The organism is Thalassovita sp. (assembly GCF_034670005.1).
Classification (GTDB): Bacteria; Pseudomonadota; Alphaproteobacteria; order Rhodobacterales; family Rhodobacteraceae; genus Thalassobius.
Genome location: NZ_JAXMOH010000008.1, coordinates 1 through 115,343 on the forward strand (window position 1 = coordinate 1; position 115,343 = coordinate 115,343).

Here is a 115,343-nt window from a genome sequence, read left to right on the forward strand (position 1 = left end):
GGAAATGGCACGATGCCAGGATGGGTTGGAGGTGCGACAAAACAGTTCGAGACCTTACTGCGAACGTCCGGGTTTCTCGGTCCGATTCACGATTTTGGCTGCCGCAGCGAAAGACTGCTTTCCGCCATGTCGAGCCGTCAGGTTCTGGACCGGATCTCCGGGTGAATGTCAGCTTCCGCGGCCAGCCGGGGATGCCCTCGCGACTGCGGCTTAGATTCTACTGATACGCCCCTCTAAAAATGGGGGGAATACCTCTCTGCGTCGATCATTTGGGCAATCAAGCGCGCCAAATAACTTCGTAATTGCCGAGCCATTTGATCCGCCCCACCTGAGTGGTCCGGCTTAAGTGTTAGTGCATGGCTGGTCTCGCGTCCATTGGGACGATGGTTTCGGGGGCGGAGGGCAGTAGCCCAGCACAATATGTGGTCGTTTGGCGTTGTCGTGCGACGTTCCTGCAGGTGATCTTTTTCGATGTTTTTCCGACGTTTTTTCACTGTTTTTCTGGCCTTGTCAGTGCCACGCTGGTGCTGGGAATATTGCAAGGAGATGGTCTGATGTCGGAACTACCGTCCTCGGCACGTGTGGTGATCATTGGTGGCGGCGTGGTTGGCGCTTCGGCTCTTTATCATCTGGCAATGGCTGGCTGGCGCGATTGCGTACTTCTGGAGAAGAATGAATTGACCGCGGGGTCGACCTGGCATGCGGCGGGCAACGTGCCCACCTTTTCCTCCAGCTGGTCGATTATGAACATGCAGCGCTATTCGGCGGAACTCTACCGGCAGCTGGGGGACGCGGTAGACTATCCAATGAATTACCATGTCACCGGGTCCGTGCGGATCGGTCACAGCTCCGAGCGGCTGCAGGAATTCCAGCGCGTCAAGGCGATGGGGCGTCACCAGGGCATGGATCTGGAAGTGATGACGCCGGAAGAGTTGCGCGCGGTCTATCCCTTCCTGGAAACCCACGATCTCAGCGGCGGGCTTTACGATCCCTATGACGGCGATATCGACCCGGCGCAGCTGACCCAGGCGCTGGCCAAGGGCTCGCGGATGGAAGGGGCGCATGTCGAACGGTTCTGCCCGGTTACCGGCGCGCGGCGCGAGGGCGGTGAATGGGTCCTCGAAACACCCAAGGGTGAAATTCGCTGCGAATATGTCGTGAATGCCGCCGGGTATTATGCGCAGCAGGTCGGGCGGCTGTTCGGCCGCGAGGTGCCGATGATGGTGATGAGTCATCAATACCTGCTTTTCGATACGATCCCGGAACTGGAAACATGGTCGCGGGATGCCGGTCACAAGCTACCGCTGCTGCGCGATGTGGACAGTTCTTATTACCTGCGGCAGGAAAAATACGGGCTCAACCTCGGCCCGTACGAAGGTAACTGCAAAGCGCATTGGGTGACGTCCGACGATCCTTTCCCCGAGGATTTCAGCTTCCAGCTCTACCCCGACGACCTGGACCGGCTGGAATGGCATATCGGCGATGCGATGGCCCGAGTGCCGCTTCTGGAACAGGCCAACCTGACCCGTGTGATCAACGGCCCGATCCCCTACACACCCGACGGCAACCCGCTGATCGGGCCGATGCCGGGGGTGCCGAACGCGTTCGAGGCCTGCGTCTTCACCTTCGGTATCTGCCAGGGCGGCGGTGCCGGCAAGGTGCTGGCCGAATGGATCACCGAAGGGGCGACCGAATGGGACATGTGGTCATGCGACCCGCGCCGTTTCACCGGCTTCGAGGACCAGGAATATTGCATCGCAAAGGGGATGGAGGTCTATGGCCACGAATATGCCATGCATTTCCCGCATCACTTCTGGCCGGACGGGCGCGACAAGAAACACGGGCCCCTGCATGACCGGATGGCGAACGCCGGTGCGGTCTTCGGCGCTTGGAACGGCTGGGAAAGGGCGGCCTGGTTCGCGCGTCCCGGTGACGACACCAGCGAAGAAGGCACCCAGACCTGGCGGCGCGACGGACCGTGGGCAGAGGCGGTGGCCGAAGAATGCGCGGTTGTGCGCGACGCGGCGGGCGTTCTCGACTTGCCGGGATTTTCGCGCTTCCGACTGCGCGGCGCGGAGGCGGCAGACTGGCTTGAACGGCAGATCACCGGACGGGTGCCGAAAGTCGGACGCGTCGGCCTTGGCTATTTCGCGGACGACAAGGGACGGATCGTGACAGAAATGTCCTTGGCCCGGATGGGCGAGGATGAATTCTGGCTGATCACCGCCGCGACGGCACAGTCGCATGACAAGGAATGGTTGCTGGCGCAGCTGGAATCGGGGCTGGAACTGAGCGACGAAACCGATGACTGGTCGTGCCTGATCGTCACCGGCCCCAAGAGCCGCGGCATTCTTGCCCCACTCACGGATGCCGATCTTACCCGGCCCTGGCTGAGCGTGCAGAACGCCCGGGTTGCCGGGGCCGAGGCGATGTTGATGCGGGTGAGCTACGCCGGCGAACTGGGTTGGGAAATCCATGCGCGGTTGGCCGACATGCCCGCCATCCACGAGGCGTTGATGCAGACGGGTGCGCCGATGGGCCTGCGGCCCTTCGGGATGTTCGCGCTCGATTCCCTGCGGATCGAGAAGGGGTACCGCGCCTGGAAGCAGGACCTTTCGACCGACTATACGGTACTTGAAGCGGGGCTGGACCGCTTCGTCGCCTTCGGCAAACCCGATTTCCGAGGCAAGGCGGCGCTGGAGGCGCAGGCAGCCAGCGGGGTGAGCAAACGCTTCGTTACATTGAAAATCGAGGCGGAGGAGTTCGATCCGCCCTACATGGCATCGCTGCTCCATGAGGGCGAGGTCGTGGGGGAACTGACATCCGCCGGCTGGGGGCACAGGGTGCAGGCCTGTATCGGCCTCGGTATGCTGCGCGACGACCTGGCGGAACCGGGCACCGAACTGCAGGTCACCGGCTATGGGCAAACGAGCGCTGCCGTGGTCCTGCCCGATGAACCCGCATGGGACCCGGATAACGGCCGTCTCAGGGCGTGAGTTGGGGTGACCTGCCGAACTCAAAAGATAACCCGCTCAGCTTGACTGGCAGGTCCATCGAAGATTTTCGCACAGGCTCACGGCCCTCCGGCCCAAGGTGATTTAGGGGATTACAAGGCATCGGTTTTCGCCTCCGCAACGAAGCCCTATGGGTATAATTTGTGCGTAATATCAATGAGAAACGAATTCTTTTTTCTTTCGATCTAAGGCAAAATCTGACACTGTTGGAACCACATTCCGAGGTTTTTCAATGACAGCTGACAGACCCAATATTCTCTTGGTTTTCGTCGACAACCAACCCGCAAAAATGATGGGTTGCTCGGGCAATTCCGAAGTCCACACGCCAAATCTGGATGGGTTGGCTGAGCGCGCGACCCGGTTCAGCGAAGCCTTCTGCCCCAATGCAATGTGTTCGCCTTGCAGGGCATCGGTTCTAACGGGCCTAATCCCTTCGCAGCATGGGATACATACTTGGCTCGATGACGGCCTGATTTCCGAATGGCCCGACCAATGGAACGCCATTGATGAGTTCGATACCCTGCCCGAACTGCTGGGGCAGGCGGGGTATGAAACGGCCCTGATTGGCAAATACCACCTGGGTATCGCCGATCAGCCGCAAAACGGATTCGACGAATGGATCACGATGCAGATCGGGCATGTGCTTTCGTTCTACGACAACAAGATGGTGGTAAATGGCGAACAGATGATCCACCCGGGGCATTCGGTGGAGTTTTTCACCGACCACGCCGTCGACTATATCGACAAGCGCGGCAAGGATGCTGAAAACCCCTTCTTCATGTTTCTGACCTACCCCGCGCCCTACGGTCATTGGCCCTCGATCAAGGGCGAGGCCATGAACAAGTTTGCCTACCTCTACAAGGATACGCCGTTCAATTCCGTGCCCCGCGAAGGGATCAGCCGGGAACTGATCAAATGGCTGTTGATCAACGAAGACAAGGGTTTCAAGGGGGAAGAATTTTACAAGGACATCCTGCAGATGCCCAACGACCTGCCGACATTGCGCAACTATTATTCGCAGATGAGCATGGTCGACGAAGGTGTGGGGCAGGTGCTTGCCGCGCTGGAACGCCAAGGGATTTTCGACGATACGCTGGTGATCTATACCTCCGATCACGGCATGTCCCTCGGGCAGCACGGATTTTGGGGGCATGGTGAGGATACCTGGCCTTCGAACACCCATCGCGAGGCGCATCACATCCCTCTGATTATCAAACCGCCCACTGGCGACCATGAAGGCAAAGTCGCCCAGAGCCTTGTCGGGACGACCGATATTCACGCCACCGTGCGGGATTATGCGGGGCTGCCGCTGCCATCATCGGATACCAGCCCGTCCAGAAGCCTGCGCTCGCTCGTTGAGTCCGGTGGGGACCCTTGGGATCGCGCGGTTTTCATGGAACAGGAAGAAACGCGCTCGATCCGCACCAAGAAATGGTTGCTGATGCGGAGGGTTGGCGAAACCGGCTATGATTTCCGGACCGAGCTTTTCGATCTTGAGCGTGACCCGGACGAACGCCGGAATGTGGCCGAAGACCCGGCGTACCAAGATGCATTGGAAGACCTCTCAGCGCAGCTGGACGCGCATTTTGCAAAATACTGCAATCCGAAGTGGGACCTCTGGCATGGAGGGACTGTGAAATCAAACTCGACCAGACCATTCCTGTGGCGCGAATTATGGGGGGACGATTGGCAACCCGGCTATTGACGGTCCTGTGATTTTGACTGCGGAATTGGCGGACTTTTCGTCCTCGGTGCTCTCGGCTTTGGCCTCAACGTGCCGATCGTTGCGGAAGGGCTGAACGGCCTCAGTGAAACGCGCGTGAATGAGAATGCGAGGGTCAAAGGTTCGAACGGGACCGGTCTTCGGATTTATCCGGGTTTTCTGCACCTCAGGTGAGTTGGCCGCATGAGCCCTTGGTCAAGGACGACAATCATTTTGTCCCAGACGTCGATCTCGTGTTCCAGAAACTCGGCGCCGACGCGGCTTTCAAGGCCATCGTAGAGCGCGCCGCGCAACTGATCCCGTTCGCGCCGCGCCTCGTCCCGGTACCATTCGTTGCGATCGACAAATTCGATGTCTTCGAAACCGGCCGCTTCCATCGCCAGACGGTAGGTATTGGCGGAAGCAATCCCGAAATCGAACCCCTCGGCAATGAGGTAGGCCTGCATTTCGGGCGATGGTTTACCATCATACCCCGCGAGCCAATCACTGGCGGCAAACCAGCCTCCGGGCTTTAGCACCCGGTAAATGTCGGCGGCCAACCCGTGTTTGTCGGCGATGTGGATGATTGAATCCTTGCTCGTGACGGCGTCAAAACTTGCATCGGCAAACGGCAGTGGCCCGGGTTCTACGCAAACGAACTCGGTTTGCTCACTGACGCCATTTTTTTCTGCCAAGCGGTTGCATCGTCGGATCAGGCCCGGGTCGATGTCGATTCCGGTGACTTTGCCGACCTTGTGCTGTTTCACCAAGTGGACATCCAACCCGCCAAGGCCGCAACCGATGTCAAGCACCGAAGCCCCTGCAAGGTCTATCCCTTGCAAATAGAGATCGACTTCATCGGTGCCGCCCGGCGACGCGAACCCTGGGCCCCAAACGGCTTCCAGCAGGGTGTTCATATCGTCATCATATTCCTGGATGGATTTTTCAGTCATGCTTGATCCCTTTGTGTCTGGTGAGCGTCTAGCGGCTGATCTGGTTCAGTGCGGTCGCGCATAAGCTTCAGTTCAATATCACTGATCCAGGCGCTTCCTGGCCGTTGATGCGAGGCGGGGAATTCGTCAGTGAGCCGTTTGGTGCGACGCCATAGATCATTCGTTGATGGGGGCTGTCTTGCGGTGACGGAGACGCTTGGTTGGCAAAAGAAAACGAGGTTTGGTCTGGTTCCCCCATGCTCCGAAAAAGTTAGACCTATCCAAGTTTCGTCGGTCAGGCCGCAATCATGTAGAACTTCCGCATCGTTTCGGTGTTTTCCCAAGTGCAGGGGCTGCCCTTGGGAATGAAGAACGTATCTCCGGCCGTGAAGGTCTCGGAATTCCCGTCCGGATGGGTGAGTGTCACCGACCCCGATATAACGTGCATCATCTCGTGAACCGGGTAGCCATCCGGGTATTCCTCGCGGGCGGGGGCGCATTCCCATACGCCCGACAACAGGGATTCGTCTTCGGCAGCGTAGGCGAACAGGTTCATCTCGGTCTTGTCGCTGGTCGTGAAACTGCCTTGCCCTGTGAATTCGGATGGCGTCATACCCTCAGGGTCCGGGTTAAGTCTGAATGTTTGAGCAGTCATCAATCTTTTCCTTTAATCTGAGGGGGGACTGTAAAGCCGGGTCGTCTGGCAAGGCGTATTCATGTCGAAACGCGAGACGTTGGCGTGATCTCTACTTCGGATCGGTTGCCCTGTTTTCCCAGGCCGTCTCCAGCCCCTGTTTCAGAATATCAACCAGCGCATCAATCTGTGCCGCGGTTATCGTCAGTGGCGGGGAAAGGACGGCCGAAGAATAGACCGGGCGCAGCAACAGGCCATTTCTCTGGCAAATCTCATCGACCTCCAGCAGGAAGTTCATGTCGCGCTCATCGTCCGGCTTTTCAGGATCCAGACAACATTCCACCCCAGCCATCAGCCCGTTGACCCGAATGTCCCGGACCATGGGCAGATCGGCAAGCTCTCGCAGGCGTTTTTCGAAATGGGGCGCCACCTTGGCTACGTGGTCAAGCAGCGCGTCATGTTCGAATATGTCGAGGTTCGCGAGGGCCGCTGCCGCTGCAACCGGATGGCCCGAATAGGTGAAGCCGCTGAAAAAGCCTTTGGGCTCATTCCCGGCCGCCTTGATGTCCGCCATCAGGCGATCGGAAATGAACAAGGCCCCCATCGGCACATAGCCCGAGGTCAGCCCCTTGGCTGTGGTCAGCATATCGGGCTCGACACCGAAAACATCCTTGCTCGCAAAGTAATGGCCAAGACGACCGAATGCCGTCACGACCTCATCGGCAATGAAGAGCACATCATGTTTGCGGCACAAATCGTGGCAACGCCGGTAGTAACCTTCAGGTGGGATGATGACCCCGCCCGAGGCCAGGATCGGTTCGGCAATGAAAGCCGCGACCTTGTCCGGACCCAGTTCCAGAATCTTGTTTTCCAGATCGGCGACTTTCCGGTCGCAGAATTCTTCCAGCGACATGCCGGACGGGCGCAGGGCGGGATTGGGATTGGGGATCAGGTGGACCGTGTCCTCGACCATGTCCATGTTGGCCTTTTCCAGCATCTTGCCCGAGCACGATGCGGTCAGGTGGGTGCTGCCGTGATAGGCGCCGACACGGGAGATGATGTGCTTTTTCTCGGGCCGGCCAAGGCAGTTATTGTAGAAGAACGCAAAGCGAAGCGCCGAGTCGACGGCTGTCGATCCGCCGGTGGTGAAGAACACGTTGTTCAGGTCTCCGGGGGCAAGGTTTGCCAACCTTTCGGCAAGAACCGCCGCGGGCGGGGCCGTGGCCGACCAGGGTGAAAAATAAGTCAGGTCACGCATCTGCGCAGCGACCGCTTCGACGATCTCTTCGCGGCCGTGACCGACATTCACGCACCACATACCGCCGGGGCCATCGATCAGCCGGTTGCCATCACTGTCGACGATATAGATCCCGTCGGCCTTCGCTATCACCGTCCGCGCCTGGGTTCCAATAGCCGTGACGTCCTCCCACGGATGCATGAAGTGCTGGTCTTTGGCCTGAATGCTTTGGGTGGCTTCGGTAATTTCCTTCAACATGGCTTTCGGTCCTTTCTCCGGCCTGGGGCCGTTCATATTTCTGTTCCGATGCGATGCCCTTCGAACATGGCTTCTTCGACCGGTCCCACAGACAGCGGTGGGAAGAGGTTTTCGCAGCTCGAGGTCATCAATCCTCGCCCGTGTTTTTCTGCCGCAGCGCATCCCGCAAATGCTTCAGGTTCTGGTGACGGGCCGTGCAGGCGTTGCAGGCTTCGACTTCGCTGACTTCAGGCGTGGGAAGGGGCGTGCGTCTTTTGGCAAGGAGGAACATTGCGCTGCCGCTTATGATCGCGGCAGCGGCAAGGAGTGCGAGTGCCCCTTTCCACTTCAAGCGACACCTGTTGCGGTTGTCTCCCCGACATCCACTCGATCGTGTTTCAGCGGTTCATCAGGATCAATAGCGGCATCCAATTCACGGGCGTATTTATGGCCTGCATAAGTGGCCGCTGCGATGATCGCAGGGGCTTCACAATCGCCGATCCGTTTCAGGGTGAAGGGGAGCTCCTCAACCTGCCCATCCACCGTCGCCAGAAGCTCTTGGTAAAGTGCATCGTTGGGACTTCGCTGAGTGACCATGACCACCGATCCAACGGCAATCGGTTTTTCGCGGCCTGAATATTCACAGACCAGGGTGGCTGAGTTGCCATCATAACTTTGCAGGCTGTGGGACACGATCGTCTCGATGCCAAGCTTCATCAGGTGGGTGCGTACGCGCCAGCGCTCGGATGTCTTTCCGGCCCAGTCTGAAATATTGTCCGCAGGTGTCGCAATGGCGACATCAAGGCCTTTCAAATGCAGATGTTCGGCAATGACGCCACCGAGATAATAACCATCCTCGTCATAGACCAACACGGGGCCGGTGGGTGTGACACCCGCCACGATGTCGTCTGGCGTCAGGATTTCGGGCGCGGAACTGGGGACGGCGATGGAAACGTAAGCCTCTCCATTGAAACGTTCCTTGCGCCAGGTTGCGCCGGTGGCGATGGCGACGTGGTCGGCCTCGAAGGCCATGACATCTTCAGCTGTCAGCGCGCTTTCGCGATAGATCTCGACATTGGTCATCTCCTGCAGTTCCTGTTCACGGTAGTTGCGCACGCGGGCATATTCGCTCATTCCGGGCAGGGCGCATTCTCGGGTAACCCGGCCACCCAGATCGCGGGAAGCCTCGGCCAGGGTCACCTGATAGCCGCGCTCCCCAAGGGCGCGTGCGGCTTCCAGCCCGGCGGGACCGGCCCCGACGATCAGAACAGAGCTGTCCGATCCCTTTGGGTCGATCTTTTCGGGGTGCCAACCCTTGCGCCATTCCTCGCCCATGGTCGGGTTCTGTGTGCAGCGGATCGGCACGCCAATGGAATCGCCGGAATAGCAGACGTTGCAGCCGATGCATTCCCGGATGGAATCGATGCGTCCCTCATTGATTTTCTTGGGCAGGAACGGGTCCGCAATGGATGGCCGTGCCGCGCCGATAAAATCGACGATGCCGCGCTTTACCTGGCTGAGCATCGTGTCGGGCGAGGTGAAGCGCCCAACGGTGACAACCGGTTTGCTGGTCGCTGATTTCACGAAATCCATGTAGGGTTCAAGCGGCGCTTCCTTGACGAAGCGCGATACACCCATTTCCAGCGAATAATCGGCGATGTTGATATCCCAGAGGTCCGGCATTTCTGCCAGCATCTCGAACATGTCACGCCGCTCACCGTGGATCGGTACGCCGTCCTGTCCGATTTTTTCATCGGCAGAAAAGCGCACGGCAACAGCGCAGCGGTCGCCCACGGCTTCTTTGGTTTCCTCGATCAATTCCCGCACCAGTCGGGTACGGTTTTCCATCGAGCCGCCGTATTCGTCGCCGCGCGTGTTCATACGCGGATTGAGGAAGTTCGAGATCAGGTATCCGTGGGTCGCATAGACATAGACGATGTCAAATCCGGCATCGCGTGCCCGCAAGGCCGCGCGCTTGTGCCAGTGGCGGAAGGTCTTGATGTCGGTCTTGTCCATCGCGCGTGTCTGGAACGGATTGCCGACCGAATTCGGAAAGCTGTCGAGGTCCATCGCGACCTCGCGGGTCATCGTGTTCGAAGTCCGGATGCCGCCATACCAAAGCTCGGCCCCGGCGAGTGCGCCATGCGCATGCACCTTGTCCGTCATCAACCGGTGCGCGCGGATATCGCTGTCATCCCAGAGCGAAGCCGAAGGATGCGGCAGGTCGTCTGAACTGGGGTGGATCGAGTTGTATTCGGTGCAGACAACGCCCCAGCCGCCCTCGGCTTTGACCTCGCGCATGCCGGCCAGCATTCGCGGGCGAAGCCAGCCCATGCCGGTGCAGTGTGGGACCTGATAAAACCGGTTGGGGGCCGTTACAGGGCCGATTTGGACTGGTTCGAACAGGATGTCATAACGGGAGTCTCTTGGCACAGGTCAACCTTCGCAGTCTGTTGGTGGTGGGCGTTCGAAATGCTTGGGAAACTGGCTTGCCAAGTATTCCTGGATACGTCTCAAGGCATCGAAACGGGTGAATTCATTGGGGTAGATCAAGATGTTGAGCCAGAAGCCGTCATAGAGGCCTTCAAGCGTCATCGCGACGTTTTCAGGATCAATGTTTTCATAGCCGCCTTCTTGGATGATGTCGCGACATAGACGGATCGACAGAGTGAGCCGTTCGGCGTCGATCTCGGCAACCAGCTTGCGGTAGGAAGCACGTGATTTCGCTTCTCCGAAGAAGCCATACCACACGGTGATTTTCTTGCGTTTGCAGATGGTGGGATGAAAGTGAGCGTCAACAATCGCCTTAAGTTTTGCCTCGGGGGCGAGGTTCGCCTTTTCGTAGCTTTTTTTCCAGAACTGGTGGTGTTCGTCAGCCAGATAGCGAAGGGTTTCCTCAAACAGGTTCTGCTTGGTGGAGAAATGGAAATTCGCCAACCCTAAGGACAGGCCTGCCTCGCGGGTGACCGTTGTCATCGTTGTTCCTGTCAGGCCATGCTTGGCGATGCTTTCGATGGTTGCATCGATCAATTGCTGGCGCCGCACCTCTTTCGAGGCGGTCCTGGGTTTCTTGCCAGAATTATTCTTGGCTTTGGAAGCGTCGCTCATTTGTGTTCCTGGGTTTAGGTTGAGAGGTCCCTATCGACCGATTTACCTATTCTCCAGAATAACAAACGCATTGTCTTCCCAACTTATCCAGACAGGGCGTTTTTCTTCCGGTGTTCCTTCGGCGCGCTGCCGGTTCTGGGCCGAAATGGCGACCGGCTGCGAAACGTCATTCAGGCGAACGTAATAGTGGCTGCGTTCGCCCAAATAGGCGGCCTTATCCATCTGACCTTGCGTTTTGTTGCCCGCGACTTGGGGTTCGCTTTCGGTCAGGTTCAGTTTTTCAGGGCGTATCGCGATGCAGACGTCATCGCCCGGACGCAATTTCGGGCCAAAGTTCGTTGTCGAGACATGTCCGAGACCGTTGACGTCAACGCCGGCAGTGCCATCAGCGATGCCTGTAACCTTGCCATCAAAGAAGTTCATCGTGCCGATGAAGTTGGCCACGTCGCGATTCACCGGGCTTTCATAGAGTCGGGTCGGCGTGTCGACCTGCAGATCCCTGCCTCTGGCCATGACAGCAATCCGATCCGACAGGGTCAGGGCCTCCTCCTGGTCATGGGTGACAAACACGAAGGTGATGCCGACCGTTTTCTGAAGGGCCCGCAGTTCCAGTTGCATCTGTTCGCGCAGCTGCTTGTCCAGTGCTCCCAGAGGTTCGTCGAGCAGAAGAACCTTGGGCCTGAGGATCAAGGCCCGAGCCAAGGCGATCCTTTGGCGCTGACCGCCTGAAAGCTGAGTGGCTTTGCGGTCGCCATATTCCGGCAGCTTGATCAGCTCCAGCATCTCGTCGACCATGGCGTCACGTTTGACCCGCGGCAGTTTCTGTTTGCGCAGCCCGTAGGCGATGTTGTCGCGCACATTCAGGTGCGGGAAGATCGCATAGTTCTGGAAGACCATGTTTACCGGACGTTGATGTGGCGGCACCATCGACATGGGCTGCCCGTCGATGAAGATTTCCCCCGAGGTGGGCATTTCAAATCCCGCCAGCATCCTGAGCAGAGTGGTCTTTCCGCAACCCGAGGATCCCAGGAGCGAGAAAAACTCCCCCTGGTGAATGTCAATCGACACGTCATTGATGGCCTGGAACGTACCAAAGAATTTGTTGACGTTCCGGATCGAGATATAGGCGTCGTTTTGCGTCATTATTCTTCTTCATTTGCGAGAGTTTTGGACTGTGCATCCCGGTTGATCCATTGCCCGATGAAGACGAGGATGAAGGATGCCAGCAGGATGATGGATGCCATGGCCAGTATGGACGGAAATTCCTTGGGAAACCGCAACTGGCCCCAGATGTACATGGGCAGAGTCGGATCGCTGCCGCTCAGGAAAAAGGCCATGATGAATTCATCGAAAGACACGGTGAACGTCAGCAGAAGGCTGGCCAGAATACCCGGGAAGACGATGGGGAAGGTCACGCGCCAGAAGGTCCACCAGGCGTTTTCCCCCAGATCGGCCGAGGCTTCTTCAACCGATGGATCAAAGCCTTCGAACCTTGGGATCATCGTCGCAATGGCAAAGGGCAGACAGACGATGACATGGCCGATTGTCACGGTGTAGAGCGACAGCGGGATGCCCATCTGGCTGAGCAATACCAGAAGTGCGACACCGAAAATGATACCAGGGACGACCAGCGGCAGCATGATGAAGCCGACCAGTGGTCCGCGCCCGGGGATGCGATAGCGGGTGATCGCCTTGGCGGCGAACACGCCTAACCCGGTCGCGATGAGCGAGGTGGTGACACCGACCTTTACGCTGTTCATCAAGGCCGCCCAGACCGGTTCGCGGTGGAACAATTCGACATACCATTGCGTGGTGAAGCCCTTGAGAGGGAACTTCACGTAGATTGAATCGTTGAAGCTGAAGAGCGGCAGGAACAGTACCGGCACATAAAGCACGATCAGAAAGATGGCCGCATAGACCTGCAAAGGTCGGTTGGGGCGATGGATATAGGATTGTGAGCTCATGATATCCGCTTCCTGACGAAGTTGGTGGCAAACATGAAAACAAGGGCGATAGTGGCAATCGACAGCATAAGGATGATCGAAAGCGTCGCGCCCATGGGCCAGTTGTTGATCGCTCCGAACTGTTTCTGGATCAGGTTACCGATCATCGCCCCGTCAGGGCCGCCCAGAAGCGCAGGTGTGATGTAGTCACCGGTCGTAGGGATGAAGATCAGCAGGCTCGCGGAAATGACACCCGGCAGGGATAGCGGCAGCGTGATCCTGAAAAAGCGCCGAACAGGGCCATCGCCGAGGTCCGTCGCGGCTTCAAGCAGAGATTTGTCGATTTTCTCAAGCGACACATACATCGGCAGAATGGCGAAAGCAGCCCAGGCATGCGCCAGGGTGATTACGACGGCCGATTGGCTGTAGAGCAAAAACTCCAGTGGCGCTTTGATCAGGCCAAGGTGCATCAGCGCCGAATTGATCACGCCCTCGTAGCCCAGAACCACCTTCCAGGCGAAGACCCGCAACAGATAGCTGGTCCAGAATGGCAGGGTGATCAGGACGATCCAGATCATCTTGTTGCGATGGATGTGGAACGCGACAAAATAGGCCATCGGATAACATAGCAACACGGTCGCTATCGTCGCCGCACTGGACATCCACAATGAGCGTTTCAGCAACGCTCCATATATCGCGCGCTCGCCGAAGCTCTCGTAGTTCGCAAGCGTTAGGCTGGTGTCGAAATTAAAGCCGAGCTGAGTCCAGAAACTCATGACGATCAGGATGCCGAATGGGACGGCGACACCGATGAACATGATCAGCAGCGTGGGCGAAAGAAGCGAGAAGCCCCTTGCGGCTTCGGACCTTTGCAGCAACCTGCTCAGACGTCCGGTTTCCAGCGGCTTTGTTGAGCCAGAGTTGGATAAACCTGGATTGGTAGAGGTTGCGCTTTCTCCACTCATATCGGCCGTGCTCCAGTAGGTTCGGTAAGGTATATGCACCAGAGCCACCGAAGTGGTGGCGCTGGGCGAATTAAGCCCGGGCTGGAAAATTCCAAAAGGGCTCTGCCAGCCCGGGGCAGAAGGATCAGAAGCCCGCTTTGATTTCCTCAAACAGGGCGTTCATCTTGGTTTCCCATTCCTGTGTTTGCGGGATCTGGAAGTGACCGGTAGACAGGATATCGGTCGGATTTTTGCTCAGACCGAGGCTCAGCAACGTCTCTTCATCAAAGGCGTCAAACGCCTTTTTGTTCGAATGACCATAACCGTAGTCATTGATCATGAACTTGCCGCTTTCAACGCTCAGAAGAGAATCGATGATGTCATAGGCCTTGTCCAGATTTGGCGCGTCCTTGTGGATCATCAGACCGCAGACCCAGGTCAGGGCACCCTCTTTGGGATCTGCAAACTTCACCGGAACGCCTTCGGCCTTCAACGTCGTTGCCGAGCTGTTCCAAGTCATCGCCGCCACCATCTCGCCGGATGCGAGCGCTTGTTCCAGCGTGGTGGTGTCGTCCGTGTAAAGACGGATCAGCGGGCGCTGCGCGCGCATGGCCGCGGCGATCTTGTCAAAGGCTTCCTGAGTGGCGATGTCCTTGAAGTCGACGCCGGCCTTGATGGCACCGCACCACCAGACGTCGCCGCCCGACGCCAGGCTGCCGAGCCGGCCCTTGTAGCGCTCATCCCAGAGCATATCCCAAGTCTCTTCGCCTTCCAGCTCGAACAGATCGGTGCGGTAGGTAATCGAGGTCTGGCCCCAGTCGAACGGCGCCAGGTAGGGCTTGCCATCCACGATGTTGCCTTCGAGGTCGTACAGCTCGGGCATCACGTCTGCCCAGTTCGACAGGCGCGACGTATCGATGGGCTGGAACAGGCCCGAAGCAATCCAGCGCGGAATGCCTGCGTTGCAGGGGTGTGAAACATCAACGACATAACCGCTGCGCATTTTCGTCAGCGCTTCTTCCGAGCCGCCGAACGTGGCGAAATTCGGCAATTCGCCGTACTTTTCCTTGTAAGGCACGAACAGCTCGGGAATGTCATATCCACCCCAAGTAAAGAAAGTTCCCTGCTCTTCTGCCGATGCAGCAGCCATGCGCGACGCAAGGGGGGTGGTTGCAACACCGATCCCCGCCGCCATGAGTGATTTGGTGAATTTGCGGCGGCTTAGCTTGCCTTCCTTTAGTGATCCTAACTGATCAACAATGTCCATTCTGAGTCTCCCTATTGGTTTGTGCTTTGGCTTTCGCCAAGCCTCCAGATGCGGCTGTTGTTCCCTGGCGGGATGGCGAATTTGCTCGCCTGCTTTTTTAATTGCAGCCGCTACACTCATATAAACAAATGGTATCCTGACCATTTATCAATTGAATGTTCATTCAAAAGCTGGGTTGATATCTGAGTCGAGTCAAGTCAGGATTTGGCTGCAATGCCCAAAAGCCCGGAAGTGGCCGCACATGCGGCTAAAATTCCACCGACCCCGCCAGCGAGGGAAAAGATCAGGATCTGAAGCCAAGGGCGCAGACCTGCTCCTTTCCCACGCAAACAGTTAAGGAACGAAGAAATGGCCCGTGATCCACGTTACGATATCCTGTTCGAACCTGTTCAGATAGGACCGGTCACGGCACCCAACCGGTTCATGCAGGCCCCGCATTGTAATGGCATGGGGCGGATGTATCCCGATAGCATGATCGCCATGCGCGGCATGAAAGCCGAGGGTGGCTGGGGTATCGTTGCCACCGAACAATGCGATTTCCATCCGACCGGCGACGTGACGCCCTTTACCGAAACCCGGCTCTGGGGCGAGATGGATGTGCCCTATCTGGCGGGCATGGTGAACGCGGTGCAAAAACATGGTGGGCTGGCGGCAGTAGAGCTGGTTCACAACGGCCATGACACCGGAAATATCTACAGCCGCGAGGTGCCGATCGGCCCGATGCACCGCCCAGTCACCTGGCGCGATCACCCGGTACAGGCTCGCGCCATGGACCTGAGTGACATCCGCGACTATCGCCGTTGGCACCGTAAGGCCGCCTTGCGCGCCCGAGATGCAGGCTTTGATATTGTCGTGGTTTACGCCGGGCACGACGGCACGATGCCTTCTCATTTCCTGTCGCGTCGTCACAATCAGCGCGGTGACGAATATGGCGGCAGCCTTGAAAACCGCCTGCGGCTCTATCGGGAACTGTTGGAGGACACGCTTGACGCCGTCGGCGATACGATGGGCGTGATCGCACGCTTCGCGGTGGACGAAATGATGGGCCCCGACGGTCTGGAATGGCAAAATGAAGGCCGCGACGCGATCGAGATGCTGGCCGAAATTCCGCATATGTGGGACGTCAACGTCTCCAATTGGGAAAACGATTCAAAAACCTCGCGCTTCGCGCCCGAAGGCTATCAGGAAGAATACATCGCCTTCGTCAAGCAGGTCACAAGCAAACCGGTTTCCACCGTCGGGCGCTATACGTCGCCCGATGCGATGGTGTCAGCGATCCGTCGAGGATTGGTCGACATGATCTGTGCGGCGCGCCCTTCAATTGCCGATCCGTTCCTGCCCAACAAGATCAAGGAAGGGCGCGTCGAGGATATTCGCGAATGTATTGGCTGCAATATCTGCGCGGCATGGAACAATGTCTCGGCCCCCACCCGCTGCACCCAAAACCCCACTATGGGCGAGGAATGGCGCAAGGGCTGGCACCCTGAAAAGATCGCTCCGAAAAGCACGGATTCGCACGTTTTGGTGGTCGGAGCCGGCCCCGCCGGGCTTGAGGCTGCACATCAACTGGGCAAGCGTGGCTACCGCGTCACCCTGGCCGACGCCGCGGCGCAGGCCGGTGGCCGCGTCACCCGGGAAAGCACCTTGCCGAACCTGAATGTCTGGGCGCGGGTCAGGGATTACCGGTTGGGTCAGATCGCACCGATGGTGAATGTCGATCTTTACCTCAACAGTGAACTCAACGCTGATGAGGTGCTGGAATTTGGTGCCGATCATGTGGCACTGGCCACCGGCGCCACTTGGCGGCGGGACGGTGTCGGGCGGCATATCCGAAACCCAATTCCGGGGGCCGATACGTCGAACAGTTTCAGCCCGGACGATCTGATGGACGAAAAACGCCCTGATAAAGGACCGGTCGTGGTCTATGATGACGACCACTACTACATGGGCGGCATGATGGCCGAATTGCTGGCAGGCGAGGGGTATCAGGTAACACTGGTAACGCCGGGCCTTTGTGTCAGCAGCTGGACCGAGCATTCGCTGGAACAGGAACATATCGAAAAACGGTTGGTCGGAATGGGCGTGGAAATCCTGCCGCGTCACAGCGTGCTGTCACTTGGTGATGGCGTTGTTCAGCTGGAAAACCTCGTGACCGGAGAAACGCTTGCGCGGCAAGGTACGCTGGTGCCGGTGACCATGCGCCTGCCCAATGACGCGCTTTTTGATGCGCTCAGTGCGGATCAGGGGAAACTCGCTGCGGCGGGCATCAAATCACTGCGGCGTATCGGTGATTGCTACGGCCCCGCCACCATTGCGGCTGCGGTCTACGAAGGTCACCGCTATGCCCGTGAACTTGATGCCGAGGCAGATCCCGATGGGGTGCCTTTCAAGACTGTGAAGTATGACCTGGAGCTGGGCGGATAACGGACTCTCTTTTCACCATCTCATGCTCACGCATAGCGATAACGGGGCCTTCGCCTGACAGGCGTGATTTCAAATCGGAAGCGACATGCACTACATCTACCTGCTCTTGGCCATCCTTACCGAAACAGCTGGCACCATGGCGTTGCAGGCAAGCGAGCAGTTTACCCGTATTGGGCCAACGATCCTTGTCGTGCTTGGGTATGCTGCCTCATTCTATTTCATGGCACTCGTCCTGAAGTTCATGCCGGTCGGCATCGTTTATGCCATCTGGTCCGGGGTGAGCATCGCCTTGATCGCGGCAATGGGAAAGGTCTTTTTCAACCAGCAACTCGACCTTCCGGCCTATCTGGGAATAGCCCTCATCCTGACCGGGATCTTGGTGATACAGCTCTTTTCCAAAACGGCAACGCATTGACCAGGCGTATGGAAACTTAGCAGCTCTTTTTAAACACAACAGGGAATACGTAATGACCGGCGAAAAAACAGTCAGCTTCTCTCAGATGAAGGACGGGACCAAAGACGATTACCTTTTGCTTGCCGAATTCGAAAAAGAATTCCATACAATGACGGCTGATCGGATTCTTGCGGAACTTGAACGCCACGGCGAGGCAACGCTTGAGGGCTATAAGATCACTCGGCTTGAACACGGCTTGCAAGCAGCGACCCGCGCTGAGGCCGATGGGGCGGATCTCGATTGGATCGTCGGCGCCTTGCTGCATGATATCGGGGATGGCCTGGCCCCGCAGAACCATGACCGGTTTTCGGCTGAGGTCGTCAGGCCCTATGTCCGCTGGGATGTGGCCTGGTGCATCGAGCATCATGGGATTTTCCAAATGCTCTATTACGGGCGGCATTACGGGTGGGATGAAAATGCCCGCGATGAATTCAAGGATCATCCATGTTTCAACAGTTGCGCCGAGTTCTGCGAGCGATGGGACCAATCCAGCTTCGACCCGGCATATGAAAGTAAACCGCTAGAGTATTGGGCGCCGATGGTCCGTGAGGTTTTTGGCAGGAAGGCCTATGATCCGGCGGTGATCCGTGAAGGGTATGTCTCACAATTGGTACGTTAAATGCGTCGCATCGGGCTGACAGCGGACGAATGTTCAAAACATAGACCTATCCAGAAATCTGGCTCAATAATTTGATCAAAAATCTGGTGCCCTGCTAAATTGCGGGGTAATCTTTCGGGGCAGAACCAATCTGTGATCCCTCAACTTCATAAGAGACTCTGATGAAATATCTGGACAGCAACCCGCCTCGTATATCGCAGGGCGACGCCATTGCCTGCCTTTCGAACCTTTTTGGCAAAACCGGTGACGCGCAGGATCTCTACAGCGACCGCGATCAGAATTTCCTTGTGACGCTGGAGGGCGGCGAGAAGGCGATCCTGAAGGTTTATAACAGCGGCGAAGCGGAACAGTCGGTCGATTTTCAGACCAAGGCGTTGCTGCATCTGGAACAGCATTGCCGGGGTGTGGAACTGCCCCGGATCATCCCGACAACAGAAGGGGCCGCCTATGGCCGGCTGACCGCGGCTGACGGCGCGCAGCACTTGGTCCGGCTGATTTCCTTTGTCGAGGGTAAGCTGACCGACGATTTCGAACGCACGCCTGCGCTTTACCGGTCGCTCGGCGCGGCGGTGGCCAACCTCGACCTGGGCCTGCGCGGGTTCTATCACCCGGCGGCGGGTGCGCCGCTGGTCTGGGAAATGGATGCGGCGATGAGCCTGCGCGACAAGACTGGTTTCATCAAGGAGGCCGCGGCGCGCGCGCAAGCCGAAGAGGTCTTTGCCCGCTACGTAAAAGATGTCCGGCCCCGGCTGCAGGGGCTGCGATCGCAGATCATCCATAACGACGTGACCCCGGTGAATTCCTGCGTGCGCCCCGAAGCGCCGGAGCGGGTGTCTGGGATTTTCGATTTCGGTGACATGGTGTTCGGCGCGCTGGCCACCGAAGTGGCGACGACGGCGGCGGATTCCTGTCTTTCGGGTGGGGATTACCTTGCCAATATCGCCAATGTCGTCAGCGGTTACGACGAGGTACTGCCGCTTGAGGAAGAAGAGATCGACATCCTTTTCGACCTCATCCGTACCCGCGTGGCCAATGAATACGTCATCTATTCCTGGCGTGCGGCGGAATCGAAGGATCGCGATAATTACCTGCTGGCCTATGAGGAACCGACCCGCAAGGCGTTGGACGGCCTGATGCAGATCGACCTCCATGAAGCGACGAAAACCTTGCGCGATGTTTGCCGTTTCCCCGATGGCGCGATGCCCATGACCCTGCCGGATGGCAGCCCGGCAGACGGCAAAATCGACACGACGCTCGCCGAGGATAGGAAGGAACTGATCGCACGGCGCGAACATTCCTACGGCGATGCCCATGGGTTGTTCTACGAAGATCCTCTTTACCTGACTGGCGGGCGCGGTGTCTGGCTTTATGACAGCGAGGGGCGCGCGTATCTCGACGTCTACAACAACATTCCCCATATCGGTCATTGCCACCCGCATGTGGCCAACGCGGTTAGCCGTCAGGTGGCGCGGCTCAATACCAATTCACGTTACCTCTACCGGCCGCTGGTGGAATATTCCGAACGGCTGACGGCGCTCTTGCCCGACGGGCTCGACCGCTGTTTCCTGTTCTCCTCGGGCAGCGAGGCGAACGATTTCGCGCTCAGGCTGGCGCGCACCTATACCGGCAACAAGGGCGCCATCGTCACCCGCGATGCCTATCACGGCGTGACCGACGCGGTTGATGGGCTATCGCCGCTGGAACAGCCGGACCTGACGCCGACCAAGCCCTGGGCGCGTGGCGTGCTGCCGCCCTGCCTCTATCGGACGCCGTTCGAAGGCTCGGAAGAGGAAATCGTCAACGCCTATCTGGGCAATTTCGACGAAGCTCTCGCGTCGCTGGACGAGGCGGGATACGGCATGTCGGCGCTGGTGATGGATACCGGCCTGACATCGAGCGGGGTGATCGATTTCCCCGGCAATTACCTGCACGAAACAATCCGTCGAACCCGCGCGGCGGGCGGGTTGTTCATCGCCGACGAGGTGCAGATCGGCTTCGGGCGCACCGGGTCGCATTTCTGGCGCTTCGACATGTACGGCGTCACGCCCGACATCGTCACCATGGGCAAGCCGATGGGCAACGGCATGCCGCTCAGCGCCGTGGTGACCACCGAGGAGATTTATCAGGCCTTCAAGAAGGACAATTACCTGTTCAGTTCCACCGGCGGAAACCCGGTAAGCTGCGCGGCGGGGCTTGCCGTTCTCGATGTGCTGGAACGCGACAACCTGCAGGCCAATGCCGAACGGGTCGGCGCCTATATCAAGCGCGGCCTGCAGGATTTGCAGGCGAAGCATGACATCATCGGCGATGTGCGGGGCAGGGGGCTTTTGCTTGCCGTGGAACTCGTGAAGGATCGCGCGACCAAGGAACCTGTGCCGGGTGCCGTCAAGGCCATCATCAACGACATGGCGCGCAACGGCGTGCTGATCGGGTCGGAAGGCGCGCTCGGCACGGTGATCAAGTTGCGCCCGCCGATAGTATTTTCCGAGACGAATGCCGATCTGCTTCTCGGTGCGTTTTCAGACGCTCTAGACAGGTTGTAAGGGCAGGGCGGGGGCTGCAAAGCCCCCGCCGCTATGGTCACGCCTTGGGACGTTCGGACTTGGGATCGTAGAGCGGGGCGAGGCTTGCCTCGGCCTCGACGATCCGGCCCGCGATGTCGATCTGGTAGGTGGAGCCGAGCAGCGATTCCGCCTTTTCGCCCGGTTCGCGGCAGGGCACGTAGCCCATGCCGATCGCGCCACCAAGCGCGTGGCCGTAATTGCCCGAGGTGACGAAGCTGACCATCTTGCCGTCGCGCAGGATCGGTTCGTTGTGGAACAGCAGCGGTTCGGAGTCTTTCAGGCGGAACTGCAGCAACCTGCGGCTCAGCCCTTCCTCGCGCTTGCGCAGCACCGCGTCGCGGCCGATGAATTCGCCCTTGCCAGTCTTCACCGCGAAGCCAAGCCCGGCCTCCAGCACGTGGTCTTCGTCGGTGATGTCGTGGCCGAAATGGCGGAACGCCTTTTCGATCCGGCAACTGTCCATCGCGTGCAGCCCGCAAAGCTTCAGCCCCAGCGGTTCGCCCGCCTCCATCAGGTTTTCCCAGACATGGGCGGCCTGATCGGAACTGACATAAATCTCCCAGCCCAGTTCGCCGACATAGGTCACGCGGTGGGCGCGGGCCAATCCCATGCCGATCTCGATCTCGCGCGCCATGCCGAAGGGATGGGCGTCGTTGGAGAAATCGTTGGGCGACACCTGCGCCAGAACCTCGCGCGCCTTCGGGCCCATCAGCGGCAGCACCACTTCCGACGCGGTCACGTCGAGGATGGTCACCGATGCCTCGCCGACATGGCGGCGCAGCCAGGCCAGATCGCGCTGCAAGGTGGCGCCGGGCACCACGAGGAAGAAGGACTCATCGCCCAGCCGGGTTACGGTCAGGTCGCATTCGATGCCGCCGCGCGCGTTCAGCATCTGGGTATAGACGATGCGGCCCGGATCGACATCCATCTGGTTGGCGCAGACGTTTTGCATGAAGGCCAGCGCGTCGCGCCCGTCCACCCGGATCTTGCCGAACGACGTCATGTCGAGAAGCCCGACCCCTTCCCGCATCGCCATGTGCTCGGCGCGCTGGTTGTCGAACCAGTTCTGCCGCTTCCAGCTGTAGCGGTAGTCGCGTTCCTGGCCCTCGTTCGCGAACCAGTTGGCGCGCTCCCACCCTGCGGTTTCCCCGAACACCGCGCCCCTGGCCTTCAGGTGTTCATGCAGCGGCGAGCGGCGCACACCGCGCGCGGTTTCGGGCTGCCGGTAGGGGAAGTGGTCGGCATAGAGCAGGCCCAGCGTTTCGCTGACCCGTTCGCGCAGGTAGCGGCGGTTCTTCTGGAACGGCTGGGCGCGGCGAATGTCGACTTCCCAGACGTCGAACGGCGGTTCGCCGTCGTTCATCCACTGGGCCACGGCCATGCCCGCCCCACCCGAGGACACGATGCCGATGGAATTATACCCGGCGGCGACCCAATAGCCTTTCAGCTCGGGCGCTTCGCCCAGGTAATAGCGGTCGTCGGGGGTGAAGCTTTCGGGGCCGTTGAAGAAGGTGTGGATGCCCGCCTCGGCCAGCATCGGCATCCGGTTGACGCCCATTTCCAAGATCGGTTCGAAATGGTCGAAATCCTCGGGCAGCTGGTCGAAGCAGAAATCTTCGCTGATGCCGTTCATGCCCCAGGGCTTGGCCCGGGGCTCGAACGCGCCCAGCAGCATTTTTCCTGCATCTTCCTTGTAATAGGCGCATTCGTCGGGCACCCGCAGCACCGGCATCTGGGTCAGGTCGGGGATGTTTTCGGTCACGATGTAGAAATGTTCGCAGGCATGAAGCGGCAGGGTCACGCCGTTCTGCGCGGCAAGGTCGCGGCCCCACATGCCGCCGCAATTGACCACCATGTCGGCGGCGATATGGCCCTCTTCCCCGTTGCTTTGCCAGTTGACGCCGGTCACCCGGCCATTCGCTTCGGTCACGCCGGTGACCTTGACCTGTTCGACGATCCTGGCGCCGCGCGCACGCGCCCCTTTGGCCAGCGCCAGCGCGATATTGGCCGGGTCGGCCTGCCCGTCCTTGGGCAGGTGCACGCCCGCGACCACGCCGTCGATATTCATATGGGGGTAAAGCGCCTTCACCTCGTCGGGAGAAAGTTCGTTTACCTCGACGTCGAAGGCGCGGGCCATGGCGGCCTGGCGCAGGATTTCCTCTTTGCGTTCCTCGGTCAAAGCCACGGTGATCGACCCGCATTGGCGGAACCCAGTAGCAAGCCCGGTTTCGGCTTCCAGCCGGGTGTAGAGATCGGCAGAATACTTCGCCAGCCGGGTCATGTTCTGGCTGGCACGCAATTGCCCGACCAGACCGGCGGCATGCCATGTGGTGCCTGAGGTCAGCTGCTTGCGTTCCAGCAGAACGATATCGGTCCAGCCCAGTTCGGCCAGGTGATAGGCCACGGAACAGCCGGAAATTCCGCCGCCGATAATGACGACGCGGGCTTTGGAGGGAAGGTCAGCCATTGGGATCACCCGTATTCCGGCTTAAGGCCGGGTCTGTTGGAGGTTTCAGGGCGCAGCGCGCCGGGGCAAGGATTGTCCGCCCAGGCGTGGCTGTCTAGATGCATTCACCACCATCGATGACCAGCGCATGACCGGTCACGAAGGTCGACATGTCGGAGGCCAGGAAAACGATGGCATCGGCAATTTCGCCGGTGGTGCCCCAGCGGCCCATCGGGATGGTGTCCGAGATATAGCTCTCCAACGCCTTGCGTCCGCCCATCTGCACCTCGAACCCCGCGTTGAACGGGGTGTCGACGAAACCCGGGCACAGCGCATTGAACCGGATGTTATCGCGGGCGTAATCCGCTGCCATCTGCCGGGTCATCGCCACGGAGGCGTGTTTGGTGGTGGCATAGGCGATCATTTCGCGGTCGTATTGCACGCCCGAATTCGACGCGGTGATGATGATGCTGCCGCCACCTTGTTTCTTCATTGGGCCGATCGCCGCGCGGGCGGCGACGAAATGAGCACGCACGTTTAGCCCCCAGCTGGCATCCATGTCCTCAGGCGCCACCTGTTCCAGTGTGCCCTCGATCTGAAGCCCGGCATGGGAATGCAGGATGTCGAGCCGCCCGTGCCGTTCCGCCGTTTGCAGGATCGCGTTTTCCAGCAGCGCTGCATCAGTCACGTCGACCGCCAGCGCCTTGGCCGAATGGCCCGCCTCGGCGATGGCGTCGGCGGTTTCGACGGCAAGTGCGCCGTCGCGGTCGGACACTACCACATGGGCGCCGCATTGCGCCATCGCCATGGCCCCGGCGCGGCCGATCCCGGACCCCGCCCCGGTGACGAAGGCCACACGGCCTTCCAGAGAAACCATCTCGGCGGGTGTCTTCACTCTTTCAAGAACGGTCATGACTTTCTCTTTTCTCCACGCCGCAGCAGGATCTGCGCGGTAACCAACATGATCAGCGATGCCGCCAGCACCATGGTACCGATGGCGTTGATTTCGGGCGTCACCCCGCGCCGGATCGACGAAAAGACGTAGATCGGCAGCGTGGTTTCGGACCCGGCGACGAAAAAGGCGATGATGAAATCATCGAAGCTGAAGGTGAAGCTGAGCAGGAAGCCGGCCAAGATGCCCGGCAGGATCATCGGCAGCGTCACCTGCCGGAAGGTGCCCATCGGCGTGGCGTAGAGGTCCGACGACGCTTCGGTCAGCGACCGGTCCATCCCGGCCAGACGCGCCCGCACGATGATGACGACCAAGGCCATGGTGAACATCGTATGCGCCGCGATCAGCGATCCCATCCCCATGCTGAGCTTCGGCGCAGCCGCGCCTGCGGGCCACACGGCCGCGATGGCCGGATTGACCAGATCGAACAGCGTCACCAGCCCGATCAGCGTGGCGATACCGATGACGATGCCGGGGATCATCACCGCGATATAGATCAGCCCGTCGAACACGGTGCGCACCGGTCCCTTGATCCCCTGCAAGGCCACCGCCGCCATGGTGCCGAACAGGCTGGCGAACAGGGCCGAGAAGAACGCCACGGTAAGGCTGGTCTGCAGCGCATCCATCACGAAGGGATTGTTCAGCGCCTTGCCGTACCACTGGGTCGAAAAGCCCTGGAACTGGCTGGCATGGCGGCCGGCGTTGAAGCTGAAGATCGCGATCACTCCGATCGGGATGTAGAGGAACAGGTAGACGAATATCGAATAAAGCCGCATCTTTCAGTCCCTTACATCAACGACACATCTTCGCGCTGCGCGCCAAGCTTGCTGATCAGCCGCATGTAGATGGTCACACTGACCAGCATGATGATCACCAGCGTCGCCGCCACCGCCGAGCCAAAGGCCCAGTTGCGCGATTGCAGGAACAGGTCGACCAGCGCGTTGCCAACGAAGAACACCTTGCCGCCGCCCAGAAGCGCGGGGATCAGGTATTCACCCATTAGCAGGATGAAGACCAGAAGGCTGCCGGTGGCGATGCCGGGCAGCGATAGCGGCAGCGTCACCTGCCAGAAGGTGCGGAAGCGGGTCGCGCCGAGGTCCGAAGAGGCTTCGAGCAGCCGCTTGTCGAGCCGGTCGAGGCTGACGAAGATCGGGAACACCATCAGCGGCAGGTAGCCGTAAATAATCCCCACCAGCACTGCGAAGGGCGTGTTGATCAGGCGCACGCCCTCGATCCCGATCAGTTCAAGCAACGCCGGAATGCCCCGGCCGCCCAGCAGGAAGATCCAAGCGTAGGAACGGATCAGGATCGAAGTCCAGAATGGCACGATGACCAGCACCAGAAGCATGGTCTTCCATTTCGGGCTGGCCTTGACGGCCAGGTAATAGGCCAGCGGATAGGCGATCACCAACGCCGCGAATGTGCCGATCGGCGCCAGGGTCAGGGTATTCTTGAACGCCGCCCAGCGGGCCGGCAGGTTGGCGTATTGTTCGAAGGTGAACGCGGGGACATATCCACCGGAGGCCCCGCGTTCGCCGAAGCTGAAAACGAGAACGACCGTCAGCGGCACGATCAGCATGACCAGAAACCAGGTTCCGGCAGGTGCCAAGAGCAGAAGATTGCGGGTGCGTTGAGTCATGTCGTTCTCGTCGTTTTCAGATCAGGCCGATTTGAAGCGGGCCATCAGTTCGGCCCGGTTCGGGTCGGTCAGCGTCACGGCCGCGCCGAATTCCAGCGCGCTCAGCAGTTCTTGCGCCGGGTAGAGGATCGGGTCGTTAAGCAGTTCCTCGGGCAGCAGCGCATTTGTATGCGCATCCGCCGACGGGTAGCCGTGTGCCAGAACCTCCTTGGCGTTGACCTGCGGATCGAGCAAGAAATTGATCAGCGCGTAGCCTGCGGCCCGGTGCGGGGCACCCTTGGGAACGGCGTAGTAGTCGCTCCAGATTTCGCCACCTTCCTTACCCAGGACATAGATGATTTCGGGCATGTCGTTGTTCAGCTGCTTGCCGTCGCCGGTCCAAGCCATTGACATCCACGCATCGCCATTGCGCATCGCCGGCTGGTAGTCCGACGAGATAGCGAACAGATGCGGCTTGCATTCGATCAGCAGCTTCTCGGCGTCGGCCAGTTCCTTCTCGTCCACCGAGTTGAAGGAATAACCGAAATATTTCAGAGCGTTGCCGATGGTGGTCAGCTGGTAGTCATGCACCATGGTACGGCCGGAGAATTCATTCTTGGTCATGTCGAAGAACTGCTTCCAGCTGTCGACCTTCACACCGTTGGTATGCTTGGTGTTGAGAACGAAACCGGTGGTGCCCCAGTCCTTCGGTACCGCGTAGAGCTTGCCGTCGACCGATCCGGCTTCGGAGAAGCGCGGGTCATAGGCATTGGGGTCATAGTTCGGGATCAGCGAGGTATCGAGCGGTTCGATCAAGTCTTCGCCGACATAGGTGGTGATGGTGTAGTTGGTGGGCACGAAAACGTCCCAGCCTGTCGCGCCGGCCTGCAGCTTGGCCAGCATTTCCTCGTTCGATCCGAAGGCGTTGATCTGCACATAGGCGCCGGTGGCTTCGGTGAAGGCCTCGAAGTTGGCCATGTCGTGGTAGTTCGGCCAGGTTGCAAGAACCACGCGGTCGCCGATATCGCCGGCGGCGAAGGCCGGGCGCGGGCGCAGGCCGGGCACGGCAGCGCCCATCACGGCGCTGGCCATCCCGAGACCGGTCACGCCAAGGAAGTGACGGCGGCTGACCGACCCTTTCTTGTAGCGGTAAAGTTCTTCCATGAACTTTTTCTTGGTGATTGGTGTGTCGTCGCGTTGCATTTGGATACTCCCTGTGAAGAGTTTTCGTAGGCTTTAGTTATTTTCCAGAACGAGCGCCGCGTCGGCATCCCAGGATGCCTGCAGCACATCGCCCGTATTGAACGGCCCTTCGTTCAATTCCGCGAGCCTGGGCGCCAGCACCAGGAAATCTCCCAGCCTGTCATGGCGCACCAGGTATTCCGTATGTTCGCCCAGGAAGATCCGGTTCAGCACCGTCACCGGAAGGCTACCTTCGCTGGCCTTGGTGCTGAGGCGGATCTGTTCGGGGCGGACGCTGACCGTGACGTCCTGGCCGGGGCGCAGATCGTGCACCGCCGCACCGGTCACGTCCTGACCGTTGCTCAGGGTGACGATCGCGACCGATCCGGACACATTCGCCACCTTGCCGTCGAAGAAATTGGTCGATCCCACGAAACCCGCCACATAGCGGTTGCGCGGCCGGTCATAGAGTTCCTGCGGCGATCCGATCTGTTCGATCTTGCCTGCCCGCATGATGCAGACCCGGTCGCTCATCGACAGGGCTTCTTCCTGGTCGTGGGTGACCAGGATGAAGGTGATGCCAAGGCTGCGCTGGATGTTCTGCAGTTCGATCTGCATGTCCTTGCGCAGCTTGCGGTCAAGCGCCGCCAGCGGTTCGTCGAGAAGCAGCAGTTTGGGTTCGTTCACCACCGCGCGGGCCAGCGCGACGCGCTGTTGCTGGCCGCCCGACATTTCCCAGATGCGGCGGTCTTCGAATCCCTGCAACTGCACCAGGTCCAGCGCATTGGCGACCTTTTCGGCGATGTCGGCCTTGGGCAGGCGCGGGCGGCGCTGTTTCAAGCCATAGCCGATATTCTGCGCGACGGTCAGGTGCGGGAACAGCGCGTAATGCTGGAACACCATGTTCACCGGACGCAGATGCGCGTCGAGCTTGTTTACCACGTCGCCGTCGATCAGCACCTCGCCATCGGTGGGCGCCTCGAACCCCGCCAGCATCCGCAACGCGGTGGTCTTGCCGCAGCCCGAGGGGCCGAGGAAGGAGAGGAATTCGCCCTCTGCGATCGACAGGTTCAGATCGTCGGCCGCCAACACGTCGCCGAAGCGTTTCGACACGCCCCGCAGCTCGGCGATGATTTTCCCGCCGCCCGTTTCGCGGCCCGGGGTATATTCACCCTTGTCCATTTTCTTGATTGTTTCCCTGTTGGGTGGCATATCATCTGTTTTGGAAAAATCGTAAGAAAATCCAGATTTGTTGTATATACCACGAATTAGGTAGTTCTTTTTTGATAGCTGGGATGGAGGGAGGATCGCAGTGACCACTTGGGCCGAGGCGACCGGCGAATTGATATCGGCAATCGGAACCGATGACTTCGCGGCAAAACTTTCCAATGCTTTGAAAGGGATAGCGCCTTTCGACTACACGGTCGTTTTCGGCTATCTCGGGTCCGCCCGGCCGCTGGACCTGTATGACGACTTCCCGCGCGGCAAGCGGCGGGTGTTCGTCGAGGATTACCAGGAAGGGCCTTATCTTCTCGATCCGTTTTACCTGGCCAGCAGCGAACCGGTGGATTCGGGGCTGTACCGGCTGCGCGATCTGGCGCCGGACCGGTTCTATCAAGGCGAATATTTCCGCAATTATTACGTCCAGACCGGGCTGGCCGAAGAAATCGGATTTTTCATCAACCTGCCCGGCGGCGCAGTGGTAGTCGTATCGCTGATGCGGGCCGAAAAGGCGTTTACGGCCAAGGAAGTCCGCGAATTGCGGGCCTATTGGCCGGTGGTGGATGCCGCCTGCGGCAAGCATTGGCGCGGTCTTGCCGAAGATTTCGGCGTCACCGGCAGCACGACGACGGAAAACGGCCTGCACAAGAGCCTCGAACTGGCGTTTCAGACCTTCGGCAAGGGCGTGTTGACCCCGCGCGAACGCGAAGTGGTCGAATTCACCCTGAAGGGCCATTCCGCTGAGGCAGTCGGCCGCATCCTCGAAATCGCCCCCGGCACGGTGCGGATTCACCGGCGCAACATCTATTCCAAGCTGCAGATCCGGTCGCAGGGCGAATTGTTTTCCGAATTCATCGACACGCTGCTGCAAACCCCGGCCTGATCCGGGCGCAAATCGGCGCGTTCCGGGCTCAGGCAACCTGCAGCCCCAGATGCATCTTGCGTTTGCGGAAGGCCGTTGGCGACACGCCGCAGCGGGCCTTGAAGTGTTTTGCCAAGTGGCCGGTATCGGTGAAACCGCAACTCAGCGCCACCTCGATCAGCGGCAGGTCCGTGGTGTCGATCAGCCTCAGCGCCTTGTCGAGCCGCATGTTGACCAGGAACTGGTAGGGCGTGGTGTCGAAAACCTTGCGAAATTTCCGTTCCAGCGCCTTCGGGCTTATCCCCACCAGCCGCGGTAGGTCGGCGATGCTCAGATCGGTGTCGAGGTTCTGCTCCATCACCCTGATCGCCGCTTTGAGCGCCTTGTCGGTCGGGCCGAGAGAGGCCGAGCGCGGGCTGAGCTGCAGCATGTCGCCGGGGCGGATATTGTCGTGCAGGAAAATTGCCGACACGGTCCTGACGTTCGACGGGGGAACGTGATCGGCAATCAGGTTCAGCATCATGTCCAGCGTCGCCGACATACCTGCCGCCGTGATCATCCCGTCATGGTTTTCGATCAGCCGGTCGGAAATGTCGGCCCCGGCCAACTGTTCGACAAGAACCGACTTGTTTTCCCAATGCGTCGTCATCGGGTAGCTGGCGCTTCGGTACTGGGAGATGAATTCCGCCGCGGCCTCGGACAGCAGGACAACCTTGGCCTTGGCCTGCCGGGACTTTCGGATATGCGCGAGGCACGATTTGTCGAGGAACCGCTGCGCGCGATTGCCCGCAACGATCAGGTAATCCGCCCCGGACAGGTCGCAGAAAGCCGTTGCGTTCACGCTGATGCCGCCCGCGCCTTCGACCATGCCGCCTTGCGCGGAACAATAGGTCCAGCGAAACACGTCCCTGCCGCTGACCCGGTTGCAGATTCGCAGGATGTCGACGATGGAAGCGACTTCCAGCGCGACGAAACCGGGCCGGACGAGTAGGTCGACGCTAATGGGCCTGTCTGGCGAAGTGACTTCGTTCACCTTGATTTCCTTTCCGCTGCGCCGCGCGCGGGTCTGGGCCGGCCCCGGCAAAGGACGGCCCTGTTTTAATCCCTGCTCCGGATCAACCGTTGAGGTCGATCCAGATGGTTTTCAGCTCGGTATATTGCTCATGGGCATGCACGCCGTTGTCGCGCCCGCCGAAGCCCGAGGATTTAAAGCCGCCAAAGGGGGTGGAAATCTCGCCCTCGGAATAAGCGTTGACGCCCACCGTCCCCGCCTTCAGCGCGCGGGCGTATTTATGCGCCTTGGCGATGTCGCGGGTATAAAGCGTGGCGTCGAGCCCATAGCTGCTGTCATTGGCCAGCTCGATTGCCTGTTCGTCGCTATCAGCCTTGGTGACGGCTACGACGGGGCCGAAGATTTCTTCCTGGAAGATCACCATGTCGCGGGTGACTTCGGCAAAGACGGTAGGCTTGTATATCAGGCCTTCGCCCGCTTCGCCGCCGCAGACGACCCGCGCGCCTTGCTTCTTGCCGGTTTCCACCAGCCCCGACACCTTGGCCATGTGTTCAGAGCTGACCAGCGGGCCGTTCTGCGTCGCCGGGTCCAGCGGATCGCCCACCACCCAGGTCACCGCTTGCTTGGCCAGTTCCGCGATCAGCGCGTCATAATGCTTGTGATGCACGATGATGCGGCTGTTGGCGGTGCAGTTTTCGCCCATGTTCCAGAAAATCGCCCCGGCCTGGATTTCCGCGATGCGCGGGATATCAGTGGCGTCTTCCAGAACCACGGCGGCGCTTTTGCCACCCATTTCAAGGCAGACTTCCTTGGCGTTGCTTTCGGCGGAATAGATGAGGAATCGCTTGCCCACATCGGTCGATCCGGTGAAGGTCACCGCGTCCACATCCATGTGGCGGCCCAGCGGTTCGCCCACATCGGGCCCCATGCCGGTGATGATGTTCAGGACGCCGGGCGGCACCCCGGCCTCCAGCGCCAGTTCGCCCAGCCGCAGCGCGGTCAGGCTGGTCTGCTCGGCGGGCTTGACAATCACCGAATTACCGGTGGCCAGTGCCGGGCCGATTTTCCACGCCATCATCATCAGCGGGAAATTCCACGGCAGAACGGCGGCCACCACGCCAATCGGTTCGCGCACGATGAGCCCCACCGCATCGGGGGCCGAGGGCGCGATCTGATCGTAGAGCTTGTCCTGGGCTTCCGCGTGCCAGCGGATGCAATTGGCGGTTTCGGGGATGTCGATTTCGACGCAATCGGTGATCGGCTTGCCGGCGTCCAGCGCCTCCATCACCGCAAGTTCGGTGGTGTTTTCGTCGATCAGGTCGGCCAGCTTCAGCAGGATTGCCTTGCGTGCCGTCGGGTGCAGGCCCGACCAGACACCGCTTTCGAACGCCTTGCGCGCTGAAGCGACGGCGGCCTCGACATCCTCGGGCCCGCAGGCGGGCACCTTGGCCAGAACCTTGCCGGTGGCCGGGTCTGTGGTTTCGAAGGTTTCACCACTTGCGGCGTCCTGGAAAACGCCGCCGATCAGCACCTTCTTGGGAAAGGTCAGGCTGGCGGCAATCGCCCTGTAATCGGTCATGATAGATCACTCCTTTGTTGGCGTTCTCCGCCGTCACGCGTTGAGAACCGCAAAGTATTTCTTTACGTATTTTTTGATTTCCCAGCTGCACACCGTGCCCTTGGGCACGAAGAAACAGTCGCCCGCGCGGAAGGTCTGGGCGCTGCCGTCCTCTTCTGTGATGGTCACTTCGCCGTCCAGCATCTGGACGAATTCATGCACCGGGAAGGGTTCCATTTCGCTCGCCATCGCGTCGCTGTCCCAGAGACCCACGGACATATTACCCGCATCGTTGGTGAAAAGGATATTTTCGCGCTGTACTGGCTTGGGACCGGCAATCGTGAAGGGTGCGGTGGTTTCCAGCGGCACCATCGGCGCATCCGGGTCCATCACCTGTACGCGGCCTTCCGCCGAGGCGATATCCGGCGTTTCGGCCTTGGGGTCGAGATAGGTGATGAAGAACTTCTTCAGATACCCGTCCTGTTTCCAGCTGATCGGGATCGCATTGCGGAAACAGGCGCTTTGCCCCTGCTTGACCTCGACCGCGTTGCCGTCGCCGTCGATCATCGCGAATTCGCCTTCCAGCACCCAGATGAATTCATCGCCCGGATAGGGACCGAAAGCTTCCTGCATCGTGGTGGTGTCCCAGACGCCGACATTCAGCCCCAGCTCTTCGTCGCTGAAATAGACATGCAAGTGCTGGATCGGCAGCGGTGATTGGAAATCGGCCGGGTCGCATTCCATTTCGTGCATCCCCGTTCCGGGCGGGCCGTTGCGGTCCAGTCGGATGACTTTCCGAATCTCTGTCATGGTCTCCTCCCCTCGCAAACGCGTGGTTTGCCGTTTTGTTGGATATGAAATGTTGGCACCCGGCGGCGCGGCACATTTGATCAAATCCTGACTTGACTCGAGACAAAAATCAACACAACGATTGAATGATCATTCAATTGAGTGGGTTCGGACGCCAGTTGTGCCCAATTTTTACGTCTCCAGCGCAGGCGCGCCTCATTGGCGCAGCGTAGGGCGGCAGGACCGGGTTTCACCGTCCAGCCGGTACGTCGCATGGCCTCTGACCTTCTAAAAACAGATCCGAAAAGCAAAAGGACCGACATGCCCCGCGATCCCCGTTACGATATCCTGTTCGAGCCCGTGAAGATTGGCCCGGTTACGACCAAGAACCGGTTCTACCAGGTGCCTCATTGCAACGGGATGGGCCATCAATACCCCTCCAGCATGGCGGAAATGCGCGCCATGAAGGCCGAGGGCGGCTGGGGCGTCATCAATACCGAGGAGGTGGAAATCAGCCACACCTCGGAACTCAGCCCGATCCCCGAAGGACGTTTGTGGGATGACAGCGACATTCCGGTTCTGGCCAAGATGGTCGATAAGATTCATGCGCACGGAGCGCTGGCAGGGATCGAACCGGCGCATCTGGGCGGCGGGGCGTCGAACCTGTACAGCCGCGAAGTTCCGATGGGCCCCTCGGCGCGGCCGGTCGACCTGATGGACCCGATCCAGGTCCGGGCGATGGACAAGGCCGATATCAAGGCCTTCCGTAAGATGCATGTGGACGCCGCCCTGCGGTCGAAGAAAGCGGGGTTCGACATCGTCTATCTTTATGCCGGGCACGACATGACCACCTTCACCCATTTCCTGTCGCGCAGCCGCAACGACCGGGGCGACGAATATGGCGGATCGCTGGAAAACCGGGTACGTCTGCTGCGCGAGGTTCTGCAGGACACCAAGGAGGCGATCGGCGGCACCTGCGCGGTGGCGATCCGGCTGATGGTGGACGAATTGCGCGGGTCCGGCGGGCTGACCTGCGAAGGCGAGGGGCGCGATATCGTCGAAATGCTGGCCGACCTGCCCGACCTGTGGGACGTGAACATCAGCGACTGGGCCAATGACAGCGCGCCGTCGCGTTTCACCGAACAGGGGTTCCAGGACAGCTATGTGTCCTTCGTCAAGAAGGTGACGAACAAGCCTGTGGTGGGCGTGGGCCGCTACACTTCGCCCGACGCGATGGTATCGCTGATCAAGAGCGGTGCGCTGGACCTGATTGGCGCGGCGCGGCCGTCGATCGCCGACCCGTTCCTGCCCAAGAAGGTCGAGGAAGGCCGGATCGAGGACATCCGCGAATGCATCGGCTGCAACATGTGCGTCACCGGCGATTACCTCGCCGTGCCGATGCGCTGCACCCAGAACCCGACCATGGGCGAGGAATGGCGGCGCGGCTGGCACCCGGAAAAGATCAAGGAAAAGACCGCTGACGAAAGCGTGCTGATCGTCGGCGCCGGCCCCTCGGGATTGGAAGCCGCCCGCGCTCTGGGCCAGCGCGGATATGACGTGACGCTGGCCGAGGCGGGAACCGAAGCCGGGGGGCGGGTAGCGGTCGAAGGCCGCCTGCCGGGCCTGTCCGAATGGCGGCGGGTGGCGGATTACCGACAGTACCAGATTAGCCAGATGCCTAATGTCGAGCTGTTCTTTGACAGCCGCCTGACGGCCGAACAGGTGCTGGAATTCGACGCGGATCACGTGGTGATCGCCACCGGGTCGAAATGGGTGCGCAGCGGCATCGGGCGCGCCAACCGGCAACCGATCCCGACCTATGACAGCGCGACGGTGCTGACCCCGGACGAGATTTCGGCAGGTCAGCGGCCCGAAAAGGGCCCCGTCGTGGTATTCGATGACGACCATTACTACATGGGCGGGCTGATGGCCGAAAAGCTGCGGCTTGAAGGATTCGACGTGACTTATGTCACTCCCGCTGTCGATGTGTCGCACTGGACCCACAACACGATGGAGCAGGGCCGGATTCAGACCCGCCTGATCGAGCTGGGTGTCAAGATCGTGCCGCTGCACAACCTTGCCGCCATTCAATCAGACCGGGTTAAACTATCCTGTGTTTTCACCGACAAGGTACATGCCCTGCCGTGCAATGCAGTGGTAATGGTGACCATGCGCGAAGCCGTGGACGGGCTGTATCACGACTTGACGGCAGATGGCGTGTCGGGCCCGAAATCGGTTACCCGGATCGGCGATTGCTTGGCCCCGGGTACGATCGCCGCCGCCGTCTATGCCGGGCACCGTTATGCACGCGAACTGGGCGAACCGGTTACCGAGGGTGTGCCGTTCCGGCGCGAACTGCCCGCTTTGTCGAACGATTGATCCGCAGGAAAGGAATGAAAAATGGCCCGCGACCCAAAGGATATACGCAAACCCTTGTTGGTATTGGGAAGGATCATGGTGCTGACTCTCAGATCGTGAGCAAAGTGAATGATCGCATCCAATGCGAAGTTGCTCAGGCTCTAGCGGCGAACTTCATCCCGAAGAGGCTCTATCCCGCGTGGTTGGATGAGTGTAATTGCCACCATCACAAGCATGAAGGATATGCTGCCTCGTTCCATTTCATGGCACTCGTTCTGAAGTTGATGCCAGTCGTCATTGTTTATGCCATCTGGTCCGGGGTGGGCATCGCCCTCATCCTGATCGGGATCTTGGTGATACAGCTCTTTTCCAAAATGGCAACGCATTGACCAAGTGTATGGCTCCTCAGCAGCCCGGTCAGTGCCATTGTCGACTTCGCTGCGTCGTGTTCGAATGTCTCGCCCTTGCGCTGCGTGCGCATGCGGGAAAAATTGGACGGGTAGTGTCGGGCCGAAAGCAGCCATTTGCCGAAGCTTTCATCACGGTCTTGGTAGTATCGGACCCCGCCATTTCAAATCGGATAGCTTATGCAAAACTGGTGAGGATTCAGACGCTCAGGTCATTTTGCATCTCTTTTGTGAAGGCGCCTCTGGTGGCGTTGCTTGACATCGATCTGCGAATAGGAGCGGATTACACCGCAATCAAATCAGTGAAGGATAGATCGGTGGCTCCGATATATACTCTCGACTTATGAACGGCTGCAGGTCCCGTTTTTTCACCGATTCAGACAAGGAAGCATGATGCACTATCATACACCGGCGACATTCGAAGATGCCGTGAAAATTGCAGCGGATTGTGGTGGCGTGACGCGTTTTCTGGCGGGCGGCACCGACGTCCTGGTTCAGATGCGCGCGGGCGCCGTGATCCCCAATGACTTGATTGATCTCAAGCATGTTCCGGGCGTGCGGGACATCACCCGGACGCCCGAGGGCGGCTGGCGGATCGGCATTGCCGTGTCGGGCGCTGAACTGGGAGCGCATGACGCGCTGTGCCGCGACTGGCCGGGAGTGGTCGAAGGGATGGAGCTGGTCGGATCGACCCAGGTGCAGGGGCGCGCGACGCTGGTGGGCAACCTGTGCAACGGATCGCCCGCCGCCGACAGCGTGCCTGGCCTCGTCGCGGCAGGCGCAACCGTGACGGTGACGGGCGTGAATGGCAGCCGCGAGGTTCCAGTGGCTGAGATTCCGGCTGGGCCGGGCCGTACCGTTCTGCAGCCGGGCGAAGTGATTTCCGCCATTTCCCTGCCTGCGCGTGGGGTAAACGGCGGCGATGCCTATCAGCGTTTCATCCCGCGCACGGAAATGGATATCGCCGTGGTGGGCTGCGCGGTGAATCTGCGTCTGGACGGCGACACGATCAGCGAAGCGCGCGTCGCGCTTGGCGCGGTCGCCCCCACCGTGATCACGGTGCAGGCGGCTGCGGATGCCATCATCGGCACCACGCTGGACGACGTCGCGCTTGACGCGCTGGCCGATGCCGCCCGCGCGGCGGCAAACCCGATCAGCGACAAGCGCGGTACTGCAGAGTTCCGCACCCATGTTTCAGGCGTGCTGGCGCAGCGTGTTGCGCGGCTCGCCTATACCCGCGCGAAAGGAGCCGAGAAATGAGTAAGATCCACGTCACCACCACCGTGAACGGCGACACGGTCGAATTCCTCGCCGATCCGCGCGAAACGCTGCTGGATTGTTTGCGCGACCGCCTTGGCCTGACCGGGTCGAAGGAAGGCTGCGGCACCGGCGATTGCGGCGCCTGTTCGGTCATGCTCGACGGGCGGCTGGTCAGCTCCTGCCTCGTGCTCGGGGTCGAAGCCGAGGGCAAGACCGTCGACACCATCGAAGGGATGGCCAGCGGCGACGACCTGCATCCGCTGCAGCGCAAGTTCATCGAACATGCGGCGCTGCAATGCGGGTTCTGCACCCCCGGCATCCTGGTCGCGGCCAAGGCGCTGCTGGACCAGAACCCGGACCCGAGCGAAAGCGAGGTGCGCTATTGGCTGGCGGGCAACCTGTGCCGCTGCACCGGTTATGACAAGATCGTAAACGCCGTGATGGACGCGGCGGCGGAAATGCGGGGGGCGGCCTGATGGCGAAGGACGAGTTCAACACCGGATTCAAACTGGTCGGCACCCGGCCCAACCGTCCCGACGGGCTCGACAAGGTCACCGGGCGGGCGCGCTATGGCGCGGATATGACGATGCCGGGGATGCTGTGGGGGGCGGTGGTCCGTTCGCCTCACGCCCATGCGCGGATCAAGAAGATCGACGCCTCCAAGGCGCTGGCGCTCGACGGGGTCAAGGCTGTGGTCACGCGGGCGGATTTCCCGACCGGGCTGACCGGCGAGGACTGGAACCTGCAGGAAAACAGCATGGCGGGGGATGTCGCGCTCTATGACGGTCACGCGGTTGCCGCCGTCGCCGCGACCTCGGCGTTGCTGGCGCAGGACGCCGCCGCGCTGATCGAGGTCGAATACGAGGTGCTGCCGCATGTCATCGACGTGGATGACGCGATCAAGCCCGATGCCCCGGCGATCCGCCCGGGATCGGCCGATCATTCGGTGCCCGAAGGCTTCCCGGCCAACGTGGTGCGCTATATCGATTACGGCCACGGCGATCTCGAGGCCGGTTTCGCCGCCGCCGATCTGGTGATGGAAAAGACCTACCTCACCGAGGCCACCCACCAGGGCTATATCGAACCGCAGGCCTGCGTCGGCCAGCTGGGCGCCGACGGCAAGGGCGAAATGTGGGTCTGTACCCAAGGGCATTGGTTCATCCGCCAGATGTGTTCTGCCATTCTGGGGCTTGAGGTCGCGCAGCTGCGCATCACGGCGTCGGAAATCGGTGGCGGTTTCGGCGGCAAGACCATGGTGTTCATGGAACCGCTGTCGCTGGCGCTGAGCAAGAAGGCAGGCGGGCGTCCGGTCAAGCTGGTGATGAACCGCGCCGAGGTTCTGCGCGCCACCGGGCCGACAGCCTCGGCCTCGATGGATGTGAAGATCGGCATGACCAGGGATGGCCGCATGACGGCGGGCAAGGCGGTGTTCCGGATGCAGGGCGGGGCCTTCCCCGGCGCGCCGGTGGATTCTGCGCTTGATTGCGCCTTCGCCAATTACGACATGCCTGCGGTTTATCACGAAGGTTTCGACGTGCTGGCGAACCGGCCGAAAGCCGCGGCCTACCGCGCGCCCGGATCGCCGATGGCGGCCTTCGCGGTGGAAAGCCTGGTGGATGAAATGTGCCGCGAACTGGGGCTCGACCCGATCGATACCCGGCTGAAGAACGCCGCCCGCGAGGGCACCAAGGCCAGCTACGGTCCGACCTATAACAAGATCGGCCTCGTTGAGACGCTGGAAGCGGTGAAATCGCATCCGAACTATGCGGAGCCTTTAGGGCCGAACCAGGGGCGCGGCGTCGCCTCGGGGTTCTGGTTCAACTATAACGGCGACACCGCGGTTTCGATGGCGATCGCCGAAGACGGCACCGCGCAGGTGTCGGTCGGCACGCCGGATATCGGCGGCAGTCGGGCGTCTTTGGCGATGATGGTGGGCGAAACGCTGGGCGTTCCTTACGAGCATGTCCGCGTGAACGTGGTCGAAACCGGCGCGCTTGGCATCAACGAACCCACCCATGGCAGCCGGGCTACCTTCGCCACCGGCAAGGCGGCAGTGGTTGCCACCGAACAGGCCATCGCGGAAATGTGCCGGCGCGCGGCGGCGGAATGGGATATCGACCCGGACGCGGTCGAATGGATCGATGGCTCGGCCCAGCCCGCCGGTCCCAATGCAGGGAAGTTCCCGCCGATGAAAATCGGCGAGATCGCCGGCAAGATGAGCACCACCGGCGGGCCGATCGCCGGCCATTACGAAGGCTTCCCCGATGGTGTCGGTGTAAGCTTCGGCACCCATGTCGTTGATGTCGAGGTCGATCCGGAAACCGGGCATACCAAGATTCTACGCTACCTGGTGGCGCAGGACGCGGGCCGGGCGATCCATCCCGCCTATGTCGAGGGCCAGTTCCAGGGCGGTGCGGTTCAGGGCATCGGCTGGGCGCTGAACGAGGAATATGTCTATGGCGAAGACGGGCGGCTGCAAAACGCCACCTTCCTCGATTATCGCGTACCGGTCGCCTCGGACCTGCCGAAGATCGACACGGTGATCGTCGAAGTGCCCAATCCCGGCCATCCATACGGTGTGCGCGGTGTCGGTGAAACCGGCATCGCCCCGCCGCTTCCAGCCATCGCCAACGCGGTGGCGGCGGCGACAGGACAGCGGTTGCGCCACCTGCCTATGACCCCGGTCAAGGTTCTGGAGGCAATTCAGGCGGGGCAGGATGGTTGAGATCAACCTCTGGTCCGGCCTGCGCCGGTTCACCGATGGCGAACTGGTGGTGGAGGTCGAGGCCGACACCATCGGCAAGGCCCTGGATGCCCTGATCGAGAAATATCCCGGGCTCGCTCCGGTGATCGAGGCGGGCATATCGGTGGCGGTGGATGGTGAAATCACCACCGCCGGCCGCAACATCCCGGTGCGGCCGGACAGCGAGGTCTATCTCATGCGGCGGTTGAAGGGCGGCTGAAACCGGCCGTCCTCAAGTCGAGCGTTTTATCTTCAGCGTGCGAAACGCCGGGCAGCACGCACAGCATTTCGAACAGCAGGTTGGCGGCGATAAGGGCGGTGTTGCCGGTCGCGTCATAGGGCGGCGATACCTCCACCAGGTCGGCGCCCACCAGGTTCAGCCCGGCGCAACCGCGCACGATTTCCAGCGCCTGCCACGTGGTCAACCCGCCCGGTTCCACCGTTCCGGTGCCCGGCGCGAAGGCGAAGGAAATGAGCAAACCCAGTTGGTATTGGGAAGGATCGCTATACTGACTCTCAGAGCCTGAACAAAGTGAATGACCGCATCCTGCACGAATGGTTGCTATTCTCGGGGTGCTGTCGTCGGCTTTCGCGACAGTCTCAAGGCGAGCGTCGAGACGACCAATGACAAGCCCCCCAGCATTTCCACCGTTCGCCATCGCGCCTCTCATCTCAAGTCGTTTCTGGAGTGGCTGATTGAGCAAAAGGGATACCAGGGCCTCAACAAGTCTCTGCCAGGTTATCTTGCCCTCCCCAAGAAGTTCGATGCTGCGGTTTTGAGCGAACGGGAGCGCGAAATCCCGTCCTTGTTGGAGGCCGTTCAAATGATCAAAGGCACGCCTTGTCGGACCCTGAAAGAGCGTCGCGACCGCGCAATGGTAGCGATTGCATTCTTGGCGGCACTGCGGGCCGATACTGTCACCTCCTTGCGGATCAAGCATCTTGAACGAAGGGCCCGGATCGTGGTGCAGGACGTAAAAAACCTCCCGTACGAAAAACGGTAAGAGCCTGCGGATCAAATTCTTCCCGCTGCCTGAGATCTTTGCCAAGGTTGTTTGCGATTGGAAGGGAGAGTTGTTCGGCCTTGGGTTCTCTGGCGAGGACGCACTGTTCCCCGAGGAGCGTTTCCTCGCAAAACGTGGGTCTTCTGTTCAGGGCGGGAGCGTTCCAGTTATGGCCTCAACGCATGCAATCTCTCAAGCATTCGAGGTGGCCTCTAGGACGTTGGAGAAACAGATCACGCCGCATGCAGCGAAGCACTGCATTGGCTGCCTTAGCTTGGAGGTTTGCAAGACGCCTGATGAGCACAAAGCCTGGTCTATGAATATGGGACATGAAAGTGAGGAGGTGACCGACCAATACAAGAAACACCTCCGCTCTTACAAAAATCTGTCCGAGGAACGTGTGGTCGAGATCTTTGAGCAGTTTGATCAGGCGGCCGAGAATGAGAGTGAGATCGGCATCGACGATAAAGACTTCATGCTGAGATACCTAATGCGAGACTCCAAGCCGGGGACAGAGGAGTATGAACGGGGCGAGAACTTGGTGGATGAACACCGCGAGCGTCAGAAAGCGAAGAAGCGTGAGGTGATGCATAAACAAACTGACGATGATGATGGCGACGACGTTATCGAATAGTTCTGGCGGTTTTCGTTCTCTTAATTGCATGTCCTCATGTCGTCATCTTTGCCTCAAAGTTAGGGAGCAAAGCGTCTACAAATCCAGGGGCACCTCAGGCTTCCCAGCCTGCCTGATAGATACAGTTGCTAGATTGAGCGCTTTTGCAGCGAACGATCGCTTTCCGACCTTCGTGCCTGCGCAACAGCTATGCTACGTCGGTCACTAAGGTCCGCTAAAGGCTGGGAGCAGTCGTTCGCTGCAGACTTGACCATCGACAGATTTGCGCAGTTATGGGCGCACAGAAGTCGATATAAGCAGGCTCTTGGTTAAGAACGCCAGGATTTGGAAATTTTATGTGGTGCAATGTGTGGTAGAAATTTTGGTCCGTTAATAATTAACCATAGCAAACAGTGTCTTATGTAAGATATTTGTCGGACACCTCCTCCGCCACCAAAAGTCATTTCGGTGACCTGAGCCCCAAGTTTCCTCCATCTGGTGGAGAGTCCTTAGGTTTGGTTTGATGGCCTTATGCGGCCAGTTCGTCCATCGTCGTTTTCTTAGCAAATTCTTTGGGCGTCAGGTTTCCGAGAGCTGAGTGCGGTCTGTGGGTGTTGTAGTCCTCCTGCCATTCATCCAGCGTTTCCCTGGCCTCGGCCAGTGAGCTGAAGAGTCTTTCGTTCAGACATTCATCACGCAGCTTTCCGTTGAAGCTTTCGATGAATGCGTTCTGGATCGGTTTCCCTGGTGCGATGTAGTGCCAGTCGATGCCGGTCTCCTGCACCCAGCTGAGCATAGCCATGCTGGTGAACTCGGTACCGTTGTCGGAAACGATTGTGCCCGGTGCGCCTCGTTCTGCAATCAGCCGATCCAATTCCCGCGTGACACGCTGGCCCGATAGTGACGTATCGGCGAGCAGCGCCACCTTGGCTGATCCCATAACGCCTGCACACGTCAGCCGTCTTCTCGCCAGCTTCCTGCTCCTTGATCATCTGAATGATCTGTTCGTCGGTGAATCTCGTCTTCATTTGTCCGTCCTTCGGTTGGGCGGACTCTACACAAAACTGGAGTAGATTCAGGGGCTTAGGGTAATCTTACCATGTCCCCGCGCCACCATCCGGCGGCCCGGTTCGCGGCTGAGCAGGAAAACGGCATCAAGGTTCACCGCCATCACCGCGTCCCAATCCTCGGTCGCATGCTGCGCGGCTGTTGCGCGGCGAATGATTCCGGCATTGTTGACCTGGATGTCGATCTTGTGCCCTGCCTGATCCAGCTGCGCGATCATCCGGTCTATCGCGATCCGGTCGGACAGGTCGCAATCAAGGGGCCAAAAGCCGCCCGTCAGCCCTTCGAATTCGTGTTGCAGATCGTCTGCCTGCCCGGTGATCGCCGTGCGCACGCCGATCACATCTGCGCCGCATGTCGCCAGCGCCTTGGCGATGGCCCGCCCGATGCCCCGGCTTGCGCCGGTGACGAGGGCGGTTTGTCCGCCCAGATTGATGCGCGGGCCGGGCATCGGTTACAGGTCTGTCAGCGTGCCAAGCGCGCGTTCGGCGGTAAAGGCCACGGTTTCCGACAGCGTCGGATGGGCATGTACCGTCAGTGCGATGTCCTTCAGCGAGGCCCCCATTTCCATCCCCAGAACGCATTCGGCCAGCAGTTCGCCGGCGTTGCGTCCCACAAGCGTTGCGCCCAGCACGCGATGCGTCTCGGGGCAATAGACCAACTTGGTCAGCCCGTCGCCACCACCGCTTGACAGGTTTCGCCCACTGGCCGCCCAGGGGAAGCTGGCGACCTTGTGGGCAATGCCGCGTTCTTTGGCCTGGGCCTGCGTCAGGCCCGCCCAGGCCAGTTCCGGGCTGGTATAGGCCACCGACGGAATCAGGTCGGTATCCAGCGCGGCGGCGTGGCCCGAGGCGATCTCGGCCGCGACATGGCCCTGATGCGTGGCGCGATGCGCCAGCATCGGGTTGCCGGTCACGTCACCAATAGCAAAGATCCCATCGACCCCGGTGCGGCAGGTTTCATCGACGGCAATGATGCCGTGGTCGTCCACATCGACGCCCGCCACCTGCGGATCAACCACGTGCCCATTGGCGCGTCGGCCCACGGCTTGGATGGCCGCATCAGCCTTGATGTCGCCCGCGAACCCGCCTTCGCAGGTCAGGGTCAGCGCCGCCTTGCTTCCCTTCACGCCCGTCACCTTGGTGCCGGTGTGAATGGTGATGCCTTCGGCCTCGAGCACGGCGCGCAGGATGGTCACGGCTTCGGCATCGGCGCCGGGCGCGATCTGCTCCATGAACTCGATCACCGTGACCTGGCTGCCCAGGGCCGAATAGACCGTGGCCATTTCCAGCCCGATGATGCCGCCGCCGACGATGGCAAGCCGCTTGGGCGCCTCGCGCAGGTCCAGCGCATCGGTGCTATCCCAGATACGGTCATCCTTGGGCCAACCGGGCAGTTGCACCGGCGACGATCCGACAGCGATCACCGCCTGGTCGAAGCTCCAGCCTTCGCCGTCGATGTCGAGCGTGCCTGCGCCGGTGAAACGCGCGGTGCCGCGGATGGTCTGCACTTTGCGGCGTCTGGCAAGGCCGGTCAGCCCATCCGTCAACTGCGCGACGATCCCGTTCTTGCGGGTGCGCAAGGCGCCGAGATCGACGGACAGTTTGCCGGTGGAAATGCCCCAGTCGCCGCCATGGCGCGCTTCGCGAATGATTTCAGCCGCATGCAGCAGCGCCTTTGACGGGATGCAGCCTTCGTTAAGGCACACCCCGCCCAGCGTGGCGCGGGGGTCAACCAGCACCACCTTGCGGCCCAGATCAGCGGCGCGAAAGGCACAGGCATAGCCGCCCGGACCCGCGCCCAGCACGATGAAATCGGCGTGATTTTCAGCCATTATCCCCTCCTCAGACCATGATCCGGCGCGGATCGGCCAAGAGGCCCGCCAGATAGGTCATGAAGCGCGCGGCATCGGCGCCGTTGATGACCCGGTGGTCATAGGACAGATCCAGCGGCACCATCGGCACCGGCCGCGGCGTATCACCATCCCAGACGGTGACGGTTTCGGTGCGCGTTATGCCCAGGATCGCCAGTTCGGGCGGGTTCACGATCGGGGTGAATCCGAGGCCGCCAATGCCACCGAGGTTGGAGATGCTCATCGAGGCACCGCCCATTTCGTCCGGGCCGATCTTGCGCGCCTGCGCGCGGCTGGCCAGATCGGCGATTTCGGCCGCGATCTGCCACAGACCCTTGCGGTCGGCATCGCGGATCACCGGCACCATCAGCCCGTGCGCGGTGTCCACGGCGATGCCGATATGAACGTAATCCTTGAGCACCAGCGTCTTTCCGTCCGGTGTCAGCGAGGCGTTGAAGCGGGGAAATTCGCGCAGGGCACGGGCCAGCGCCTTCACCTGAAAGGCCAGCGCGGTGAGCTTGATGCCACGGGCCCGCGCCTCGAGCTTCAGGCCCTTGCGCAGCGCCTCGATGGCGGTGACATCCGCGCGGTCATGATGGGTGACCTGCGGGATCAGCGCGTTTGCCGCGGCCAGGTTGGCGGCGGCGACCTGGGCAAACCGGCTCATCGGTTCCTCGCTCACCGGGCCATATTGGCTGTGATCGACGTCCCAGTAGGACGTGTCGCCGGCGGGGCCGGTGACGGATGAGCCGCCTTTCAGGTCCTCGCGTGCGATGGTGCCGCGGCCCAGATTCCGGGCCAGTTTTGTCAGGTCGATGCCCTTTTCACGGGCCAGGGCCCGGACCGAGGGTGGTGCGATGACGTCGCTCATGATTTCCCCCTCACCAGCTGGCCGAAATATACTGGGTTTCCATGAATTCGAGCATGCCCTCATGCCCGCCTTCGCGGCCCAGACCGGATTGCTTGGTGCCTCCGAAGGGCGCGGCCGGGTCGCTGACAAGGCCGCGGTTCAGGCCGACCATGCCGTAGTCGAGCCGTTCGCAGACCTGCAGCGCGCGCTTCATGTCTTCGGAAAAGACATAGGCGACCAGCCCGTATTCGGTGTCGTTGGCGCGGGCGATCACGTCGTCCTGATCGGTGAAGGTCTGGATCGCGGCCACGGGGCCGAAGATTTCGTCATGCACGCAATCGGCGGTTTCCGGCACATTCGACAGGACCGTGGGCGGATAGTAGAAGCCGGGCCCGTTCGGAACAGTGCCGCCGCATTCAATGTTGGCGCCCTTGGCCACCGCGTTGGCCACGAAGGCCGCGACCTTGTCCCGGGTATCCGCATTGACCAGCGGGCCGACATCGACGCTCGGATCGGTGCCGTCACCCACCTTGAGCGCGCTCATCGCCCCGGTCAGGCGGCGAGTGAACTCCTCGGCCACGTCTTCATGCACGTAAATGCGGTTGGCGGCGGTGCAGGCTTCGCCCAGGTTGCGCATCTTGGCCAGCATCGTGCCTTCGACCGCGACATCCAGATCGGCATCTTCGAAGACCAGCAAGGGTGCGTTGCCGCCCAGTTCCATCGCCGGTTTCAGCACCTGGTCGGCGGCCGAATGCAACAGCTTGCGGCCGACCCCGGTGGAGCCGGTGAAGGACACCACGCGCACGCGCGGATCGTGCAGCATGTGATCGACCAATGCACCGGTGCGGCGCGAAGGAAGCACGTTGACCAACCCCGGCGGAACGCCGGCCTCTTCCAAGAGCGGCATCAGCGCCAGCATGGTCAGCGGCGTTTCCGAGGCGGGCTTGATGATCACCGCGCAACCGGCGGCCAGCGCGGGGGCGATCTTGCGGGTGCCCATTGCGGCGGGGTAATTCCACGGGGTGACCAGAACGGCCAGACCGGCGGGCTTGTGCTGTACCATGATGCGCGCGCCCGACGACGGCGCATGGGTGATCAGCCCGTCGGCGCGCACCGCTTCTTCGGCGAACCAGCGGAAGAATTCGGCGGCATAGGTGGCTTCGCCCATCGCATCGGCGCGCGCCTTGCCGTTTTCCAGTGTGATCAGATGTGCGAAATCATCGAGTCGCGCGGTCATCAACTCCCACGCCTTGCGCAGCACTTCAGAGCGTTCGCGCGGGCTGCGCGCGGCCCAATCGGCCATCGCCGCCTCTGCGGCATCCAGCGCGGCATCGGCATCGGCGATTTCGGCCGACGCGACCGAGGCGAGGACCTTTTCGGTCGCCGGATTGAGAACGTCGAACCGAGCGCCGTCCGCGCCTTTGCACCATTGGCCGTTGATATAAAGATCAGTGTATTCCATGTCATTCTCCATGGCTCAGAGCAGGTGGCGGAGCGGCTGCTCCAACCGGCCTGCGAAATTGGAAAGAAGGGTGACGGCCTGCGTGGCATCAAGTTGATCCGTGCCGCATTCCAACGTCACCGCCAGACCGCCCGAATGGCGCGCGATGGTCAGAACCGGCATGTCCTCGGCCCCCATCTGCACCGACGAGATGCGCGAGAAACGCAGGTCCCGGACAGACAGCTGGGCAGGTTCGTCGCTGGATTCGGTTGACGACAGGGTGCCATTGGCGCTGTAGCTGCGGCTTGCGCCGAAGCTTTCCACGGCAACCACCATCGATGAACCAAGGCTGGCAGCGGCCAGACCGGCAAGCAAAGCACCAGTGTCTTTCAGACCGGCGGTGTCGGCGGCCCAGTCTGCAAATTCGGCAAAGCCGTCTGTGGGGATCTCTGCCACAAGGCGGCGCGATGCGGCTGCTTGCACCTCGGCAGGGGTCGTTGCGGGCAGCGATTTCAGCACGTCGAGATCGGCGACATGGTAGGGCTGTGGGTGGCCAGCATCGACCAGTCGCGACAGGTCGAGACCCTGTTCCAGCGCCAGGCGCCGCGCTTTGGGCGAAGCCAGGATGCGCCCCTCGGAAGAGACTACCTTTGCCGAGGTCGGTTTGGGCTGGGCCGGGGGGACTGCCGCAGGTTTGGGTTCTGGCTTTTTGACAGGGGCCGGAGCCGGGCTTGACGATTGTCCCGCGCGGCTGCGCTGTACCGGGTTTGCCGGGGCCTCCTCCGAGATCACTGCGATGGTTTCACCAACCGGGGCCTCTTCGCCCGCCTCTGCCAGAAGCGCTGCGACGAAGCCGTCAAAACCCGCCTCGACCTCCATGGTCGATTTGTCGGTCTCCACTTCGAACAGGATGTCACCTGCCGCCACCGCATCGCCCGGACCTTTGTGCCAGGCGACAATCAGGCCGGTATCCTGCGCCATGCCCAAGGCGGGCATGATCACGCTGTTGCCCGCGGGCAGCTCAGTTCCCGCACCACCGCCTTCGGGGGCGGCCTTCGGGGCGGGCGCGGTGCCCGACCCTTCGGGCGTGTCCGAGATCCGTGCGATTACCTGGCCCACCGGGACATCTGCCCCGGCTTCGGCCGTGACATCGGTCAGATAGCCGCTGGCCTGCGCCTCGACCTCCATCGTTGATTTGTCGGTTTCCACCTCGAAAAGCACATCGCCCTCGGCCACCGCGTCGCCCGGCCCCTTGTTCCATGAAACAAGCAGGCCGGTGTCCTGCGCCATGCCGAGCGCGGGCATGATCACCTCATGCGGCATGGATCATCTCCCCGCTCATCAGTTTGCGCGCGTTCTCGGCCACCGCATCGGGGGTCGGCACGGTGATATCCTCCAGCGCCGGGCTGAACGGCACCGGCACATCCATCGCGCCCATCCGCAGCACCGGCGCATCCAGATGGTAGAACGCCTTTTCGTTGATGCGGCTGGCGATTTCGCCGGTCACACCAAAGCTTTGATGGCCTTCGTCGACCACGATCACCCGGCTGGTCTTGCGCGCGGATTTCAGCAGCGCCTCTTCGTCCAGCGGCACTATGGTGCGCGGATCGATCACCTCGGCGTCGATGCCTTCGGCGGCCAGAATCTCTGCAGCCGCTTCACAGACCTGCACCATCGACGAGGTGGCGATCAGGGTGATGTCTTTGCCTTCGCGTTTCACATTCGCCTCGCCGAAGGGGATCAGGTATTCCTCCTCGGGTACCGGGGCCTTGTCGTTATACATCAGCTTGTCTTCGAAGATGACGACAGGGTTGTTGTCACGGATCGCGGTTTTCATCAGGCCCTTGGCTTCATAGGCCGAGCTGGGCAGCGCCACTTTCAGCCCCGGAATATGGGCCACCAGTGCGTGCAGCGATTGGCTGTGCTGCGCCGCCGAACGGCGCGTCGCGCCCAGGTTGGTACGCACCACCAACGGCACGTTCAGTTTGCCGCCCGACATGTAATGAGTTTTGGCCGCCTGGTTGCATAGCTGATCCATGATCAGGAAAATGAAATCGCCGAACATCAGATCGACAACTGGACGCGTACCGGTCATCGCGGCACCCACGGCAATGCCCATGAAACCAGGTTCGGCGATCGGCGTGTCGATCACGCGATCGGTGCCGAACTCTTCGACAAGACCGGACAGAACCTTGAATGGCGTGCCTGCCTCGGCCACGTCCTCGCCCAGGATGAATACGGTTTCATCGCGGCGCATTTCTTCGGACAGTGCTTCGTTCACCGCCTGTGACAGAGTGATATTTCGCATGTCGGGTCTCCTCAGGCCAGCGCGTGTTCGATATCGGTGAATACGTGCATGTCCACCTCTGATGCGTCGGGGTATTTTGCGTTCAGCGCGTATTCGACTGCGTCGGCGGCGTCTTTTTCGATCTCGGCGTTCATCGCCTCGATCTCTTCCTCGGTGGCGATGCCTTCCTCGACCAGCCATGAGCGGAACCGGATGATCGGGTCGCGGTTTTCCTTCCAGTCGCGCTCTTCCTCCTTGGAACGGTAGTATTCGCGGTTGATGTCGCCCACATGGTGGCCGTGATAGCGATAGGTCATCAACTCAATGAAGAAGGGGCCTTCGCCCTTGCGGGCGCGTTCGACCAGCTTTTGCGCCAAAGCATTCACAGCCAGCACGTCCTGGCCGTCGATCTGGTGCGACTCGATGCCGAAGGCTTGGGCGCGCGCGATGATCGAGCCAGCGGCGATTTCCTCGGTCTTGGTATATTCGGAATAGCCGTTGTTTTCGCAGGCGTAGATCACCGGCAGCTTCCATAGCGCGGCCATGTTCATGGCCTCGTACATTAACCCCTGTGCGGTGGCGCCATCGCCGAAGAAGCATACGGCCACATCATCGCGGCCCAGCTGCTTGGAGGTCAGTGCCGCACCGGTGGCGATGCCCATGGACCCGCCGACAATGGCATTGGCGCCAAGGTTGCCGTGGCTTTGATCGGCGATGTGCATTGAACCGCCCTTGCCGCGGCAATAGCCCTCTTCCTTACCCAGAAGTTCGCAGAACATCTGCTTGAACTCGGCGCCCTTTGCCACGCAGTGGCCGTGGCCGCGGTGGGTCGAGGTGATGCGGTCATCGTCAGTCAGGGCTTCGCAAATTCCCACGGCGACAGCTTCCTCGCCGGAATACATATGGGTCAGCCCCGGCATTTTGGCCGAGAGGTAAAGCTGATTGGCGTTATCCTCGAAGCTGCGGATACGGACCATCTGGCGATACATGCGCAGATAATCCTCGGTGTTGGTTTTCTTCTTGGCGGGACTCATCGGCGTTCTCTTTCAAAAAAGCGCCCAGCCCCATAAGGAGACCAGGCAGTTTTGGGAGGTTAGTAGCGATTGGCGATCGGCAGATCCTTTGCCGGGAAGAGCGAGATCACCTCGCAACCCTTGTCGGTCACGACCACTTCTTCCTCGATCCGCGCGGCTGAGTAGCCATCGGTTGCGGGGCAATAGGTTTCCAACGCGAAGACCATGCCGGTCTGGATTTCCATCGGGTTTTCAAGGGAAACTGCGCGGCTGATAATCGGGCGTTCATGCAGAGCGAGTCCCAGTCCATGACCAAATTGCAGACCGAAAGCGCTTAGTTCATCCGGGAAGCCGAATTCCTCGGCCTTGGGCCAGGCTTGCGCCACAACGTCGGTGGTCACGCCGGGGCGGATCAGGTCGATCGAGGCATCGATCCACTCGCGCGCCTTGATATAGGCGTCGTTCTGGGCTGGTGTCGAGAACCCGACATTGAAGGTCCGATAGTAGCAGGTTCGATAGCCCTGGTAGCTTTGCAGAATATCGAAAAACGCCTGGTCGCCGGGACGGAACTGCCGGTCGGTGAAATTGTGCGGATGCGGATTGCAGCGTTCGCCGGAAATGGCGTTGATCGCCTCGACATCGTCCGATCCCCATTCGTAAAGAAGCTTGTTCGACAGCGCGACGATCTCGTTTTCACGCACGCCGGGTTTCAGCTCTTCGTAGATGGCATGATAGACGCCATCCACCATGCTGGCCGCTTGGTTGAGCAACTGAATCTCGTCGATATTCTTGATCTCGCGGGCCGACAGCATGACCTGCTGGCCATCGACCACGTTCAGACCTGCCTCTTTCAGGGCAAAGAACATTGCGGTCTCAGCATAATCGACGCCCACCGGCATGTCGGCCATACCAGCCTTCTTGATCAGGCTGGCGATCTCGTTTGCGTATTTTTGCATCAGGCCAAAGCTGGGCGGAATGGTGCCGCGCATGCCGACGACACCGGCCAGCATCCGGTCTGGGTCGAGCCAGTCGCAATATTCGCGGTGATGCACCGCTGCCGACCCGAAATCCCATACATACGGCTCTTCGTCGCCCGCCAGCAGGCAGAAACGGCACATCTTGTCGCGTTCCCACTCGCCAATTTTGGTGCCCGAGACATAGCGGATGTTGTTCACGTCAAACATCAGCATCGAGCCGAGGTTCGATTTCTTCAATGCGTCCTTGGCGCGGCTCAACCGGTAGCGGCGCAACCGGTCGTGGTCGACCCGACGTTCGAAATCCACGGCTGTGTGACCAAGGGCGGGAATGTGACGATCCCAACGCCAGCGCGGGTCCATATCGCCGGGCTGCAGGATGCGGGGATTCAGGGCATTGGTGTTCATATTGGCCTCCATGCGCCCATGGGCGCCTTATTTGTTTGGGTTGTTGGGCGTGGGGACCGAGGTCCCCGCTGTTACTGGATGCACCAGCCGCCATCGATGTGGATCATCTGGCCGGTCATGTAGTCGCTGTCGTCGCTGGCCAAGAAAGATGCCGTGCCAACGATGTCGTTGGGGTAGGATACGCGCTTGATTTGCAACGCATCGCGCACGATGTCGTCGTAAGCTTGGCCTTCGCGCTCTTTGAAACCGATATCGACCAGATCCTTGTCGAGCTGTTCCCACAGCGGGGTGACAACAACGCCAGGCGCATAGCCGTTGACGGTGATGTTATGCTCGGCCAGGCCCAGCGCGCCGCAATGGGTAAGCGCCAGGCAGCCATATTTCGACGTGCAGTAAACGGTCACGTCTACCAGCGGCTTGCGCGAAGCGATCGAGCCCACGTTAATGATCTTGTAAGGGTGATCTTCCATCGGGCCCTGCGCGATCATCTGTCGAGCGGCTTCCTGCATGCCCAGCCACATCGCCTTGGTGTTGACGTTCATGATCATGTCCCAGTTGTCTTCGTCGATATCCATGAAGAACCGGGGCTTGTTCAGGCCCGCATTGAACAGGGCCACGTTGATGTTGCCAAAAGCTTCGACCGTCGCGGCCACAGCGGCGGCATTGTCTTCGCGCTTGGTCACGTCCATCTTGACCGCAATCACTTTGCCATTGCCCACCGCGTTGATGCGGTCGGCCACTTCCTTGGCCGCGTCATGATCCAGATCACCGATGCACACATTGGCGCCCTGCGCGGCGAATGCTTCGGCATTGGCTGCGCCCATGCCGCGGGCGGCGCCGGTGATCAGGATGTTCTTTCCGTTCAGGCGATTTGGGTCCATGGGTTATTCCTCCTCAAGTCAACTTGTCCCGTTTCGTCTCATCAACGCCTCGGCCCGTGCCTGGGCCTGGCGCAAAGCGTCGCGCGGGGTGATGATCCCGCGCAGCATGTCGTGAAATTCTTCGCCGCAGATCTGGATGATGTCGCAGATCTCGGGCACTGGCGGGCGCGGCCAGAACTGCAACTCGTCGCGCCATGACATTTCATCAATCGCCTCGAATATCGGCGAGGCGCGGCGCACTTCCGGGTCGGATGCAACGGAATAGCGCGGATTGGTCCGGCTTCCGTTTTGCACGTAAAGTTTCTGCGCTTCGGGCGATGTAAAGACGATCAACGCCTCGACAGCAGCGCGCAGCCGCTCGGGTGGCAGGTTCGCAGGAATGCCCATGACATAGCCGCCAACCGGCGCAACCGGCACGGCGCCGGGGCCAGCGGGGTGTGGCAAATATCCGGTTTGCCCGTAGGCAGGGCAGGTTTCATCCAGTTCGAAATACGGTGCAAGCAGGGTATAGCCGTAAGCCATCGCAACATTGCCGGCCGCATAGGGGCGCACCCGCTCGTACCAAGACATAGACAGAATGTCGGGGGGCGAGTATTTCAGCAGTTCCATCAGATATTCTGCCGCGCGCAGGCCCGCCTCGGTGTCGATGCTGGGGCGGTAATCGCCGTCGGCAAGGCTGTCGGTTTCGAAACCGCCTGCGATCTTGGGCAGGTTGATCACTGGCTGCCCGAAATCGGCCATGGTCATCAGAACCGTGTGCCCCAATGCGGTGCCACGCGCGGCATTCCACGCGATTCCGTATTGGCCACGCTTCGGGTTATGCAGCCGCGCCGCCGCGTGCAGCAGCTCATCCGTGGTTTCGGGCGGCTGAAGCCCCGCCTGCGCAAAAAGATCCTTGCGATAGAACAACAGTTCAGGCGTTGTCTGGGCCGGAATACCATAGGGGCGCCCGCCCCAATGCGCGGCTTTCCAGCCGGCGGTGTGAAAATCCGATGGGTCGATCCGCGCGATATCCAGTGCTTCGTCAATCGGGATCAGCATGCCGCGTTCGGCGAATTCGCCGACCCAGGGCAGATCGAGCGCGATGATGTCGTAGCGGCTGATCTTGCGTTCGGCGTTGCGCTTTGCCTCTTCACGCAGTCGGTCGATGGAAAAGGCCCGCTGATGGATTTGGGTGCCGATCGTCTGCTCGAACTGTCGCTTGAGGTTTTCCATCACCATGAAGGTCGGGTCGCCGTGCACCAGCACCCGTAGCCCGCCCGCCAGTTTCAGAGGTTCAGGCAGAACCTTGAGCGGCGGCACCGATTGCGCCGACATGTAGGAATTGCCGTAGAAATAGTCACGCGCATCCGCATCGGACTCACCGCCACCAAATTGCGTTTCCGCTGATCGCTTGACCCGCCCCGAAAGCTGGGTCCACTGCTCCAGAAGCAACGCGCTGGGGTGCATCGAAAAGCTTTTACCGCTTTTGGTGCGCGGGCGTTGTTCGATCAGCCCGGCCTCGATCATCTCTTTCAGGCGGCGATTTGCGGTCGCATAAGGAACATGGCTGGAACCGATCAAAGATGTGGGCGTGATGGTCTTGGCTTCCAGATGACCGCGGATCAGGTGCAAAACCATCCGGAAATAAGGGTTCGGTGCGAACAGTTCGATCGAATCTTCAAGTTCGCTGCCAAGTTCATCCAAAAAGGACACGATATGGAGCATTTCGGTTTTCGCGCCAGGCGAAACCAAAGTGCTTTCCTTAAGTCCTTTCATCGCATTCATGGGATGGGTCCGTGTTTTGCGGTTACGTTTGGAAGATCCGGAGATCAGTTTGTTCAATTTGGACGAATCCAGTTCGGGCATCGCGTGCCTCCGTTTCAAAATGTTCAAAATGACCGAAGAACTGTACTGCGAATAAAGCCAAAATGGATATTGAATTATTCAAAATGGATATTTTTGATGAATAGCTGTAACGCAGTAAGCGGCAGACTGCAGTCATTCGTCCGATGCAACGGATGATGATTCTCTGGCCAAGGGGGGCCGGGATCAGACATTGAATTGGACAACTCGGGAGGAGAACCAAATGAAACTTCGGAATGTAATGGCGGCGACCACTGCAGTTGCCTTGATCTATGGCGGCGCCGCTTCGGCGGAGAGCTTCAAGATCGGCATCACCCAGAACAACGTGGGCGTCGACAGCTATCAGACCACATATGAAAAGGCCTTTATCGCGGCTGCCGATGCGAATGTGGATGTGGAAAGCGTCGTGCTTGACGCGGGCGGCGACGTGGCCCGCCAGATCGCGCAGATGGAAGACCTGATCCAGCAGGAAGTTGACGCTATCATCATCTGGCCGACCAATGGCGAAGCCGTGATCCCCGCCGTGCGCAAGGCCCATAAGGCAGGCATCCCGGTCATCGTTACCAACTCAAACATTGCCGAGCAGGGTTTTGATTTCGTCAAGTCGTTCTCTGGTCCCGACAACATCACCCAGGGGGCCCGTTCGGCGGAAATCATGTGCGACAAGTTCAAGGCAATGGGTATCGAGAACGAAGCCCACGTCGTCCACATCACTGGTCAGCCCGGCTACACCACCGCAATCGAGCGCGCCAAGGGCTTCGAAGATCGCCTGCCTGAGGTTTGCCCTAACGTGACCGTCATCGATACTCAGCCGGGCGACTGGAGCCGTGAAAAGTCGCAGAAGGTCATGGAAGCTTTCCTCGTCAAGTATGACGATATCGATGGCGTCTATGCCGGAGATGACAACATGGGCGTTGGGGCGCTCAACGCTGCGAAAGCCGCCGGTCGCGAAGGCATCATCTTTGTTGGTGCGACCAATTTCTCCGTTGGCTACGAGGCCATGGAACGTGGCGAATACTGGGGTTCGATCTACCAGTCTCCGGTGGACGATGCCGAAGCCGCCCTCAAGACTGCCATCGACGTTTTGTCGGGCAAAGACGTGCCGTTCCTGAACTACTTCGACACCCCGAAGATCACGCAGGACAACATGGGCGATTTTACCAAGCCCGTCTTCTAAGATTGCATGTTCTCGGGCGCGGTTTGCCGCGCCCGGTTTCCAACAAAGATCATCAAGATTTCCTGGGGAGGAACCCATGGGCCGTGTTTCGGGTCGTTCATGTATTGTAACCGGTGCTGCACAGGGCATTGGACGTGCCATTGGCGAAGCTCTTCTGAACGAAGGCGCCGATGTTTGCTTTGCCGATATAAACGGTGGCAAGGTGGCCGAGGTTGCGGCCCTGAATAGCGAGCGAGCGACAGCTAATGGCGGGAAAGTGACCCATGCACGGGTTGATGTAACTGACCGTGATCAGGTCCAGGCGATGATCGCCCATACGGTCGACGTCTTTGGGAAACTCGATGTCAAGTTCAACAATGCCGGCGTGAACAAGCCGATGAACTTTCTCGATGTGACCGAGGACAATTGGCGCTTCATCCTGGACGTGAACGGTCTGGGTTGCCTGATAGGCATGCAGGAAGCAGCCAAGCAATTCATCCGTCAAGGCACGCCCGGAAAAATCATCAACACCGCTTCGGTCGCCAGCCGTCAGGGCTTTGATAACGTTGCCCCTTACTGCGCATCGAAATGGGGGGTTGTCTCGCTGACCCAGTCGGGTGCGCGCGATCTGGCGAAACATGATATCACCGTGACGGGGTTTGCTCCGGGGGTGGTCGCAACTGAAATGTGGGAGCAGGTCGATCAGGACCTGATGGCGATCGGCGCGGCGGAGAGACCGGGCCAAGCGATGGAAGAATTTTCAGCCGAAATTCTGAAGGGCCGCGTGGCCAAGCCGGACGATATTACTGGAACCACCACGTTTTTGGCATCGAAGGACAGCGACTACATGACGGGCCAGATCGTGATGATCGACGGCGGCATGACGCTGGTATGACCGGCGTCCGGGAGGCAAAGGGGAGGAAAGCCATGGCAGGGCTGACGAAAGAACAGATTGGTGATTTTTTAGCCCGGCAGGGCATTCTTGTCGCCTTCATTCTCTTTATGATCGGATTTACGCTCGCAAACGCGCGGTTCCTTGATCCTGACAACATCATGGGGGTTGTGCGCTCATCGGCCATTCTCGGGGTGATGGCGTTGGGGGTTACTTTCGTGGTGATCAGCGGCAATCTTGACCTCTCGGTCGGGTCGATGATGTCATTCTCAACGATTGTTGTCCTCGACCTGCACGACAAGATCGGGCCAACCCTGGCCATCCCGGCCATGTTTGCCATGACGCTGTGCCTTGGTGCCTTCATTGGGTTTCTGGTGGGCTATCTCAAGCTCAACTCGCTGATCGTAACGCTGGGCATGCTGTCGGCCATTCACGGGCTGACGCTGACCTATTCAGGCGGTAAGAACATGGATATCGCCGATAAAGAAGGTACGTGGTTCAGCGTCTTCGGTCAGGGCGACGCGCTTGGTATTCCGGTGCCGATTCTTCTGTTTGGCCTACTGGCGGCCTTTTTTAGTCTCGTACTTGCGAAAACGCCGTTTGGGCGCAAGGTCTATGCAGTAGGCGGCAACGGGACGGCGGCGACCTTTTCCGGCATCCGGCGGGCCCGGGTCGTGTTCACCTGCTACCTGCTTTCTTCGCTCTGTGTGGCCACGGCGGGATTGATCCAGGCCAGCCGCTCTCTCGGATCGCAAAATACCGTGGGGCAGGGTCTGGAGCTGGAGGTCCTCGCCGCGGTGATCCTTGGCGGCGCATCGCTGCTCGGTGGCTCGGGGACGATCTTCAAGACCGTGATCGGCGTGCTGATCCTGGGGTTTATCCAGAATGGCCTGCTGCTGGTGGGGCTGCAATTCTACGTCCAATATGTGGTGACATGGGGCATCATCATTCTTGCGGTCTGGCTCGATATCGCGGCCAAGCGCGGCAAGCTCTGGTCACCGATCGCATAAGGGAGGAGTGATCATGCAACCCGGAACCCTTTCCACCTTTCTAAAGCGCGGCGCCATCTGGGGCTTTATCGTGCTCGAGCTGGTCTTCTTCACCGTCGCGGGCGAGTTTCTGAGCCTGAGCGATAAGGCATTCATGGATGTCGACAACATGCTGCTGCTGTTCAAGCAGTCGGCGCCCATCGGGATCATCGCCGTCGGTATGACGATCATCATGATCAACGGCAATATCGATCTGAGCGTCGGCGCGACCTATGCGCTTAGCGCGATTGTCCTGCTCGACAGCATGACATGGTCCATCTTCTCGGGGCTGGGCGATTGGGTGATCCCGGTTTCGTGGGGGCTGGCCCTGCTGACCGGTGTCGTGCTGGGCGCGCTGAACGGACTGATCGTCTGGAAGACGGGCGTTGATGCTTTCATCGTGACGCTTGGATCAATGCTGGGCTATCGCGGGATTGTCTTCATGTATAACGGCGAACAGCCCACCAGCTACCTGAACTGGACACTGGTCGATTTCGCGGAGGCGCATTTCCTTGGTCTGCACACCGCCACATGGTTCTTGCTGGCCGCAACGGCGGCGGTATGGTTGCTGATGAACAAAACCGTGCATGGCCGTAACGCCTATGCCATCGGCGATAACCGCAATGCAGCGGTCAATGCCGGAATCCGCGTGGGACCGCATATGATGATCAACTTTATGGTCATCGGCTTTCTGGCTGCGCTTTCGGCGGTGGTGTTTTATTCCGAAAGCGGTTCGGTCAACCCCAATGATGGTGAGCTTTACGAGCTTTGGGTGATTACCGCGGTTGTGCTGGGCGGCACCAAGCTGACCGGCGGTGCCGGGTCCATCATCTCGACCTTCGGCGGCGTGCTGGCCATCCAGCTTTTGCGCAAGGGTTTGGCGCATATAGGCGCCGACACCGAAACCGTGAACCTTGTGATCGGTCTTATCCTGATCGTGGTTCTGTTCCTGGATCGCCAGCTCAACATCAAAGGCAAAGAGGAGTTGAAGGTATGACCGATCAGACCCCCGTCCTGCGTCTCGAACACATCGTCAAGACATTCCCGGGCGTTCGGGCGCTGGACGATGTATCGCTGTCTGTCTTGCCGGGCGAAGTGCATGCCCTGATGGGCGAAAACGGCGCCGGCAAGTCCACCCTGATGAAGGTGCTGGGTGGCATCTATCAGCCCGACGAGGGCCAGATCATCGTCGGAGAAAAACCCGCAGTGATGTATTCCCCACTGGAAGCCAAGGCCAAGGGCATTGTCTTCATCCATCAGGAGCTCAGTCTCGCCGAAGAACTCACGGCCGCCGAGAATATCTATCTGGGCGAGCTGCCGCGCAAGCGTTTCGGCCTTGTCGATTGGGATAAACTCTATGCCCAGACCGATGCGATCCTGCAAAAGCTGAAAGTGGGTTTCGATGCCAGAAAGCGGGTCGGCGATCTCAGTATCGCCAACCAGCAGATGGTAGAGATCGCCCGCGCACTTACTGTGGACGCAAAGGCAGTGATCTTCGATGAGCCCACCGCTTCGTTAACGGACGCGGAAAAAGTGGTGCTGTTCGACGTGATCGCCGATCTGCAAGCGCACGGGGTGGGCATCATCTACATTTCGCACCGGATGGAAGAAATCTTCAAGATCACTGACCGGATCAGTGTGCTGCGCGACGGGCAATATCGGGGCACGCTAACCACTGCCGAGACCAATGAGGATGAAGTCACTCAGTTGATGATTGGCCGCAAGCTTGACCTAAGAAGGAATGAGACGCATCACGACCTGGGCGATGTTGCCATTGAAGTGCGTAACCTGTCCTGTGGCGACCTGTATCAAGACGTCAGCTTCGAGGTGCGCAGGGGAGAAGTTGTTGGCTTCTACGGTCTTGTCGGCGCAGGGCGGACCGAGATAGCCGAGACGCTGTTCGGTCTGCGCGAACCGAGTGCCGGAACAATCCTTCTGGATGGCGCAAAAACATCCATCAATTCGCCCGCCGATGCGATTGCAAAGGGAATTTCGCTGGTCCCGGAAGACCGAAAGGGGCAAGGGCTCGTACTGGGCATGAACTGCAGGGACAACATGACCTTGCCGCAAATTTCCGATCTGAAGGCCGGGCCGTTCGTCGCGGAAGGCGCCGAGATCGCAATCTTCGATCAGTATCGCGATCGGCTCGACATTCGGACGCCGGGCTGGAAACAGCAGGTCGGAAATCTGTCTGGTGGCAACCAGCAGAAGATCGTGATCGGTAAATGGTTGTCCATGCATCCCAAAGTGCTGATCGTGGATGAGCCGACGCGAGGAATTGACGTGGGCTCAAAATCCGAAATCCATAACCTGATCCGGGAACTGGCGGCGCAGGGTTACGCGGTGATCGTGATTTCGTCGGAAATGCCCGAAGTGTTACATGTGTCCGACCGCATAATCGCGATGTACAGCGGCCGCATCATGCGCAGTTTTACTTCCGAGGAAGTGACCGAAGACAACCTTATCCAGGCGATCTCAGGGATCAAAGACAACAAAGCCGCATGAGGAGGGTTGAGGTGCCCTTAGATTTGTAGACGCTTGCCTTGTTCAGATTGAGCTGTCTGGGTTCGCAATTCACCAGCCGGGAATGGCAATCTTTCCTGGCGCAACACAATCTGGTGCCCAGCATGAGCCGACGCGGAAACTGTCACGAGTTCAAAGATGGTCTGCGAAGCAGATCAGATGATCCGGGGGATCATCTGAAATCGCAGAACGCTGTCGCTGAGAGCTTCTTCCAACTGCTGAAACGGGAACGGATCAGGAGCCGAACCTACCCGACCCGCGAAGCCGCAAGACAGGACGTGTTTGAGTACATCGAGATGTTCTACAATCCGAAACGCAAGCACACGAACAACGGAATGCTGTCGCCCCCTCTCGGTGATTGCATGCAATCACCTGCCGGCAATGGTTGACTTCGAAACCAGACAGCTCAATCTGAACAAGGCAGGTGTCTAGGAAACTAGGGGCACCTCAGCTTTAGGCTCAGTTTCCACTGTATTCTTCACCTTCCTTCAGATCAGAAGAGCAGGTTCTCCGCGAGCGTCTTTGCAATGATTGGAGCGCTCGAATATTTCCCGGTGTCGACGGATACATATCCATCACAATGGGTCACGCCGAACGTGCTACGATCGTGAATCGTGGACGTGGGATCGGATAAAGAACCATGGCCGCGCGCGAATACGTAGCCGCCCTCGATCCGGATGTCTTCGGCGGCGTCGAAAACCGCTCGTACCGAGGGCATTTCACGAGTGATGTTTTCCCGTATCCCGGCCACAACTCGATCTTTTTCGGATCCTTCTGGCGCGCGGCATTCGGGCGGGGCGACGTCGCGGCCTTCGGCCAACAATCCGGCAGGATACCACGACACGTAGAAATTCCGTCCATCATAGTTCTTTACGTCACCAAAAGGCCCTACCGCCAGAACCGCCGACCGAGCGCTGACGCACCGCGTTGTCCGGACGAATGCAGAGACGCGGTAGCGATGGCTCCAATCGCTTTCGGTCACAATTCCGAGGCTGCGGTCAACGGCGGGCCGGCCATGCCAGAGCGCGTTAACGACAATGCGGAACGGTCCTTCTCGTCCCGCCTCCGTTTCCACGAACAGGAGCCCGCGATCACGTGCAACTCCTGTAACGCGATGGCTGAGAAGGCGGGTAATTCCGGTTTCTGCCCCGAGCGCAGCGCTGAGACGGTCGGCGAACCAGCCCGTATCGACCGATCGTTCCGGAACGGCGAAGCCAGCCAAGGCCCGGTCGGGATTCGCGACATCGACCAGTTCCGCAGCGCTAAGGCGGTGAACACGCGCGTTTTCGAGGGGGCCGAGGTAGCGGCCATGACCTGCGTTTTCGCGAAGAGTTTCGGTCAGCCTTTCGAAATAGGCGCCCATGGATTCGGGGTCAACGATCGAGTCACGGTGGACAATGTAGTGGTCGTCTTCGGGTGTCGTGTGATCGGCGAGGCTGGTTCCGATCGCCTCTTCGGCCAGCGGTGCGAAACTGAGCCCCCCAGGCAGAACTTTTAGTGCTGTCGCAAGAGTTGGATCCGCGCTGTAAAGATAACCGAGATGAATCTTTCCTTCATTCCAACGGCTTGCGCCGGTCATTGGGTCGGGGGCCTGATCGAATATGCTTACCCTGGCGCCACGGCGGGCTAGGAACATGGCCGTGAGTGTGCCCATGATTCCTGCTCCGAGAACAGCAATATCCGGTTTCGGACCGCGCCTCATGACGGGACCGGGATCAGAGCATGTTCAGCCGGCGCAGACTTGCACCCACGCGCCCAAACCTGCCAGCCGAGACCGACCAGACACGACGTGTCAGATTTCATTGCGCACACTCGAAGTAGCTATCAGGATCATAGGGTGTATCGCACAGGACGGTGATCGCGGGCTGATGACCGTGAAAGGACTGCCTGGACCAGATGCCGGGGCCGATCAAGAGAGCACGGCGCGCGCCGCCGAGCTCCCATGAGAGACGTGTGTCATCCCTGCAAAGCTCGCAAGTCACCCGACCTGAGTTTAGCAACAGCAGTTGCCGACCCTTATAGTGGCCATGGCCGCCCCGTTCTGCCCCGTCCCGAGCACCGATGGTGAAGGCGCGTACCGGCGCGAAACCGAGCTTTGCGAAGTCGAGGCTGGCGAGTGAGCCGGTTTCGTCTTCGATCGCGTCAAGGGCCCAGAGAACCGCTTGCCCCTCAAAGGCCGTGGCCACGACCTGTGGAACGGGCGCCGATTTCCGATCGATACGTTTGGGTCTCATGACAACGTCGGCCAACTCTAAAAACGCTCCCTGCGTCTGCTGTAACGGTTTTCCCCGATTGGTACGGCCATTGATAGGGTTAGATGCTCCGGAAGCGTTAAACAAGGATCTTCAGAAGTGGGTTTCGAATGCTGAATTTTCTCAACTAATTGAATAGGGCGCAAGCCGGTCGCTACGGATAGACATGATTGGCATACTCTGGCAGTCATGTCGTCGTGAATTGGGGTGCCGCTGTTTCTTTTCGTCTGATATAGAGCTGACAGAGATGCGGCTTGGCCCGGATTAGGTAGGTTTCGCATGTTCCAATCAGACAGGTGGCTTGCTCGAAGTTGGTCAGGTCATTGAGAGAATATACCATGCCGATTGTCGAAGGCATCAGCCACCTGAACGACGTCCTCGAAGTAGAACGCTCTGGCTTTTCAATTCGTTCGGTGGGCTTTTCCGAAGCTGATGATTGGATCATGAATTCTGGTGCGCTTGCCCACCGGTCGGGCGGATTTTTCAATATTGTGGGAGTTCGTGAACCTTGCCATCCGGATCGTGTTTTCCTGCATCAACCGCAGGCGGCCATTACGGGCATGATTACGGCCGTCAAAGATGGCTCGCGGTACTTTCTGCTTCAGGCGCGGGCAGAGCCGGGCAATCCAAATGCAGTTCAGTTCAGCCCCACTGTTCAGGCGACCGCCGCCAACTATATGGGGTTGCATGGGGGGGCGCCAACTCCATACATTGATGCGTTCTTACGATATGACGCCGATGCAACGGTCCTCGCCGATACGTCGCAACTCGATCTTGGGGAACGTTATTTATTCAAGACCAAGCGCGCGATCATCCTTGAAATGCCAACGCTTGACCCGCCCGCACCATCATTTGTCTGGGTGAAAAATTCCGTTCTGGTTCAGGCGGCGCATCGTGGATTATTCCTGAATCCGGATCTTCGAACCCTTCTTGCCCTGTCTCCGTGGTCGCGCGATGATATCAGCAAAGAACTGACACCGGTGGATTGTGAGGTCAGAAAAAGCCTGTCGACCCCGCTTCGCCCCGAGGTGCTGGGGCGCACGTTCGCACGGACGCCCGCCGACGCGAAGACGTTGAAATTCGTGCCGCTTGAACAATTGGACGGATGGCATTTTGATCAAAACACGTTTTATGAAAATTCTTCACGACAAGGGATAGGCGTCGAAATGTTCGAAACGCGCGCCGTGAACCGGGAAGTGAAATCCTGGTCCCAACCTCTGATCAAAGCTGCTGGCGAGGGTCAGGCCATTCTCGTTTTCCGCAAGACGTCCTCAGGGTTGGAGTTTTTCGCTTCGTTTGCCAAGGAAACCGGTCTTGCGTCGCCAAGCGCACTTGGTCCCAGCCTCGTGCAGTATCCCGGATCAAGTGCCTGCGCGCCGAAATCCCTTTCGGAAAGTTCATACAAAGTGGTTTTCGAGGCCTTGGAAAGCGACGAAGGAGGCCGGTTTTACAGGAATATCTGGCGCTATCGGATTGCCGAATACGCAAATGACGCGAAAGATCTGTCGGAGGAACAAGGTGTTTGGCTCCGACTTTCGGAGCTGAAGCGATTGCTGGAAACCTCGAATATCTGCACCATCCAGTTGCGCGCGATCCTATCTCATTTGCTGGCAATTAGAATTTCCACGAACCAGGAAGAGGAAGCCCTGTGAGCGTGTCCAGGGCATTCATCGCATAGACATACAGGTCATGTTGTTGAACAGAGGGGCTTCTTTACCTTATGCGAGACCTTATGCGAGGTTTTGTTACCTTCCATGCGGCTCTTGAATTGCCGGCAACATATTTTTTTGCGGTTTAGATAGACATGAAATTAACTCGAGAACTTTCAAAGCTCATATCTTCGCCTTTCATCTCTCGCGGGGGTGGTTCGGCGACGGTTACGATTTGCATCCCGACCTATCAGTCTGAACCGTTTATCGAACGGACGCTCGCCTTTGCCAGCGGACAAACCTTGAACAATATCCGCATTCTGGTGTCGGTTGATACCTCCACGGATCAGACCGCAAATATCTGTCGTGAATTCGCCCGGACAGATTCCCGCATTGATGTGATTGAAACCGAAGAACGCGTGGGATGGGCCGGAAACGTCGCCAGACTCGTCCGAAACGTGGATACGGATTTCTTCTTCATGTTCTATCATGACGATGTGATCCTGCCTCAGTTTTGCGAAAAAATGCAGGCCGTACTACTGGCCGCGCCAGAGGCCGCAAGCGCAAATTGCGAAGTCAGTTGGCTTGGAGAGGCCGAGCGTCGGATTCCTGCTTATTCCTATCCACAAAAAACAGTCGAGCGCGTCGCGACGCTCTACGCATACGACCAAATCCCAGGTGCCCCAATGCGAAACATGGTACGCACCAGCAAGTTCGGAAGTGAAACGCTTCTGGAAGATGGCGCAGACGGGATGAAGCTACATTATGGTTTCCTTACAAAAATGATGATTGCCGGACCGTGCATAGCTGTGCCGGACAACTTGTACATTCGCTGGATCCGAAAAGGAGGACTTGTCGATGGTTGGAAAGCTCTCTCTTGGGAAGATTTTCTAGGGTCATGGCAAGCTATGCTGGACCGTCTTCTCCCGGTCCTCACAGATACCTTCGAGAACAAGTCTGATTGCGACCTGGTGACCCACGCCCTGCTATCGAGGGCGCGATGGCATCTGCAACAGAAAGCAAAGACAGACGATCAAAAACGCTCAAGCCTGCTTTTTCGAAGCGACCTATCCGAAGTTTCCTTTGAACCGAATTTGGAAAGTCTCAATCCAGAACTCGCCGCCGCTGTAAACGGGCTGGGGGCACGGGTTAAAAATGCCCTTTAACACTGGCGTCACTCTTCTTGATTCTATTGGGAAGAAGGGGACGTTACTGTCTGCCGTCAACGCTTATGGGGCCGAATAGGGTAATTTGATAAGAGAGTGTTTCTGGCTCATCGTAACCGCTGAGGAGTGGGACATGAGAAAGCCAATCTTTATCCACCTCTGGCAATCTTAGCCTCAGGACTCATACCCAGAATATGATGGTTGCTGCGAGAGCGATGGCGGATATGGGTCCTGAGCCTAATCAGGACCAGTGCAGGATTGAGTTTTCTCTAAGTCATTGAAAAATATGGAGGCGAGTACCGGAATCGAACCGGTGTTCACGGATTTGCAATACGTTCACATTACTTAATATCAATTAGTTATCAGTCAGTGTATAGAAAAGTATATAGATTTCTGACTGTGGGAGATTTACGGTAAAAAATATATACATATGGTGATTATGTGCCCGTTTCGAGAAATTTCACATGTGAAAATGCGATGGGGCAGGGCGCTATGGCCATGTACTCTCTGTGAAGTCGAAAGCTCATCATCGGGACCCAAAACACCGCAAGCATCCCCAGAATATCCCCGATGAAGTAAGTCGACGCTGTCTGAGGGTCGTCGCTGTACAGAAGGTCCGCTACAGCCGAATTAATAACGGACGAAAGCGTCCCAGCAAGAATGATGTCGCGCCAGTTCGTATGTCTGCCTGAGCCACAAAGCCATGCTTTCAATGGTCTACAGACTGATGATGTTAGCCATGTAGAACTGGTGGAAGGTTTCTGGGCCAAACCGTCTGCTAGGTGCCTTTATGACGCCGTCAGAGATGAAACTTGGGGAAAAGCGGCTCAAGCGGTCTGTCCAAACATGCACCCATAAAGCCGAAAGTTGTGTAAATTCGTCCTCCGAGGCAAGAGTTCCGTTCAGTTCGCAGTTCAGATGCTCAGACATTGGCGCGGCGCACCCAAGAGGGTTGATCGGTGCGCGGAGATTCAACTAAAAAGGGGAAAAGGCATTTATCTTGGTGCATGTCTGTTAAAGCAATATCTGAAAGGCATACTAAAATGAGTATTACCGCTACAGACACTGACGACACGCTAATTGGTACGGATTACAACGATACAATAGACGGCTTGGACGGATCGGACCTGATTTTTGGTTTGGCTGGGGATGATGAGCGGCAAGGGGAACTGCTACGACAATTCGATGGTCGAGACCTTCTTCAAGATCATCAAGTCGGAACTGATCTGGCCGGTCGCCTGGCAAACCCGGGAACAGGCTGAAAACGCCATCGCCAGATACATCGACGGGTTCTATAACCCAGTCAGGCGACATTCATCGCTCGGCTACAAAAGCCCTATCGCATTCGAGCGCGGGGCTCGCGAAGTGAGCTAAACGCTCTCCACTAAATCCGGGCAAGTCCAAAGGCACTTGCAATAAGGGTGGCAACCACAGAATTTGCTAGCCTGTCATCTCGGTATCGGTGAACGCATTGGAAAGACGATACCCGCGTTGATCAGATTAACTTGTCCGGTTGATGTGGGATCGTTACGCCCGTTTCAGCGAAGGTGGTTTGATTCGGTGGCAACTAGCCTAAATAGAGAAATTTAGACGAACTTTAGGGGGGCTGTACCAAGCCAAATACCCTTTCTGTAAGATCGTAACCATGGTTTCCGGCAGAAATTTGACGCGACGAAAGTCGCTGCCAACTTTCCTGTGTTTGGAAACAATCGATCTCCCTTGAGTAGAGAGAAGGTTCACTATTATGTGTCGGGTGTCCCGTTAAAGGAGAGATATGCCACCAGAGGTAGTTTCTCAATTGGTTTTTTGTCGCTTGGAATGCAATCAATGAATTTTATATACGCCAGAGTTTTTGACGAGTTCAGACGGTATTCCGGCATTTTGATGAAAATCATCCCTTTTTCTAAAGGAAACTCTAAAGTATGTATGTGATGTAGATTAATGAAATATGCGCCTGTTGGCGGCCTCAACAGACAAGGAAAAAAAATTATTAATCTACGCATTCGAGCGAATGCGGAATCACGTTGCCGAATCTATTTCGATTCGGCGTTCGGAGAGGGGTAAAGAGAATATGAAAAAGTATGTGCTTTTGGCGGTCGTTTTTAGTAATCCGGTAATTTTTAGCAATCCGGTAATTGCCCAAGACCTGACCTTCGATTTTGTGAGCCCCACGTTCGGAGGGAACTCTTTCAATTCAAACCACTTGCTTGCGCTTGCTGATATACAAAATCAGCATACGGACAATGGCGAGGGGACGGACAGCACGAGCAGTACGCAATCGGATTTGTTCATTCGCCAGCTGCAAAGCCGCTTGCTGTCATCGCTTTCTTCGGGACTGTCCGAGGTGATCACCGGTTCCGAGCCGGGCGACAGCGACACCATCGTCATCGGTGATCAGCAGATTTTTTACGAGCGATCTCTCGAAGATATTCGCGTGGAGATCACAAACCTTTTGGACGGCTCGACTACGGAGATTGTTTTGCCAGTCGTCGACGGGATCTAGGCGACCGACTGAATTCGCAGGCCAGTCAAGAGTTTGGGGGAATACAGATGGGGCTTTCCAGCCTAAGAATGATTGCCATAGGTGCGGCGCTAATAGCTATGTCAGGGTGTGCGACACTCGAACAGCGTACGCAGGAGCCGATACTGCCCGTCGCTACGTCTACTAGGAATGTACTGTCCGAGCTGCCGCCGCCCGCCCGCAAACTTGACGTGGCGATCTATGGCTTCGAGGATCTGACAGGTCAGTTCAAACCGTCAGAGGGTTTTCAGACCCTGTCAAAGGCCGTGTCTCAGGGCGGGGGGCCCGTTCTGGTCAAGGCGCTGCGCGATACGGGCGATGGCTCTTGGTTCCGCGTCGTGGAACGCGACAACCTTAACAATCTGCTGCAAGAGCGTAGAATCATTCAGGAAATGCGTCAGCTTTATCTGGGCGAAGAGCAAGTGAATCCGCAGGCGCTTCCGCCGATGCTGTTTGCCGGGGTAATTATCGAAGGTGGGGTCGTAGGCTTCGATTCCAATACCGTTACCGGCGGGGCGGGGGCTGCTCTTCTGGGGCTCAGCGCCCGGTCGGAGTACCGGCAAGATACCATCAGCGTCAACCTCAGGACGGTGAGCGTGAAAACTGGTGAGGTACTGGCCTCGGTTGTCGTTCAGAAGTCGATTATCTCGACTGCCGTTAGCACGGGCGCATTCCGTTATATCGACGTTGATAAAATTCTGGAGTTTGAAGCCGGCATTACTTCGAATGAGCCCGGTTTCGTCGCCCTGACCCGCACGATTGAAAAAGCGGTTTACGCTATAATCATGGAAATGGCCAAAGGGAACTTTTGGAAGTTCAAGAATCCGAAAGCAGGTCAAGCCCTGCTAAAGGAATACTTGAAAGAGGATGGTCACAAGCCCGAAGGCCAGAACGCCTAGTCGCCAAGTGGGGATACGCCCCCGTACAAAGTGGCGATGATTGTTGCTTTGGCGGCCCGGGAAATGAATTCGACCGTCGCAGACATAAAGGATCGCCCTTACACAGGGTGAATAGAGAGGACGCGGCGTCCACACGGCTGGACACCTCAGACGCCGCGCCCAGACCAGAGGCCGCAATTCTGCGGTCGCCAACCAAGCACCAGAGATGCCTTTGGTGCTTATATCGGAGGTTTGCCTCATGAAAAAGCACTTAATTGCAACTGCGTCCGTTCTTGCCATGGCCCTTGCCGCCCCGGCGCTGGCCAATGACAGCACCATCAGCCAGATCGGCGCAACCAGCACCGTCACCGTCGATCAGACGGGCGGTAACGAGGGGTCGTCGGCGATCAACCAGATCGGCGCCAACCATTCGGCGACTGTGACGCAGTCGGACGATCCAAACAACGGGACGCCCAACTTCAACACTGCGTCGAACACGTCGAGCATCTATCAGGAAGGTGACGGCGCCGAAGCCGTCGTGAACCAGACCGGCGATCCGGGTGAAACCCCGGGTAACATCTCGGATATCACGCAGTTCAACGACGGGCCGCCCACCGCGCTCGCGGATGTCACGCAAAATGGTGCCAACAACTTCTCAAGCGTTGAACAGGGGCGAGACGCCGATCCGGTTGATCGCCGGGGGCAGACCGCGATGGTCACGCAGGATGGAACGGATCACATCTCGACGATCCTACAGCGGGGTAATCTGAACAGCGCCACCGTATCCCAGGCATCCGCCGGTAACACCTCTGATGTCAACCAGTCGGGGCTCGACAACGACGCGACGGTCTCCCAGACCGGCGAGGGCAACCTGAGCACCGTCACGCAGAGCGCCAACTACGGCACCGTGTCGGTGGATCAGTCCGGCAATGGCAACGACAGCGATGTCACCCAGTCCGGCCGGGCCAACAGCTCGATCGCCGCGCTGATCGACCAGAGCGGCAACAACAACTCCAGCTCTGTCCTGCAGACTTCTCTCGTCGCAGGGTCTGGAAGCTGGGACCAGTTCGCCGAAGTCACCCAGTCGACCAACGACAACTCGTCGATCATCACGCAGGATGGTGGCGATCCGGTCGTGGACACCGTCAACCAGGGTAACTCGGCCAGCGTGTTCCAGACGATGACCAACGGGAACTACTCGAACATCGCTCAGTCGGGCGCCGGCAACGTCGCCACCGTCAACCAATAAGCCAACCATCCGCGTCGACCGGCTGCTTCTGCCTAGGGGCCGGTTGATCGCGGCTGCATTCATCAGAGGAATAACATCATGAAAAATCTTTTCATCACCAGTGTGTCCGCAATCGCGCTCAGCATCGGCGCCTCGGCGGCTTTCGCTAATGACAGCAACATCGACCAGATCGGCGCGACCAACATCGCGACCGTCGATCAGACCGGTGGCAACGAAGGCGCGTCGACCATAGATCAGGATGGGGCACAGAACCTCGCCGAGGTAACGCAATCGGAAAACCCGGTTGGCAGTGTCGGGGCTTCCGTTGCCGCGAATGACGCGACGATCAATCAGATCGGATCAAACGCGCGCGCACGCATCGAGCAGCACAGCGACAACCCGGGCGGCGCCAGCAACATGGCATCAATAAGCCAGAACTCCAACGGCCTCGCCCAAGGACCGGATGGCGTGCCGTCGGGCTACAGCATGAACGGCCGGATCGTACAGGCCGGATCTGGCAACTCCTCGAGCATCGTCCAGTCTGGCAATCCGAACCAGGCGCCTGGTAACGGCCTTGGCTCGGGGGTGACCGCGCGCAACGACCAGACCGGCGTCGACAACCAATCGGAAATCCTGCAGGATGTTTTCGCCCAGGATGCCAACCCGTTCACCGACGCCAACGTGGACCAGACAGGCGCTGGCAACGTTTCGGGTGTGCGCCAGCGCGGCTCCGCCGCGTTGGTCAACGTTTCGCAAACGGGCGCCTTCAACACGTCTGACGTGAACCAGGGCGCGAACCGCGAAATGACCGCCGATGTTGTGCAAACCGGTGTCGACCACAACAGCACGATCAATCAGACCGCGCGCACCGTCACCGCGTCGGTCAACCAAGACGGGACCAACCAGACCTCGATGATCACCCAGGGGGCTCAGAGCCGCGAATCCACGGCGACTGTCGTGCAGAGCACCCTCGACAACACGAGCACGATCACCCAGACCAACACGAGCGCGGATGCCTTCGTGACCCAGTCCGGGACGGGTGGTGTGAGCACGATCACGCAGTCCGACGGCGCGAATGCCTACGCCTTGCTGACGCAGTCGGGTATGGAGAACGTTAGCACGATGTCGCAGACCGGCGACGACCACCAGTCCATCGTGCTGCAGTCGAGTGACTACAATGAAAGCACGGTCACCCAGTCGGGCACAGCGGGAGCCAATTTCGCAAACGTGTCGCAAACGATCACGAGCGGAAACATCTCCAGCGTCGTCCAGACCGGTGCCGGCAACACAGCAACCGTGATGCAATAACATGCCCTTGGGGTCCGCGCGCATAGCGTGCGGGCTCCTCTCATCTGTGATCTGACGAATTTCATGACATCAGATCGAGTATCTGCAAGATTACAAGCGGCAAATACCCGTTTCTGGTAAAGTAAGTGTTAGCCTGCGTTTTGATAGGATCGCCGCCAAGCTGGTGGCTGGCAGCAATCAGAGCCAAGGAGATCGATATGATCCGTATGACTACAAGTCTCGTTATGATGCTTTTTGTAGGCCTGGCTCCGGTTCAGGCCGCAGACAACCTTGCCCAGATCCGCCAGGAGGCAACCGGAAACAGCAGCTTTGTTGATCAAACCGGCGCCGTCGGCGGCGAAGTCACGATCGACCAGATCGGTATTGAAAATGTCGCTCGGGTCGCTGATGAAGGGGATAGCAGCCTCCTGATAATCGAACAAAGAGGCGCGGATCAAAGCGCGATGGTGCGCCTTAGCGGCTTCGAAAATCAGGGTGACTTGAGACAAGATGGCGGCGGCAATATTGCCGATTTGCTTGTTTCAGGAGCCGTCAACAGCTTCAGCATCAGCCAATCAGGCCTGTTCGGCGCGAATTCAGCCCATGGTAACAAATTGTATTTGGCTCAAACCGGCATTGGAAATATCGCGGTTCAGACGCAGATTGGTTCCCGCAACAGTATGACACTTCAGCAGACTGGCGCAGACAATTATGCCGATCTTCTTCAAAAAGGTGAGGGCAATCTCATGGAACTCGAGCAGAACGGTGATGCAAACTCTGCAGAGTTGAAGCAGTTCGGGGTTGAGGCGTCGCCAATTGTCGTCACGCAAACCGGCGGTATGTCTGTCCAGATCACCCAGACGGGCGGGTAGCCCGATGCGGCGTAATCCTGTTCTCGTTTGCATTGTCGCGACAACCGCCATTGCGACTTCACATGCGCCTCTCGCACAATCGGATCTGAACGCTAGCGGCGACCTTTCTGTCATCGACCAGATCTCCCCGCCGGAGGAAAGTTCGGCGGGGATCGGGCAGATGAATCCTGCGGATCGCGCCGCCGCGGTCGAAGAGCAAGCACCATCCGTCGCAGATGGCACCTGCGCCTCCGCGAGCGAGGTGCAGCGTCGCCTGCTGGGCCTGACCTGCATTGGCGATGACGAGCTTGTCCTATCTGACGGAAGGAAAGCCGACCTTGATGGGGTGGTGCTGCACGAAGATGGCGCCTATGTCCGCGTTTCACCGCAACCTGCGCCTGAGGATGACGAAAGAGAAGAGATTTTGGGTCTGCCGGTTGCGAGCGAATAAAGGAACATTGAAAATGAAACTTATGCTGGCCGTGGTCGCCTCCGCTTTGTTGTTTCCGCTGAAAGTCGCCGGAGAAGAACCAAAACATGCTTGGGTTGTCGGAACCCGGTATGAAAGCGCAATCCAGCTCGAAGTATTCGCCCGGCTTGAGGCTGGTGAGTCGGGCTATTATGAACTGAGCGCGATCAAGGAAGGGGCTAGCGGTCGTTCGGTCAATCGCCAGGCTGGATCGGTTCCCGAATCTGAAGGCGAGGTATTGGGCCCGATCTCGATATCCAGATTCTCAGTCGAAACTGGGGCTACGCTTATTGTCGAACTGGTCGTTACGAGCAAATCTGGTAGTGTTTATAGAGACACGGTTCAGTTTAAAGGTGAGTAGGCCGACCTACTGACCTGCCGCCCAGTGAAATCATCCGCCTCGCAGCGCGACGGGAACGCTCTGCACTGATCGCTGCCGAACTGGAAGCCTGGCTCACCCACGGTAATCCCCCCATTTTTAATGGGCTCAGCCGTAGAATTCACGCGGCTGTTTTCAGTTTCATGGCGGGGTGATCCCGCCGATGGCCATGTTGGGCCGGTCGTTATTGTAAGTCCAGAGCCATTTCGTGGCCTGGTCCTGCGCCTCCTCTATCGTCTCGAAGATGTGCTGATCCAGCCATTCGTGCCTGACTGTGCGATTGTAGCGCTCAATATAGGCGTTCTGTTGCGGCTTGCCGGGCTGGATGTATTCGATCCGGATGCCGCGTTTCTCGGCCCATTCCATCAGCAGCCCACTGACATATTCCGGGCCGTTACATCCGCTTCAGCCGCTGGTTCTCTTCGGCCATGGCCTTCATCTCGGCGATCATCGAAGCATCCATCCCCCCGAACTTGGCCCGCCATTTGTAAAAGCACGCACTGCTCATCCCGTGTTCGCGGCATAGATCGGCAACCGGCACCCCGTTCTCTGCCTGCTTCAAAATCGACATGATCTGCGCGTCGCTGAATCGCTTGTTCTTCATCCGAATTCTCCTCGGTCAATCTGCCAGAAAAATTCTACTTATGAACACCACTAATTATGAACACCACTAATTTTCAGGGGGATTACCAAACTACACTCAAGCTCAGGTGCTTTAACCACCTTGCGCCTGGAGTCTTGCTATGAAGTGGTCCCAGTTTTCCGGACAGGTTTGCAGCCTTTCTAAGGTGTATCCGATTTAAGTTTCATGCTGCCAATTTCTGTTCTCGACCGTGCCAATATGCCTCCCTCGGCGTTCGATGCTCAAGGGAAGAATGGGGACGTTCGGTATTGTAGAAGGTCATCCATCTGCTGATCACGCACCGCGCGTGGAAACCGTCGGTGATTTCTTCGAGATAGATGGCTTCCTGCTTCAAGGAGCGCCAAAGCCGCTCAATGAAGATGTTGTCGAGATAGCGACCGCGCCCGTCCATAGAGATGCGCACGCCGGCCTCGTTCAGAGTAGTTATCCAAGCCGATCCGGTGAATTGCGACCCCTGATCCGAATTCATGATTTCGGGCGGACCGTGTCTGGCAATGGCGTCGTTCAGAGCCTTGACGCAGAAGTCTGCATGCATCGTATTCGACAGACGCCAGCTCAGCACCTTGCGGCTGTGCCAGTCCATGATCGCGACCAGATACAAGAAGCCATGCTTCACTGGCACGAAGGTGATGTCAGCACACCAGACCTGATTGGGGCGGACGATCTGCATCTTCCTCAGCAGATAGGGATAAACCGGGTGCTGTGGATGCGGTTGGCTGGTTCTCGGGCGTTTATAGATCGCTTCCAAGCCCATCTTCGCCATCAGCCTGCGCACACGGTGGCGCCCAACGATTGTGCCTTCTCGGCGCAGAAAGGCTGCGATCTGGCGGCTGCCGAAGAACGGGTATTTCGTGAACACCCGGTCGATCTCTTTCATCACCGCAAGCGTGTCTGAGTTGACTCCGACCGGCGTGTAATAAAACGCGGATCGGCTAAGCCGTACCAGCTTGCATTGCTGCGAGATGCTCAAATCTGGATGGTCGCGACGGATTATGGTGCGTTTCTTCTCGGGGCTCACTTCTTGAGCCCTTCGGATAAAAAATCGTTCTCAATCACCAACCTCCCGATCTTGGCATGAAGCTCCTTCACCTCCGCCTCGGACGGGCCGCCCTGCTTGCCTCCAGAAAACACATCGGCCATGCCTTCAACAGCCTGACGTTTCCACGTGCTCACCTGATTGGGGTGAAGCTGATGCTTCGACGCGATCTCCTGGATCGTCTTGTCACCGCGCAGCGCTTCCAACGCCACCTTGGCCTTAAACTGATCTGTAAAATTCCGGCGCTTCGCCATTCTCGTATCCCTTCAAAGGTTCGGGATACACCTTAGCTAACTGTCCGATTTCGTGGGACCACTTCAGTCGTCACCTTGTATTTCTTGGATCTTTCAACCCGAACGCCGTTTTCTCGCATCAGCCGTCCAACGCGGCGATGGCCGACTTCCAGACCCAGCTCTTTCAGCTCCTCTGTCATTCTGGGGCGGCCATAGCTGCCCAGGCTGAGCCGGGATTGCTCCTTGATATGCGCCAGAACAACCATGTCGGTCCGTTGCCTGCGGCTGGCCGGGCGGCTGCAATAAGCCCGCAAGCCGCGGGGGCTGACATTGACACCACGAACGCCATCGAGAGCCTGAACCGGGTGATCCGCAAGTCGATCAAGACACGCGGCTCGTTCCCGACCGATGATGCCGCAACCAAGTTGATCTATCTGGCGATCCGCAAATTCGAGAAGGATGGCAGAAATGTCCGGGAATGGTTTGCAGCTCGCAACCAGTTCGCCATAATGTTCGGCGAGCGCTTCGACGCTTGAGTATCTAAAACCGCATGGGCCGGGCCAGATACACAAAGTTCATGACACTCCCAGCAGATCTCATATTGTGCTTCCGATCTTCGGATTAAGCATTCAGGACATGAGATCAAAGGTGGTCCCCTGGATAACAATGTTGATCTCGGTCTGCGCGGCCCCATCGACCAGCGCCCACATGATCTGGCCGCTTGGGCGGTAGATGATGAAGGCCTCGTCGACACCCGTGTCGCCCGAGCCTGAATCGGCGTAGTTGATCTGGAACTGGCTTTCCGTTGCCGAGGCATTGCCAAAGAGCAACACGTCGCCCTCTGCCGCGTCGTAATCCTGGATCCAGTCCGAGCCATGATCGCGGATGCCCAAGTGATAGAACCAATCCGCCCCGGCGCCGCCGTTCACCCGGTCGAAACCGAAACCCCCATTGATGAAGTCGTTGCCGTCATTTCCATAGATCAGGTCGGACCAGGCCTGCCCGGCCAAAACATCGTCACCCGCCCCGCCGAAAATGGAATCGACGCCGAAGCCGCCCACGATAGTGTCGCTGTCACCGTCGCCGCGTAGCTCGTCGTTTCCATAGCCCCCGTCAATCGAGTCATTCCCGTCACCGCCATAGATCGCATCGCGCAGGTCAGCCTCGGTTTCGCCACCGAAGATCAGATCGTCGCCATCATTGCCGATAAGAGTGTCAGAGCCATCCAAACCATTGAGCGTATCAGCGCCAGAGGCACCTTGCAGCAGGTCATTCCCAGCCGTGCCAGTCTGGTTTGTCCCATTTGAAATAATCGCGACCGGGGCACTGAACACGCTTTCCAATGTCCCGCCCTGATCCATGAAGTAGGCTCTGACGGACAGGTCTGCCCCGTCATCTGCACTCACCACAGTATAGGTCACGCCACGTTGGCCGAGGATAAAGGCCCCATCGCGAAACCATTCAAAAAAGATAAATCCGATTCCGTCAGGATCTGAAATTTCGACATCATATGCTAGCAATGTTTCACCAACACTCGCCGTTGGCGCGTGGCTAATGTTCTGCCCCTGCTCTCCGAGAATTAACGGAGCGCCCTGCACAGGATTATTCACGTTTTCTACAGGTGAGGCGCCCACGCCTAACACGGTTTCCTGATGTCCCAGCCCATCGACATAGCTGACCCGAACACTTATGGACCTGCCTGCATCCTGTGGTGTCAGCGTATAGCTGGCACCTATCGCGCCACTGATGTCATCGCCCTCACGTCTCCATTGGTAACTTAGCTCCCCAAGCCCGTCCGCATCTGACAAACCTGAGGCATCCACGCTAACGGTTTCCCCTTCTCTCAGCGTGCCATTGATGACAACCTCACCGACAACCGGAGAGTTTTCAGGGTCGATTGAGATAACATCAAAGAGTTGACCAACAACATCGGTTGCATCACCGTCCTGTACGGATGTGGTCCAGGTGACCAGTACCCGACCATCTCTCAAACTTGTCACCGCGCTGTCCTGCTGATCGCCCGCGGTGGTCGTATTGATCACAAACTCTGCGCCTATGGCTTCACCGTCAGAACTATAGCGTTGACCGTAAACACCCCAGCCATCGCCATCTTGCCCGTGGGAACTCCAGGCGACTAAGAAACCGCCATCCGCCAAGGCTGTCACAGCAGGGCGGTCTTGATTTCCATAATTCGTTGTATTGACCTGAAACTCGCCAGCGATCGGGCTCCCGTCAGCGCCAAAGAGTTGACCAAAAACACCAAGTGCGTCGCCATCCTGACCATAAGAGCTCCAGACAACAACAAAACCACCGCTGTTCAAAGTCTCGACAACCGGGGTGGACTGTGCGCCGTCGGTATAGGAGTTAATCCGAAATTCATAATTAATTGGCTGGGCGACATCGCGGTAGAGTCTCCCAAAGATGTCCGTGGAATTGCCACCTTGTTCATCGGCGGTCCAAACCACAACAAAGCGGCCGGCGTCCAAAGAGGTGATGGAAGGTTCTGTCCGGATAGTGCCTGCGGAAACACGAGTATCATAAACATACCCACGACCGACAAAGTAATAACCACCGAACGGATCAAAACGTTGATCCCAGATGGCCTGATCGGCTGCAGCAAACGCAACAATAAGCCCACCTCCATTGCCTGTAAGCAGTGTCGCAGCAGCATCTGATCGATTTCCGGTTGCATGTCTGCCGATCTGAAATTCGTCGTGAATTTCATTCGTTGATGTTTCGAAAACTCGCCCGCGTACGGAACCAGCTGTCTCCCAGGTCACAAAAAAATCATCGCCATACGTATGAGTGACGACAGGGGTGACCTGATCACCGCTGGTATTCACGTTGATCATAAATTCGTTGTCAATTGGCCGACCAGTAAGGTCATATCTTTGACCGTAGATTCCACTACCACTGCCATCTTGACCAACAGAACTCCAGGTAACGATAAATCCCCCGTAAAAAAGACCATCAACTGAAGAGTCTGACTGTTGTCCCACAGTGTAAGTATTAACCCGAAATTCTGATCCAGACGCAACAACTGCAACAAAGGTCTCGGAGTCCACGCCGTCAAAAACGACGCCATCTCCAGGCCCGGAACTCGACGGAATAGATGCAGTGTCTGACCTATCCGATCCGGAGCTATCCACCAGCGTCGTATTATTTTTAGAGGACAAAATGAATGTAGCAGGCATGAGAAATCCTCCTAAAAAAATTTACTTAAGTGCTAGGCGCGAGCGGAATGAACCGCCCCAGATTTACCGGAGATGGTTTGGTTCAATAGTTAGGCTGCTTTTTCACCAGAATTCAAATTTTTATAGAAAGCCTCCTCTGCTTCGTTTGGCGTGACGTATCCGATAGCGCGGCTTTGTTGCACAAATCCGTTGTCGGGCGGGCTTCCCCTTTCCCCGGACGGACTTATCCTACGGGCTCTGTGATGGGTATGCCAAGAGCGGTGTAGCGGTTTAGGACCGCGACGCGGACCTGGATTTCCGCGACCTGTCTGTCGAAGTCGCGGGCCATGTGTGACTGACCCAGAAGTTTCACGCAGTTCATCTTGCTCTCGACGCGGCTTCGGCGGTGGTATCCGCTCCATCGTCGCCAGATGGCCCGGCCCAGGTATCGCGATGCGTTGACCGCCTCGTTCCGAGCGATGGCCCTGGCGCTGGTAGGTTTCCACGGCTTGGCGTTCTTGCGCGGCGGGATGACAGCATGGGCATTGCGGGCAGCAATCGCGTCGTGGCATTTGCGCGTGTCATAGGCCCCATCGGCGGTCACTGACTCGATGTCTTGCTCGGGTGGGATTTGGTCGAGCAACTCGGGCAGCATAGGAGCATCTCCAACGTTGCTGGTGGTGACCTCGACGGCTCGCACTTCCAGCGTTTCCTCGGTAACCGCGCCATTGGCACCGCCTGCCTGACGCTGGGGCGATGATCTAAGACACGTGTTTAACTACGTCGTTTGCGACGTGTCTTATGCGGGGTCAGTGATGCGGGGCGAACTTCTTGGGGTGGAGCGGCGGCGATTGTGGCGTGACGAGAACAAGCTCGAGATTGTCACGTTGGTGGGGATCGGTGGGGCGACGGTGACACAGGTGGCGCAGCATCACTCAACCGCAGTGGCCCCATTTTACTCCGGTACCTGGACCCTTTTTGCTCCGGGATTGACAAGAGGCCTGAACTTGCTCAAGGGCCGGTTACGTCCGCTGTGTTGTTCTTTGAAATGGGTGATTGGAAACATGAGCTGTCGCTACGATTTGCTGTATGCGAAACAATCTGAGCGACCTTGGAGCGTGTGCGTGTTCCGAAATGCCCCACACTACTGTTCAAGGTCTTAGCGCGATGTGGGGCCGTCGTTGACAGGTCAGGATCAGTCGTTGCGCTGGAACTCGGCGATGATCTCGGGGGACGGTGCCATTTTGGACAGGTAGTAGCGTTCAAGCATTTCGACACTGGTGCCGGCGTTCTTGGCCAATAGGTTGATGTTCACCTTCGACTTGGAATCCCGTACCCGCTTTTGCAGGGCATAGTGCCGCAGGGAATAGGTCGAGAAACTTTCTTCGAGCTGATCTAGTTTGGCGGCACGCAGAAAGTGAAGGAATATCCGGCTCAAAGCTGTGCGAGCATAGGCTCGGTTGTCATATTCCGCCATGAACACGAACTCGTCAGCGAGGTTTTCTTTGATTTGGCTGATACTTGCATCAGGTGGTGCATTTTCACGCAGGATACTTTTGTAGACCGCAACGGCGAAAGGCATCGTGAAGCTCTCTCGCAAACCTGTTTTGCCTTTGCGAATGACCATCTCGAGGCGGGGTGGATTGGATCTAATTTGAATGTCCCGGTGACGTAGGAAAAACAGCTCGCCCGTGGTCGGCCTGACGAAGGTGTGAACGATGAACCGGAAGATATGCACATGATGTTGGGTTAGAGAGATGCCGCTGACCTTGTCCCCCTGCTTGACGCAAGTATTGGCCGCCCTGATGAACTGTTTGTACTGACTGTCGGTAAAGGCTGTGCGGGGATTGTCTTTGGTCATGATCTTGGGTGGATCAGGAACCCGTTCTATCTGTTCGTCTTCGAATGCCATCCGCATGACAGCACGAAGAACCATGATATGTTTCTTTTTGGTGCTGCCTGAAAGCGGCTTGTCACGCTTGATGTCAAGGTCATGCAAGTAGTCCCGCATCTTGCCAGTGTTGATTGTCTTGATCTGCATGTCCCCAAAAAAGGCAATGAGCCCGTCGTTATGGCGATAGAGCGTGTTGTGATAGTCGATATACTTGCGGGACTTGTTGCCTACGGATGCACGTAGATTGGCGTCGAACCGATCAGCATAGGTCTCGAACCGTGTGGCTTTGGGATTGCGCTCGACGGTGCCAATGGTCGAAAGTGTTTTGTCGGCGAAGTTGATGGCTGCTTGCGTTGCTTCGAGCCGGTCTGTTTCCTTGGTCGATTTGCTGAAATATTTTTGCTGCGATGGAATCCAGACCTTGGCGTACCAGAAGGGGGAGCGGGGTGTTTGGTAGAGGTAGAGACCGCTGCGGACCTGTTTCTGTTTGGTGATGCGGTTAGGGCTTTTGGCCATATGAAGGTGGGTCCAGAAAGTGTGTAACAGTGTGTAACACACTTACACGTCGACGGCTGCCAATCAACATCTGGTTAGAGCATTGTAATTATTGAGAAATTTGTGGAGGCGAGTACCGGAATCGAACCGGTGTACACGGATTTGCAATACGTTCATTTTACGTAAAAACAATTACTTATCCGTAAGTGTATAAAAAAGTGTATAGATTGGCGCGGGCGATAGCGTTGGAAGACTAACGTGTGGATGGGTGAAACCTAGCGCTGATGTAGCCCCCTGGACGCATCGCCGATGTTGTTGCTGGTGATCTCGACGGCCCGAACCTCCAGTGTTTCCGCGTCGATCCCAAGGTGAACCTTGCGCCAGATACGGCGCTTGGGGTCGCCATGCTTGCGGGCGTTCCATTCGCCCTCGCCCTCGCCCTCGCCTTCGGCCTTGATGCCGGTGCTGTCGATCAACAGGTTCAGCGGCCCGCTGGAACCGCGATTCGGAAGGCGCACCTTGAGCATTCTTTGACGGCGATACAGTGTGCTGAAATCCGGCACCGTCCATTCCAGACCGACCAGACGTAGGAGACTTCCCACGAACCCGGCCGTTTGCCGCAACGGAAGACTATATAGAACTTTCAGCGTAAGGCAGGTCTGGATTGCGGCGTCCAGGTCATCCCGGGATCAAACCAGATCGTCAGTGATCCGCGCTGCTTCAGCGTGCTATTGTAAGCCGACCAGTTCGTGGTCTTGTATCTTGTCGGTGCCCAACTGCTCATGACATCCAGCTATCACACTGGATTCACGACATGAATCCCCTCAGCCCATTTGTGCAACAAAGCCTTCTATAAGTAAAAATCCAAGTACGACGGCATGGCATCGTCGGATGCCAAAAAGCTGCGGGCACTGGAAGTGACCTGAGTCCCTTGCTATTTTCCACCATAGGTTTAGACTGATGAGTGCATTTGTAGAGGATATATTTTTTAGGGGTCGTTATGGCGACAGGCTATGCTTTTACTCGATTAAACATGGATGAGCTTACTGCCTGGCATGGTACCGTGCAAAGCTACGATAGCTCTCAGTTTACAGTCGTATCAGGTAACTACCGCGCACAATACACAGGTGCATTTAGCTATGACTTCTACGGAAATGTGTATGGTGAGCTACATGGTTTCTCAATGGATATTGGAGGAACGCCGCAATATTCGATATCCGGCTTAGACGTGGATGCTTATACCGCTTACAGCAACTATGTTTCCAACAATAACCTATCAGCTCTTTTTGAATTGGCGTTGTCCGGAGCGGATAATCTGTTTGGATCGACGGGCTCAGACCTCATTCGAGCTTACGGTGGAAATGATAATCTGCGCGGCGATGCTGGCAATGACACACTTTACGGCGGTCAGGGAACTGATACAGCCGTCTTCAGCGGAAACTCGTCCTCTGCTGTCTTTGATGTCATCAGCGGTGGTGTCAGCGTTTCCAGTTCTGACGGAGTAGACTACCTGTATGACATTGAAAGGGTAAGATTTTCTGACGGCATTTTTGCCATTGAGGAATTTGTCGGTAGTTCTCATCCCGAGCCATCCATCAGTACGGGCAATCTGTTCATCACTTCAAGTACGGGCTGGGAAACCGGAGCCGGTAGCACGCAGACAGCGAATACTAATGCCACCGTCTACCTCGGCCATGCCGGTGGCAACAATCGCATGCTGCGCGTGGAAGGTGGAAGCGTTTCGGTTGACACCAATCGGGCCCAGTTTTCCGGCGTCACTGTTTATTCCGAACTGGCATCACTGGGATCGCCATTGTTCACTGGTGACTTCACACTCGACCTGCAGACGCTGAGCACAACGTCGTTCTCGGAAGATGTGTCGAATATTGATTTCGGCTTCGCCAATATCATGGAAATCGATTTTTCCAGTCTGACCATTAACCAGACCGAAGTTGCAATGAGCGCCGGCGTCTCGTTCCCGAATAGTTTCTGGAACCTCTCTACCTCAGATAGCCTGTTGTCCTTTACGCTGACCGATACCACCATCGTCCCGAGGTTTGGCACCATAGGGACCACGCGGTTGGCCTCAGCAGATCCGTTCGAGCTTGACCTGCCCAGTTCGCTAGAACGCTACGATCTGGAATTCAGCGATCTGTCCTTCTCCTATGACTACGCCTCGGATAGCCTGTATTTCGGAGGGCGAGCGGCTCTGTCCATCGATCTGCTCGGCAGCACCCGCCAGGTCGAGATTGACCTGGCCGGCAATCCTGGGCCGACCCCCTTCGATCCGGGCGACCGATTTCTGAGATTTTCCGGCATAGGCGATGGTACCAGCGGTTTCGAATGGGATATCGTCAGTGAAATGACCTATTCCATCGATGCCGAAACCGATGGTTATGGCACCAGCAGCCTGTTCGCGCCGAGTTGGGGGCTTAGAAGCCTATCCATCGAGCTGGACACAATTGCCAACCGGTTTGCCGGAAGTGTTGCAGTCGAGCTTCCATTCCTGAACGGCTTTGAAATCGAAGGCTCCGTTGAATTTTTCTGGGATCCCTTCGAGCTCGACGCCTTTTCCTTCGACGTGGATGGTCTGAATACCCCGATTTTCAATACGGGAGCTTTCCTGCAAGGATTTACCGGCGACGTATCCGGGCTAGCCACAGCGCTTTCCTCGGATCCTGTCACTTATACGGGTAGCGCAACCGCTTCACTCGGTCCCCGCGGAAGCGAGTTGTTGTTCGGGACGTTGGACGGCTCCTACAGTGATCGCAGCCTTGACGTGCTGGCTGATATTTCTGCAACTGGGCGATATCTGCTGCCAGATAGCGTTGTTTCCGCGCTTGAAGCCGGACAATCGACCGGGAACAGGCTGGTGACGGTCCTGAACGACTGGATGGATGTCGATCTTCAGGACATCCTTGACTATGAAATTCTCGGCTTCGACGGATCACTGTCATTCGATATTGGTGCAGGGGAGTTTGAATTCGATGGTCAGATCGACATTCTAGGTGGATTGATTTCCCTGCATACTCAAATTGAGGCAAACCGCGATTTCGACTTCATGTTGCGGAGTACAACCGCATTGACCTGGCCAGAGCGGATTCCACTGGTCGGCGGCAGTCAAATAGCGGGAGTTGACTTTATGGTTGACTTCAGCAACGACGGCAATCTGAGCAATGACTTCGCCGCCTTCTGGACAGGAGCTTCGATCGACCTCGGTGTCATAAGCGGATCTGTTAGCATCGGTTTCCAGATTGCCTTTGACGGTGACTTCGAAATTCTAGGCGCACGGGAAATCCAGGAACTCAATTCGAACCGGGAGACGATGGCTTCCGATCCGAACCCGGAGATAATGGCTTCCGCTCCGAACGCCTTTACCAGCGCCTTCAGCGGTTGGGCCCTGACAGGCAGTATGGATCTCGTTCTGCTGACAGCACAATGGTCAAATGCGGTCTCGGATGCCTCCCTTGTCCTGATCGGACCAGACGGGAGCCAATACGATGAAACCGACATCGCTTCGCTGAGCTTCGCCCAGGTGATCGATGTTTGGAGCGATGGGACCTCCCGTTCGATCATTCTTGATCCTCCGGAGGCCGGAAACTGGTCCTTGCGTGTCGAAAGCGCGACCGATCTCACCAACTTATCCTTCAATGCACTGGAGACCGCGAACCCAGCCTCGGTTGAAATCACCAATGCGCAAGCTGACTCTTCAACCGGAATCCTAGGCGTGGATGTCGACGTTTCTGGTCTGACCGGTGCTTCCCAATTGAATCTGTACCTTGCAAGCGATCCGTCCGGGGCCAATGCACAGCCGATCCTTCTGGAACAACAAATCGCTCAGAGTGGGCAATTCCATTTCGATGTTGATGTGACCGATATCCCGCCGGGACAATTCCATGTCGTTGCGATGGTTGGCGGGAACGGAATTATTCCGGCAATCGATGAATTCGCAACGCCCATCTCGTTTGCGGGCGGTGTGGACATTACCGTTTCGATCGATGAAGGTCTTCATGGGGAAGACGGGCGGCAAGTTTTTACTTTCACTGTAGAAAATATCAACAGCCGCACCAGCCAAGCCGCAACGCTAACGATAGCAATTGCCGAGGGCGCGCAGCTTCTTTCAAACGGGATCGGAACATTCGATGCGGCAGAGAACGAGCTGACGATTGATCTGGGCATACTCGCATCTGGGGCCTCTTCCGCGTTTGCGCTGGAGTTTGGGATCCCAGACACTCTCGACGGAGGCACAGTCGAGGCACAGGTCAGTTCGGACGATTTCGACCTGGATAGTTCGAACGACTCGCAAAGCTTTGCACTCGGAACCGCAGAAGTCCGGCAAGAAGCCTCTCCAGCAGCGCCCACCGAATTCGCCGATGTTATTCTGGCAACGGATTTTGGGGATAATGCGAATGGACTTGCCGGGGATGACACGCTGAGAGGTGGGGATAATCCGGATACGCTGATCGGGGGTAACGGGGATGACATCATCTTTGGCGGCGAGACAGCGGCCGACCTGCGCGACAACGTCTATGGCGGTAACGGCAATGATTCCATCGATGGCGGCTATGGAAATGACGAACTGCGTGGTGACGCCGACAACGACACCATCGTCGGCGGCTACGGTGTCGATACCATCGTCGGCGGCACCGGCGACGACCAACTGACTGGCCAAGCCTGGTCGGACCTGGTCTTTGGCGGAGATGGCGCCGACTTCGTGAACGGCGGTTTCGGCCATGACCGGGTGAACGGCGGTGACGGTGCCGACAGGTTCTTCCATATCGGCATCTTCGATCATGGCTCGGACTGGATTCAGGACTATTCAGCCAGTGAAGGTGATGTGCTGGTCTTTGGTGGATCAGGCACACCCGATCAGTTCCAGATCAATTTCGTGGAAACAGCCAATGCAGGCGAGGCCGGTGTTGAAGAGGCTTTCGTGATTTACCGCCCGACCGGTCAGATCCTCTGGGCGCTGGTCGACGGCGGTGCGCAAACAGAAATCAACCTGATGATTGGCGGTGCCGAATACGATCTCTTGGCCTGACCACAAACTTAGCCTTCCAGGCGTAGAAGGTGCCTTCCGACATCCGTGCTTGCGGCACAGATCGGCACACTTCGCGCCCGCCTCATGCTCCGTCAGAATCCCGATGATCTGCTCTTCTGTGTATCTCGATCGTTTCATTGTCCGTCCCTTCGTTGGGTCGGACTCTAATCCCAGATGGAGGAAAAACCCCGTGGCAGGTCATAGCCATTCTGGTCCTCCGTTTTCCTAAACATAACGGCGGACCACTTCTGTGGGGAAAGATCAGCGCGTCATCTAGATTTCGCCGCGTAAAATGAACACCCGTTTGTATCATGGCCGCTCATCACAAGTTTCTGATCGGCAAAGGTTCCGCGGAATTGCACTCGGCCTACCAACAACCCCCAATTTATTTCGCCAGTCATTCGGCGGCCTATTAGTTTTCCAGAAAACCTCCCATTCATACCTTGGGAGTTACGGGCGCGACCTGAATAGAGATTCCCTCTTGAATACCTAATAGAAAGCGACCCAGTGATTTTCATCCTCCCAAGTCGACTTTTGGAGTTGCAACTTGTCGTGAAACGCCACGCCCCTGAAATATTGTACGGACCAATCGGCATGGGCGGCGGCGGGTTGTATGTTTGCTCATTTTCAGGATCTGAAAGCCAGATTTTTAGACCAGGCTGCGATTGAGCTTTCAGAGCTGCCAGTTGTTCTTCATTCAGGTATCCGTTGGCATTAATGTCCCGTGAAACCTGCCATTTTTTAACTGCGCTACGGACACCTCTGCCAATGAGTCCGTCAATCCCGTTAGGGTCATAACCCAAGACCAAGAGCCTTGCCTGAATGTCACGTATGGCCTGCTTGTCCAGAGCCATATCAGATTCTGTTGCCGACGTTGCAGGAGAAAGTTGTGTGCTGTTCGGAGGCGCTCCGTGACTTGAAGTGATTTGATTGGTATTCGAGACAGAGGCTTCTGCTACAGCCGTTTCAGTTGACGGCTGCACGGCAGTCTCTGAACGCAGGGTTCGGGCCAGATCGGTTGAAATGGTAATCCCATCTTTAGAAACTTTTACCTCGAAGCGACTACCGGTTTGATTTACCGGATAGGGTGCGCATCTGTCGATTGCTCCGACTGCGGAGAGGAATAACTTCCGTGCAGATGAATTAGGATTTTCTGGTGCGACCAGTTCCGGGATACCGGAAACCCGACCATCAGGGCCTAAATTCACCCCTATCAACAGTTGCTGGTCCGCTGGCTCGTCTAGCGCAGCTGCGATACAGTCATCTGGGTCGGGCACAGCCGGTGTTTCGCCGACTTTAAAGATCTGCGTATCGCTATTCTGTCCCGAGCTCTCTACAGCCGAATTTTCGAGTTGTTGCGAAAACAAGGAAAGGTCAACGCCATCAATAGTGTCCTGAAGAATGATTCCGACAGCTAAATCCGACTCTGGATACTGTTCCAAGATTTGGTCGAAGAGGTACTTCATCCGTTTGAGGTCGGAAGAGCTGGTACCAGGGCCGGCATAAATTGCCTTGGCATCCGCGAAAAGGGCCTCTGCGCTGTTCTGCGCTTCGGCTGGAATTGATCCTAGCAGAATTATGCTGAGCGCGGCGGCCGTAGACCGACACTGTCTGAACGAGCAGACATGACCGGGGGACGAGGGTTTCCTGGTTAGTCGTGGAATCCAACGGATCATCATTTTCCCCAATAAAACCGATATATATATGCTCGCATTTTTCGGTACAAAACTTGACAAGTCAATCAGGGTTGTTGAACCCTAATCTAGACACTTAGTGCAGGAATTCGTTTTGCGAATGATAGGCTTAGCAAGTATTCGGTTTTTCCGGTGCTACGCGGTGGCCGTCTTATGGCCAACTTACCACAATTGGCTCTGTCGCACTCCGGTTGTCATGCGATGGAGATATTTGATGATAGGTAAGCTTTTTCACCTAAGATTCTTGGCTATTGTGGCTTTGACGTTCTTGATCACAATCTCAGATCCATTTTCCATTTTGGGAGAACGTTGCGTTACGGCGCAGACGTATTCATCACCATCCCCCTCTCAGGAAGAGGCTATAATCAATTATTTGAAGGCTGTCTGGACGGTTGGTGATGCGGCGCGTGAGTTCGACAATGACCTCGGGAACATTCGAGACGGCGGCTTCCTTGGACTTGGATCCGAACTGCATGCAGATGTTTGGTGGAGGGTATTTGGCACTCTGCTAACGATGGTTGAAGTAGCCGACCAAGTTCACGAAGAAGAATATGCCGACGCAGCGAGAACGCTCGGGAAATTCATCACGCTGGATGTCCTGTCACAGAGCAGGGCCGCAGAGCAGATACTGGGTTTCGAAGCTTATGCCTCGCTTGCGGCCTTGCCGATTGATTGGGCGTTGAACTCCTTTGCGCGTCTCGTCGACCAAACTGGATTCGAGAACCAACTCAAAGCGTACCGGATTGCTCGTGATGAATTTGGAATTTCCCATGAGCAGCTGGCCGCCGGAAAAGACGTTCAGGGTTCTGGAACTGCATATTTTGGTGATGCCGGTTGGTTCTTTGGTCTGGATGGCACTTTTTCGGATGGTAGCTCCGGTTTCCGGCGCATTCCTCCGTTTGGCGGCGCCTCACTTTCGGTCGAGCGGGATGCAGCTTTTGAAATGTTTCGTCTGATTTACGAAATTGAGAAAGACCCATTTGCCTATCGGAGTGCACAACGCGAGGCGGTTTTGGCATTCCAGACAGAACTCGAAAGGTCTTCAGCAGAAATTGAGGTGCGAATAAGCAACTCCGATCATGCGGAATCAGGGATAGTCGCTACTGATAACTCGATGGAGACTTCCGCCCAGTGGCCACTCGATGAAAGGGATGGGCCGCAGGTGACCATTGCGTCGGCGCAATCCAGTGAAGAAGAATATACTGCCGCGGCAAACGAGCTGTTTGTAAACGCTGTTCGTTTGTATCTGGACGCACCGGTTGGGCCGCCTGAGAAAAGAGCCGAAGTTCTGCTTCAGGTTCGCCAGATGTTTGATCAAGTAACCGTCGGCTTTCCAAGGAGCGGTGTAGCGAGCCGGATTAACACCCAGAACATTCCTGGCGTTGATTTCACAACGCTTCCGCCTGTCGGCTGGAACCAGGCAAAGTGGGCCTTAGCGCGGGATTTGCTTGCAGACTATGAGGGCGATCTCAACACAATGAACCGAGTAGCCAATGCTGCTCCTTTCGCGCTGATGGCTTCTGTCACCTATGGAAGCGATGAAGCCCTCGATAAACTCGCTCAAACTGGCTGGGTGCAGATATCTCTACAGCCCGAGAATGCCGTGTTGCCTTTTATCGGTGATGCGACCGCTTCTCTGTTCGAAAAAGGTGGGCTGTCAGTTCTAGCCTTTCGCGGTTCTACAACAAAAGGTGATTGGGTCACAAATACACTTGGATCGGTTATCCCCACACCTCTTCTATCCGAGCAAATCATGGATGCGGTGAAAATTACGCGAGAAGTTTTGAAAGAACGTCCGAACCTCATCCTAACAGGCCATTCACTTGGAGGACGTCTCGCACAGGCCAGCCGTATGGCGGTCGGAAAGCCTGCGTATGTATTTGATTCTGCCCCTGTCGGATCAAGAGAGCTCGCCCAATTCGGCCTCGCGAATTTAGTGTTGAACCAAGACGTTCCTCTCGAAAGATTTCGTAGTCCACAAGACCAACTGAGCGGTGTTTTTCCGGCAATCGATATGGAAGTGCGCAACATTGTAGAGACGCGGATTATTGACCTGTTTAGTCTTTCAACCACTGCAAAATACCTCCACAACGTAGACGTTTTGGCCCGCGCTATGGACGAAGTCCGCGTGGCTCGTGAACTGGGCTGGCTGGCAGCGTATGCCAACAATCAAAGTTTCGAAAATACTGTGAATGGCCACAATGGGGGAGCTGGAAATCCTTATTCCTCACCAGGGCAGGTCGAGCAAGGCGACGACCCAACTGAAGCTTACTCAGGTGAGTGGGGCCCAGGGATAGTTGCTGACACCGCCATAGAGCTGGGCCATGGACCGTGTCGAGGTCATTCTGACAAACGCACCTGTCTCAGAGAGTATGGGCTTTCTGAAGAAGCCATCAGTTTTGCTCTCGACCCGGTTCATGGTGCCAATGTTGGTGAAGTTTTTGCGATAAACTTTATGGAAACCGGCGCAATCGACCTAGCGCATGTTGAATTCATTGGGGCCTCTGACCACCATTGGCCTATCTTACTTAATGGATCCCTGAAACTACTCGCGCCTGGAGGTACGACCAACCTTGCTGCGGTATTTACTGATCCCACAAGCAAAAAAAAGCTGAGAGAATTTCCTAAAGCAACAAGCCGTACAACAGCGGCACGTTCTCACCGCTTGCTGAGCGACGGGACACAAAGGTTTGTCTTAGTGGAATTGGTGGTTGATGGTTGCCGGGCATGCCCCATTGTCGGAAGTGCCGTGACATTTTTGGAGATCGGCCCAAAAACAGGTGGAGTCTTGCAACGTAGACCAGTTGGCTTGTTCCTAGATCCTGTGAACGCTAGTTTAGACACATCGCAAGGATATCCTCGTCAGAGATCGCCCGGTTCGGAAAGTCTGATTGCCAGACCTGCCAATTTACAGGCCTCACTAAATTTTTTGGGCTACAATGCTGGCGAGATGGATGGCTATCCAGGCCCTCAAACCAGAACCGCTCTAATGGAATTCCAGGTGGATTTTTGTCTTCCGCCAACAGGGCAACCTGATGCGGCTACGGTTGATGCGCTCGCAAACGCTGATGGCTTCTTTGCACCTTGTGCCGGGGCTCAGTTGCCAGAGGGGGTGGCTGCAAACACGCCCTTGATTTCAGGTGTCTATGTTGATGAACCGTCAAAATGTGAGTTTCAAAGCTTGCCGTATGAAACTGTTTTTGAGAGTCAGATTTTGGTGCGCGGCTCAACTTTCATGCACGGATATGAAGGCTCTTGTTCAACTGTCCGGACTGACATTCGAGATGGAGTCACACTTTTCCGCGGGAATTGCCAAGTGGGAAATCAAAGCGACCCAGGAAGCTGGCGCATCAATGTCCTAACAAATGAACGCTTCATTGAATTGGATAGAATGAACCCTGTTTCCCGGTTGCCCGACAAAACGTTCACTCGTTGCAGCAATGAAAGTCTTTTGCACCGAACGCGATTTGAAGGGAGCGTTGCAGAGAGTGGTTCTGAAGCCATTGGTGAAAGAATTGAAACTGCAGCGACAGCCGTAAGGGGGCTGTCTTCCGAGAACACAGTAAATGTTGGGCCTCGACCGCTTAACCAACTGTCCTGGGAAGAGTACATGGCGTATAGTGCTTCTCAAGGCGTGACAGATACAGGATTTGAGCAGGTCTTACAGCTTTCGCAAGCAGGTGATCAATTTGAGGCCAGAGCGGAGCGTCGAAATATTATTGCGGACTTTCGAGGTCAAGCGGAAGTCATAGGTAGAGATATTAAGAGCCAAGGTTTTTTCTTTTCTCAACTGGTTCCGATTCCGGAATATGATTTTCACATGAAGGCCTTTTACTTTTGTATGCCAAGCTACTTCAATCTCAAGCCTCCTAGTTCTGTGAGCAGCAAACTTGAACCTCGGACAGTTCAAATTCGTCTCAGAACTTGGATTGGAAAGAAATCGTACAAGAACCTAACCAGGTACGGAACTTTTCGTTGCAAAATGAAGCCCAATATCCACTCCACACGTTCTATGGAGATTGCATTCTCGGATAGCATACCGGTTCACTTTGAGAGCGAAGCCTATGCGGAGAGAATTCATTTCTTAATGAAGGCGCTGCCAGCGGGAAAAATTGAAACGCGGGTAATCTGTAATGGTCTGGAGAACGCTAACTCGAATCAAATCATCGGATTTTGCCGCGTTAAAGCGGTGGAAATTGGTCGCAATGCAGACGGAACGCCATGGTTTCGGTACGACTGGACCGAGCAGAAGGAATTGGTTTTGACCGCGCATCCAAACCCTTCTCCGTGAGGAAAAGTCTGATGAACGTTCGGGAGGAAGGTTTCACTGGAGACCACAAGGTTGTCGCTTCACGCATTGTGGTAAAGAGATAAAGGCCAAGAGATTTCCTACGGTCTAATGCCTTCGTCCAGACAGGCGGTTACCGTTGGTTCCAGAATGCGCTCGACTATCAAGCGATACCTAGACGAAATCGTTTGAGCAATTTGAGGGCTCCGCGAACGGCGCGCTAGCCCAAACCGAAACCCATGATTATCAAAATCAAATCCGCAGGCTCTCGTTATGAACGAGGAACCAGCGGGGGCAGGTCAAGATCTAGTGGTCGATCAGATCGGATTCTTCTTTAGGGAGCAGTTGGAAAGCAGTCGCGCCGTTCGAGGGAATACGGGTTATGTTGGCCGTGAAGCGGCGATAGGTCATGGGAGAGCGCGGAAACCATTCAAATCAGAATTGAGAGTCGTGCAGGTGCCACCAGACTCGCTGCACGTTAGGGGGTAAACCCCCTGCCTTAACAAGGCCTTCAACATAATGCCACGGCGGGTTCCCCTGCGCATCTTTTATCGAGCCGTCCGCTCCCTCGGCGAGCAATGCTTCGGTCACGAGTGGAAGCCGGAGGCTCGCGGCAAAGTGCAGTGCGGTGAAACCCATGTTGACGGCACTGTTCACATCAGCCCCCTCGGCGACGAAAAGGCCTACCATTTTGGCGGCTCTTTCGTCCCGCCTAACATCTTGCCGGACAAGATGGTGCAAAGGAGTTTGTCCTTTATCGGTCTCTGCATTGGCGTCAGCTCCAGCTTCGAGGAGAACTTCGGCTACCGATTGGTTGACGTGACTGGCTGCCACATGAAGCGGGGTCACGCCACTTTCCTCGAAGCCGCCATTCGAGCGGGCCGAAACAGACAATCCGAGTTCCAGAAGGGTTTGAGTTACCTCCGGATAGTTATATTTCGCTGCCATGTGCAGCGCGGTTGTTCCCCCCGGAAGGCGTTCGAATGGGTTCGCGCCAGCTTGCACGAGCATAAGAATGGACTGGGCTTGTCCCTCCAACGCGATCCAGGGGAGTGATACTGTGTCGACCTTGGGATCAGCGCCGGCCTCCAGCAAGTATGCAACTCGAATAGGTGCGTCTTCGCGCATACTTTTCGCGGCGTGATGGAGGGCAGAGCGCTTCTTGTGCGTGGCATGTGGTGTGCCGCCAGCATCAAGCAACAAGGGCAATACCCCACCATCCCGAACAGTCCCGGCTGCGAGCCACACAGGCAGTCCATCGTTGACGTTCGGATCGCGCCCTGCATTCAGGCAGGAGGCGACTTGTTCAGCACTCACACGTCGCCAATTTTTGGCAGCTCCACCCCAAAACTCGCAATCGGGCTCTGCGCGAGCAGGGAAGGCAGCCACGCATAGAGCGCATGCCCAAAGAATACTTTTCAATAACTGTGTCATCACTCGCCGTCCAAGCAGAACTTCATTTCGGCCTCAAATCCTCGCAACATATAGCAGGAAGCAGTAATATTGTTGTCGGCCTAACTGACATCTCACAAAACTGGTGTTGGGGGCGCTCCGATGGCTGGAGTAAACTATCTTTTCACGTCGACTGGCCGGACGTCTGCACTGAGGCCACTTTCTATCCTAAGCTTGCTTTTTCTTTCCAACGAACATCGCGGCAATTGGAAAAGCCAATAATGCTAGGGAAAAATATCGCAGTATGGGAAATCCTCCACCATAATTTGTCCCCTGTGTTCCTACTTGTGCAGATGCAGCAGCTTCAAGCCATAGAGACGGCGTAAAAAAGAGGAATGAGAAGGCAGAAATGATTACGGTTGCAATCGCGAAGCCTCTATCGCCCAAGAATGCCCCGAGCGCGGAAATCCCAAGGGCGAGCCATCCAATAAACAACCCCACCACGGGCGTAACTAGCCCTACAAGGGCCACTAAAAGGCCTGCAAGACCAATTCCAGACACGAACTTCATTTGCTATTCCTTCAAATATTTTCTATCTAAGGCAATTTTTCCATTGGAAAACTGAACCACTTGTCGGAACAGCATGAATGAAAAAAAATGTAAACACGAATAATATTCCGCAATCTAGAACCAACGTCAGGCAGACTGTCAATGGAAACTGATATTAAACATGATCTGAGCCCAATTTTCCTTCACTTCGCGGCGAGTCCTTGTACGACCTTACGCAGCCATTCTGGTCCTCCGTATTCCTAAACATAACAGCCGATTACTTCAGTGGGGAAGGGTGGAAGCAAATTAGTGTGTTGGCTGATGGTGTCAGTCCAAATTCCGATAGACGCTCATCCTGCTAATGTTGAGGGTTCTGGCGATCTGAGCAATGGGCATACCGCTGTCTTTGAGCCGCTTGACAGCTTGGGGATCAATGGAGCGTTTCCGACCCTTGTATGCGCCACGGGCCTTGGCTTTGGCGATCCCTTCGGCTTGCCGCTTCTTGATGATCGAGCGTTCGAACTCGGCAAAGGCTCCCATCATATGCAGTTGAAAGCGGCTCATGGGATCGTCGGATTTGTTCGAGAACAGAAGGCGTTCATGAATGAACTCGACCTCAACACCTTTGGCGTTCAATTCCTCGACGATGTTTTGCAGATCGCGCAGGTCACGGGCCAATCGGTCAATGCTGTGGATCACGACATGGTCGCCGTCACGCACAAAGGCAATTAGTTCGGCAAGGGCAGGGCGATCCCGTGTTGCCCCGCTGACTTTCTCCTCGAAGATCTTTTCGACACCGGATAAATCCTGCCGATCCAGATTTTGCTCTTCTGTACTGACTCGCCGATAGCCCACTTTCATGCCTGACCCCTGTAACATTAGATACTAGAGTATACAAAGTCAGTGTCACATTAACAAGAAATCAATCTATTCGTTACATCTCTGAGATGTAACTTGGCGATGTAACATCAGGTTTACTCTAATTTGATACCTGCACCTGAGGCTCGGGTCCTATCACGGGTGGTCGGGGGCATGCAGTCACTAGTTGACCTCGACCGAGCGATGGGCGGCCAAGGCTCGGGCGCACTCTTTTCCGAATTGCGCCAGCTCTATGAGCTCCGGCTCTATTTGCCGTATGAGGTCTGTGACGGATGGCTGTGCTGCGTGAGGATCCTGAAGTGGTTCTTGGCCCGGTGCGGTGATTGAGCTGGCAGAATTCGATGGATGCATTTGGTCTCCTATTCTGTTTGGGGTGATTTTCCTTGTGGGGGAGCTGTTCGGCGTTTTCGACCGTGATGTGAATCGTGGTGTTGAACATGCTGGTCCAAACATCGGCCATGATCTGGTGAAGGGTGTCTTGGTGTCGCTTTTGGACAATGAACCCGTCATGGATGGGCAAAACCACGATATCTTTGTCCAAGCATGTTTGGATGATCTGGCGGGCAATCTCGGCGTCTTGTCGAAACAAGCTCATGCCGTGATCTTTGAATGTGACCTCCCTCAGAAATGGATGCTTATCGAAGATCGTGTCGAACAGTCGGTCGAGAAAAGCATTGCTGAAGCTCAGGCTGGCATAGCGCTGCGGCTGATCGCTTTTTAGCCCGCGCATTGCGGACATGGCTTTCTTGCGTGACGAGGTGTTGACGGCGATGACTACGGCTTTTTTGACCAATGCGCGATTTGCCTGATGGGAAAGCTTTGGCGATATCAGAATATCATACGGGTCAGACGCAAGCTGAATACCTTGGAGGCTGGCAGCAATATTCAAAATCTGCGCCGAATAGTCGAGTTCGACCGTTTCATGATCGTCGATGCGGATGAGCTGGCGCAGCCTGCTCGGAATGGATTGCCAGAAGGCACCGTGCTTGCGGCCATAGACAAGGACCCCATCGGATTGCCGATGAAAGACCGCATAGAGTTGGGTTCGCTGCACATTGTGCTGATGTGGATTGCCATTTTGGTCTTCGACCGTGATGTAGTTGGCCTGGCAGCCCGCGAGGTTGATGTGATGGTGCCGAATGGTTGCGTTATACAAGTCGAGCGTCTCGCGCTCCTTGATTATTTCAGGGTCGTTTTCGAAGGGGGCTGTAGAGACTGGGATTTTGGTGTTTCGATCTTTTACCACGACGGTTGGGTGGTTGATCGCGTCTTCTGAGATATTTGGTGGTAGTTGACAAAGCCTGTGAAGTAGCTTGCAGGTGGCACGAATGCGCGTTTTTCGCCTTCGGCCGGTTTTACGGTCCCAAAACCCGATGTCTATTTCGATCAGCTTTGCCGCCGAGAGAGCTCGGATGATCTTGAGGATGTCGCCGGATATCCCATGGACATTGAGAGGATTGGTCTTTTGACTGGCATAGGGCTTGAGATCCATCGCAAGTCGGACGTAGCAGTCGGGGTCGATGCGCATGGCGCGATACAAGTGCCACAGGACGGAAAGCAAGTTGGTTTTGAGGCGGGTTTGGGCAGATTGAATGGCGCCGGGCTGTCTGGCTTTGATCAATGAGCCAATGCTCGCCTGTTCGAATAGCTCGTTGTTGAGTTGGTTTAGCTCGGGTGATGTGGTGGCCAGCGATGCGATATCGAAGGCAATGCACGCCTCTCGATTCTGCGTGCGCTCCCAATCGAAGTCGGGGAAGTAGGCGGCTTGCCGAAAGGCGGTAGCAATATCTAACATGTGTATTCTCCTGAAATGTACCTGTGCTTGAAATGTTGATCTCTGCCGGACTCGTGGCGTGGTTGGATCGGCGATTGGGCCGACCCGACCATTTCAAACACGAGGTCTGTGGAGACCTACGTTTTACTTATATGTGGCAGTCCGGCTGAATCGTGGAATCTGCGAAAAAATTGGGGTCTCGGGATCAAGATTTTTAGAAGTTATGGAGGGCACGATAGTGAACGAAAGCAGCACAAATGGCCGTTGAAGATGAACGAATGAAAGAAAAATATGATCCGGGTCGAAGCGAAGCGCAGACACGGCTTCGAGCTGAAGGCGTGAAGCAACAGGAACTACTTTGATGGTAAGAATGGTTCGGGCAAGCCCGAAGGCCAGCGAGCTGGCCTGATACTGGATAAATCCTAATGGTTGAAGGGGAATGATCCGATGCCGAAGTGAAGCGCAGGCTGAGGTTTGAGACGAAGGATCGAATGCAAGTGTTGGCGATCAACGAGTAGATCATGCAGTCAGGCACCATAACGGAGAGCTTTATTGCCGCACTTGTGGATGTATTGGTCTTGGAATTTCGGGAATGAATGCGTGATGAATTTCTCAATCACTGAAAGAGAAATTATTTGAGTAGAAATTCAAAAAGAATTGATATTTTCTATTGACGGGCGGCCTCCTATTCGTTATCAATGTTACTCGGGTTTGAAGTTGATTCTTTTACTCTCTTCTTCCTGACTTTTTTCACAAAAAAGACACTGCTTGTATCGTGTAAGCCGTAGGTAAGCTGCAAGAAATATGTCAGTGATAAGGCTGTCTTAAACAAGGTTTGTGCTCGCACAAGTCAATTGTTTGCTGTGTCTTGTTTGTGAATAACAACTAATATGAAACAATATTCAAAGGAAAAATAAACATGACAAAAAACATAATTTTAAGTGAAATAAATGGCGCAAAGCTAATGGCTCAAGCCACAACACATATGTTAGCATCAGACAGAAAAGGCATGGCAACAACAAGGGCCTACTTTTTAACTGTTCCAGTACTTCCAGGTTCAGATATGGCGTCCGTAGCTAAGGCTATAGAAATTGCGATAAGAAAAAGTTTTGCTTTCTCTGGTGAAAAATCCAGCACCAAAAAAGAAGCGTCAATAGGCCTAATAACTTGCCCAGACTATTTGGGCACACGATCACATTTTCACTTAGACACTCTTGAGTATCGTGACTACCCGCATTTTCACTTAATTTTGTTCCTGCCGAGGTGGCTAGCAGCAACGTCTTCTAGGGAAGAAAGAGAAATAAATAAATCTGTTCAAGACTGTCTATGCCGTATCAGTGAAGTAAAGGCTGCTGTGAGCAATTGCGGCGAGTTAGATTCGGTCTATATGCAGCGAATTTACCAAAGCAAAAGGTCTATATTTTACACGATAGACTATTCTGTTAAGGCAAGCAAAAAGATGGCAGATTTTGTGCAAAGTGGCGAATATCGCATTTTTCCCTACTACGCAAATATTCAAAAGAATCCATATAATATTGACGAAATAGACTCAAAAGTTAAAAAAATTGCTTCGAAATTTTTGTTATCTTCTCCAAAAGTTCAGTTCCCACCTTCTTTGGGAAAAGATAATGACAAAAAACAGCTGTGGCTGTCAAATAACCTATAAAGTGCAAAGGCCGGCAATTTGCCGGCCTGCCCCTACAAATGTTCGCTGAAGTTCAGTACTCCTCGGCTAGCATGATGGTAAGCACCCGTGCCGTGATGGTCGGGTCGGATGGGTCCAGCGAACTCATGGTCAAATCCAGGTCAAAATAGTCAAACTTCCAGAAAATCGTATGGCCGTTGAACCGGAACGAACCGAAATCATGCTCTCCGAACGGGTCGTTGGCGGGTGTGAAATCGTGGTAGTGGCGGACTTGGTCGAGAATGCTTGGCAGGTCGGGTAACTCTTGTAACCCCTTGGTGATCATAACTCGGCAGTCTTCGAAATTTCGGCGAGCGGTGTCGTTGAGATCTTGAATACACTGCGTTCGACAATGATCCATAACGTGATCTGATCCTCCGTACACGGCTAAATATTGTATATATATAAGTATAGGAACAAATGCAGAACAACATATTTCTGCGACGCAGCAAAGGGAAATGGAGGAGGTGCCAATGCTGACTTTCAAAGAGCATGTTGAGCGACAGAAACAACTCACCGAAGGCTTGGTGCGAACTGGCTTGATCGCTAAGAAAACAGCCGATGCGAGTGCCGAGGGTAAACAGGCTAGGAGACAGTTTCGAGCGGCAACAGGCGCGCTCGAACGACCAGTGGATGGCGGCGACGAAGACGCACGTATGGAGCGGCTTGAGAAGTCTATGGCCAATATCGCCGCTGGACTCGATCATCAAACCAATCAGATTACCCATAGCACTTCAGCGAATGCGGTGGGGCATCTCCTTCGGGACAAGCTGTTGAAGGACATCATGAAGCGCTTGGCCAAAACTGGGGGTAGGAAATGATCAGATACGACAAATCGTTCAAGGGTGTTTTGGTCAATTTCGACGTTTCAGTTCTCGGAAAGCTTGATCAGTACAAGGGGCCCGACAAAAGCCGCACCCGTCTGATCCATGAGGCCGTGGAATTTTATGTGGCGCATCTGGAGGCTACCAATACGCGTAAGTCTGTGTGGGAGTGCCAGTTGACTAAGCGCCGGTAGGTCTTCCGTTTCGCGGGAGACAGGACTAAGGCCGACGAGGCCAACGCTATTGAATGAGATGGAAGGATGGGCGGAAAGCAGAAGTTTGCTGCAGGTGCATAGGACACACTTTGAAGAAGTAGAAGCTGACATTTAGGTTACCGATTTCAATCAGTAGATCAGCGGCCCGAGAGTACGTGTGTGGGCACCATGAATCTCCTGTGGTGCCAAAAATCAAAACCTTGCGAGCTTGGGTTCAGCTTCATCCACCCCTCACCACCCAAACAAGGGCACGCTCTGGTCCAAGTCACATAACCCCAATGCTGTAGTGATCGTACCTAGTGCCTGTGGTTTGCCTCGCTGCTCATTACGTTCGGCCTTGATCTGCAAAAGGCATTTTCTTTTTTCAATCGTAACATGTAACGTAGATCAAAAGGTCCGTTAAGGATGGTTCGCGCCTAGTTTTTGAGGAAGTTCGTTGCAGCACTCCGGGAAAATTGAACTTGAAGCAACTTCGTTGATTGCTGGTGATTGTGGCGTGCGTCTCGATGAGATCGAAAATGGGTCCGTGCAGTTGGTTGTTACCTCGCCTCCTTACAACATAGGAAAAGAGTACGAGACTGATCACAGGATGTCGCTTGAGGAGTACCTAGATTGGTTGGACCCAATTGTAGGAAAAATCTGCGACAAGGTATCTGATACCGGTAGCGTCTGTTGGCAGGTCGGCAGCTTTGTTTCCAACGGTCAAGTCCACCCGTTGGACTACTATTTCTTCCCAATGTTCCGAGAGAGAGGCTTCCAGCTACGAAATCGAATTGTCTGGCGGTACAATTTCGGGCTGCATGCAACCAAGCGTCTCTCGGGCAGATACGAGACGCTTCTTTGGTTTACAAAGTCCGATCGGTATCGGTTCAACCTTGACCCTATCCGCGTTCCGCAGCTTTACCCTGGCAAACGTCATGCCGCCTCGAAAGGAGCGAGAGCAGGAAAACCGTCGGGCAATCCGTTGGGTAAAAATCCGTCAGATTACTGGGAGTTTTCCGCCGAAGATGTGTTTGTGACAGATCCGGTATGGGATATTCCCAATGTAAAATCGAACCATCCGGAAAAAACTCCTCACCCATGCCAATTCCCGATAGAACTTGCGGAGCGGTGTGTGCTCGCCTTTTCCGAAACCGATGATGTCGTTTTGGATCCATTTATGGGAGTGGGCACGACGGTTCTAGCTGCATTAAAACACGGTCGCTTTGGCGTCGGCATTGAGAAAGACAAAAAGTATTTGGAATTGGCGAGAGAACGAGTGACTGCATTGGTTGATGGCACGCTGCCCGTACGCAGAAGTGGGCAAGCTCCGCGCAGACCTAAGCCAACTGAGAAAGTTTCCACTGTTCCCGACGATTGGAAATAGAAGTTTGATAGGCTCCAAAAATTGGCAAAGACAACAAAAAAGAAGTACAAGAAAAAGAAACTGACGTCTGAAGAACGAAAGGCTCTGGCTTTTAAGCGAGCCCACGTAAATCTCGTCCGTAGTGTTTTTCGAAATGCCGGCTTCAAGCGTTACCCAAAGCTGGCAGATAAGGAGTTCACGCTTGGAGACCTAATTACATCGGATTTCGACGATGTTTACCTTTACGAGAACCTTCTTATTTGTATCGAGTATACTACATCCAAGTCAGACCTAGTCAGCGACCATCTCAAGAAAAAGAAGATCGTCTACGACAAAGTGGCGGACGACAAAGAAGCGTTGGTCAGTGCTTTTTGTGATCTAGACGAAGAGTTCAAAGAGGACATATCGGCAACCTATAATGTCGACGAGTTGGTGGTCCGTTGTTTGTACTGTAGTCGACACGACTTTGCTCAGAAGCACAAAGAAATTACGGATAATGCTAACTATTTGGACTACCCAGAGCTCCGGTATTTCAAGTCACTTACCGACAGCATAAAAAGATCTGCACTGCCCGAGCTGATCGACTTCTTGGATGTGAAGCTGGAAGACTTGGGGGTTGACGGCAATGTGTCAGCGCATGCCACAAGCAAGAGTTTTCAAGCGACGGTGCTTCCGGAGGCGAACTCCAACTTTGATAAGGGCTTCAAAGTTGTGACGTTTTATGTGGATCCGGAAACACTACTAGAGCAAGCTTACGTGCTACGTCGTCAGGGTTGGAGGGACTCAGAAAGCGTTTACCAACGCATGATCTCGAAAGCGAAAATCGACCAAATACGTAAGCACTTGAAGGCAAAGAAGCGTGTATTTGTAAACAATATTATTGCTACTCTCGACGATGAGACCAAGATACTTGACGCAAATGGAGACACCGTCGACCCAAAGAATATCACCAAAACAGAAACCGTAGATTTACAGCTGCCAAACAAGATCAATACTGTTGGTCTGATTGATGGTCAGCACAGAACATTTTCTTACTACGTAAGTAATCCGGATGATGTTGAAGTCGCTAAACTTCGAAAAAGACAAAATCTGCTGGTGACAGGTATCATTTATCCACCGGGCAAGTCTGCAAGGGATCGTGAGGCTTTCGAAGCCAGGCTGTTCTTAGAAATCAACTCGACCCAAACAAATGCTAAGTCTGATTTAAAGCAGGCAATCAACCGGATTGTCGACCCGTTCTCCGACGAGTCCATCGCCTCTACTGTAGTCGAACGTCTTGGGCGGGGCAGCGGCCCGCTGAGTGGTCAGATTGTCCGTCACTGGTTCGACACAGATAAGTTGAAGACGACCTCGATAGTAAGCTACGGTATGAAACCTCTAACCAAGACCAGTGGTACGGATTCTATCTTCTCTTTGTGGACCAATCCGAACAAAGCAGACTTGAAGAAGTCGAATGATACAGCACTCTTAGATGAGTACATTCAGTTTTGCTGTGACACGATTAATGATTACCTCATCGCGGTTCGAAAGACTTTGCCGTCTGGGACTTGGACCCCCAACAGAAAGAATGGCGGCCTACTAACAACAACTGTGATGAACAGCCTTTTGATCTGCTTGCGTACAATCATTGAAAACGGAAAAACCGGCAATACGGCTCACTACGAAAGTAAGTTCGCAGGCCTTACACCCAAGAGTTTTGAGGGCTTTCATTCCAGTCAGTACGGAAAGTTGGCTGAGCGACTGTATAAAGCGCACTTTGCTTGAGGAAACATGGGTTGTCGTTTGAGACAACTTCGTTTCAGCGAGTTGCACATTAGTATGGAAACTAAATTTCTGATTTAGTTTCTTGGATTCGTGCAGACAGCAGTTTTCTCGAAGTAGGTCACAAAGTGTCACGTGCCCCAGGAATTGATAATGTCTGCAAAGGTGAAGCTGCGATGCAGCACCAATTGCTGTGTCGAGTGTCCGGTTAGGGCCGTGAACGACGTTCGGCATGACGGGCGGAAGCCGGACTTTTGCTGCGCTTGCGAACTGACGGTATCGAGGGCAAGAAGCCGTCGTTCGCGACGGATGTTAAAAGCCGCTTGAAGGAACCGCGCTTCCGCTGGCTTTCGACGAAGGGCGTTTTCGCAGAGAACTGAACATGTCCAGGTTGTGCAATTTTGACGACAGTGACACACTGTCTCAATAATACCTGTCCAACCAAGTATTTGATGCGTTGAAGCTGTCGCCAGCGAGGTGAACAATTGATCGAGAGTATCCATTTAGCCAATGAAGGTGCATACGATACCGCAGGCACCAAGCTCGAAGGGTTGAAAAAGCTCAATTTCATCTTCGGCTCGAACGGATCAGGCAAGACAACGATTTCGCGTGTTATCGAAGGCTCGGGAGCTTTCCCTGACTGCCAAGTAACCTGGGCAGGCGGCAGTCCACTGGAAACTCGCGTCTATAACAAGGATTTTGTAGAGAAGCATTTCGATGCGGAAAGCAGCATCAAGGGTATCTACACGTTCGGAGAGAACGTTGAGGTCGCCGACAAAATCAAGACGCTCAAGGGCGAAGCCGATGCAATAAATACGAAGCTTAGTGGCCTCCGAAAGAACCTTAGCGGGGAGGATGGAACTAGCGGGAAGAAGAAAGAACGAGAAATTCTCGCAGCGCAGCTCGTTGAGGATGTCTGGGGAGCAAAGAAGAAGTTCGATGAGCTGGACACAGCGTTCACAGGACTCAATAATAATAAGAAGAATTTCTGCCAGCGGTATCTCGCAGAAGCGTCAAGCAACAGCGCTACAGTAAGGGATATTTCAGAGCTTCGTGAAGACGCCGCGACTGTGTTCTCGGGGTCGCTGACCAAGGCAACCGTTTTGCCCGATCAAGATAGTTCAAAGATTTCAGCGTTGGAAAGCTCGACCATCCTCAAGAAGAAGATTCTCGGCAAAGAAGACGTAGACATCGCCGCACTGATCGAAAAACTCGGCACTAGCGACTGGGTGCAACAAGGACGGCAGTATTTCGATCAACTGTATGACCAGTGCCCGTTCTGCCAGCAGAAGACAGATGCAGCCTTTAGGCAGAGCCTAGAGGCGTATTTTGACGAGAGTTACATTGCCGATCTCGCGACTATCGACACGCTGCTTACCGACTATACCAATGCAGTAGGAGACCTGCTAACCGCTTACAGCGCGTCCGACATTGTTGAATCGCCCTACCTTGACCGCGCGGCCTTCGAAAAGGATGTCGCAGCACTGCGCTTGACTCTCGACAGCAACGTTGACCACGTCACGGCGAAGCGGAAGGAGCCTAGCGCCCCAGCAACGCTTACTGATACAGCCCCACTGCTCGCGGCGGTTAATGCCCACATCGTAGCGGCCAACAAGAAGGTCAAGGCCAACAACGACACCATCGACAATCTTGCAGCCAGAAAGAAAGAGCTGACTTCGCAGGTTTGGAAGAGACTGCTCGAAGACACAAAGACGATCTACGATAAATTTGAAGCTGATACTGGTGGGCTCGACAAGGCGATCACCTCGCTGGAAAGCCAGATAGAAACAGAAACAAAAAACTTTGACGCCAAGCAGGAAGAGATAGAAGAGAACGAACGGAAGATCACCAGCATCAAGCCAACGATTGACGCCATCAACAAACTTCTGAAGTCATTTGGTTTCACTAACTTCCACCTCGTTGAAAGCTCGGGGGGCGGTTTCTATGAAGTCAAACGTGCGGATGGGAGTGACGCGAAGCGAACTCTAAGCGAAGGAGAAAAGTCTTTCATAACATTTCTATATTTTTATTATCTGGTTGGCGGATCATTCAGTTCAAGCGGTGGCACGAATGACAAGATCGTAGTATTTGATGACCCCGTTTCGAGCCTCGATGCAGACATACTTTTCATCGTCTGCAATCTGATAAAGACAATCATCGCCGAAATGCGAACGGGTACAAGTCCGATCAAACAGGTGTTTGTTCTCACGCACAATATCTACTTCCACAAGGAAGTGACTTTCGACAAGAAGCGCAGCGCCGCCACGGCTAGAAGTGACGAGACGTTTTGGGTTGTGCGCAAAACATCGCAGCGATCAGAGCTCATGCCTTTTGTGGAGAACCCGATCAAGTCGAGTTATGAACTTCTTTGGCGAGAGGTCAGGCAGAAGCCGCCTTCAGACACGGCCATCCAGAACGTCATGCGTAGAATCCTCGAACACTATTTTAAATTCTACGGGGGCATCACGCCCGAAGACATTATCGACAAGTTCGGCGGCAAGGACAAAATGATCTGTAGCACCCTGCTATCGTGGGTGAATGACGGATCGCACTTTGCCACGGATGATCTCTACATGGCTTGCGATCCAGGCCAGGTTGATCGCTACCTGAATGTGTTTCAGAGAATTTTCGAGGATTCCGACCATGGTGGTCACTTCAGGATGATGATGGGTGATGACTATGTGGAACTGCCCACCGAAGAAGCCCATGAGACCCATGTTGCATCGGCGGAGCCTGAGGACGCCTGAACCGTGAGCGACACCGCAGCATCACAACGTGATTTCGTTTTTAACTGTGGGCCGGTCAAACAAGAATCTCAAGAGGGAAGGACGCAGTTTGCCCTGCCTACATTGTGGAAAATCCAAGACAATAGAAGCCCATCTGATCCCCAAAGCATTCGTAATGGAGGTGAAAGTTGACCGCGGCGAGCAACACTTGATTGTTCACAAGGGCAACCCTCGTCCGAAGGTTAGCCATACTGGCGTCTACGATAGAGATATTCTGTGCGGGGATTGTGATAACATACTTGGGCGCTATGAATCCTATGCGTTCGACCTCTTTCGGAAAATCCGTAGGCAACAGTTCAGCGGAGGTAAGGTAATCAGCATGGACTGCGTCGACGGAGATATGCTGGTACGTTTTGCTTCGGGTATTGCTTGGAAATATGCTGTCACAAATCCCGACAGAGGACGTATCGATATCGGCCCTTATAAAGACACCCTTCGGATGGTCGCGCTAAGTGGCGGACAAATTCCCCATACTGTTGATGTCACGATTGCACGCATCGTCGAACTGGATGGCGATGTCTATTATTATCGAACGCCCATGCCAGACCGGAAGGAAGGAGTGAACGTCGTAAGGTTCTGCCTTGGCGGATTTCTCATCTTGCTCAAAATTGATAAACGGCCACCGGGTAATTTGCTGCCGGAGGAGTGTTGGTTACGCGGGCGCAAAAAGGGGGCTTTTGTGACACTCCCAGCCGAGTATGTCGAAGAGGCAATCTTGCACGATGAGCTCGCGAGTCGTAAACTGGTGCGTCAGTTTTTCGGAAAGATGCGCGAGCGTTCGTCCCGGCAGTCGCAGCGAGGCTGATCTGGCCTGAATGCTTCCATATTTTGATTTTGCAGGTGCTAGCTCGAATGGCAGGTCTGGCGAAGCTGCATCGCAGCGTTTGGCGACATGGCCAAGGTCGGCTATGGGCCGCGAGCGACAGGAGCGCCCGGTCGAACACGCCCAGGGCGCTGCACCGCCGCAGGTCGGCTCTGAGCCCATATTGCTGGTTTTCAACGATGCAGCGAATGTCTGCTCTCTTGATGTGACTGAAAATGTGAAAAATCAATTCATTGGTCGAATTGCTTCACGAATAGGTTTTGTAGCCTCAGGCGAATCTATGGGTCTCGTCACTAGAGAGCTATTAACGGAATCAGACGCAGTCCCACGATGCCGCAGCCTTGAGATCAACAATGTCGGCGCCGCTCAAACGCCAGGTGATATAAAAGACGTGACTACAGACTAGGAAACCGTAGCTGGTGTCGGCCCCCCTGGGGCGTTCAACGTAGCCCTCGGGCAAAGCAGCCTGAAAACGTTCGTGTGCCTGAACGAATTCAGCATATGTTGTGTAACTCCGATCACGGTCAACGTATCTAATCATTAGGCCGCCATTCTCTTGATACGTAATTGGATTTTCGGAAGGTATACGAATGCTAAACCCCCGCTTCCGGAGGGCACTAATGAATGCCTCCTCCGATGGTTCCTGTGAGGCTAGGCGTTCTACGTTCTCCTGAAAGTTCAGTTTCCATGTGAGCGGATTTTGACGCGCCAGGAAAGGCGGGCCTATGAGAATTACGGCTACACAGTAGAGACACGCAGCGATTACGACGACCTGCATCAGACGTTTAAGCCAAAGAGGGTATTCCATGGAAATAGATATGGTGCATTTACCGTTGTCTGCCAAGGCTTTGCATCAGGCGCATTCCTAAACACTGACTCCCGCTGAAATGCCCAAAACCGATACGTTTTCATCGCGCTGCCCGAAAGCCGTCACTAAGGCTTCTTAATCGTACTATGGCTCCGTCCCGCAGACTGTGAGTTCGAGCCGCGCACGGTTTCGCGCTCGCGGCGAATGTCGGCAATGCGGGCTGCGACCGCAGCATCTTGATGCAGTGCTCGAGGTCCGGTGTGGGCCGAGCATACATCAGTAGGCTCCGCTGAAGCTGGTGTGAAGGACATCATCCTCCTTAAGCACTTGATCAACCAAATAGAGCGCTGCCCGGATTAGATCTGCGTTGCGATTGCCATCAGGATCGCCGCTCTTTCCTCCATGAAAGAGGTTGTTCCGGACCCCGTTTAGTGCGGCGATCAGCTCCTGAACGGATACAACCTCGCCACGATCCTGCCAGATCAGGTGACCTCTTCCATCGACAATTTGCTTCTTGGGCGGGGCGTGTATGAGCACCTGAACTTCGTCTGCAAGTTTGATCCTCTGCCAGAAATCGGCACCTAGTTGATCGTTAGCGAAACGAACCCAATCCACCTCCGCAACTGCCCTTCGACCTGGAACAAAGAATCCTACGTCTTTGAGGGCGAATTCTAGACGCATCATAACTTTAAACAGGCGACTGGCCTCTTCAGAGACATCATCTATTTTGGAGTAGTTCACCTCTGGGACTGTCATTCCACACATCCTTGTAAGACATCTGTCCCCGATCGGAGTTTGAAGCGGGTTCAGGCTTTCAAACACTAAGTGGACCACGAATGACCGCTTTGCGAAAGCTGCAATGCGGCAATAGCAACTTTGGTGAACGTCTGTTTTGGGCCGTTAGCTTCGCCACCAAGTGCAAGCACCATTCTGAACCATAGCCGTGGCAAGGTCGCGGCCATCGGGGAGGCGACAGGAGCCGAGCCAACGGTCATAACTCTTCTGACCTGTCAGACTGCATGACAGCGTTTGCCCTGAAGCAAGCTCCTTCATAAGCCGATCTGCCCGCCGCCCATCAGGCGTCCCGATTTCAGCACAGTCGAGTTTGGTGAAACGGATAGGGCGACCGGCGACTTCGATTGTATCGCCGTCCCGCACGTGGGTGACCCGACCGACAACGCTACTGGAAGGTGTCGCAGTGTCGGATGTTGCGTGGTTCCAAGCATTCCCGCCCCGGAGGATAGTGACCCTTGATGTAGCCTCAGTTGGAGTAGTCGTGCCGAAGTCGTGCGGGGCAATCTTCATGGCGACAGTCAGAAAGATAGCGGCAGAAGTTAGGAGTAGCCCGATTGCTGGGGCAGTAACGCGGCGCTGACGGTTTCGCTGCACCTTTCGCCACTGTCGCTGCGTTGGCGTCAATCTTACTATAGATCTAATCATGCTAAAATTATGCAAAGAATTATGGCAAATCTTAGGTTGAGTTTCGACATTAGTCCGAAAGCTATAGGCACCCAATGCAACCATCGTGGAATGTCATCTCTGACGGACTGTGCCGCAGAGGCCTGAACTTGCTCAAGGGCCGGTTACGTCCGCTGTGTTGTTCTTTGAAATGGGTGATTGGAAACATGAGCTGTCGCTACGATTTGCTGTATGCGAAACAATCTGAGCGACCTTGGAGCGTGTGCGTGTTCCGAAATGCCCCACACTACTGTTCAAGGTCTTAGCGCGATGTGGGGCCGTCGTTGACAGGTCAGGATCAGTCGTTGCGCTGGAACTCGGCGATGATCTCGGGGGACGGTGCCATTTTGGACAGGTAGTAGCGTTCAAGCATTTCGACACTGGTGCCGGCGTTCTTGGCCAATAGGTTGATGTTCACCTTCGACTTGGAATCCCGTACCCGCTTTTGCAGGGCATAGTGCCGCAGGGAATAGGTCGAGAAACTTTCTTCGAGCTGATCTAGTTTGGCGGCACGCAGAAAGTGAAGGAATATCCGGCTCAAAGCTGTGCGAGCATAGGCTCGGTTGTCATATTCCGCCATGAACACGAACTCGTCAGCGAGGTTTTCTTTGATTTGGCTGATACTTGCATCAGGTGGTGCATTTTCACGCAGGATACTTTTGTAGACCGCAACGGCGAAAGGCATCGTGAAGCTCTCTCGCAAACCTGTTTTGCCTTTGCGAATGACCATCTCGAGGCGGGGTGGATTGGATCTAATTTGAATGTCCCGGTGACGTAGGAAAAACAGCTCGCCCGTGGTCGGCCTGACGAAGGTGTGAACGATGAACCGGAAGATATGCACATGATGTTGGGTTAGAGAGATGCCGCTGACCTTGTCCCCCTGCTTGACGCAAGTATTGGCCGCCCTGATGAACTGTTTGTACTGACTGTCGGTAAAGGCTGTGCGGGGATTGTCTTTGGTCATGATCTTGGGTGGATCAGGAACCCGTTCTATCTGTTCGTCTTCGAATGCCATCCGCATGACAGCACGAAGAACCATGATATGTTTCTTTTTGGTGCTGCCTGAAAGCGGCTTGTCACGCTTGATGTCAAGGTCATGCAAGTAGTCCCGCATCTTGCCAGTGTTGATTGTCTTGATCTGCATGTCCCCAAAAAAGGCAATGAGCCCGTCGTTATGGCGATAGAGCGTGTTGTGATAGTCGATATACTTGCGGGACTTGTTGCCTACGGATGCACGTAGATTGGCGTCGAACCGATCAGCATAGGTCTCGAACCGTGTGGCTTTGGGATTGCGCTCGACGGTGCCAATGGTCGAAAGTGTTTTGTCGGCGAAGTTGATGGCTGCTTGCGTTGCTTCGAGCCGGTCTGTTTCCTTGGTCGATTTGCTGAAATATTTTTGCTGCGATGGAATCCAGACCTTGGCGTACCAGAAGGGGGAGCGGGGTGTTTGGTAGAGGTAGAGACCGCTGCGGACCTGTTTCTGTTTGGTGATGCGGTTAGGGCTTTTGGCCATATGAAGGTGGGTCCAGAAAGTGTGTAACAGTGTGTAACACACTTACACGTCGATGGCTGCCAATCAACAATTGACTATAGCGTTGTAATTATTGAGAAATTTGTGGAGGCGAGTACCGGAATCGAACCGGTGTACACGGATTTGCAATCCGCTGCGTCACCACTCCGCCAACTCGCCGCCAAAGTGGGTGAACGTCGCTTAAAGGATATTTCAACCTGCTGCAAGTCCCCAACACATGGCGATTTGCGTTTCTGAGGCGTTGCCGCTGGTTTCAGGATGTGACAAAACATAAGATAGGAATCTGAACGAAAGAGTTTAGCAGATGACAGACTTTGCCGCACGCCGCACCATGATGGTCGATACTCAGATCCGTCCTTCGGATGTGACCAAGTTTCCCATCATCGAAGCGATGCTGAATGTTCCGCGCGAAGAATTCGTTCCGGGCGAGAAAATCGAAGCCGCCTATATTGGCGAAAATCTCGATCTGGGCGGCGGTCGGGTCGTGCTGGAACCGCGCACCTTGGCCAAGATGCTGGATGCGCTGGATATCCAGGGCGATGAGCTGGTGCTCGATCTTGGCGTCGGGCTGGGCTATTCCGCTGCGGTGATCGCGCGGATGGCCGAAGCGGTCGTGGCGGTGGAAGAGGACGAAAGTCTGGCCGAAGACGCCCAGGCGGCGCTGGCCCGGATCGGGGCCGATAATGTCGCCTTGCATGTCGGGCCGCTGTCTGACGGGGCGGCGCAGCATGGGCCTTATGATGTCATCATGCTGGAAGGGGCGGCCGAAAACGTACCGGCGGCCCTGCTGGATCAATTGAAAGAAGGCGGCCGGATCGGGTGCCTGAAGGCGCGCGGCGCGCTCGGTGTGGCGGAAGTCGGCTACAAGATCGACGGCGAAATCACCTGGCGCTATGCGTTCAATGCCGGGGCCCCGGTTCTGCCCGGGTTCGAACGGCATCGGGCCTTTACGTTGTAAGTTTTTCGGCGCGCCCTGCGGGGCGCGTTGTCGTTAGAGCAGGCATAGATAACGGAGCGCGCAATGGGCGGCACAGGTATCAGACGGAAAGTGATGACAGGCATCGCGGCGGTGATGTTGACGGTAACTGGATCGGGTGCGGTGCAGGCCGACAACCTGGCCGATGTGCTGGCGGATGCTTATAAAAACAGCGGTTTGCTGGAACAGAACCGGGCCTTGCTTCGCGCCGCAGACGAAGATGTGGCGGTGGCGCTGTCGGCATTGCGGCCGATCGTATCCTGGGCCGGTGACGTGACCCGCAGCACGTCGCGGTTTGCTTCCACCTCGACCTTCCTCACCACACGTCAGAGCTCCTCGACCACAGTGTCGCTGGGCCTGTCGGCGCAGTTGCTGCTGTTTGATGGCGGTGCCAGCAAGGGCCAGATCGAAGCGGCGAAGGAAACCGTTCTGGCAACCCGGCAGGCGCTGGTCGGTGTCGAACAGAATGTGCTGCTGCAGGCGGTCGATGCCTATACCAATCTGCGCACCCAAGCCGAAACCGTGACCCTGCGGCAGAATAACGTTCGGGTGATTTCCGAAGAACTGCGCGCCGCCAAGGACCGTTTCGATGTCGGCGAAGTCACCCGTACCGATGTGGCGCAGGCCGAAGCCCGGCTGGCACAGGCCCGTGCGGCTCTGGCACAGGCCCAGGGCGATTATCAGGGCGCGCGTGAATATTTCATCGCCGCCGTCGGCCGCAAACCCGGTACGATGCAGCCGTCCCCGGCCGCACCCGCCACGGCCTCCTCGATCGAAGGCGCCAAGGCGCTGGCGCTGAAAAATCACCCCGACATCCTGCAGGCGCAGCATCAGGTTGCCGCCGCCGATCTGGCGGTCGAGGTGGCGCGCCTGAACATGGGGCCGACCGTGTCGCTGACCGGCAACTATGGAATCCAGGAAGACTTCAACACCACCGCCTTTTCCAAGGGCGGATCGGTTGGGGTCGAAGTGTCCGGCCCGATCTATGCTGGTGGACGGTTGTCCGCAGCGTATCGCCGGGCAGCGGCGCAGCGCGATTCCGCCCGCGCGGCGCTGCGGCTGAGCAGCATTTCGGTGGCCCAGAACGCCGCGACCGCCTTTGCCAATCTGCAGGTGGCGCGGGCCGCCCGCGTGTCCAGCGACCGGCAGGTCCGGTTCGCAACCGTCGCATTCCGTGGCGTGAGGGAAGAAGCGACCCTTGGCGCGCGGACCACGCTTGACGTGCTCAATGCCGAACAGGAATTGCTGAACGCCCGGGCCAACCTGATCACGTCCCGGTCCAATGAATATCTGGCCTCCTATTCGTTGCTGGCCAATCTTGGATTGCTGACCGCCGACCATCTGAAGCTGAACGTGACCCGGTATGATCCGGCTGCCTATTACAATCAGGTGAAAAACGCTCCGGCACATCTCAGCGCACAGGGCCAGAAACTGGACCGGGTGCTGCGCGGCATCGGCAAAGAGTGATCTCCAGATCGGTTGTTAGAATCTTGCCCCGGGGTTACACTGACCCCGAGGCAAGAGTAGGATAATAAATGTCGGATCCGGTAACCAATGTAGAAATCGAGGATGTACTGGCCTCTATCAAGCGGCTGGTTTCCGAAGAATCGCGGTCTGAAACAGCGGTGCCTGAAACCCCGGGCAAGCTTGTCCTGACACCGGCCTTGCGGGTTGCCGCCCCGGATGTGAACGGACCGGATGTGCCCAGATCAGGGCCCGCACCTGTGTCTGAACCACCTCTCTACAGTCCGATGGATGATCTTTATTCCGAAGATACTGAGGAACCGATGCGGGTCGAAAGCGCCGAGCTGGAAGCCTGCTTTGCCGATGCGGCAGAGGACGAGGATCAGGACGACGTCGTTGAATTCCGCCACTCCGGGGATGACAAAGACGCGGACAAAGACGCGGACACAGAACAGCCCGAAGACGTCAGCGAAACCGGGGACTGGGATAGCGGCCAGACTGTCAACCGGGTCGACGCGGTCCAGTGGGAAGACGTCGAAGACGCCGATTATGAAACCATCGAGGACGACGCAGAAGACGATCTGCCAGAGGCAGAGGCGATCGAAACCTCCTCTTATGGCGATGCGGCCGAACCCCAAGATGACGCCCCGCACGACCACGGCTATACCGGGGGCAGCGACGATCTGGATGATCTGGCAGCGGTGTCAGCCGACGAAGACGCCATTCTGGACGAAGACGCGCTGCGCGAACTGGTCGCCGATATCGTGCGACAGGAATTGCAGGGCGCTCTGGGGGAACGGATCACCCGCAACGTGCGCAAATTGGTGCGCCGCGAAATCCACCGCGCCCTGACCAGTCACGAATTGCAATAGGTCGGTTGCTGCGCCAGCCGTAGCAGCAGGTCGAGGTCGAAATGCGTCTCGATATGCGCGGCCAGCCTGTCCAGAACCGCATCCAGTTCATCCGAATAGGCGACCTGAACCTCTGCCCCCAATCCGGACAGATAGGCGGCGCGGAACGCGTCTGAACTGAACAGCCCATGCAGATAGCAGCCGCGCACCTGACCGTCGGGACTGCTTGCCCCTTCGGCGCGACCGGACAGGTCCAGCCAGGCGCGGGCGCAATCCGGGCCGGTGGTTTCGCCCAGATGGATTTCATAGCCCTCCACCGGGGCACCGTTGGGCAGATACGTCGCCCGGCTCAGTGCCAGCCGCTTTTGCGGCTTCATCACCGTCACCACGTCAAGCAATCCCAGACCGGCCACCGTTTCCGGTGCGCCTTCGATCCCCTCGGGATCGGCAATTTCGCGGCCCAGCATCTGGTAGCCGCCGCAAATGCCCAACACATGGCCGCCACGGCGGACATGCGCTTGCAGGTCGATATCCCAGCCCTGCGCGCGGAAATGGGCCAGATCGGCAATGGTGGATTTGGAACCGGGGATCAGAACCATATCGGCATCGCCGGGCAGGGCGCGGCCCGGTTCGATGATTTCGACGCTGACACCGGGTTCGGCGGCCAGCGGGTCAAGATCGTCGAAATTGGCGATCCGGCCCAGACGGGGCACCGCGATCTTGAACCCGCCGCCTTTGGTCGATGCGATATCCATGACATCCTCGGCAGGCAGCCGCCAGGCATCTGCGAACCAGGGCAACACGCCCAAAGACGGCCAGCCGGTCCGCTCTGCGATGATCGTCAGCCCCTCGTCGAACAGCCGCACGTCGCCGCGAAACTTGTTGATGGCAAAGCCCTTGATCCGGGCGCCGTCATTTTCGGGCAGGATCGCCTGGGTGCCGACGATCTGCGCGATTACCCCGCCGCGGTCGATGTCACCCAGCAGGATCACCGGCACGCCCGCAGCTTCGGCAAATCCCATATTGGCGATATCGCCCTTGCGCAGATTGACCTCGGCGGGGCTGCCGGCCCCTTCGATCACCACGATATCCGCCGCCGCGCACAGCCGCGCGAAGCTTTCCAATGCCGGGCGCAGCAGCTCTGGCTTGGCCTTGGCGTAATCGCGGGCGCGCAGGGTGGCGAAACGCTTGCCCTGAACGATCACCTGCGCCCCGGTATCGGTTTCCGGTTTCAACAGAACCGGGTTCATATCGGTATGCGGGGCCACCCGCGCGGCCAGCGCCTGCAACGCCTGGGCCCGCCCGATTTCACCGCCGTCTTCGGTGACGGCGGCATTGTTCGACATGTTCTGCGGCTTGTAGGGCCGGACGGTCAGGCCGCGATTGGCCAGCGCCCGGGCAATCCCGGCCACCACCATGGATTTACCGACGTTCGATCCCGCGCCCTGGATCATGATTGCCTTGGCCATCTGCCGCCCCTTTGTGCTTCGGTACCGGTTCTAATCGCAAAGCGATCGGGGCAAAAGCCGCAAGGCGGCAGGTTTCAGTCGTCTTGCGGTCCGCGACGGCGAATATCGCCATAGGCACGACCGTCGAGATGGTGGTAGAAATCCGGCGACCCGGTATCGGCCATCAGGTCCAGCCCGGGATAAAACGCCCGTTCCCCTGCCATCCGCGATCCGACTTCCAGCACGATCACATCCTCGTCGGTCCGGTTTTGCAGGCAATGGCCGGTCTCTTCGCCGGCTTTGAAACCGACACAATCGCCGGGGGATAACTGTTCTTCGCTGTCGCCATAGACCAGGGTCGGCGTTCCGGCGATGACATAGACGAATTCGTCTTCCTTCTCGTGCCAATGGGGCAGGGCGGACCAGCATCCCGGTGGCAGCCGGGTCTGGTTGACGCCGAACTGGGTCAATCCCGCCGCATCACCAAGCGCACGCTTCTCCCGCGCTTTGGTGTTCTGGTGATAGGGCGGCGGATACAGGGTCCCGACCTTGGCGGTCAGGGCGGCGATGTCTATTTTCTTGCTCATCGAAACCTCCGGTTGTCTGTGGGCAGACTAATATTTCGATCTGCCGCGCGGAAGCGATGTTTTGTGAAATAACGCAAGACAATATGTGCGAAAAAGAAAAACGCGTCTTCCCCCAGGAAGACGCGTTTTTTCATTTGGTAGTCTGGCAGTCTGTATCAGGCCGCTTCGGCCTGCTGCGCCGCGTTGCGACGTTCGCTTTCTTCACGCGACAGGGCGACCGAAGTCCGAACGCCTTTGCCGACGAATTCCATCAGGCCATTGACCACCCGCTCGTTGGGGTCAATACCGGCGCAAGACAGAACTTCACGGCCATCACGCGACCGTGCCCAGCGGGCGATCTGTTCCGGGCCGTTGCCATATTTCTTGTCATCGGCGATGGCATCGTCGAGTGCAGCCAACACAACGGCTGCGAACAGTTTGCGGGCGCGGTTGCCTTGCTCGTTATTGAAGGCCGTGCCGTCAACGAAATCTTTCATGTTTCGTCCTTTTTTATTGCTCTTGTCTTTCTGGCGTAGAGCCGCTTATGACCTATTGTCAGTGATTCGGGTAGGCTTCTATTGCATGGCTTTTATGCGTTTTTTGCATACCTCGCCCAGCGGTCGTTCGATATCTGGTTTCCTTGCCTTGGCCCCGAACCCCATATATAGGTGCCTTCAAACTTCCATCAACCTTTTGCCAGGGTTTTGTCATATGCCTAAAATCAACGGTAACGAAATTCGCCCGGGAAATACCCTGGAACATGACGGGGGCCTCTGGGTCGCCGTGAAAGTCGATCACGTAAAGCCCGGCAAGGGCGGGGCTTTCGCTCAGGTCGAGATGAAGAACCTGCGCACCGGGTCCAAACTGAACGAACGCTTCCGCTCCGCCGACAAGGTGGAACGGGTGCGGCTGGAACAAAAAGACCAGCAATTCCTCTATGAAAACGATGGTATGCTGGTGTTTATGGACACCGAAACCTTCGATCAGGTCGAACTTCCGGCCGACCTGCTGGGCGACCGCCGCCCGTTCCTTCAGGACGGCATGACCGTCGTGATCGAATATTACGACACCGAGGCGTTGAACGTGACGGTGCCGCAGAAAGTGATCTGCAAGATCGTTGAAACCGAACCGGTGGTCAAAGGTCAGACGGCTGCGAATTCGTTCAAACCGGCGCTGCTCGACAATGGCGTGCGGGTCATGGTGCCGCCCTTTGTCGGTCAGGACGAAGACATCGTGGTAAACACCGAAACCATGGAATACGCCGAACGCGCCTGAGCGCAACTTTCGGTTACGTCGCGTCACAGCCGGGCTTGTTGTCCGGCTGTTTCATTTTGGGACGGATGAAACCCCCGGGGCCGGTCCGATCCGGCGCTTGGTCACGACAGCAGACGCAGCCGCGCCGATCCGGCGGTCATCTCACCCCCCGCGCGGTCGAACCGTAAATAGGCAATCGCCCGGTTGCCCGCACTGGTGAACAGCGTGCCTGCCTCTTTCTCTCCGGCCATGATCGGCGTGCCTGCCGGGGCGCTGCCATCAATCTCTACCACCCGCAATCCCTTGCGCAGCTCGGTCTTGTGTTTCATCCGCGCGGTGACTTCCTGTCCGACATAGCATCCCTTGCGGAAATCGACACCGTTCAGCCGGTCGAACCCGGCCTCCAGGATATAGCTGTCGGGGGTCAGCTCGATCCCGGTTTCGGGGATGCAACGGGCC

88 protein-coding genes, 1 tRNA gene and 10 pseudogenes (1 of these 99 running past the window's edge) are annotated in these 115,343 nt (G+C 56.9%); 44 read left to right on the forward strand and 55 right to left on the reverse strand.

The annotated features are described in order from the left end of the window. Nucleotides 1-554 precede the first annotated feature (554 nt). Nucleotides 555-2,996 (forward strand): FAD-dependent oxidoreductase, encoded by a 2,442-nt coding sequence (locus VOI23_RS13600; RefSeq protein ID WP_323785439.1) that lies wholly within the window; start codon nt 555-557, stop codon nt 2,994-2,996. A 250-nt stretch (nt 2,997-3,246) separates the two neighbouring features. Continuing rightward, entirely contained in the window at nt 3,247-4,719 is a 1,473-nt protein-coding gene (locus tag VOI23_RS13605) for a sulfatase (RefSeq protein ID WP_323785440.1), read from the forward strand. A gap of 164 nt (nt 4,720-4,883) precedes the next feature. Here VOI23_RS13605 and VOI23_RS13610 read toward each other — a convergent pair whose 3' ends face one another. The 10 genes from VOI23_RS13610 to VOI23_RS13655 all read right to left on the reverse strand — a co-directional run bounded on the left by VOI23_RS13610 (nt 4,884) and on the right by VOI23_RS13655 (nt 15,018). Continuing rightward, nucleotides 4,884-5,669: a class I SAM-dependent methyltransferase gene (locus VOI23_RS13610; RefSeq protein WP_323785441.1), complete on the reverse strand. Its 786-nt coding sequence runs from the start codon at nt 5,667-5,669 to the stop codon at nt 4,884-4,886. Between the two features lie 274 nt (nt 5,670-5,943). Next, a complete protein-coding gene (locus VOI23_RS13615) occupies nt 5,944-6,303 on the reverse strand; it encodes a cupin domain-containing protein (RefSeq protein WP_323785442.1) in 360 nt (119 codons plus the stop codon). Between the two features lie 91 nt (nt 6,304-6,394). After that, nucleotides 6,395-7,777: an aminotransferase gene (locus VOI23_RS13620; protein ID WP_323785444.1), complete on the reverse strand. Its 1,383-nt coding sequence runs from the start codon at nt 7,775-7,777 to the stop codon at nt 6,395-6,397. A gap of 127 nt (nt 7,778-7,904) precedes the next feature. Beyond that, on the reverse strand, nt 7,905-8,048 hold the full coding sequence (locus tag VOI23_RS13625) for a hypothetical protein (protein WP_323785445.1): 144 nt from the start codon (nt 8,046-8,048) through the stop codon (nt 7,905-7,907). Between the two features lie 56 nt (nt 8,049-8,104). Further along, nucleotides 8,105-10,189, reverse strand: coding sequence for an FAD-dependent oxidoreductase (locus tag VOI23_RS13630; RefSeq protein WP_323785446.1), 2,085 nt, complete (start codon nt 10,187-10,189; stop codon nt 8,105-8,107). A gap of 3 nt (nt 10,190-10,192) precedes the next feature. Then, the gene (gene betI, locus VOI23_RS13635) at nt 10,193-10,864 is read right to left on the reverse strand and encodes a transcriptional regulator BetI (protein ID WP_323785447.1); all 672 of its coding nucleotides are present in this window, start codon (nt 10,862-10,864) and stop codon (nt 10,193-10,195) included. Between the two features lie 42 nt (nt 10,865-10,906). After that, nucleotides 10,907-12,007: an ABC transporter ATP-binding protein gene (locus tag VOI23_RS13640; RefSeq protein ID WP_323785449.1), complete on the reverse strand. Its 1,101-nt coding sequence runs from the start codon at nt 12,005-12,007 to the stop codon at nt 10,907-10,909. Then, nucleotides 12,007-12,828 carry an ABC transporter permease gene (locus tag VOI23_RS13645; protein ID WP_323785451.1) on the reverse strand — a complete coding sequence of 274 codons (822 nt, stop codon included), beginning with the start codon at nt 12,826-12,828 and terminating at the stop codon, nt 12,007-12,009. Before VOI23_RS13645 ends, VOI23_RS13640 begins: the two co-directional genes overlap by 1 nt. Further along, entirely contained in the window at nt 12,825-13,772 is a 948-nt protein-coding gene (locus tag VOI23_RS13650) for an ABC transporter permease (RefSeq protein WP_416376535.1), read from the reverse strand. The genes VOI23_RS13645 and VOI23_RS13650 overlap by 4 nt, the downstream gene beginning before the upstream one ends. 124 nt (nt 13,773-13,896) lie before the next feature. After that, nucleotides 13,897-15,018 (reverse strand): ABC transporter substrate-binding protein, encoded by a 1,122-nt coding sequence (locus VOI23_RS13655; RefSeq protein ID WP_323785453.1) that lies wholly within the window; start codon nt 15,016-15,018, stop codon nt 13,897-13,899. A 348-nt stretch (nt 15,019-15,366) separates the two neighbouring features. Here VOI23_RS13655 and VOI23_RS13660 point away from each other — a divergent pair, with 348 nt between their 5' ends. From VOI23_RS13660 to VOI23_RS13675, 4 genes are all read left to right on the forward strand, one after another. Next, on the forward strand, nt 15,367-17,442 hold the full coding sequence (locus VOI23_RS13660; protein ID WP_323785455.1) for an NAD(P)-binding protein: 2,076 nt from the start codon (nt 15,367-15,369) through the stop codon (nt 17,440-17,442). Nucleotides 17,443-17,527: 85 nt separating this feature from the next. After that, nucleotides 17,528-17,857, forward strand: a complete 330-nt coding sequence (locus VOI23_RS13665) for a multidrug efflux SMR transporter (RefSeq protein WP_323785457.1) — start codon at nt 17,528-17,530, stop codon at nt 17,855-17,857. 52 nt (nt 17,858-17,909) lie between these two features. Beyond that, the gene (locus VOI23_RS13670) at nt 17,910-18,515 is read left to right on the forward strand and encodes an HD domain-containing protein (protein ID WP_323785460.1); all 606 of its coding nucleotides are present in this window, start codon (nt 17,910-17,912) and stop codon (nt 18,513-18,515) included. A gap of 161 nt (nt 18,516-18,676) precedes the next feature. Beyond that, nucleotides 18,677-21,058 carry an aminotransferase class III-fold pyridoxal phosphate-dependent enzyme gene (locus tag VOI23_RS13675; protein WP_323785462.1) on the forward strand — a complete coding sequence of 794 codons (2,382 nt, stop codon included), beginning with the start codon at nt 18,677-18,679 and terminating at the stop codon, nt 21,056-21,058. A gap of 37 nt (nt 21,059-21,095) precedes the next feature. Here VOI23_RS13675 and VOI23_RS13680 read toward each other — a convergent pair whose 3' ends face one another. The 6 genes from VOI23_RS13680 to VOI23_RS13705 form a co-directional block, all read right to left on the reverse strand. Further along, nucleotides 21,096-23,546: an FAD-dependent oxidoreductase gene (locus VOI23_RS13680; RefSeq protein WP_323785464.1), complete on the reverse strand. Its 2,451-nt coding sequence runs from the start codon at nt 23,544-23,546 to the stop codon at nt 21,096-21,098. A gap of 94 nt (nt 23,547-23,640) precedes the next feature. Next, nucleotides 23,641-24,438, reverse strand: coding sequence for an SDR family NAD(P)-dependent oxidoreductase (locus VOI23_RS13685; RefSeq protein WP_323785465.1), 798 nt, complete (start codon nt 24,436-24,438; stop codon nt 23,641-23,643). Beyond that, nucleotides 24,435-25,253, reverse strand: a complete 819-nt coding sequence (locus tag VOI23_RS13690) for an ABC transporter permease (RefSeq protein ID WP_323785467.1) — start codon at nt 25,251-25,253, stop codon at nt 24,435-24,437. Before VOI23_RS13690 ends, VOI23_RS13685 begins: the two co-directional genes overlap by 4 nt. Before the next feature lie 11 nt (nt 25,254-25,264). Then, nucleotides 25,265-26,116 carry an ABC transporter permease gene (locus VOI23_RS13695; RefSeq protein WP_323785468.1) on the reverse strand — a complete coding sequence of 284 codons (852 nt, stop codon included), beginning with the start codon at nt 26,114-26,116 and terminating at the stop codon, nt 25,265-25,267. 21 nt (nt 26,117-26,137) lie between these two features. Further along, nucleotides 26,138-27,298 (reverse strand): spermidine/putrescine ABC transporter substrate-binding protein, encoded by a 1,161-nt coding sequence (locus tag VOI23_RS13700; RefSeq protein WP_323785470.1) that lies wholly within the window; start codon nt 27,296-27,298, stop codon nt 26,138-26,140. A gap of 33 nt (nt 27,299-27,331) precedes the next feature. Then, nucleotides 27,332-28,459 (reverse strand): ABC transporter ATP-binding protein, encoded by a 1,128-nt coding sequence (locus tag VOI23_RS13705; protein ID WP_323785472.1) that lies wholly within the window; start codon nt 28,457-28,459, stop codon nt 27,332-27,334. Nucleotides 28,460-28,589: 130 nt separating this feature from the next. Between VOI23_RS13705 and VOI23_RS13710 the strand changes: the two genes are divergently transcribed. Further along, nucleotides 28,590-29,381: a helix-turn-helix transcriptional regulator gene (locus tag VOI23_RS13710; protein WP_323785473.1), complete on the forward strand. Its 792-nt coding sequence runs from the start codon at nt 28,590-28,592 to the stop codon at nt 29,379-29,381. A gap of 28 nt (nt 29,382-29,409) precedes the next feature. On the opposite strand, the gene VOI23_RS13715 is transcribed toward VOI23_RS13710, so the two are convergent. From VOI23_RS13715 to VOI23_RS13725, 3 genes are all read right to left on the reverse strand, one after another. Continuing rightward, nucleotides 29,410-30,393 (reverse strand): GlxA family transcriptional regulator, encoded by a 984-nt coding sequence (locus VOI23_RS13715; protein WP_323785474.1) that lies wholly within the window; start codon nt 30,391-30,393, stop codon nt 29,410-29,412. Between the two features lie 82 nt (nt 30,394-30,475). Beyond that, nucleotides 30,476-31,951 carry an aldehyde dehydrogenase gene (locus tag VOI23_RS13720; RefSeq protein ID WP_323785475.1) on the reverse strand — a complete coding sequence of 492 codons (1,476 nt, stop codon included), beginning with the start codon at nt 31,949-31,951 and terminating at the stop codon, nt 30,476-30,478. Nucleotides 31,952-31,984: 33 nt separating this feature from the next. Further along, the gene (locus tag VOI23_RS13725) at nt 31,985-32,740 is read right to left on the reverse strand and encodes a cupin domain-containing protein (RefSeq protein ID WP_323785476.1); all 756 of its coding nucleotides are present in this window, start codon (nt 32,738-32,740) and stop codon (nt 31,985-31,987) included. A 300-nt stretch (nt 32,741-33,040) separates the two neighbouring features. Between VOI23_RS13725 and VOI23_RS13730 the strand changes: the two genes are divergently transcribed. The 6 genes from VOI23_RS13730 (at nt 33,041) to VOI23_RS13755 (ending at nt 39,707) form a co-directional block, all read left to right on the forward strand. Beyond that, the gene (locus VOI23_RS13730; protein ID WP_323785477.1) at nt 33,041-35,098 is read left to right on the forward strand and encodes an FAD-dependent oxidoreductase; all 2,058 of its coding nucleotides are present in this window, start codon (nt 33,041-33,043) and stop codon (nt 35,096-35,098) included. A gap of 14 nt (nt 35,099-35,112) precedes the next feature. Continuing rightward, complete coding sequence (locus tag VOI23_RS13735; protein ID WP_323785479.1) at nt 35,113-35,466, forward strand: DMT family transporter; 354 nt, start codon at nt 35,113-35,115, stop codon at nt 35,464-35,466. 411 nt (nt 35,467-35,877) lie between these two features. Beyond that, nucleotides 35,878-36,744 carry a xanthine dehydrogenase family protein subunit M gene (locus VOI23_RS13740; protein WP_323785480.1) on the forward strand — a complete coding sequence of 289 codons (867 nt, stop codon included), beginning with the start codon at nt 35,878-35,880 and terminating at the stop codon, nt 36,742-36,744. Then, a complete protein-coding gene (locus VOI23_RS13745; protein WP_323785481.1) occupies nt 36,741-37,220 on the forward strand; it encodes a (2Fe-2S)-binding protein in 480 nt (159 codons plus the stop codon). The genes VOI23_RS13740 and VOI23_RS13745 overlap by 4 nt, the downstream gene beginning before the upstream one ends. Beyond that, on the forward strand, nt 37,220-39,469 hold the full coding sequence (locus VOI23_RS13750; RefSeq protein ID WP_323785482.1) for a xanthine dehydrogenase family protein molybdopterin-binding subunit: 2,250 nt from the start codon (nt 37,220-37,222) through the stop codon (nt 39,467-39,469). Before VOI23_RS13745 ends, VOI23_RS13750 begins: the two co-directional genes overlap by 1 nt. Further along, entirely contained in the window at nt 39,462-39,707 is a 246-nt protein-coding gene (locus VOI23_RS13755) for a MoaD/ThiS family protein (RefSeq protein ID WP_160974771.1), read from the forward strand. The genes VOI23_RS13750 and VOI23_RS13755 overlap by 8 nt, the downstream gene beginning before the upstream one ends. Here the strand turns inward: VOI23_RS13755 and VOI23_RS13760 are convergent. Next, the gene (locus VOI23_RS13760; protein ID WP_323785483.1) at nt 39,682-40,536 is read right to left on the reverse strand and encodes an arginase family protein; all 855 of its coding nucleotides are present in this window, start codon (nt 40,534-40,536) and stop codon (nt 39,682-39,684) included. The two genes, VOI23_RS13755 and VOI23_RS13760, sit on opposite strands and share 26 nt — an antisense overlap. 25 nt (nt 40,537-40,561) lie before the next feature. Here VOI23_RS13760 and VOI23_RS13765 point away from each other — a divergent pair, with 25 nt between their 5' ends. Continuing rightward, entirely contained in the window at nt 40,562-41,125 is a 564-nt protein-coding gene (locus VOI23_RS13765) for a hypothetical protein (RefSeq protein ID WP_323785484.1), read from the forward strand. A gap of 508 nt (nt 41,126-41,633) precedes the next feature. Here VOI23_RS13765 and VOI23_RS13770 read toward each other — a convergent pair. The 12 genes and pseudogenes from VOI23_RS13770 to VOI23_RS13820 all read right to left on the reverse strand — a co-directional run. Continuing rightward, nucleotides 41,634-42,029 (reverse strand): annotated as a pseudogene (locus tag VOI23_RS13770) (integrase core domain-containing protein); the annotation flags it as partial. Nucleotides 42,030-42,042: 13 nt separating this feature from the next. Next, nucleotides 42,043-42,132, reverse strand: a pseudogene (locus VOI23_RS18580) (transposase); the annotation flags it as partial. 47 nt (nt 42,133-42,179) lie between these two features. Further along, nucleotides 42,180-42,620, reverse strand: a complete 441-nt coding sequence (locus VOI23_RS13775) for an SDR family NAD(P)-dependent oxidoreductase (RefSeq protein ID WP_323785485.1) — start codon at nt 42,618-42,620, stop codon at nt 42,180-42,182. A 3-nt stretch (nt 42,621-42,623) separates the two neighbouring features. Then, nucleotides 42,624-44,003: a dihydrolipoyl dehydrogenase gene (lpdA, locus tag VOI23_RS13780; protein ID WP_323785486.1), complete on the reverse strand. Its 1,380-nt coding sequence runs from the start codon at nt 44,001-44,003 to the stop codon at nt 42,624-42,626. Between the two features lie 10 nt (nt 44,004-44,013). Continuing rightward, on the reverse strand, nt 44,014-44,892 hold the full coding sequence (locus tag VOI23_RS13785) for a 2-oxo acid dehydrogenase subunit E2 (RefSeq protein WP_323785487.1): 879 nt from the start codon (nt 44,890-44,892) through the stop codon (nt 44,014-44,016). A gap of 10 nt (nt 44,893-44,902) precedes the next feature. Continuing rightward, nucleotides 44,903-46,333: an NAD-dependent succinate-semialdehyde dehydrogenase gene (locus VOI23_RS13790; protein ID WP_323785488.1), complete on the reverse strand. Its 1,431-nt coding sequence runs from the start codon at nt 46,331-46,333 to the stop codon at nt 44,903-44,905. Between the two features lie 15 nt (nt 46,334-46,348). Next, nucleotides 46,349-47,635, reverse strand: a complete 1,287-nt coding sequence (locus tag VOI23_RS13795) for a biotin/lipoyl-containing protein (protein ID WP_323785489.1) — start codon at nt 47,633-47,635, stop codon at nt 46,349-46,351. Next, complete coding sequence (locus tag VOI23_RS13800; protein ID WP_323785490.1) at nt 47,625-48,620, reverse strand: alpha-ketoacid dehydrogenase subunit beta; 996 nt, start codon at nt 48,618-48,620, stop codon at nt 47,625-47,627. The genes VOI23_RS13795 and VOI23_RS13800 overlap by 11 nt, the downstream gene beginning before the upstream one ends. 11 nt (nt 48,621-48,631) lie before the next feature. Beyond that, nucleotides 48,632-49,633 carry a thiamine pyrophosphate-dependent dehydrogenase E1 component subunit alpha gene (locus VOI23_RS13805; protein ID WP_323785491.1) on the reverse strand — a complete coding sequence of 334 codons (1,002 nt, stop codon included), beginning with the start codon at nt 49,631-49,633 and terminating at the stop codon, nt 48,632-48,634. A gap of 59 nt (nt 49,634-49,692) precedes the next feature. Then, nucleotides 49,693-50,994, reverse strand: a complete 1,302-nt coding sequence (locus VOI23_RS13810; protein ID WP_212702404.1) for a M24 family metallopeptidase — start codon at nt 50,992-50,994, stop codon at nt 49,693-49,695. A gap of 71 nt (nt 50,995-51,065) precedes the next feature. Continuing rightward, entirely contained in the window at nt 51,066-51,875 is an 810-nt protein-coding gene (locus VOI23_RS13815; RefSeq protein WP_323785492.1) for an SDR family NAD(P)-dependent oxidoreductase, read from the reverse strand. A gap of 18 nt (nt 51,876-51,893) precedes the next feature. Next, complete coding sequence (locus tag VOI23_RS13820; RefSeq protein ID WP_323785493.1) at nt 51,894-53,723, reverse strand: sugar ABC transporter substrate-binding protein; 1,830 nt, start codon at nt 53,721-53,723, stop codon at nt 51,894-51,896. Nucleotides 53,724-53,943: 220 nt separating this feature from the next. Here VOI23_RS13820 and VOI23_RS13825 point away from each other — a divergent pair, with 220 nt between their 5' ends. From VOI23_RS13825 to VOI23_RS13850, 6 genes and pseudogenes are all read left to right on the forward strand, one after another. After that, entirely contained in the window at nt 53,944-54,897 is a 954-nt protein-coding gene (locus VOI23_RS13825; RefSeq protein WP_323785494.1) for a sugar ABC transporter substrate-binding protein, read from the forward strand. Between the two features lie 76 nt (nt 54,898-54,973). Further along, a complete protein-coding gene (locus VOI23_RS13830; RefSeq protein ID WP_323785495.1) occupies nt 54,974-55,771 on the forward strand; it encodes an SDR family NAD(P)-dependent oxidoreductase in 798 nt (265 codons plus the stop codon). Between the two features lie 32 nt (nt 55,772-55,803). After that, nucleotides 55,804-56,778 (forward strand): ABC transporter permease, encoded by a 975-nt coding sequence (locus VOI23_RS13835; RefSeq protein WP_323785601.1) that lies wholly within the window; start codon nt 55,804-55,806, stop codon nt 56,776-56,778. Nucleotides 56,779-56,791: 13 nt separating this feature from the next. Beyond that, nucleotides 56,792-57,793 carry an ABC transporter permease gene (locus VOI23_RS13840; RefSeq protein WP_323785496.1) on the forward strand — a complete coding sequence of 334 codons (1,002 nt, stop codon included), beginning with the start codon at nt 56,792-56,794 and terminating at the stop codon, nt 57,791-57,793. Continuing rightward, entirely contained in the window at nt 57,790-59,301 is a 1,512-nt protein-coding gene (locus VOI23_RS13845) for a sugar ABC transporter ATP-binding protein (RefSeq protein ID WP_323785497.1), read from the forward strand. Before VOI23_RS13840 ends, VOI23_RS13845 begins: the two co-directional genes overlap by 4 nt. A gap of 59 nt (nt 59,302-59,360) precedes the next feature. Next, nucleotides 59,361-59,708 (forward strand): annotated as a pseudogene (locus VOI23_RS13850) (IS3 family transposase); the annotation flags it as partial. A gap of 104 nt (nt 59,709-59,812) precedes the next feature. Here VOI23_RS13850 and VOI23_RS13855 read toward each other — a convergent pair. Both VOI23_RS13855 and VOI23_RS13860 read right to left on the reverse strand, forming a co-directional pair. Further along, nucleotides 59,813-61,021 carry an FAD-dependent oxidoreductase gene (locus VOI23_RS13855; RefSeq protein WP_323785498.1) on the reverse strand — a complete coding sequence of 403 codons (1,209 nt, stop codon included), beginning with the start codon at nt 61,019-61,021 and terminating at the stop codon, nt 59,813-59,815. 97 nt (nt 61,022-61,118) lie between these two features. Next, nucleotides 61,119-61,568, reverse strand: a complete 450-nt coding sequence (locus VOI23_RS13860) for an FdtA/QdtA family cupin domain-containing protein (protein WP_323785499.1) — start codon at nt 61,566-61,568, stop codon at nt 61,119-61,121. Nucleotides 61,569-61,909: 341 nt separating this feature from the next. Here VOI23_RS13860 and VOI23_RS13865 point away from each other — a divergent pair, with 341 nt between their 5' ends. The 11 genes and pseudogenes from VOI23_RS13865 (at nt 61,910) to csgH (ending at nt 71,981) form a co-directional block, all read left to right on the forward strand. After that, nucleotides 61,910-63,223, forward strand: coding sequence for an NDP-hexose 2,3-dehydratase family protein (locus tag VOI23_RS13865; RefSeq protein WP_323785500.1), 1,314 nt, complete (start codon nt 61,910-61,912; stop codon nt 63,221-63,223). A gap of 152 nt (nt 63,224-63,375) precedes the next feature. After that, nucleotides 63,376-64,386 carry a glycosyltransferase family 2 protein gene (locus tag VOI23_RS13870; protein WP_323785501.1) on the forward strand — a complete coding sequence of 337 codons (1,011 nt, stop codon included), beginning with the start codon at nt 63,376-63,378 and terminating at the stop codon, nt 64,384-64,386. 1,007 nt (nt 64,387-65,393) lie between these two features. Then, nucleotides 65,394-65,648, forward strand: coding sequence for a hypothetical protein (locus VOI23_RS18585; protein ID WP_416376536.1), 255 nt, complete (start codon nt 65,394-65,396; stop codon nt 65,646-65,648). Continuing rightward, nucleotides 65,539-65,774 (forward strand): annotated as a pseudogene (locus tag VOI23_RS13875) (IS3 family transposase); the annotation flags it as partial. The gene VOI23_RS18585 and the pseudogene VOI23_RS13875, both read left to right, overlap by 110 nt. A 560-nt stretch (nt 65,775-66,334) precedes the next feature. Continuing rightward, the gene (locus tag VOI23_RS13880; protein ID WP_323785502.1) at nt 66,335-66,889 is read left to right on the forward strand and encodes a curli assembly protein CsgF; all 555 of its coding nucleotides are present in this window, start codon (nt 66,335-66,337) and stop codon (nt 66,887-66,889) included. 47 nt (nt 66,890-66,936) lie between these two features. Then, nucleotides 66,937-67,806, forward strand: a complete 870-nt coding sequence (locus VOI23_RS13885) for a CsgG/HfaB family protein (protein ID WP_323785503.1) — start codon at nt 66,937-66,939, stop codon at nt 67,804-67,806. Between the two features lie 238 nt (nt 67,807-68,044). Next, on the forward strand, nt 68,045-69,034 hold the full coding sequence (locus VOI23_RS13890; protein ID WP_323785504.1) for a hypothetical protein: 990 nt from the start codon (nt 68,045-68,047) through the stop codon (nt 69,032-69,034). A 78-nt stretch (nt 69,035-69,112) separates the two neighbouring features. Further along, nucleotides 69,113-70,321 carry a hypothetical protein gene (locus tag VOI23_RS13895; RefSeq protein WP_323785505.1) on the forward strand — a complete coding sequence of 403 codons (1,209 nt, stop codon included), beginning with the start codon at nt 69,113-69,115 and terminating at the stop codon, nt 70,319-70,321. A 197-nt stretch (nt 70,322-70,518) separates the two neighbouring features. After that, nucleotides 70,519-71,172 carry a hypothetical protein gene (locus VOI23_RS13900; RefSeq protein ID WP_323785506.1) on the forward strand — a complete coding sequence of 218 codons (654 nt, stop codon included), beginning with the start codon at nt 70,519-70,521 and terminating at the stop codon, nt 71,170-71,172. Nucleotides 71,173-71,176: 4 nt separating this feature from the next. After that, on the forward strand, nt 71,177-71,602 hold the full coding sequence (locus VOI23_RS13905; protein WP_323785507.1) for a hypothetical protein: 426 nt from the start codon (nt 71,177-71,179) through the stop codon (nt 71,600-71,602). A gap of 13 nt (nt 71,603-71,615) precedes the next feature. After that, nucleotides 71,616-71,981, forward strand: a complete 366-nt coding sequence (gene csgH, locus VOI23_RS13910) for a curli-like amyloid fiber formation chaperone CsgH (protein ID WP_323785508.1) — start codon at nt 71,616-71,618, stop codon at nt 71,979-71,981. 139 nt (nt 71,982-72,120) lie between these two features. Here the strand turns inward: csgH and VOI23_RS13915 are convergent. The 3 genes and pseudogenes from VOI23_RS13915 to VOI23_RS13925 all read right to left on the reverse strand — a co-directional run. Then, nucleotides 72,121-72,603, reverse strand: a pseudogene (locus tag VOI23_RS13915) (integrase core domain-containing protein). Between the two features lie 202 nt (nt 72,604-72,805). Beyond that, nucleotides 72,806-73,932, reverse strand: a protein-coding gene (locus VOI23_RS13920; RefSeq protein ID WP_323785509.1) for an IS3 family transposase whose coding sequence is annotated in 2 segments (ribosomal slippage) — nt 72,806-73,662 and nt 73,662-73,932 — 1,128 coding nt in all. Because the reading frame shifts where the segments join, the coding sequence is not laid out codon by codon here. Nucleotides 73,933-73,994: 62 nt separating this feature from the next. Then, nucleotides 73,995-74,246: pseudogene (locus VOI23_RS13925) on the reverse strand (IS3 family transposase); the annotation flags it as partial. On the opposite strand from VOI23_RS13925, the pseudogene VOI23_RS13930 reads away from it, so the two are divergent. After that, nucleotides 74,241-74,447: pseudogene (locus VOI23_RS13930) on the forward strand (transposase); the annotation flags it as partial. The pseudogenes VOI23_RS13925 and VOI23_RS13930 sit on opposite strands and share 6 nt — an antisense overlap. A 93-nt stretch (nt 74,448-74,540) precedes the next feature. Here VOI23_RS13930 and VOI23_RS13935 read toward each other — a convergent pair. The 4 genes and pseudogenes from VOI23_RS13935 to VOI23_RS13950 all read right to left on the reverse strand — a co-directional run. Continuing rightward, nucleotides 74,541-77,105 (reverse strand): hypothetical protein, encoded by a 2,565-nt coding sequence (locus tag VOI23_RS13935; RefSeq protein WP_323785510.1) that lies wholly within the window; start codon nt 77,103-77,105, stop codon nt 74,541-74,543. 223 nt (nt 77,106-77,328) lie between these two features. Next, a pseudogene (locus VOI23_RS13940) lies at nt 77,329-77,805 on the reverse strand (IS5 family transposase); the annotation flags it as partial. Between the two features lie 474 nt (nt 77,806-78,279). Next, on the reverse strand, nt 78,280-79,494 hold the full coding sequence (locus tag VOI23_RS13945) for a phage integrase SAM-like domain-containing protein (protein ID WP_323785511.1): 1,215 nt from the start codon (nt 79,492-79,494) through the stop codon (nt 78,280-78,282). Between the two features lie 278 nt (nt 79,495-79,772). Continuing rightward, nucleotides 79,773-80,257 (reverse strand): annotated as a pseudogene (locus VOI23_RS13950) (IS5 family transposase); the annotation flags it as partial. A 216-nt stretch (nt 80,258-80,473) separates the two neighbouring features. Here VOI23_RS13950 and VOI23_RS13955 point away from each other — a divergent pair. Further along, complete coding sequence (locus VOI23_RS13955; RefSeq protein WP_323785513.1) at nt 80,474-84,514, forward strand: hypothetical protein; 4,041 nt, start codon at nt 80,474-80,476, stop codon at nt 84,512-84,514. Between the two features lie 4 nt (nt 84,515-84,518). Here VOI23_RS13955 and VOI23_RS13960 read toward each other — a convergent pair. Beyond that, nucleotides 84,519-84,652, reverse strand: a pseudogene (locus VOI23_RS13960) (transposase); the annotation flags it as partial. 131 nt (nt 84,653-84,783) lie between these two features. Then, nucleotides 84,784-85,956, reverse strand: a complete 1,173-nt coding sequence (locus tag VOI23_RS13965; RefSeq protein WP_323785515.1) for a peptidoglycan-binding domain-containing protein — start codon at nt 85,954-85,956, stop codon at nt 84,784-84,786. Nucleotides 85,957-86,422: 466 nt separating this feature from the next. On the opposite strand from VOI23_RS13965, the gene VOI23_RS13970 reads away from it, so the two are divergent. Continuing rightward, nucleotides 86,423-90,499, forward strand: a complete 4,077-nt coding sequence (locus VOI23_RS13970; RefSeq protein ID WP_323785516.1) for a peptidoglycan-binding protein — start codon at nt 86,423-86,425, stop codon at nt 90,497-90,499. 432 nt (nt 90,500-90,931) lie between these two features. Here the strand turns inward: VOI23_RS13970 and VOI23_RS13975 are convergent, their stop codons facing one another. From VOI23_RS13975 to VOI23_RS13990, 4 genes are all read right to left on the reverse strand, one after another. Continuing rightward, complete coding sequence (locus VOI23_RS13975) at nt 90,932-91,930, reverse strand: ankyrin repeat domain-containing protein (RefSeq protein WP_323785517.1); 999 nt, start codon at nt 91,928-91,930, stop codon at nt 90,932-90,934. Nucleotides 91,931-92,116: 186 nt separating this feature from the next. Next, nucleotides 92,117-92,458, reverse strand: coding sequence for a hypothetical protein (locus tag VOI23_RS13980; protein ID WP_323785518.1), 342 nt, complete (start codon nt 92,456-92,458; stop codon nt 92,117-92,119). Between the two features lie 306 nt (nt 92,459-92,764). Continuing rightward, entirely contained in the window at nt 92,765-93,298 is a 534-nt protein-coding gene (locus VOI23_RS13985; protein ID WP_323785519.1) for a recombinase family protein, read from the reverse strand. Nucleotides 93,299-93,416: 118 nt separating this feature from the next. Next, nucleotides 93,417-95,111, reverse strand: a complete 1,695-nt coding sequence (locus VOI23_RS13990; RefSeq protein ID WP_323785520.1) for a hypothetical protein — start codon at nt 95,109-95,111, stop codon at nt 93,417-93,419. An 898-nt stretch (nt 95,112-96,009) separates the two neighbouring features. On the opposite strand from VOI23_RS13990, the gene VOI23_RS13995 reads away from it, so the two are divergent. Continuing rightward, entirely contained in the window at nt 96,010-96,756 is a 747-nt protein-coding gene (locus VOI23_RS13995; RefSeq protein ID WP_323785522.1) for a hypothetical protein, read from the forward strand. A 52-nt stretch (nt 96,757-96,808) separates the two neighbouring features. On the opposite strand, the gene VOI23_RS14000 is transcribed toward VOI23_RS13995, so the two are convergent. Further along, nucleotides 96,809-97,060, reverse strand: a complete 252-nt coding sequence (locus VOI23_RS14000) for a DUF3768 domain-containing protein (RefSeq protein WP_323785524.1) — start codon at nt 97,058-97,060, stop codon at nt 96,809-96,811. Nucleotides 97,061-97,247: 187 nt separating this feature from the next. On the opposite strand from VOI23_RS14000, the gene VOI23_RS14005 reads away from it, so the two are divergent. The 5 genes from VOI23_RS14005 to VOI23_RS14025 all read left to right on the forward strand — a co-directional run bounded on the left by VOI23_RS14005 (nt 97,248) and on the right by VOI23_RS14025 (nt 104,510). Then, a complete protein-coding gene (locus VOI23_RS14005; protein WP_323785526.1) occupies nt 97,248-97,595 on the forward strand; it encodes a hypothetical protein in 348 nt (115 codons plus the stop codon). 654 nt (nt 97,596-98,249) lie between these two features. Next, a complete protein-coding gene (locus VOI23_RS14010) occupies nt 98,250-99,179 on the forward strand; it encodes a site-specific DNA-methyltransferase (protein WP_323785527.1) in 930 nt (309 codons plus the stop codon). Between the two features lie 21 nt (nt 99,180-99,200). Beyond that, nucleotides 99,201-100,922 (forward strand): DGQHR domain-containing protein, encoded by a 1,722-nt coding sequence (locus VOI23_RS14015; RefSeq protein ID WP_323785528.1) that lies wholly within the window; start codon nt 99,201-99,203, stop codon nt 100,920-100,922. A gap of 482 nt (nt 100,923-101,404) precedes the next feature. After that, nucleotides 101,405-103,666: an AAA family ATPase gene (locus tag VOI23_RS14020; protein ID WP_323785529.1), complete on the forward strand. Its 2,262-nt coding sequence runs from the start codon at nt 101,405-101,407 to the stop codon at nt 103,664-103,666. 154 nt (nt 103,667-103,820) lie between these two features. Further along, nucleotides 103,821-104,510, forward strand: a complete 690-nt coding sequence (locus VOI23_RS14025) for a hypothetical protein (protein ID WP_323785531.1) — start codon at nt 103,821-103,823, stop codon at nt 104,508-104,510. Nucleotides 104,511-105,612: 1,102 nt separating this feature from the next. Here VOI23_RS14025 and VOI23_RS14030 read toward each other — a convergent pair. From VOI23_RS14030 to VOI23_RS14040, 3 genes are all read right to left on the reverse strand, one after another. Then, the gene (locus VOI23_RS14030) at nt 105,613-106,092 is read right to left on the reverse strand and encodes a hypothetical protein (RefSeq protein WP_323785532.1); all 480 of its coding nucleotides are present in this window, start codon (nt 106,090-106,092) and stop codon (nt 105,613-105,615) included. A 1,000-nt stretch (nt 106,093-107,092) separates the two neighbouring features. Continuing rightward, on the reverse strand, nt 107,093-108,307 hold the full coding sequence (locus VOI23_RS14035; protein ID WP_323785511.1) for a phage integrase SAM-like domain-containing protein: 1,215 nt from the start codon (nt 108,305-108,307) through the stop codon (nt 107,093-107,095). Nucleotides 108,308-108,410: 103 nt separating this feature from the next. Then, nucleotides 108,411-108,484 (reverse strand) — tRNA-Cys (locus VOI23_RS14040). Between the two features lie 145 nt (nt 108,485-108,629). Here VOI23_RS14040 and VOI23_RS14045 point away from each other — a divergent pair. The 3 genes from VOI23_RS14045 to VOI23_RS14055 all read left to right on the forward strand — a co-directional run bounded on the left by VOI23_RS14045 (nt 108,630) and on the right by VOI23_RS14055 (nt 111,637). Further along, nucleotides 108,630-109,283, forward strand: a complete 654-nt coding sequence (locus VOI23_RS14045) for a protein-L-isoaspartate O-methyltransferase (protein WP_323785533.1) — start codon at nt 108,630-108,632, stop codon at nt 109,281-109,283. Between the two features lie 63 nt (nt 109,284-109,346). Beyond that, entirely contained in the window at nt 109,347-110,768 is a 1,422-nt protein-coding gene (locus VOI23_RS14050) for a TolC family outer membrane protein (RefSeq protein ID WP_323785534.1), read from the forward strand. 68 nt (nt 110,769-110,836) lie between these two features. Continuing rightward, nucleotides 110,837-111,637 (forward strand): hypothetical protein, encoded by an 801-nt coding sequence (locus VOI23_RS14055; protein ID WP_323785535.1) that lies wholly within the window; start codon nt 110,837-110,839, stop codon nt 111,635-111,637. Here the strand turns inward: VOI23_RS14055 and VOI23_RS14060 are convergent. The 3 genes from VOI23_RS14060 to VOI23_RS14070 form a co-directional block, all read right to left on the reverse strand. Then, nucleotides 111,622-113,085, reverse strand: coding sequence for a cobyric acid synthase (locus VOI23_RS14060; RefSeq protein WP_323785537.1), 1,464 nt, complete (start codon nt 113,083-113,085; stop codon nt 111,622-111,624). The two genes, VOI23_RS14055 and VOI23_RS14060, sit on opposite strands and share 16 nt — an antisense overlap. A 74-nt stretch (nt 113,086-113,159) precedes the next feature. Continuing rightward, complete coding sequence (locus VOI23_RS14065; protein WP_323785538.1) at nt 113,160-113,651, reverse strand: cupin domain-containing protein; 492 nt, start codon at nt 113,649-113,651, stop codon at nt 113,160-113,162. A gap of 155 nt (nt 113,652-113,806) precedes the next feature. Further along, nucleotides 113,807-114,127: a DUF6280 family protein gene (locus VOI23_RS14070; RefSeq protein WP_058261650.1), complete on the reverse strand. Its 321-nt coding sequence runs from the start codon at nt 114,125-114,127 to the stop codon at nt 113,807-113,809. 214 nt (nt 114,128-114,341) lie between these two features. Between VOI23_RS14070 and efp the strand changes: the two genes are divergently transcribed. After that, nucleotides 114,342-114,905 (forward strand): elongation factor P, encoded by a 564-nt coding sequence (gene efp / locus VOI23_RS14075; RefSeq protein ID WP_323785539.1) that lies wholly within the window; start codon nt 114,342-114,344, stop codon nt 114,903-114,905. Between the two features lie 101 nt (nt 114,906-115,006). Here efp and VOI23_RS14080 read toward each other — a convergent pair whose 3' ends face one another. Continuing rightward, on the reverse strand, nt 115,007-115,343 hold the 3' end of the coding sequence (locus VOI23_RS14080; protein WP_323785541.1) for a folate-binding protein. It continues 395 nt past the right edge of the window; 337 of the gene's 732 nt are visible here — the last part of the coding sequence; its start codon lies beyond the right edge, outside the window — the gene reads right to left on this strand; it ends in the stop codon at nt 115,007-115,009.

Excerpts from the sequence above, each read along its gene's own strand:
- VOI23_RS13600 (WP_323785439.1), top strand. The coding sequence starts at position 555 with ATGTCGGAACTACCGTCCTCGGCACGTGTGGTGATCATTGGTGGCGGC.
- VOI23_RS13605 (WP_323785440.1), top strand. The coding sequence starts at position 3,247 with ATGACAGCTGACAGACCCAATATTCTCTTGGTTTTCGTCGACAACCAA.
- VOI23_RS13610 (WP_323785441.1), bottom strand. The coding sequence starts at position 5,669 with ATGACTGAAAAATCCATCCAGGAATATGATGACGATATGAACACCCTG.
- VOI23_RS13615 (WP_323785442.1), bottom strand. The coding sequence starts at position 6,303 with ATGACTGCTCAAACATTCAGACTTAACCCGGACCCTGAGGGTATGACG.
- VOI23_RS13620 (WP_323785444.1), bottom strand. The coding sequence starts at position 7,777 with ATGTTGAAGGAAATTACCGAAGCCACCCAAAGCATTCAGGCCAAAGAC.
- VOI23_RS13625 (WP_323785445.1), bottom strand. The coding sequence starts at position 8,048 with ATGTTCCTCCTTGCCAAAAGACGCACGCCCCTTCCCACGCCTGAAGTC.
- betI (WP_323785447.1), bottom strand. The coding sequence starts at position 10,864 with ATGAGCGACGCTTCCAAAGCCAAGAATAATTCTGGCAAGAAACCCAGG.
- VOI23_RS13640 (WP_323785449.1), bottom strand. The coding sequence starts at position 12,007 with ATGACGCAAAACGACGCCTATATCTCGATCCGGAACGTCAACAAATTC.
- VOI23_RS13645 (WP_323785451.1), bottom strand. The coding sequence starts at position 12,828 with ATGAGCTCACAATCCTATATCCATCGCCCCAACCGACCTTTGCAGGTC.
- VOI23_RS13650 (WP_416376535.1), bottom strand. The coding sequence starts at position 13,772 with ATGAGTGGAGAAAGCGCAACCTCTACCAATCCAGGTTTATCCAACTCT.
- VOI23_RS13655 (WP_323785453.1), bottom strand. The coding sequence starts at position 15,018 with ATGGACATTGTTGATCAGTTAGGATCACTAAAGGAAGGCAAGCTAAGC.
- VOI23_RS13660 (WP_323785455.1), top strand. The coding sequence starts at position 15,367 with ATGGCCCGTGATCCACGTTACGATATCCTGTTCGAACCTGTTCAGATA.
- VOI23_RS13665 (WP_323785457.1), top strand. The coding sequence starts at position 17,528 with ATGCACTACATCTACCTGCTCTTGGCCATCCTTACCGAAACAGCTGGC.
- VOI23_RS13670 (WP_323785460.1), top strand. The coding sequence starts at position 17,910 with ATGACCGGCGAAAAAACAGTCAGCTTCTCTCAGATGAAGGACGGGACC.
- VOI23_RS13675 (WP_323785462.1), top strand. The coding sequence starts at position 18,677 with ATGAAATATCTGGACAGCAACCCGCCTCGTATATCGCAGGGCGACGCC.
- VOI23_RS13680 (WP_323785464.1), bottom strand. The coding sequence starts at position 23,546 with ATGGCTGACCTTCCCTCCAAAGCCCGCGTCGTCATTATCGGCGGCGGA.
- VOI23_RS13685 (WP_323785465.1), bottom strand. The coding sequence starts at position 24,438 with ATGACCGTTCTTGAAAGAGTGAAGACACCCGCCGAGATGGTTTCTCTG.
- VOI23_RS13690 (WP_323785467.1), bottom strand. The coding sequence starts at position 25,253 with ATGCGGCTTTATTCGATATTCGTCTACCTGTTCCTCTACATCCCGATC.
- VOI23_RS13695 (WP_323785468.1), bottom strand. The coding sequence starts at position 26,116 with ATGACTCAACGCACCCGCAATCTTCTGCTCTTGGCACCTGCCGGAACC.
- VOI23_RS13700 (WP_323785470.1), bottom strand. The coding sequence starts at position 27,298 with ATGCAACGCGACGACACACCAATCACCAAGAAAAAGTTCATGGAAGAA.
- VOI23_RS13705 (WP_323785472.1), bottom strand. The coding sequence starts at position 28,459 with ATGGACAAGGGTGAATATACCCCGGGCCGCGAAACGGGCGGCGGGAAA.
- VOI23_RS13720 (WP_323785475.1), bottom strand. The coding sequence starts at position 31,951 with ATGACCGATTACAGGGCGATTGCCGCCAGCCTGACCTTTCCCAAGAAG.
- VOI23_RS13725 (WP_323785476.1), bottom strand. The coding sequence starts at position 32,740 with ATGACAGAGATTCGGAAAGTCATCCGACTGGACCGCAACGGCCCGCCC.
- VOI23_RS13730 (WP_323785477.1), top strand. The coding sequence starts at position 33,041 with ATGCCCCGCGATCCCCGTTACGATATCCTGTTCGAGCCCGTGAAGATT.
- VOI23_RS13735 (WP_323785479.1), top strand. The coding sequence starts at position 35,113 with ATGAAAAATGGCCCGCGACCCAAAGGATATACGCAAACCCTTGTTGGT.
- VOI23_RS13740 (WP_323785480.1), top strand. The coding sequence starts at position 35,878 with ATGCACTATCATACACCGGCGACATTCGAAGATGCCGTGAAAATTGCA.
- VOI23_RS13745 (WP_323785481.1), top strand. The coding sequence starts at position 36,741 with ATGAGTAAGATCCACGTCACCACCACCGTGAACGGCGACACGGTCGAA.
- VOI23_RS13750 (WP_323785482.1), top strand. The coding sequence starts at position 37,220 with ATGGCGAAGGACGAGTTCAACACCGGATTCAAACTGGTCGGCACCCGG.
- VOI23_RS13755 (WP_160974771.1), top strand. The coding sequence starts at position 39,462 with ATGGTTGAGATCAACCTCTGGTCCGGCCTGCGCCGGTTCACCGATGGC.
- VOI23_RS13775 (WP_323785485.1), bottom strand. The coding sequence starts at position 42,620 with ATGCCCGGCCCGCGCATCAATCTGGGCGGACAAACCGCCCTCGTCACC.
- lpdA (WP_323785486.1), bottom strand. The coding sequence starts at position 44,003 with ATGGCTGAAAATCACGCCGATTTCATCGTGCTGGGCGCGGGTCCGGGC.
- VOI23_RS13785 (WP_323785487.1), bottom strand. The coding sequence starts at position 44,892 with ATGAGCGACGTCATCGCACCACCCTCGGTCCGGGCCCTGGCCCGTGAA.
- VOI23_RS13790 (WP_323785488.1), bottom strand. The coding sequence starts at position 46,333 with ATGGAATACACTGATCTTTATATCAACGGCCAATGGTGCAAAGGCGCG.
- VOI23_RS13795 (WP_323785489.1), bottom strand. The coding sequence starts at position 47,635 with ATGCCGCATGAGGTGATCATGCCCGCGCTCGGCATGGCGCAGGACACC.
- VOI23_RS13800 (WP_323785490.1), bottom strand. The coding sequence starts at position 48,620 with ATGCGAAATATCACTCTGTCACAGGCGGTGAACGAAGCACTGTCCGAA.
- VOI23_RS13805 (WP_323785491.1), bottom strand. The coding sequence starts at position 49,633 with ATGAGTCCCGCCAAGAAGAAAACCAACACCGAGGATTATCTGCGCATG.
- VOI23_RS13810 (WP_212702404.1), bottom strand. The coding sequence starts at position 50,994 with ATGAACACCAATGCCCTGAATCCCCGCATCCTGCAGCCCGGCGATATG.
- VOI23_RS13815 (WP_323785492.1), bottom strand. The coding sequence starts at position 51,875 with ATGGACCCAAATCGCCTGAACGGAAAGAACATCCTGATCACCGGCGCC.
- VOI23_RS13820 (WP_323785493.1), bottom strand. The coding sequence starts at position 53,723 with ATGCCCGAACTGGATTCGTCCAAATTGAACAAACTGATCTCCGGATCT.
- VOI23_RS13825 (WP_323785494.1), top strand. The coding sequence starts at position 53,944 with ATGAAACTTCGGAATGTAATGGCGGCGACCACTGCAGTTGCCTTGATC.
- VOI23_RS13830 (WP_323785495.1), top strand. The coding sequence starts at position 54,974 with ATGGGCCGTGTTTCGGGTCGTTCATGTATTGTAACCGGTGCTGCACAG.
- VOI23_RS13835 (WP_323785601.1), top strand. The coding sequence starts at position 55,804 with ATGGCAGGGCTGACGAAAGAACAGATTGGTGATTTTTTAGCCCGGCAG.
- VOI23_RS13840 (WP_323785496.1), top strand. The coding sequence starts at position 56,792 with ATGCAACCCGGAACCCTTTCCACCTTTCTAAAGCGCGGCGCCATCTGG.
- VOI23_RS13845 (WP_323785497.1), top strand. The coding sequence starts at position 57,790 with ATGACCGATCAGACCCCCGTCCTGCGTCTCGAACACATCGTCAAGACA.
- VOI23_RS13855 (WP_323785498.1), bottom strand. The coding sequence starts at position 61,021 with ATGAGGCGCGGTCCGAAACCGGATATTGCTGTTCTCGGAGCAGGAATC.
- VOI23_RS13865 (WP_323785500.1), top strand. The coding sequence starts at position 61,910 with ATGCCGATTGTCGAAGGCATCAGCCACCTGAACGACGTCCTCGAAGTA.
- VOI23_RS13870 (WP_323785501.1), top strand. The coding sequence starts at position 63,376 with ATGAAATTAACTCGAGAACTTTCAAAGCTCATATCTTCGCCTTTCATC.
- VOI23_RS18585 (WP_416376536.1), top strand. The coding sequence starts at position 65,394 with ATGTCTGTTAAAGCAATATCTGAAAGGCATACTAAAATGAGTATTACC.
- VOI23_RS13880 (WP_323785502.1), top strand. The coding sequence starts at position 66,335 with ATGCGCCTGTTGGCGGCCTCAACAGACAAGGAAAAAAAATTATTAATC.
- VOI23_RS13885 (WP_323785503.1), top strand. The coding sequence starts at position 66,937 with ATGGGGCTTTCCAGCCTAAGAATGATTGCCATAGGTGCGGCGCTAATA.
- VOI23_RS13890 (WP_323785504.1), top strand. The coding sequence starts at position 68,045 with ATGAAAAAGCACTTAATTGCAACTGCGTCCGTTCTTGCCATGGCCCTT.
- VOI23_RS13895 (WP_323785505.1), top strand. The coding sequence starts at position 69,113 with ATGAAAAATCTTTTCATCACCAGTGTGTCCGCAATCGCGCTCAGCATC.
- VOI23_RS13900 (WP_323785506.1), top strand. The coding sequence starts at position 70,519 with ATGATCCGTATGACTACAAGTCTCGTTATGATGCTTTTTGTAGGCCTG.
- VOI23_RS13905 (WP_323785507.1), top strand. The coding sequence starts at position 71,177 with ATGCGGCGTAATCCTGTTCTCGTTTGCATTGTCGCGACAACCGCCATT.
- csgH (WP_323785508.1), top strand. The coding sequence starts at position 71,616 with ATGAAACTTATGCTGGCCGTGGTCGCCTCCGCTTTGTTGTTTCCGCTG.
- VOI23_RS13935 (WP_323785510.1), bottom strand. The coding sequence starts at position 77,105 with ATGCCTGCTACATTCATTTTGTCCTCTAAAAATAATACGACGCTGGTG.
- VOI23_RS13945 (WP_323785511.1), bottom strand. The coding sequence starts at position 79,494 with ATGGCCAAAAGCCCTAACCGCATCACCAAACAGAAACAGGTCCGCAGC.
- VOI23_RS13955 (WP_323785513.1), top strand. The coding sequence starts at position 80,474 with ATGGCGACAGGCTATGCTTTTACTCGATTAAACATGGATGAGCTTACT.
- VOI23_RS13970 (WP_323785516.1), top strand. The coding sequence starts at position 86,423 with ATGATAGGTAAGCTTTTTCACCTAAGATTCTTGGCTATTGTGGCTTTG.
- VOI23_RS13975 (WP_323785517.1), bottom strand. The coding sequence starts at position 91,930 with ATGACACAGTTATTGAAAAGTATTCTTTGGGCATGCGCTCTATGCGTG.
- VOI23_RS13980 (WP_323785518.1), bottom strand. The coding sequence starts at position 92,458 with ATGAAGTTCGTGTCTGGAATTGGTCTTGCAGGCCTTTTAGTGGCCCTT.
- VOI23_RS13985 (WP_323785519.1), bottom strand. The coding sequence starts at position 93,298 with ATGAAAGTGGGCTATCGGCGAGTCAGTACAGAAGAGCAAAATCTGGAT.
- VOI23_RS13990 (WP_323785520.1), bottom strand. The coding sequence starts at position 95,111 with ATGTTAGATATTGCTACCGCCTTTCGGCAAGCCGCCTACTTCCCCGAC.
- VOI23_RS13995 (WP_323785522.1), top strand. The coding sequence starts at position 96,010 with ATGACAAAAAACATAATTTTAAGTGAAATAAATGGCGCAAAGCTAATG.
- VOI23_RS14000 (WP_323785524.1), bottom strand. The coding sequence starts at position 97,060 with ATGATCACCAAGGGGTTACAAGAGTTACCCGACCTGCCAAGCATTCTC.
- VOI23_RS14005 (WP_323785526.1), top strand. The coding sequence starts at position 97,248 with ATGCTGACTTTCAAAGAGCATGTTGAGCGACAGAAACAACTCACCGAA.
- VOI23_RS14025 (WP_323785531.1), top strand. The coding sequence starts at position 103,821 with ATGGAGGTGAAAGTTGACCGCGGCGAGCAACACTTGATTGTTCACAAG.
- VOI23_RS14030 (WP_323785532.1), bottom strand. The coding sequence starts at position 106,092 with ATGACAGTCCCAGAGGTGAACTACTCCAAAATAGATGATGTCTCTGAA.
- VOI23_RS14035 (WP_323785511.1), bottom strand. The coding sequence starts at position 108,307 with ATGGCCAAAAGCCCTAACCGCATCACCAAACAGAAACAGGTCCGCAGC.
- VOI23_RS14045 (WP_323785533.1), top strand. The coding sequence starts at position 108,630 with ATGACAGACTTTGCCGCACGCCGCACCATGATGGTCGATACTCAGATC.
- VOI23_RS14050 (WP_323785534.1), top strand. The coding sequence starts at position 109,347 with ATGGGCGGCACAGGTATCAGACGGAAAGTGATGACAGGCATCGCGGCG.
- VOI23_RS14055 (WP_323785535.1), top strand. The coding sequence starts at position 110,837 with ATGTCGGATCCGGTAACCAATGTAGAAATCGAGGATGTACTGGCCTCT.
- VOI23_RS14060 (WP_323785537.1), bottom strand. The coding sequence starts at position 113,085 with ATGGCCAAGGCAATCATGATCCAGGGCGCGGGATCGAACGTCGGTAAA.
- VOI23_RS14065 (WP_323785538.1), bottom strand. The coding sequence starts at position 113,651 with ATGAGCAAGAAAATAGACATCGCCGCCCTGACCGCCAAGGTCGGGACC.
- VOI23_RS14070 (WP_058261650.1), bottom strand. The coding sequence starts at position 114,127 with ATGAAAGATTTCGTTGACGGCACGGCCTTCAATAACGAGCAAGGCAAC.
- efp (WP_323785539.1), top strand. The coding sequence starts at position 114,342 with ATGCCTAAAATCAACGGTAACGAAATTCGCCCGGGAAATACCCTGGAA.